The 82,310-nt window shown below is 66.5% G+C and carries 77 protein-coding genes (1 of these 77 only partly in view); 40 read left to right on the top strand and 37 right to left on the bottom strand.

Features of this window, described 5'->3' with window-relative positions:
• The first annotated feature begins 395 nt into the window (after nt 1–395).
• Entirely contained in the window at nt 396–2,345 is a 1,950-nt protein-coding gene (locus E8F11_RS14650) for a DEAD/DEAH box helicase (RefSeq protein ID WP_280289539.1), read from the top strand.
• A 224-nt stretch (nt 2,346–2,569) separates the two neighbouring features.
• Here the strand turns inward: E8F11_RS14650 and E8F11_RS14645 are convergent, their stop codons facing one another.
• The 4 genes from E8F11_RS14645 to E8F11_RS14630 all read right to left on the bottom strand — a co-directional run bounded on the left by E8F11_RS14645 (nt 2,570) and on the right by E8F11_RS14630 (nt 6,322).
• Entirely contained in the window at nt 2,570–3,142 is a 573-nt protein-coding gene (locus E8F11_RS14645) for a YceI family protein (RefSeq protein ID WP_280289538.1), read from the bottom strand.
• Between the two features lie 305 nt (nt 3,143–3,447).
• On the bottom strand, nt 3,448–4,023 hold the full coding sequence (locus tag E8F11_RS14640; RefSeq protein ID WP_280289537.1) for a YceI family protein: 576 nt from the start codon (nt 4,021–4,023) through the stop codon (nt 3,448–3,450).
• Between the two features lie 31 nt (nt 4,024–4,054).
• Nucleotides 4,055–4,609: a cytochrome b gene (locus E8F11_RS14635; protein WP_280289535.1), complete on the bottom strand. Its 555-nt coding sequence runs from the start codon at nt 4,607–4,609 to the stop codon at nt 4,055–4,057.
• 237 nt (nt 4,610–4,846) lie between these two features.
• Nucleotides 4,847–6,322, bottom strand: coding sequence for a flavin monoamine oxidase family protein (locus E8F11_RS14630; protein ID WP_280289534.1), 1,476 nt, complete (start codon nt 6,320–6,322; stop codon nt 4,847–4,849).
• Between the two features lie 162 nt (nt 6,323–6,484).
• On the opposite strand from E8F11_RS14630, the gene E8F11_RS14625 reads away from it, so the two are divergent.
• Both E8F11_RS14625 and E8F11_RS14620 read left to right on the top strand, forming a co-directional pair.
• Nucleotides 6,485–7,891: an adenosylmethionine--8-amino-7-oxononanoate transaminase gene (locus tag E8F11_RS14625; protein WP_280289533.1), complete on the top strand. Its 1,407-nt coding sequence runs from the start codon at nt 6,485–6,487 to the stop codon at nt 7,889–7,891.
• Nucleotides 7,892–8,040: 149 nt separating this feature from the next.
• Entirely contained in the window at nt 8,041–8,760 is a 720-nt protein-coding gene (locus E8F11_RS14620; protein ID WP_280289532.1) for a 16S rRNA (uracil(1498)-N(3))-methyltransferase, read from the top strand.
• 199 nt (nt 8,761–8,959) lie between these two features.
• On the opposite strand, the gene E8F11_RS14615 is transcribed toward E8F11_RS14620, so the two are convergent.
• The 8 genes from E8F11_RS14615 to pilG all read right to left on the bottom strand — a co-directional run bounded on the left by E8F11_RS14615 (nt 8,960) and on the right by pilG (nt 23,034).
• Nucleotides 8,960–9,430, bottom strand: coding sequence for a chemotaxis protein CheW (locus tag E8F11_RS14615; protein WP_280289531.1), 471 nt, complete (start codon nt 9,428–9,430; stop codon nt 8,960–8,962).
• A gap of 13 nt (nt 9,431–9,443) precedes the next feature.
• On the bottom strand, nt 9,444–10,463 hold the full coding sequence (locus E8F11_RS14610) for a chemotaxis protein CheB (RefSeq protein WP_280289530.1): 1,020 nt from the start codon (nt 10,461–10,463) through the stop codon (nt 9,444–9,446).
• Complete coding sequence (locus tag E8F11_RS14605) at nt 10,460–18,496, bottom strand: Hpt domain-containing protein (RefSeq protein ID WP_280289529.1); 8,037 nt, start codon at nt 18,494–18,496, stop codon at nt 10,460–10,462. Before E8F11_RS14605 ends, E8F11_RS14610 begins: the two co-directional genes overlap by 4 nt.
• Nucleotides 18,497–18,505: 9 nt before the next feature.
• Nucleotides 18,506–19,366 (bottom strand): protein-glutamate O-methyltransferase, encoded by an 861-nt coding sequence (locus E8F11_RS14600; RefSeq protein ID WP_280289547.1) that lies wholly within the window; start codon nt 19,364–19,366, stop codon nt 18,506–18,508.
• A 62-nt stretch (nt 19,367–19,428) separates the two neighbouring features.
• Nucleotides 19,429–21,477, bottom strand: a complete 2,049-nt coding sequence (locus E8F11_RS14595) for a methyl-accepting chemotaxis protein (RefSeq protein ID WP_280289528.1) — start codon at nt 21,475–21,477, stop codon at nt 19,429–19,431.
• A gap of 146 nt (nt 21,478–21,623) precedes the next feature.
• Nucleotides 21,624–22,160 (bottom strand): chemotaxis protein CheW, encoded by a 537-nt coding sequence (locus E8F11_RS14590; protein WP_280289527.1) that lies wholly within the window; start codon nt 22,158–22,160, stop codon nt 21,624–21,626.
• A gap of 55 nt (nt 22,161–22,215) precedes the next feature.
• Entirely contained in the window at nt 22,216–22,581 is a 366-nt protein-coding gene (gene pilH, locus E8F11_RS14585; protein ID WP_280289526.1) for a twitching motility response regulator PilH, read from the bottom strand.
• Nucleotides 22,582–22,626: 45 nt separating this feature from the next.
• Nucleotides 22,627–23,034: a twitching motility response regulator PilG gene (pilG, locus tag E8F11_RS14580; RefSeq protein ID WP_280289525.1), complete on the bottom strand. Its 408-nt coding sequence runs from the start codon at nt 23,032–23,034 to the stop codon at nt 22,627–22,629.
• Between the two features lie 268 nt (nt 23,035–23,302).
• Between pilG and gshB the strand changes: the two genes are divergently transcribed.
• From gshB to E8F11_RS14545, 7 genes are all read left to right on the top strand, one after another.
• Nucleotides 23,303–24,274 carry a glutathione synthase gene (gene gshB / locus E8F11_RS14575; protein ID WP_280289524.1) on the top strand — a complete coding sequence of 324 codons (972 nt, stop codon included), beginning with the start codon at nt 23,303–23,305 and terminating at the stop codon, nt 24,272–24,274.
• An 87-nt stretch (nt 24,275–24,361) separates the two neighbouring features.
• Entirely contained in the window at nt 24,362–25,255 is an 894-nt protein-coding gene (locus E8F11_RS14570) for an energy transducer TonB (protein WP_280289523.1), read from the top strand.
• Nucleotides 25,256–25,358: 103 nt separating this feature from the next.
• A complete protein-coding gene (locus tag E8F11_RS14565; protein WP_280289522.1) occupies nt 25,359–25,925 on the top strand; it encodes a YqgE/AlgH family protein in 567 nt (188 codons plus the stop codon).
• The gene (gene ruvX, locus E8F11_RS14560) at nt 25,925–26,365 is read left to right on the top strand and encodes a Holliday junction resolvase RuvX (protein ID WP_280289521.1); all 441 of its coding nucleotides are present in this window, start codon (nt 25,925–25,927) and stop codon (nt 26,363–26,365) included. The genes E8F11_RS14565 and ruvX overlap by 1 nt, the downstream gene beginning before the upstream one ends.
• 13 nt (nt 26,366–26,378) lie before the next feature.
• Nucleotides 26,379–26,891, top strand: coding sequence for a bifunctional pyr operon transcriptional regulator/uracil phosphoribosyltransferase PyrR (pyrR, locus tag E8F11_RS14555; protein ID WP_280289520.1), 513 nt, complete (start codon nt 26,379–26,381; stop codon nt 26,889–26,891).
• Between the two features lie 37 nt (nt 26,892–26,928).
• Nucleotides 26,929–27,936 (top strand): aspartate carbamoyltransferase catalytic subunit, encoded by a 1,008-nt coding sequence (locus E8F11_RS14550; RefSeq protein WP_280289519.1) that lies wholly within the window; start codon nt 26,929–26,931, stop codon nt 27,934–27,936.
• Nucleotides 27,936–29,207 carry a dihydroorotase gene (locus E8F11_RS14545; RefSeq protein ID WP_280289518.1) on the top strand — a complete coding sequence of 424 codons (1,272 nt, stop codon included), beginning with the start codon at nt 27,936–27,938 and terminating at the stop codon, nt 29,205–29,207. Before E8F11_RS14550 ends, E8F11_RS14545 begins: the two co-directional genes overlap by 1 nt.
• Nucleotides 29,208–29,416: 209 nt before the next feature.
• Here E8F11_RS14545 and E8F11_RS14540 read toward each other — a convergent pair whose 3' ends face one another.
• The 5 genes from E8F11_RS14540 to pilT form a co-directional block, all read right to left on the bottom strand.
• Nucleotides 29,417–30,601, bottom strand: coding sequence for a PLP-dependent aspartate aminotransferase family protein (locus E8F11_RS14540; protein ID WP_280289517.1), 1,185 nt, complete (start codon nt 30,599–30,601; stop codon nt 29,417–29,419).
• Nucleotides 30,598–31,977, bottom strand: coding sequence for a pyridoxal-phosphate dependent enzyme (locus tag E8F11_RS14535; RefSeq protein ID WP_280289516.1), 1,380 nt, complete (start codon nt 31,975–31,977; stop codon nt 30,598–30,600). The genes E8F11_RS14540 and E8F11_RS14535 overlap by 4 nt, the downstream gene beginning before the upstream one ends.
• A gap of 115 nt (nt 31,978–32,092) precedes the next feature.
• Complete coding sequence (locus E8F11_RS14530; protein WP_280289515.1) at nt 32,093–32,488, bottom strand: TM2 domain-containing protein; 396 nt, start codon at nt 32,486–32,488, stop codon at nt 32,093–32,095.
• Nucleotides 32,489–32,650: 162 nt separating this feature from the next.
• A complete protein-coding gene (locus tag E8F11_RS14525) occupies nt 32,651–33,796 on the bottom strand; it encodes a PilT/PilU family type 4a pilus ATPase (protein ID WP_280289514.1) in 1,146 nt (381 codons plus the stop codon).
• A gap of 39 nt (nt 33,797–33,835) precedes the next feature.
• Complete coding sequence (gene pilT / locus E8F11_RS14520; protein ID WP_280289513.1) at nt 33,836–34,870, bottom strand: type IV pilus twitching motility protein PilT; 1,035 nt, start codon at nt 34,868–34,870, stop codon at nt 33,836–33,838.
• A 217-nt stretch (nt 34,871–35,087) separates the two neighbouring features.
• Between pilT and E8F11_RS14515 the strand changes: the two genes are divergently transcribed.
• The 12 genes from E8F11_RS14515 (at nt 35,088) to E8F11_RS14460 (ending at nt 44,514) form a co-directional block, all read left to right on the top strand.
• Nucleotides 35,088–35,780 (top strand): YggS family pyridoxal phosphate-dependent enzyme, encoded by a 693-nt coding sequence (locus tag E8F11_RS14515; RefSeq protein ID WP_280289512.1) that lies wholly within the window; start codon nt 35,088–35,090, stop codon nt 35,778–35,780.
• A gap of 14 nt (nt 35,781–35,794) precedes the next feature.
• Entirely contained in the window at nt 35,795–36,613 is an 819-nt protein-coding gene (gene proC, locus E8F11_RS14510; RefSeq protein ID WP_280289511.1) for a pyrroline-5-carboxylate reductase, read from the top strand.
• A gap of 10 nt (nt 36,614–36,623) precedes the next feature.
• Nucleotides 36,624–37,217, top strand: a complete 594-nt coding sequence (locus E8F11_RS14505) for a YggT family protein (RefSeq protein WP_077524149.1) — start codon at nt 36,624–36,626, stop codon at nt 37,215–37,217.
• Entirely contained in the window at nt 37,217–37,513 is a 297-nt protein-coding gene (locus E8F11_RS14500) for a DUF167 domain-containing protein (RefSeq protein ID WP_280289510.1), read from the top strand. Before E8F11_RS14505 ends, E8F11_RS14500 begins: the two co-directional genes overlap by 1 nt.
• Before the next feature lie 209 nt (nt 37,514–37,722).
• Nucleotides 37,723–39,711: a dynamin-like GTPase family protein gene (locus E8F11_RS14495; RefSeq protein ID WP_280289509.1), complete on the top strand. Its 1,989-nt coding sequence runs from the start codon at nt 37,723–37,725 to the stop codon at nt 39,709–39,711.
• A 110-nt stretch (nt 39,712–39,821) separates the two neighbouring features.
• On the top strand, nt 39,822–40,961 hold the full coding sequence (locus E8F11_RS14490) for a homoserine O-acetyltransferase (RefSeq protein ID WP_280289508.1): 1,140 nt from the start codon (nt 39,822–39,824) through the stop codon (nt 40,959–40,961).
• Nucleotides 40,962–40,964: 3 nt separating this feature from the next.
• On the top strand, nt 40,965–41,585 hold the full coding sequence (metW, locus tag E8F11_RS14485; protein WP_280289507.1) for a methionine biosynthesis protein MetW: 621 nt from the start codon (nt 40,965–40,967) through the stop codon (nt 41,583–41,585).
• A gap of 16 nt (nt 41,586–41,601) precedes the next feature.
• A complete protein-coding gene (locus E8F11_RS14480) occupies nt 41,602–42,021 on the top strand; it encodes a DUF4426 domain-containing protein (protein WP_280289506.1) in 420 nt (139 codons plus the stop codon).
• Nucleotides 42,018–42,611 carry an RdgB/HAM1 family non-canonical purine NTP pyrophosphatase gene (gene rdgB / locus E8F11_RS14475; RefSeq protein WP_280289505.1) on the top strand — a complete coding sequence of 198 codons (594 nt, stop codon included), beginning with the start codon at nt 42,018–42,020 and terminating at the stop codon, nt 42,609–42,611. The genes E8F11_RS14480 and rdgB overlap by 4 nt, the downstream gene beginning before the upstream one ends.
• Before the next feature lie 56 nt (nt 42,612–42,667).
• The gene (gene hemW, locus E8F11_RS14470; protein WP_280289546.1) at nt 42,668–43,825 is read left to right on the top strand and encodes a radical SAM family heme chaperone HemW; all 1,158 of its coding nucleotides are present in this window, start codon (nt 42,668–42,670) and stop codon (nt 43,823–43,825) included.
• Between the two features lie 58 nt (nt 43,826–43,883).
• Nucleotides 43,884–44,207, top strand: coding sequence for a DUF3392 domain-containing protein (locus E8F11_RS14465; protein WP_280289504.1), 324 nt, complete (start codon nt 43,884–43,886; stop codon nt 44,205–44,207).
• Nucleotides 44,208–44,259: 52 nt separating this feature from the next.
• Complete coding sequence (locus tag E8F11_RS14460) at nt 44,260–44,514, top strand: hypothetical protein (protein ID WP_280289503.1); 255 nt, start codon at nt 44,260–44,262, stop codon at nt 44,512–44,514.
• 155 nt (nt 44,515–44,669) lie between these two features.
• On the opposite strand, the gene E8F11_RS14455 is transcribed toward E8F11_RS14460, so the two are convergent.
• The 5 genes from E8F11_RS14455 to E8F11_RS14435 form a co-directional block, all read right to left on the bottom strand.
• On the bottom strand, nt 44,670–46,013 hold the full coding sequence (locus tag E8F11_RS14455) for a DUF1329 domain-containing protein (RefSeq protein WP_280289502.1): 1,344 nt from the start codon (nt 46,011–46,013) through the stop codon (nt 44,670–44,672).
• A 157-nt stretch (nt 46,014–46,170) separates the two neighbouring features.
• Nucleotides 46,171–46,890, bottom strand: coding sequence for a tRNA (guanosine(46)-N7)-methyltransferase TrmB (gene trmB / locus E8F11_RS14450; RefSeq protein ID WP_280289501.1), 720 nt, complete (start codon nt 46,888–46,890; stop codon nt 46,171–46,173).
• A gap of 166 nt (nt 46,891–47,056) precedes the next feature.
• Complete coding sequence (locus E8F11_RS14445; RefSeq protein WP_280289500.1) at nt 47,057–47,851, bottom strand: thiazole synthase; 795 nt, start codon at nt 47,849–47,851, stop codon at nt 47,057–47,059.
• Between the two features lie 90 nt (nt 47,852–47,941).
• Nucleotides 47,942–48,142, bottom strand: coding sequence for a sulfur carrier protein ThiS (thiS, locus tag E8F11_RS14440; RefSeq protein WP_280289499.1), 201 nt, complete (start codon nt 48,140–48,142; stop codon nt 47,942–47,944).
• Between the two features lie 106 nt (nt 48,143–48,248).
• Nucleotides 48,249–48,626, bottom strand: a complete 378-nt coding sequence (locus E8F11_RS14435; RefSeq protein ID WP_280289498.1) for a DUF423 domain-containing protein — start codon at nt 48,624–48,626, stop codon at nt 48,249–48,251.
• Nucleotides 48,627–48,692: 66 nt separating this feature from the next.
• On the opposite strand from E8F11_RS14435, the gene mtgA reads away from it, so the two are divergent.
• Nucleotides 48,693–49,385 (top strand): monofunctional biosynthetic peptidoglycan transglycosylase, encoded by a 693-nt coding sequence (mtgA, locus tag E8F11_RS14430; RefSeq protein WP_280289497.1) that lies wholly within the window; start codon nt 48,693–48,695, stop codon nt 49,383–49,385.
• 97 nt (nt 49,386–49,482) lie between these two features.
• On the opposite strand, the gene E8F11_RS14425 is transcribed toward mtgA, so the two are convergent.
• From E8F11_RS14425 to ftsY, 5 genes are all read right to left on the bottom strand, one after another.
• The gene (locus E8F11_RS14425) at nt 49,483–50,085 is read right to left on the bottom strand and encodes a hypothetical protein (protein WP_280289496.1); all 603 of its coding nucleotides are present in this window, start codon (nt 50,083–50,085) and stop codon (nt 49,483–49,485) included.
• A gap of 61 nt (nt 50,086–50,146) precedes the next feature.
• Nucleotides 50,147–51,001, bottom strand: coding sequence for an RNA polymerase sigma factor RpoH (rpoH, locus tag E8F11_RS14420; RefSeq protein ID WP_280289495.1), 855 nt, complete (start codon nt 50,999–51,001; stop codon nt 50,147–50,149).
• 113 nt (nt 51,002–51,114) lie between these two features.
• A complete protein-coding gene (gene ftsX, locus E8F11_RS14415; protein ID WP_280289493.1) occupies nt 51,115–52,134 on the bottom strand; it encodes a permease-like cell division protein FtsX in 1,020 nt (339 codons plus the stop codon).
• The gene (gene ftsE / locus E8F11_RS14410; RefSeq protein WP_280289492.1) at nt 52,134–52,802 is read right to left on the bottom strand and encodes a cell division ATP-binding protein FtsE; all 669 of its coding nucleotides are present in this window, start codon (nt 52,800–52,802) and stop codon (nt 52,134–52,136) included. The genes ftsX and ftsE overlap by 1 nt, the downstream gene beginning before the upstream one ends.
• Nucleotides 52,799–54,223, bottom strand: a complete 1,425-nt coding sequence (gene ftsY / locus E8F11_RS14405; RefSeq protein WP_280289491.1) for a signal recognition particle-docking protein FtsY — start codon at nt 54,221–54,223, stop codon at nt 52,799–52,801. Before ftsY ends, ftsE begins: the two co-directional genes overlap by 4 nt.
• A 144-nt stretch (nt 54,224–54,367) precedes the next feature.
• On the opposite strand from ftsY, the gene E8F11_RS14400 reads away from it, so the two are divergent.
• Genes E8F11_RS14400 through E8F11_RS14385 form a run of 4 tightly spaced genes read left to right on the top strand, consistent with a single transcriptional unit; the run spans nt 54,368 to nt 58,840 of the window.
• Nucleotides 54,368–55,723, top strand: a complete 1,356-nt coding sequence (locus E8F11_RS14400; protein ID WP_280289490.1) for a pitrilysin family protein — start codon at nt 54,368–54,370, stop codon at nt 55,721–55,723.
• Nucleotides 55,716–57,197 carry a pitrilysin family protein gene (locus E8F11_RS14395; RefSeq protein WP_280289489.1) on the top strand — a complete coding sequence of 494 codons (1,482 nt, stop codon included), beginning with the start codon at nt 55,716–55,718 and terminating at the stop codon, nt 57,195–57,197. The genes E8F11_RS14400 and E8F11_RS14395 overlap by 8 nt, the downstream gene beginning before the upstream one ends.
• A complete protein-coding gene (gene rsmD, locus E8F11_RS14390; RefSeq protein WP_280289487.1) occupies nt 57,197–57,814 on the top strand; it encodes a 16S rRNA (guanine(966)-N(2))-methyltransferase RsmD in 618 nt (205 codons plus the stop codon). Before E8F11_RS14395 ends, rsmD begins: the two co-directional genes overlap by 1 nt.
• A 15-nt stretch (nt 57,815–57,829) precedes the next feature.
• Nucleotides 57,830–58,840: a hydrolase gene (locus tag E8F11_RS14385; protein WP_280289486.1), complete on the top strand. Its 1,011-nt coding sequence runs from the start codon at nt 57,830–57,832 to the stop codon at nt 58,838–58,840.
• Here E8F11_RS14385 and E8F11_RS14380 read toward each other — a convergent pair.
• A complete protein-coding gene (locus E8F11_RS14380) occupies nt 58,837–59,502 on the bottom strand; it encodes a TetR/AcrR family transcriptional regulator (protein ID WP_280289485.1) in 666 nt (221 codons plus the stop codon). The two genes, E8F11_RS14385 and E8F11_RS14380, sit on opposite strands and share 4 nt — an antisense overlap.
• Nucleotides 59,503–59,760: 258 nt before the next feature.
• On the opposite strand from E8F11_RS14380, the gene E8F11_RS14375 reads away from it, so the two are divergent.
• From E8F11_RS14375 to ggt, 6 genes are all read left to right on the top strand, one after another.
• Nucleotides 59,761–61,191: a coniferyl aldehyde dehydrogenase gene (locus tag E8F11_RS14375; RefSeq protein WP_280289484.1), complete on the top strand. Its 1,431-nt coding sequence runs from the start codon at nt 59,761–59,763 to the stop codon at nt 61,189–61,191.
• A 28-nt stretch (nt 61,192–61,219) separates the two neighbouring features.
• The gene (locus E8F11_RS14370; protein ID WP_280289483.1) at nt 61,220–61,765 is read left to right on the top strand and encodes a twin-arginine translocation pathway signal protein; all 546 of its coding nucleotides are present in this window, start codon (nt 61,220–61,222) and stop codon (nt 61,763–61,765) included.
• A 49-nt stretch (nt 61,766–61,814) separates the two neighbouring features.
• A complete protein-coding gene (locus E8F11_RS14365; RefSeq protein WP_280289482.1) occupies nt 61,815–63,410 on the top strand; it encodes a GMC family oxidoreductase in 1,596 nt (531 codons plus the stop codon).
• Between the two features lie 130 nt (nt 63,411–63,540).
• Nucleotides 63,541–64,020 (top strand): pantetheine-phosphate adenylyltransferase, encoded by a 480-nt coding sequence (coaD, locus tag E8F11_RS14360; RefSeq protein ID WP_280289481.1) that lies wholly within the window; start codon nt 63,541–63,543, stop codon nt 64,018–64,020.
• Nucleotides 64,021–64,127: 107 nt separating this feature from the next.
• A complete protein-coding gene (locus tag E8F11_RS14355; RefSeq protein ID WP_089390982.1) occupies nt 64,128–64,379 on the top strand; it encodes a YfhL family 4Fe-4S dicluster ferredoxin in 252 nt (83 codons plus the stop codon).
• Nucleotides 64,380–64,433: 54 nt separating this feature from the next.
• Nucleotides 64,434–66,092: a gamma-glutamyltransferase gene (gene ggt / locus E8F11_RS14350; RefSeq protein ID WP_280289545.1), complete on the top strand. Its 1,659-nt coding sequence runs from the start codon at nt 64,434–64,436 to the stop codon at nt 66,090–66,092.
• Between the two features lie 211 nt (nt 66,093–66,303).
• On the opposite strand, the gene E8F11_RS14345 is transcribed toward ggt, so the two are convergent.
• From E8F11_RS14345 to E8F11_RS14325, 5 genes are all read right to left on the bottom strand, one after another.
• A complete protein-coding gene (locus tag E8F11_RS14345; protein ID WP_280289548.1) occupies nt 66,304–66,561 on the bottom strand; it encodes a hypothetical protein in 258 nt (85 codons plus the stop codon).
• A 138-nt stretch (nt 66,562–66,699) separates the two neighbouring features.
• Entirely contained in the window at nt 66,700–67,056 is a 357-nt protein-coding gene (locus tag E8F11_RS14340; protein ID WP_280289480.1) for a multidrug transporter, read from the bottom strand.
• A 72-nt stretch (nt 67,057–67,128) separates the two neighbouring features.
• Entirely contained in the window at nt 67,129–67,707 is a 579-nt protein-coding gene (locus E8F11_RS14335) for a lysophospholipid acyltransferase family protein (protein ID WP_280289479.1), read from the bottom strand.
• Between the two features lie 75 nt (nt 67,708–67,782).
• Nucleotides 67,783–68,595: a bifunctional DNA-formamidopyrimidine glycosylase/DNA-(apurinic or apyrimidinic site) lyase gene (gene mutM / locus E8F11_RS14330; protein WP_280289478.1), complete on the bottom strand. Its 813-nt coding sequence runs from the start codon at nt 68,593–68,595 to the stop codon at nt 67,783–67,785.
• Between the two features lie 81 nt (nt 68,596–68,676).
• Nucleotides 68,677–69,489: an HDOD domain-containing protein gene (locus E8F11_RS14325; protein ID WP_280289544.1), complete on the bottom strand. Its 813-nt coding sequence runs from the start codon at nt 69,487–69,489 to the stop codon at nt 68,677–68,679.
• Between the two features lie 231 nt (nt 69,490–69,720).
• Between E8F11_RS14325 and E8F11_RS14320 the strand changes: the two genes are divergently transcribed.
• The 4 genes from E8F11_RS14320 (at nt 69,721) to E8F11_RS14305 (ending at nt 75,106) form a co-directional block, all read left to right on the top strand.
• Nucleotides 69,721–70,917, top strand: a complete 1,197-nt coding sequence (locus tag E8F11_RS14320) for a class I SAM-dependent rRNA methyltransferase (RefSeq protein ID WP_280289477.1) — start codon at nt 69,721–69,723, stop codon at nt 70,915–70,917.
• 258 nt (nt 70,918–71,175) lie between these two features.
• The gene (gene ilvD / locus E8F11_RS14315; RefSeq protein ID WP_280289476.1) at nt 71,176–73,017 is read left to right on the top strand and encodes a dihydroxy-acid dehydratase; all 1,842 of its coding nucleotides are present in this window, start codon (nt 71,176–71,178) and stop codon (nt 73,015–73,017) included.
• 201 nt (nt 73,018–73,218) lie between these two features.
• Nucleotides 73,219–74,598, top strand: coding sequence for a nucleobase:cation symporter-2 family protein (locus E8F11_RS14310; RefSeq protein WP_280289475.1), 1,380 nt, complete (start codon nt 73,219–73,221; stop codon nt 74,596–74,598).
• A 49-nt stretch (nt 74,599–74,647) separates the two neighbouring features.
• Nucleotides 74,648–75,106, top strand: a complete 459-nt coding sequence (locus E8F11_RS14305; protein WP_280289543.1) for a metallophosphoesterase family protein — start codon at nt 74,648–74,650, stop codon at nt 75,104–75,106.
• A gap of 149 nt (nt 75,107–75,255) precedes the next feature.
• On the opposite strand, the gene E8F11_RS14300 is transcribed toward E8F11_RS14305, so the two are convergent.
• Nucleotides 75,256–75,768 carry a dihydrofolate reductase gene (locus tag E8F11_RS14300; RefSeq protein ID WP_280289474.1) on the bottom strand — a complete coding sequence of 171 codons (513 nt, stop codon included), beginning with the start codon at nt 75,766–75,768 and terminating at the stop codon, nt 75,256–75,258.
• A 344-nt stretch (nt 75,769–76,112) separates the two neighbouring features.
• Between E8F11_RS14300 and E8F11_RS14295 the strand changes: the two genes are divergently transcribed.
• The 3 genes from E8F11_RS14295 to E8F11_RS14285 all read left to right on the top strand — a co-directional run bounded on the left by E8F11_RS14295 (nt 76,113) and on the right by E8F11_RS14285 (nt 80,473).
• Complete coding sequence (locus E8F11_RS14295) at nt 76,113–77,648, top strand: nucleobase:cation symporter-2 family protein (protein WP_280289473.1); 1,536 nt, start codon at nt 76,113–76,115, stop codon at nt 77,646–77,648.
• A 73-nt stretch (nt 77,649–77,721) separates the two neighbouring features.
• Nucleotides 77,722–79,110 (top strand): DUF2868 domain-containing protein, encoded by a 1,389-nt coding sequence (locus tag E8F11_RS14290; protein ID WP_280289472.1) that lies wholly within the window; start codon nt 77,722–77,724, stop codon nt 79,108–79,110.
• The gene (locus E8F11_RS14285) at nt 79,103–80,473 is read left to right on the top strand and encodes a GTPase/DUF3482 domain-containing protein (protein ID WP_280289471.1); all 1,371 of its coding nucleotides are present in this window, start codon (nt 79,103–79,105) and stop codon (nt 80,471–80,473) included. The genes E8F11_RS14290 and E8F11_RS14285 overlap by 8 nt, the downstream gene beginning before the upstream one ends.
• A 195-nt stretch (nt 80,474–80,668) precedes the next feature.
• Here E8F11_RS14285 and E8F11_RS14280 read toward each other — a convergent pair whose 3' ends face one another.
• The 3 genes in view from E8F11_RS14280 to E8F11_RS14270 are tightly spaced (at most 9 nt apart) and all read right to left on the bottom strand, a layout consistent with a single transcriptional unit that may run on beyond the window.
• Nucleotides 80,669–81,463: a thymidylate synthase gene (locus E8F11_RS14280; protein ID WP_280289470.1), complete on the bottom strand. Its 795-nt coding sequence runs from the start codon at nt 81,461–81,463 to the stop codon at nt 80,669–80,671.
• Entirely contained in the window at nt 81,463–82,263 is an 801-nt protein-coding gene (gene lgt, locus E8F11_RS14275; protein ID WP_280289469.1) for a prolipoprotein diacylglyceryl transferase, read from the bottom strand. Before lgt ends, E8F11_RS14280 begins: the two co-directional genes overlap by 1 nt.
• Before the next feature lie 9 nt (nt 82,264–82,272).
• Nucleotides 82,273–82,310, bottom strand: the end of a protein-coding gene (locus tag E8F11_RS14270; RefSeq protein WP_280289468.1) for a sulfite exporter TauE/SafE family protein. Its footprint extends 745 nt past the window's final position; only the last 38 of its 783 coding nucleotides appear in the window; its start codon lies beyond the right edge, outside the window; the stop codon is at nt 82,273–82,275.

Genomic DNA, 82,310 nt, shown 5'->3' with positions numbered 1-82,310 from the left:
GGGGCAAGTTTTTTGGTTTGTTTTCACGGGGCCGGCCATCCGGCGATTGGAAAAGGGACTCGCCCGGGAGGGCGAAACAGAGACCTGAAGCCCGCTCGGCAATGAGCTGAACACCAGAACCTCAAGCCTCACTCACACCAGATTGCCTATCCGGTCTGAGCAAAATCTCCCCGGTAATCCGCGAAGAACCTTTTTTTCTTTCCAACCGTTGAGCGCCACAAGGGCTGTACATTGCAGCGGAGCTGTTATACTCGGCGCTCCCGTCAGGCATACGCCCGGATGTTCGGCCACCCCTTTGGCCAGCAGGACCGGTCGGGATCGCGTGCCATCGCCGCGATTCGAGCCAGACAGTTCACCCCATCGGGCCAGCCCCTTAGAACTACACAGGATCTCCCATGTCCTTTGCTTCCCTCGGTCTCTCCGAGGCATTGGTCGGCGCCGTCGAAGCCGCCGGCTACGCCCAGCCCACTCCCGTGCAACAGCGGGCCATCCCCGCCGTGTTGCAAGGTCGCGACCTGATGGTTGCGGCCCAGACTGGCACCGGCAAGACCGCCGGTTTCGCGCTGCCGATCCTGGAGCGCCTGTTCCCCAACGGTCACCCCGACAAGTCTCACCGGCACGGCCCGCGCCAGGCGCGCGTGCTGGTCCTGACCCCGACCCGTGAACTCGCGGCCCAGGTGCATGACAGCTTCAAGATCTATGCACGCGACCTGAACCTGATCAGCGCCTGCATCTTCGGCGGCGTCGGCATGAATCCGCAGATCCAGGCCGTGTCCAAGGGCGTAGACCTCCTGGTCGCCTGCCCCGGCCGCCTGCTCGACCTGGTCGGCCAGGGCGCCATCGACCTCTCCCACGTGGAGATCCTGGTGCTCGACGAAGCCGACCGCATGCTCGACATGGGCTTCATCCACGATGTGAAGAAGGTCCTCGCCAAGCTGCCGCCCAAGCGCCAGAACCTGCTGTTCTCGGCAACCTTCTCGAAAGACATCGTCGACCTCGCCAACAAGCTGCTGCACGATCCCGAACGCATCGAAGTGACCCCGCCGAATACCACGGTGGAGCGTATCGAGCAGCGCGTTTTCCACCTCCCCGCCAGCCACAAGCGCGCCCTGCTGGCGCACCTGATCACGGTCGGCGCCTGGGAGCAGGTCCTGGTATTCACCCGCACCAAGCATGGCGCCAACCGCCTGGCCGAATACCTGACCAAGCATGGCCTGGCGGCCATGGCGATCCACGGCAACAAGAGCCAGAACGCCCGCACCAAGGCCCTGGCCGACTTCAAAACCAACGACATCCGCATCCTGGTGGCCACCGATATCGCCGCCCGCGGCCTGGACATCGACCAGTTGCCCCACGTGGTCAACTTCGAGCTGCCCAACGTCGAGGAAGACTACGTGCACCGCATCGGCCGTACCGGCCGTGCCGGGCGCAGCGGCGAGGCCATTTCCCTGGTAGCACCGGATGAAGACAAACTGCTGAAGGCCATCGAGCGCCTGACCAAGCAGAAGATCCCGGCCGGCGACACCCTGGGCTTCGACCCGGCGAGCGTCGAGGTCGAGCGCCCCGAAGCCCGTCCGCCGCGTCCCGAGCGCCAGCCGCGCGCCGACAAGCCCAAGCGCGAGGCCAAGGCCGCCGCGCCGCAAGGCCCCGGCGAGGCCAAGGAAGCCGGCGAAGGCGCCGGAGACAAGCCGCGCAAGAGCCGCAATCGCCGCCGCGGCAAGGGCAAGGGCCAGGAGCAAGGCCAGCAGGCCGCCGGCAGCCAGCCGCAACAGCCGCAACAGCCCAAGCAAGAGCGCCCGCAGCGCCCGCAGCAGCAGACAGCCAATCGCGACCCGGAAGAGTTCCTCGACGACGAAGTGGACAACTTCGGCAACCGCGTCGACTACGTCAGCCCCTACCCGCCCAAGGGCCAGGGCCGCAACCAGCGCCGTGGCGGACCAGGCCAGGGCCAGGCTCCGGCCCAACGCCAGGGTTCAGGTCAGGGCCAAGGCCAGGGTCAAGGCCGCAGCGGCCAGGGGCGCAGCCAGGGACAGGGAGACAACCAGGGCCGACGCCAGGGTGGCGGCCAGGGTGGCAGCCCAGGTAGCGGCCAGAAACAGGGCCAACAGCGCCCGGGCAAGCCGGCCAAGAGCCGCGGCAATGGCCCGCGCCGTGACGACCAACTGGTCTCCCGTGGTCGCGACGAGCCGGCCGTGCAGGATCCGCGCGGCAGCAAGCCGGCGCCGAAGATCATCCACAAGGAGTCTCGCGGCGACCGCTACCCCACGCCCGAGCAGCTGGACGAGCTGCAACAGAGCAATCGCCCGCGCGGCGAGAAACCGGCGCTGCTGACCCGCAACCGCTAGGTTCCCCTGCTCACGAAAACGCCGGCTCGCTGCCGGCGTTTTCGTTTGTGCAGGAAGCAAATCCTCCCACCAGCCCCGTAGGGTGCGCTGTGCGCACCGGAACCTCGGCGCAAGGCCGCTGGCGCGCGGCGCACCCTACCGGTCATTTCGCCGGATGCCCGGACCAAACTGCCTGGAAAGCAAGACACCGGCACTTGGCCGGCGTCTTGTGGAGCCTGTCGCGCTCAGGAACGCACGCCCTCGAAGGAGATGATCAGCTGAACTTCCTGGGAAGCCGGGCCGAGGTCCTTCTGAATGGCGAAGTCCTTCAGCTTGATGGTGGCGGTGCCTTCGAAGCCGGCGCGGTAGCCGCCCCAGGGGTCGTCACCTTCACCAACGAACCTGGCCTTTATCACCAGCGGCCTGGTGACGCCGTTCAGGGTCAGGTTGCCGGTCACGTCGGCAGTGCCCTGGCCAGTGGACTTCACCGAGGTGGACTCGAAGGTGGCGGTGGGGTACTTGCTGACGTTGAGGAGTACGCCCTTGATGTGCTTGTCGCGCTCGGCGTGGTTGGTGTCGACGCTGGCAGTCTTCAGGGTGACCTTGATCTTGCTGGCCTCGGGGTGTTTGTCGTCGAAGCTGAAGGAACCGTCGAAGTCCTTGAAAGTGCCGTAGATGTAGCTGTAGCCCAGGTGGCCGATCTTGAAGTTGACGAATGCATGCTGGCCTTCCCTGTCGATCACGTAATCGGCACCCATAGCCTGGCCGGCGAACAGCGCGGCGCCGAGAGTCAGCGCGGCGAAGGTTTTCTTCAGCATTGGTGAATCTCCTTGTTGATGGGCGGGAGATCCTGTGTAGACCTGGTTGATCGTCTGGGTAGTTCGGTCAGATTCCACAGAAAGCATGCTGCGCGCACGCATCATGGATCGAGCGCGTGGGTGGCCCGCCCAGCAGATTCTCCTGCTTTGACAATGCCGATGCCGAGATATTCCAGGGCTGGCTACGCCTGACGTCGCTCACCCTGAGCCTCGCCCCGCAGCCCGTCCGCCGCGTCCTGAACGCCTGGGCCGGACAGCAAAACGCCGGCTGGAGGCCGGCGTTTTGCTGGAGCAGGAAAGCGTGCTCAGGAACGCACGCCCTCGAAGGAGATGATCAGCTGGGCTTCCTGGGAAGCCGGGCCGAGGTCCTTCTGGATGGCGAAGTCCTTCAACTTGATGGTGGTGGCGCCTTTGAAGCCCGCGCGGTAACCGCCCCAGGGGTCGTCACCTTCACCAACGAACTTGGCCTGGATCACCACCGGCTTGGTCACACCATTCAGGGTCAGGTTGCCGGTCACGTCGGCAGTGCCCTGGCCGGTGGACTTGATTGAGGTGGACTCGAAAGTGGCGGTGGGGTTCTTGCCGACGTTGAGGAAGTCGGCGCTCTTGATGTGCTTGTCACGCTCGGCGTGGTTGGTGTCGACACTGGCGGTATTCAGGGTCACCTTGATCTTGCTCGCCTCGGGGTTCTTGTCGTCGAAGCTGAAGCTGCCGTCGAAGTCCTTGAAGGTGCCATAGATATAGCTGTAGCCCAGGTGGCCGATCTCGAAGTTGACGAAGGCGTGCTGGCCTTCCTTGTCGATCACGTAGTCGGCAGCCATGGCCTGGCCGGCGAAGAGTGCGGCACCGAGGGTCAGTGCAGCGAAGGTTTTCTTCAGCATCGGTGGATCTCCTTGATTAGAGGTTGCAGCGTTACTTGGCGGCGCGACCGAGCATGCGGGTCAGGGTCGCGTCGCGATCGATGAAATGGTGCTTGAGGGCGGCCAGGGCATGGATACCGGCGAAGATCAGCAGGCCCCAGGCGAGGTACTCGTGGATAAGGCCGGCGACATCTTCCTGATCGGGAATGGCGGTCAGGGTGGCCGGCACTTCGAACAAGCCGAACACACTGATGCCACGGCCTTCGGCGGTGGATATCAGGTAGCCGGAGATCATCAGGGCGAAGAGCCCGACATAGAGCACCAGGTGACCCAGCTTGGAGCCCAGGCGGGTCATCGGCCCATGGTTGGGCAGGGCCGGCGGCGGCGGGCTGGCGAAGCGCCAGCCGAGACGCACCAGCATCACCAGGAAGAGCAGGATGCCCACGCCCTTGTGGATATCCGGGGCGGTCTTGTACCAGCTGCTGTAGTAGTTCAGGCCCACCATCCACAGGCCCAGCGCGAACAGCCCGACGAAGACCAGGGCCACCCCCCAATGCAGAACAATGCTGACCAGACCGAAGCGGGACGAGGAGTTACGCCATTGCATGAAATACATCCTTGGAAGAGGCGGACCTAGTAATGCGACGGATAAAGCCTATCGATAAAACTATCGAATTAAAGCGGAATTTTTCGCTTTGAAATATCGAGCAATACGATACTTATAACGAATGGGTCTTTGCAGAACCTGGTCGCGGGAAAGCGCCGGACGTTCGTCGGATGCGGCCGAATGGCGCTGGGGAAGGAAGGGGCCGGCGACGAGAGGGCTCGCCGCCGGCGGCATGGATCAGTTGAACAGGCGCGAGAAAAAGCCCTTCTTCTCTTCCTTGGTAGAGGCCTTGGCTGCCGCTTCGGGCTTGGCTTGGGCCACCGCCTCCACCGGACCCACGGCCTTGCCGTCGCGCAGGTCGGTCACCTGGGCGGCGGCGCGCTGGCCGCTGCGCAGGGCGCCTTCCAGGGTGCCCGGATAGAGCGCGTCGGTATGTTCGCCGGCGAACACGACCCGGCCCAGGGGCTGCTCCCAGAGTCGCCAGTAGCGGCTGATCTCGCCCGGACCGTAGGCCAGGTAGGCGCCGCCGGCCAGGGCATCCTTGCCGTAGCGACGCAGCTCGAAGCCCTTGAACTGCTCGCGAGCGCCAGGATAGAGCTTGTCGAAGCGGATCAGCACCTGGTCGATCAACTGACGGTCACCGAAGGCTTGCATCAGGCGCGCGTTGTCGCCGGACAGGTTGATCAGCAGGTTGGCGCCGCCCTTGAGCGCCGGCTCGACCCAGAGCATGCCCAAGCCCTGGTCGCTGTAGACCTCGCCGGAGAGGCGGCTCTTGCCCCAGACCGGCTTCTTGAACTTGAGCAGCATCTGGTCGCGCCAGCCGTAGTTGATGTCCTTCAGGGCGCGCAGCTGCAGGGCCGAGAGCGAGGGGGTCAGGCTGATCTTGTCGAGCGCCGGCAGCGGCACGGCGAGAACCACGTAGTCGGCGCTGTAGCCGGTGCCGCCAACCTTGACCGTCACGCCGTCCTTCTCCTGCACGATGGCGGACACACGGGCGTTGGTCTTGATGGTCTTGATCTGCTTGGCCATGGCCTGAGCCAGGCCCTGGCTGCCGCCGGGCAGACGCGCGGCGCGCATCTCGCTGTCCGGCAGGCCGCGGTAGACGCGGGCCTGCTGGGCCAGGTAGAGCAGCGACAGGCGCGACGGCTCGTCATAGCGCGAGCGGATGCGCTGATCCACCAGGGCCTTGGCGGCGGGCGACAGGCTCAGCTTCTCCAGCCAGCGTGCGACGCTGATGGAGTCCAGGGTCTGCAGGGTGTGGTTGGCCAGCGGCTTGAGCGGGTCGTCGATGGAGGCGGCCAGGTCGTCCAGGCTCTTGTCGAAGCGCTTCAGGCCCTCCACCGTGCTGGGCGCCTCCTTGAGCAGGTCAGCCTCGGAGTAGTAGCGGCCACCCACCAGATAGCCCGGCTGGCGCACATAATCCGGCGCCGGCACGGCCTTCAGCTTGAACAGGTCGAGGTAGCGGTAGAGGCTGGGCTGCAGCTTGGCGCTGCCGACCCACTCGCTGGTGGCCAGCCCCGAACGGCCGCCGATGCTCGGCTTGGCCTCGAGCAGGGTGACCTGCCAGCCCTTCTGCTGCAATTCGTAGGCGGAGGTCAGGCCGGCCATCCCGCCGCCGATGACGATCGCCGTCGGCTGCTTGTCCTTGGCCAGCGCCGTAACGCTGAGCCCCCCCAATACGATCAGCGCCAAGGCGCGCCAGGCTGCAGGCATGAAGTGTCTCCCCGGTGAAGCAGTGTCGTTCGAAATTGGCGCGCAGGATACGCCAGCCCCAGCGGCCGGGCCAGACGTGTCCTCAGGGCTGCGGACGGCGTCCTGCTTGTTCCGGGTGGATGCTTTGCTTAGGCTTCGCCGAACGCTACAGGAGAACGACTCATGGGCCTCAATGCCGACTGGATGCAACGCGACCTCGCCGTGCTCTGGCACCCCTGCACCCAGATGAAAGATCACGAACGCCTGCCGGTCGTGCCCATCCGCCGCGGCGAAGGGGTCTGGCTGGAAGACTTCGAGGGCAAACGCTACCTGGATGCCGTCAGCTCCTGGTGGGTCAACGTCTTCGGCCACGCCAACCCGCGCATCAACCAGCGCATCAAGGACCAGGTCGATCAGCTGGAACACGTGATCCTTGCCGGCTTCAGCCACCAACCGGTGATCGAGTTGTCCGAGCGCCTGGTGAAGATCACGCCCAAGGGGCTGGACCGAGTGTTCTATGCCGACAACGGCTCCTCCGGCATCGAAGTGGCGCTGAAGATGAGCTACCACTTCTGGCGTAACCAGGGCCTGGAGCGCAAGAAGCGCTTCGTCACCCTGACCAACAGCTACCACGGCGAAACAGTGGCCGCGATGTCGGTGGGCGACGTCGCGCTCTTCACCGAAACCTACAAGTCGCTGTTGCTCGACACCCTCAAGGTGCCCAGCCCGGACTGCTACCTGCGCCCTGAAGGCATGTGCTGGGAGGAACACTCCCGCGCCATGTTCGGCCATATGGAACGCACCCTCGCCGAACACCACGAGGAGGTCGCCGCGGTGATAGTCGAGCCGCTGATCCAGGGTGCCGGCGGCATGCGCATGTACCACCCGGTGTACCTCAAGCTGCTGCGCGAGGCCTGCGACCGCTATGGCGTGCACCTGATCCACGACGAGATCGCTGTCGGTTTCGGCCGTACCGGCACCATGTTCGCCTGCGAGCAGGCCGGCATCGCCCCGGACTTCCTGGTGCTATCCAAGGCCCTCACCGGCGGCTACTTGCCGATGGCCGCGGTGCTCACGTCCGAGGCCGTCTACCAGGGCTTCTACGACGACTATCAGACCCTGCGCGCCTTCCTCCACTCCCACACCTACACCGGCAACCCCCTGGCTTGCGCAGCCGCCCTGGCCACCCTGGATATCTTCGAAGAGGACCGGGTAATCGAGGCCAACCGCAAGCTGTCCATGCGCATGGCCACCGCCACGGCCCACCTGGCCGACCATCCCCATGTCGCCGAGGTACGCCAGACCGGTATGGTGCTGGCCATCGAGATGGTCCAGGACAAGGCCAGCAAGGCGCCCTACCCCTGGCAGGAGCGCCGTGGCCTGAAAGTCTTCCAGCATGCATTGGAGCGCGGCGCGCTGCTGCGGCCGCTGGGCAACGTGGTGTACTTCCTGCCGCCCTACGTGATTACCGAGGAGCAGATCGACTTCCTCGCCGAGGTGGCCAGCGAAGGCATCGACATCGCCACCCGCGAGTCGGTCAGCGTGCAGGTGGCGACGGACCTGCACCCCAACCACCGGGATCCGGGCTAGCAGCTTTTCTTAGGTTGGGCAGAGCTCCGCGAAGCTCAACACGCCCCCGAGGTGTACCTCGTTGGGCCGCGCAGAGCTTGGCCCAACCTACCCGGAGGCAGCGCCAAGCCTTAAACTGCGCGCCTGTCCTCCCTTTGCCCCGAACGCCCATGCGCCTCTCCCGCTTCTTCATCGACGCCCCGCTCTCCCTCGGCCAGCACGAGCTGCCCGAAACCCAGGCCCACTACATCGGCCGCGTGCTGCGCCTGGCAGCGGGCGACGCCGTGCAACTCTTCGACGGCTCGGGCCAGGAGTACCTGGGCGAGTTGGTGGAGGTGGGCAAGAAGACCGTCCGGGTGGAGCTGCGCGATGCCCTTGCCGGCATGGCCGAATCGCCGTTACGGGTGCACCTCGGGCAGGGCCTGTCGCGAGGCGAGCGGATGGATTGGGCGATCCAGAAAGCCACCGAGTTGGGCGTGGCCGAGATCAGTCCCATCGTCAGCGAACGCTGCGAAGTGCGCCTGAAGGACGAACGCGCCGACAAGCGCCTGGCCCACTGGCGCCAGGTCGCCATCAGCGCGTGCGAGCAGTGCGGCCGCTCGGTGCTGCCGGTGATTCATGCACCGGTCGCACTGGCCGATTGGCAGCGGCAGGTGGAAGCTGACCTGCGGCTGGTCCTGCACCCTGTGGCCGAGCCCCTGGCCAACCATGCCCGGCCGGGCAGCCTGGCCTTCCTGATCGGCCCCGAGGGCGGCCTGTCCGACGCCGAGGTGGACGCGGCCAAGGCGGCCGGATTCCATGCGGCACGGCTGGGGCCCCGGGTGTTGCGGACCGAGACGGCCCCGGTGGTGGCACTGACCGTGGCGCAGCAGCTGTGGGGGGATTTCTAAGAGGCTGCCGTGGGCAGACCTGCGGTCTGCTCAGCGAACGAATTCGCCCCCACAGGAAAAGCACCACGGTTTCGACCTGGCACGGACAGCCCCCTCTCCCTTCAGGGAGAGGGAAACCGGAGCCGGCTCGGACGCCGCAGGTCAGGCCTGGGGGCCTGCTTTCGCGAATAAATTCGCTCCTACAAAAACTCCACAAGCGTCAGATCAGGCCGGCATCCGCCAGCATCTGCTCCAGCGCCACCAGGTCGGGGATCTTCGCCACGTCGGTGCCCAGCTGCACGGAATCCAGCTCCAGCGCGGCCAGCGGTGCGTTTGCGCGCGGGAGGTCTTCTTCCAGCTTCAGCGAGCGCGGGATGCCCTGCAGCAGGAGGGCGATGAATTTCACATGGGGACGGCCACCCAGGGCGTTGAGCACAGCCACGCGGGCGCCCGGACCGATCCTGGCCTCACCACCGGCCGCGGCCTCGAAGGACAGCAGCGGCAGGCGCAGGTCGCGCCAGGCCACCTGGCCCAGCAGCCACGCGGGCAGGCCCGGCGTGGCCTGCGGTGCGCGGTAGGGAATGAGTTCGGCCAGGGCCACGTTGGGCACCAGCAGGGTTCGGTCGGTCAGCGGCAGGAGCAGCCCGGTGAGGCTGTTGGCACTGTTCTGAGTGGTAACGGCTTGGCTCATGGGGTTTCCTGGGTTAGCTGCACTGCGCGGCCAGATGCTCGACCAGCTTTGCCGCCAGTTCGCGCGGATCGCCGCTGAAGCTGCTGTAGCCACCTTCGCGCAGGCTGTCGGGCATGCTCGGGCAGGCGCAGCTGTCGGCACGCTGGGTCCAGATCAGGCCGCCCTGGCGGCGCACATAGGCCGCTGCGGCGCTGCCGTCGCTGCCCATGCCGCTGAAGGCGATCACGCCGCACTGGGCGCCGAAATGCTGGGCCAGGTTGAGCATCGCCTGGTCGATGGAAGGGCTGTAGGGCTCGGGCCAGGGGCGCTCGCCCACCAGCATGCGGCCGTCATCGGCGAAGCTCAGCTCGCGGCTGATGGGCACCACCACCACTTCACCGCAACGCACGGCGTCGCCCGGGCGGGCCTGGTTGACGTGCCACTGGCTGTGGCGGCCGACCGCTTGGGGCAATGCGCTTTCAAAACTGGGATCGATGTGCTGGCCGTAGAGGAAGCCGATCGGCAGGCCGCCGGGCAGGGCGTCGAGAAACGCCTTCACCGCCGCCGGGCCGCCCAGGGAGGCCGCCAGCAGCCAGACCTGGCGCGCCGGTTCACCGGCCACCAGCGGGGTATCGGCCAGGGCTCTGGGCAGTTCCAGGCGCGCCGGGCGCTGGGCCTCGGCGAGCAGGGTTTCCAGGCTCGGCCCCACGGCCACCGCCGGGTCGCCTACCAGGTTCTTGAGCTTGCCGAACAGGCGCCGTTCCCAGCGCGGGTAATGCTCGGAATGGCGTTCGGGGGCATGGCCCTCGCCGAACAGCACCGGCGCGCTGGCGTGCTCCAGCAGGTTGTCCACCAGCGGCGAGTCCTCGGACAGCGCCAGGTCCACCAGCCAAAGGTCCGCCTCGCAGGCGGCCAGGGCTTCTTCGTCGAGGCGGGCCGGGTCGCTGTTGAGCACCACCTGGTAACCATTGCCGGTCAGTGCCTGCTGCAGCACATGGCGCTGCAGCGAGGTGTCGGCGAGCACGGCGATGCGTGCGGATGTCTTCTCTGTCATGTCCGTTTGACCAGATGCTGGATGCTTTCGAGCAGCAGCGACTCCTGGTACGGCTTGCCCAGGTAGTCGTTGACGCCGATGGCCATGGCGCGCTCGCGGTGTTTCTCGCCGGTACGCGAGGTGATCATGATGATCGGCAGGTCCTTCAGGCGCTCATCGTGGCGGACCAGGGTGGCTACCTCGAAGCCGTCCATGCGCGGCATCTCGATATCCAGCAGCATGATGTCCGGCCGTTGCTCCTGCAGCAGGGCGATGGCGTCCACCCCGTCCTTGGCGGTGAGCACGTTCATGCCGTTGCGCTCCAGCAGGCGGCTGGTGACCTTGCGTACGGTCACCGAGTCGTCCACCACCATCACCAACGGCGGGCGCTCCAGGTCCGTTTCCGTCGGCAGCAGGTTGGCGCTGGCCGAGCGCAGCTGCGGCTGCACCAGGTGCGCGTGGCGGGTACGGATGGTCGCCAGCAGGTCGAGGATCACCACCACCCGGCCGTCGCCGAGGATGGTCGCGCCGGAAATGCCATGGACCCCGGCGAACTGCGCGCCAAGACTCTTCACCACGATCTCGCGGGAGCCCAACAGGGCGTCCACCTGCACGGCCACGGCGTGCTCGCTGGAGCGCACCAGGATCACCGGCAGCGGCAGGCTCTGGCCTACAAGCTTGGGCTGCTGGCCGTTGTCCAGCAGATCGCCCAGGTACTTCAGCTCGTAGTTCTGCCCGGCGTACTCGAAGCGCGGTGCGTCCGGCTGGTAGTAGGTTTCCAGTTCATAAGGGGAAACCCGCACGATGCCTTCGATGGTGTTCAGCGGGATGGCGTAGAGGTCCTCGCCGGAGAGCACCATCAGCGCGCGGTTCACCGACACGGTGAAGGGCAGGCGGATGAGGAAGCGGCTGCCTGCGCCCGGGGTCGAGTCGATGCTCATGGTGCCGCCGAGCTGTTTAACCTCGGAGTGCACCACATCCATGCCGACGCCACGTCCGGAAATCTGCGTGACCTTGTCGGCGGTGGAGAAGCCCGGTTCGAGGATGAACTGCAGCACCTCGTGGTCCGAGAGGTCGGCATCGGCGTCCATCATGCCGCGTTCGATGGCCTTGCGGCGCACCGCTTCGAGCTTGATGCCGGCACCATCGTCGGCCAGGGTCAGGACGATGTCGCCGCCCTCGCGGCCGAGGTTCAGGCGGATGGTGCCAACCTCCGGTTTGCCGGCGCTGCGGCGTGCCTCGGCGCTTTCGACACCGTGGTCGACGGCATTGCGCAGCATGTGTTCCAACGGTGCCACCATGCGCTCGAGCACAGTGCGGTCCATCTCGCCCTCGGCGTTGCCGACGACGAACTCCACCTGCTTGTCCAGCTCGCTCGCCACCTGCCGGACGATGCGCCGCAGGCGAGGCACGAGGCGGTCGAAGGGCACCATGCGGGTACGCATCAGGCCTTCCTGCAGCTCGGTGTTCACCCGCGCCTGTTGCAGCAGCAGGGTCTCGGCGTCGCGATTGCGCGCGGCCAGGGTTTCCTTGAGGTCGAGAAGGTCGGAAGCCGACTCGAAGAGCGCCCGTGACAGCTGCTGCAGCTGCGAGTGGCGGTCCATTTCCAGCGGATCGAAGTCCTCGTAGCCGGCGCGCTCGGCTTCGGCCTGGTAGCGGCTGAGGATCTGCGCCTGGGTTTCGGTGTCGAGGCGGCGCAGCTGGTCGCGCACCCGCTCGATGGTGGCTTCCATCTCGGTGAGGGTGAAGCTGAAGTCGCTGACCTGCTGCTCGACGCGGCCACGGAAGATGGAGGTCTCGCCGGCCAGGTTGACCAGGCCTTCCAGCAATTCCGCCGGCACCTTGACCAGCTCCTGCGGGGCGCGCCGTGCGGCGGCCTCCTGGGCGGCTTCCTGGGCGCGGCGGACGAAGGGCAGCTCGCGCTCTTCGCTGACCACCAGGGGCTGCACGCTGACGGCCACGATCGGGCTGCTCAACTGCGGCGTTTCCGGCTGGCTCGGCGTGGTCGCCGGCAGGTCATCGACGAGGCTCTGGTCCAGCTGCTGGCGCAGTTCGTCCAGCTCGGCCTGCAGGCCTTCGTAGCCGGACTGCACATCGAGGAACAGGCTTTCCGGCCAGGGCGCGCCCTGTTGCTGGGCCTCGATCAGGTGTTGTTCCAGGTCGTGGGTCAGGTCGCCCAGGCGCTTCTGCCCGGCCAGCCGCGCACCGCCCTTGAGGGTGTGCAGCACGCGCAGCAGGTCGTCGATATGGGCGCCTTCCTCACGCGCCTCCTCCCAGCGGCCGATGGCGGTTTCCATGGCCTCCAGCAGGTCGTCGGCCTCCTCCAGGAAGATGTCGAGGATGTCCGCCTCGGCGACGGCATCCAGGTCATCCTCAGCGGCCGGCTGCAGGTGCACGCTGCTGGGCATGCTCAACTGTTCGTCGGGATTGGCGCGCCAGCGCTGGATGGCCTCGATCAACGCCTGGCCGTCCGGCAATGGACGACGCGCGCGCACCGCTTCGAGCATATCGCTGAGACGGTCCTGGCAGGCCTGGAGCAGCCCGAACAGAGCCGGACTGGCGCGCAGGCGGCCACCGCAGAGGCCTTCGTAGAGGAATTCCAATTCGTGGGAAAGGTCGCCGATGGGGCCGATTTCGGCCATCCGCGCGCCTCCCTTGAGGGTGTGCAGGTCGCGCTGCAGGGCCTCGACTTCGAGACTGTTGTCCGGGTCTTCGGTCCAGCGCTGCAGGGCTGCGCCGGCGCTATCGAGAATATCGAAACCTTCCTCGAGGAAGATTTCCACCAGTTCCGGGTCCTGGCTGCTGTCGAAGGCCTGGGGCTCGGGGACGGCATAGGCGGCCGGTTCTTCTACGGCACGCATTTCCAGCAGCTTGCCCAGGGGCACTTCGGCGAAGCGCTCCGCAACGACGGGCTCGGGCGCTTCGTCCTCGTCCGTCGACGCGTCATTGGCGGCCGACAGGGGAGCGTCGAGGTCGAAGGAGACGTCATCGTCCTCTTCCAGGGCGGGGAACGGCTGCACTACGGCCGCGGACAGGCTCTGCGCGCCGCCCTGGCGGAAGCCGCGGATGTCCTGGATCAGCTGCAGGGGGTCGGCCAGGGCGCGGCGCGCCTGTAATTGCTCCAGCAGCGCGGCAAGGCAGTCATGACTGGTCTGCAGCAGCCCCGCGAGGCGCGGCGAATGGCTGTAGCGGCGGTCGACCAGGCCCTCGTAGAGAGACTCCAGTTCATGGGCGAGGTCGCCTATGGGGCTGATCTCGGCCATGCGCGCACCGCCCTTGAGGGTGTGCAGGTCTCGTTGCAGGGCCAGCAGGGCCGGGTTGTTGTCCGGCTCGCCAAGCCAGCGTTCCAGGGCTTTGCCGGCGCTGTCGAGGATATCCACCGCTTCCTCGAGGAAGATGGCGACCATCTCCTCGTCCAGGGTCGGCGGCAGCTCATCGAGGGGCTCCTGCTCGGGGTCGAAGGCGGCCAGTTCGGGTGGCGCAACTTCCTGCAGCGCCCGGGGCTCTTCCACCCGTTCCGGCAACGGCGGCAGGGTCTCGGCCGGCGCCCAGTCGGCGAGGCCGTCGGCGTCCAGTTCGTCGATTTCCAGAGCGGCTGCGCCATCCGGCCCCAGCAGCGCCAGGGCCGCCGGGTCCACCGCGTCCTGCAGCAGGTCACGCAGGGCCTGGGCCCGCTCGGGCTGGGCGCTGACCTCGAGGGCAGCGGCCACCTGGTCCATCATGCCGATCAGGGCTTCGTGGGCGGCCTCGGCCTCGCTGAAGAAGCGCTCGCTGACCGGCAGGCTGCCTTCGTCCACGGCGCCATACACGTCCAGCAGGGCTTCGCAGAGCTCTTCGATCTGCGGCAACTCGGCCATTTCGGCCCCGCGGCCGAGGGTATTCAGTTCTTCCAGCAGCGCACCCAGCTCCTGGCGCTCGGCAGGATGCTCGCGCCAGCGACGCAGCAGGTCCTCGGCGTCGAGCAGGATGTCCATGCCTTCGGCCAGGAATTGCGAAATCATCAGCGGATCGCGGGTCTCGCCCTTGTCGTCGCGGCGGGCTGCGCTGGCGGCCTCCAGGCGATCCTGGTGCCGGCGGCGGATGCGCTCCAGGAGTTCATCGGTGCCGGCGACGGGCTTGAGCGGGGTGCTGTCCAGCTGGGCCACGCCCTGACGCAGCAAGTCCAGGGCCTCGTGCAGCAACTCGGCCTCGGTGAGGTCGATGCTGAGGAGGTTGGTCTTGAACTCCTTGGCGAGCTTCTCGAGCGGCGTGGCGATCTCGGCGATCGGCAGTATGCCGGCCATGTGCGCGCTGCCCTTGAGGGTGTGCAAGGCACGCTGGAGATCGTCATTGACCGCCTGCGGCAGTTCCTGGTCGCAGGCCTTGACGAAGCCGGCCAGGGTTTCCAGGTGCAGTTCCGCCTCGTTGCGGAAGATCTCCAGCAGCTGAGGGTCCAGCGCTTCGCCGGACTCGGTGATGACGGGGGCTTGCGGCTCGCCCACGGGCTCAATGGCCTGCTCTGAACCCGGGGCTTCAGATTTTGGGAGGATGTGCCCCTTGGCCAGGGCATGGGCGGTGGCGGCCAGCAGGTCGACGTCGTCGCGCTGGCGCTGGGCCTTGGCGGCGTACTCCTCGACCAGGGTCGGCAGCAGCGCGACCACGTCGCGGACCACCTGGTGCACCGGCTCGTCGACTTCGATGCTGCGATCCAGAACGCGGTTGAGCAGGTTTTCCACCGACCAGCTGAGCTCGCCGATGACCAGGGCGCGGACCATGCGGCCGCTGCCCTTGAGGGTATGGAAGGCCCGGCGCACTTCACCCAGGGCTTCGCGGTCATTGCCGTCGGCATGCCAACGCGGCAGGTATTCGGCCAGGGTCTCCTGCACCTCACCGGCTTCTTCGATGAAGACTTCCTGCAGTTCGTCATCCACCAGCTCTTCATCGGCAGGCGGCGGCAGCAAGCTGGGCGGCACTTCGCGTGCCGGCGGGTTGAATGCCGGAACCGGCGCTGCCATGACCTCGGCCAGGGACAGCGGACGCTCGGCAGCGGGCTTTTCCGCCGGCGGTTCGACCGGCGCACTCGGCAGGTCCACTTCCGGCAGGCCGAGTTCGGCCAGGGCGGCTTCGTCCCACTCCAGTGGCGCGGGCAGGTCTTCCAGGTTCAGGGCTTCCAACTCGACCAGCGGCTCGGCGCCGGGGAGCGCGTCCAGCTCGTCGAAATCCAGGCTCGGCAGGGCCTCGGCGGACTTCAGCGGCATCTCCAGGCCGGGAACGTCGCCGGGTAGAGCAGGCGGCAGCTCTTCCAGGTCGGCCAGATCGAAGCTGGGCATCGGCTGCCCGTCGTCGAACTCCAGAGGTGCGTCGAGGCTGAAGTCGAGCAACTCGCCCTCTTCGGCAACCGGCACTTCGGTCTCGGCCGGCAGGCTGTCCAGCTCGGTCAGGTCGAGGCTAGGCAGCGCTTCGCGTTCATCCAGCGACAGGCCTTGCGCCCGAGCTGCCGCGGGCTCCAGTTCCAGTGGCGCATCCAGGCTGAGGTCGATGTTTTCGACCTGCAGTTCGGCTTCCGCCTCGCCCAGGCTCCAATTGTCGTCGGAGACCAGCAGTTCACTCTCGGCGGCCGGCTGTGGCGCCTCGGCGACAGCCAGCTCCAGCGGCGCGTCCAGGCTGAGATCGATGTTTTCGGCAGCAGGTTCGGCGGTCAGTTCGCCCAGGCCCCAGTCTTCGTCCGAGAGCAGCGCATCGCTCTCGGTGGCCGGACGAGGCGCTTCGGCTTCGGCCAGCTCCAGCGGCGCGTCCAGGCTGCGGTCGACGCTTTCGGCAGCAGGCTCGGCGGTCAGTTCACCCAGGCCCCAGTCGTCGTCTGAGAGCAGCGGATCGATCTCGGAGGCCGGACGAGCCGCTTGGGCTTCGGCCAGCTCCAGGGGAGCGTCCAGGCTCAGGTCGATGCTTTCGGCGGCAGGCTCGGCGGCCAGCTCGCCCAGGCTCCAGTTGTCGTCGGAGACCAGCAGTTCGCCCTCGCTGGCCGGCTCCGGCGCATGGGCGTCAGCCAGTTCCAACGGAGCGTCCAGGCTCAGGTCGATGCTCCCGGCGGCAGGTTCGGCCAGCTCGCCCAGGCTCCAGTTGTCGTCCGAGGCCAGCAGCTCGCTTTCGGCGGCCGGCACTCCGGCTGCAGCCGGCTGCTGCAGTGTCTCCGCGAATATCGCCGCGTCGAAGGCCAGGACTTCCGCCAGGGCCACTTCCGGCATGACGGCTTCCGGTTCGTCCTCGGGATCGAGGTGCTGGCTCAGTTCCGATTCCTCGGCGGCCAGCACTTCGATCTCCTGCAGCGGATCGGCCAGGGGCGCCAGCGGCTCCTCCTCTTCCTCCACCCGGTCGAGGATGGACGGCTTCTCCTTGAGCGGGTAGCCCAGGGCTTCCAGGCTTTCTTCCGCCACGTCGAGGATCAGGTCGCCCTGGGCGGCATGGTCCTCGGACAGGCGCTCGAGGTAGTACTCGACGCTGGTGATGGCATCGGCCAGGGTGTCCAGGCTCTGCCAATTCGGCACGGCCTTGCGCGCCAGCAGCTGCTCCTGGATATAGCGGTTGCAGGCTTCCAGCAGGGCCGCGGCACGAGGCAGCGGAATCATCGCCAGGCCGCCGCGGGCCTGGGTCAGCAGCTCCGGCACGCGGGCCAGGTGCTCGTGGTTCCACTGCGAGGCGATGAATTCGATGATGGCGTCCTTGGCCTGTTCCAGGCCATTGCGCGCTTCCTTGATCACCAATTGGTGGATCTGCGCCACATCGGTGGTGGGCAAGTGGCTTTCTTCCGCCGCGCCCTCCTCCGCCGGGCCGACCATGCCGGCCAGGGTGGCTTCCACGTAGAGCAAGGCACCGGCCACGTCCATCAGCACGGCGTCACTGGGCTCGCGTTGGCCGAGGGACAGTCCGTGGATTACATCGATCTGGTCGATGATGACCCTGCGCGGCTGGCCGAAGCCCAGCACAGCCAGGGTGTCGGCGATCTGCTTGAGCGGCGGCAGCAGGGAATCGAGCTCGGTGACGCCACTGCGGTCGCTGCGCACGAAGAGGTCGAGGCTGTCCTTGACCCGCACCAGCTCCTCGCAGAGGGCGGTGACCACCGAGCGCATGGCATCACGGTCGGGGCCGGCGAGTCGCGCGCGCTCCTCGTCCACCACTGCCGTATCCGGCAGCGCTTCGTCGAGGCGGTAGCGTTCCTTGAGGGCACGAATGCGCGGCGACTGGGCCGGGGCCTTGGCGATGTAGAACAGCAGGTTCTTCACCAGTTCTTCCGGGGCCGCCTGGTTGAAGCCGTCCGCGCCCTGCTCCAACAGGCGCTTGAGCTCCTTGTCCACCTGGCGCAGCAGGTTGCGCACCGAGGAGCCATTGACCACGCTGCCGTTGGCCAGGCCTTCCACCAGGCCGGAGGCGATCTGCCAGAGCGGGCCCAGCGGCGCGCCCTGGCAGAGGGATTCGAGGCGGGCGAAGACCCGCGCCATGTAGCCCAGATTGGCGGCCAGGTCCTGGTTGCGGATCACGCCCACCAGGGCGGTCTGCAGCATCTGCCGCAGTTTGCGCAGCAGCACCGGCAATTCGGCGGTACGCATGCGCGCCAGGGTGTCCACGGACAGCGCCGGCAGCATGCTGGAGAGGTCCGGGGCAAACAGGCTGGTTTCCGACAGCAGGTTGTCGCCGCGAGCGGCGCGCAGGTCGTTGAGCAGCGGCAGCAGGACCATCGGCAGGTCGCGGCGGGCGCTCTGGATGCGGTCGAGGTAGGGCGGCAGCTGCAGGATGGCCTGCATCAGCACTTCCAGGGCCTCGCCACGGTTGGCCGCGCGCCCTTCCATCAAGGCCTGGGCCAGCCGCTCCATTTCCTCGGCGAGCAGGGCCGCGCCGTAGAACTCGACCATCTGCAGCGTGCCCTGGACCTGGTGGATATAGGTCAGGCAGAAACGCATGCGCGTCGGGTCCTGCGGGTTCTCGACGAAGGCCTCGAGGGCCTGCCGCGCCTGCTTCAGGGTTTCTGCGATCTCGCCCTTTACCCATTCGAGGGCAACGTAGTCGTGCCGATCAGTCATAGCCGTCTGCTATCCCTTCCGGGTGAATGCCAGTACCTGTTCATTGGCCACCGGCTCCAGGTCCGGATGTTGCCAACCCACCACTTCGCCCACGCCCAGCACCATCAGCCCCCCCGGCGCCAGACGTTCGGCCAGGCGGTTGAGGATTTCGCGGCGGCGCCAGCGGCGGAAGTAGATCAACAGGTTCTGACAGAAAATTACGTCCATGCCGGACATTGGCGCCTTCGCCAGTTCCAGCACATTGAGCCGTGCGCAGCACACCCGTGCGGCCAGGCTCGGCACGATCTTGTAGCGGCCATCGGCCTGGACCTGGAAATAGCGTCCGGCGAGTCCGGCCTCCAGCTGCTCCAGGCGCCGGGCGCCATACAGGCCCTCGCGGGCCTTGGCCAGGGCGCTGAGGCTGATGTCGGTGCCGGTCACGCCGAAGTAATCCGGCTGTGCGGTCCCTTTCAGCGCCTCGGCCGCCAACATGGCCAGGGAATAGGGCTCCTCGCCGCTGGAGCAACCCACGCTCCAGATCTCCAGGGGCCGTACCAGGCCTTGCTCGACTCGCCGGTGCAGGTAGGTGGCGAGCAGGTCGAAGGAAGGGCCATGGCGGAAGAAACGGGTCTCCTGCACGGTCAGGCGGTCCAGCAGGGTCGACCACTCCACGGCGCCTCGCGGCCCATCGGTGACCTGGCGGTAGTAACTGGCGTAGTCCACCACCCCCAGTTCGCGCATGCGCGCGCTGAGGTTGGTCTGGAGGAACGAGCGGCGCTGCTCGTTGAGCACCACGCCGGTGCGCTCCTCGAGCAGCTTGCGCCAGTCGTGAAACTCCGCTGTCGTCATGTCGGCCAGGGGTTTCAAGGCCCAGACGCCGCTCGGCTGCATGCTGTCGTCCCCTTGATTCATGGCCGTCGTGCCGCGGCCTCAGGCCGCGGCGCCTCCCCTGGTCAGGCTATGTCCTGGGTTTCCGGCAGCTTGAAGCCGGAAACCGACTTGCGCATCTCGCTGGCCATCTTCGCCAGGTTGCCGATGCTCTTCGCGGTCGCAGTGGTACCGGCGGAGGTCTGCGAGGTGATCTCCTGGATCACGTTCATGGTGTTGGAGATATGGCCGGCCGAGGATGCTTGCTGACGAGCGGCGTTGGAGATGTTCTGGATCAGCGCCGCGAGGGTCTTGGATACCTTCTCGATCTCTTCCAGGGCCACACCGGCGTCCTGGGCCAGACGGGCACCGCGGACCACTTCGGAGGTGGTCTGCTCCATGGAGATCACCGCCTCGTTGGTGTCGGTCTGGATGGTCTTCACCAGCGCCTCGATCTGCTTGGTCGCGGCGGAGGAACGTTCCGCGAGGCGCTGTACCTCGTCCGCTACCACGGCGAAGCCACGGCCCGCGTCGCCGGCCATGGACGCCTGGATCGCGGCGTTCAGGGCGAGGATGTTGGTCTGGTCGGCGATGTCGTTGATCAGGCTGACGATGTCACCGATCTCCTGGGACGATTCACCGAGGCGCTTGATCCGCTTCGAGGTGTCCTGGATCTGCTCACGGATGTTGTCCATGCCGGTGATGGTGTTGTGCACCACTTCGTTGCCCTTGTTGGCGATGGCTACGGAACGCTCCGCTACCGCCGAGGATTCCGAGGCGTTCGCCGATACCTGGTCAATGGACACGGCCATTTCGTTGATTGCGGCGGAGGCGCCGGCAATTTCCTGGGCCTGGTGCTCGGAAGCCTCGGCCAGGTGCATGGCGGTGGCCTGGGTTTCCTGGGCGGCGGCGGCCACCTGCACGGCAGTCAGGTTGATGGTCTCCACCAGCTCGCGGAGCTGGTCGATGGAGTAGTTGATCGAGTCGGCGATGGCGCCGGTGAAGTCCTCGGTCACTGTCGCGGCCACGGTCAGGTCACCGTCGGCGAGGTCGGCGATTTCGTCGAGCAGACGCAGGATCGCCGCCTGGTTACGTTCGTTCTTCGCGGCGGTCTCGGCCAGCCGGCTGCGGGTGCTCTGCACCATGACCAGGCCGATGAGGATGATCGAGCCCAGGGCCAGCACGCCCAGCACGTAGCCGGCGAAGCTGTTCATGTCACGGCTGGAAGCCAGGTTCTCGAAGCCGTTGGTCAGCGCGGAAGCCTTGTCCAGCAGGGTCTGGGAACCGGTGAAGATGGTGTTGGCGGACTCGCGGACCTGGAAGAGCTCGGGCGAGGTCTCGAGGATCTCGTCCACCGAACCGGAGACGAATTCGAAGAGCTCGGCGATCTCCTGCAGGCGCTCCAGGGCCTCGGTATTGGTGACCTTGGAGATCTCCATGGCCGGATTGCCTTCGCGCATGGCGGTCAGTACGCGGCCGAACAGGCTGGCGTCGCGACCGAACATGTCGGCGGCCTGGACCGAGTCCTCGTCACCGGCCAGCACCTTGTTCACCGAGCCGAGGATACGTTCGGCCAGCAGCGACTGGCGCTGGGCGACCGATACCTGGCTGGCGGGCGCGCCGCTTTCCAGCAGGATGTCCACCACTTCCTCGTACTCGACCTGCAGCTGCGGGATGGTTTCGGCCAGGGTGGCGGCTACCTGGTGCAGGGAGAGTACGGTCTGCTCGCTGGCCAGGATGGCGTCGGCGTTCTTGCGCAGGCTGTCCCAGTCCTTCTGCACCGCGTCCATCTCGACTTTCACGGGGGCCGGCGCGGCCGGCAGACCGGTGGCGCTGTCGCCTTTGACGAGGTGGTTCCAGCGCTGTTCGAAGTCGTTGCGCGCATCCTTCAGCAAGGCAAAGGCCTCGGCCTTGCCCGCCGCGGCCTCGCTGGAGTTCTTGGCGATACGCTGGGAGAGCACACGCAGCTCACCGGCGTGGCTGATGTATTCCTTGTCGTAGTTCGCCTGGGTGTTGAGGTACGCGAAGTTCGCGAACAGCAGCACGATGGCGATGATCAGGACCACAAAGAGTCCGGCGATCAGCGACGTACTGCGCACCCCGGAAAACAGATTGCCTGCGTTCAGTCTTTTCATTATCGGGCCCCCGCCTGGACCAACCACTCAACGATTCCCATGTAACGCCAAAGGGCCGGCGAAGCCGGCCCAACCGTGAAGCCACGACCCCGGCAACCGTGCCCCGGTGGTCGTTGCGGGGCGCCTGACGGCGCTCCGCGTCGAATCTATACCGCCACTTCGAGGAACGCCTGATGCTGCGCCAGCGCGTGAGGACTGAACACCAGCCAGGGTTGCTCGCGGTGGAAGACACCATGGATGAAGGGCTGGATGCTGGCCTCCAGCGGGGGCAATTCCTCGCTGAAGGCGTCGACCAGGAAATGCTGCATGCCGAAGACTTCGTCGACGATGAGCCCGGCGAAGATCTCCTGGTGGTCCACCACCAGGACCCGGCGCTGCTTGCGCAGGGGCGACAGTTCATTGCCGAAGAAACCGCACAGGTCCATGACCGGCAACAGGCGTCCGCGCACGTTGGCGACGCCCTTGACCCAGCTCTTCACGCCCGGCAACAGGGTATGGCGCGGCTCGTGCAGCACTTCGCTGACCTCGCCCATGGGCGCCACGAACAGGCGCTCGCCCATGCGAAAGCCGATGCCGCTCCAGCTCTGCACCACCTGCTGTTGCGCAGGCAGGCCCGCCGCCAGCGCGCGACAGCGCTGGTCGATCTCGTAGAGGAGCTGGAAGGGAGTCTGCGGATCCGACATGGCGACCGGCCTTGGCCTGTTTCTAATAATTATTGGTTCAGGGACCGGCGCGGCATCAGCCGGCCAGTACCGAGTTCAGCGTCTTGATCAGCGTGTCTTCTTCGATCGGCTTGGTCAGGTAGTCGCGCGCGCCCTGGCGCTTGCCCCAGACCTTGTCGGTTTCCTGGTCCTTGGTGGTGACTATGACCACCGGGATATGGCTGGTCTCGCCGTCCTTGGTCAGCTGACGGGTCGCCTGGAAGCCGTTCAGGCCGGGCATGACGATGTCCATCAGGACGGCGTCCGGCTTCTCCTGGCGGGCCAGGGCCACGCCGTCGGCGCCATTCTCGGCCTTGAGCACCTGGTGACCGTGCTTCTCGAGCATCGCGGTCAGCTTGTACATCTCGGTCGGCGAGTCATCAACAATCAGAATACGAGCCATGGTGTTCCCCATACGGAAAGGCTTCACCGGCCATCAGGCCGGACTTCAGGAGACTTGCTCCACCGGGGTGAAATCGGGGACGTGGGTCTTGATCGCGCCGAGCAGCTCTTCCTTGCTGAAGGGCTTGGTGAGGTACTGATCGGAGCCGACGATGCGACCCTTGGCCTTGTCGAACAGGCCGTCCTTGGAGGACAGCATGATCACCGGGGTGGACTTGAAAGCACTGTTGTTCTTGATCAGGGCGCAGGTTTGATACCCGTCCAGGCGCGGCATCATGATGTCGACGAAGATGATGTTCGGGTGGGAATCGGCGATCTTGGCCAGGGCATCGAAACCATCGACCGCGGTGATGACCTCGCAACCCACTTTTTTCAGCAGAGTCTCGGCGGTGCGACGAATCGTTTTCGAATCGTCGATCACCATGACCTTCAAACCCTCGGAATGCTGTTCCATGTTCGCCCTACCATCGCCTCGGTGAGTCGTTATTCTGCTTTATATATGTGCCTGAGGCCCTGCTACCGACGGGCTACGACCCAATCGTCGGGCCTTTTTAGCACAGTCTCCAGACGCAAGCTACACGGCGTCCGCTTCTGCGATTCGTCCCATTCCCGGGAAGGTTTTTTCCTTGACCACAGTCAATGCCGGCGCCACCCTGAGCGCCTCATCCAACCGGCCCGCCGCCATCGGCGCGCCCCTTGAAACCTGTTGCGGAGACCCCCCCATGAGCGTTCGCCTCGGGATCGTCATGGACCCCATTGCGCAAATCTCCTTCAAGAAGGACAGCTCCCTGGCCATGCTTCTGGCCGCCCAGGAGCGCGGCTGGTCGCTGTACTACATGGAGCAGCAGGACCTATACCAGAAAAACGGTGAAGCTCGCGCGCGCATGCGCCCCTTGAAAGTTTTCCTCGACCCGGAGCACTGGTTCGAGCTGGAGGCCGAGACCGACACCCCGCTGGCCGAGCTGGACGTGATCCTGATGCGCAAGGACCCGCCCTTCGACAACGAGTTCGTCTACTCCACCTACCTGCTGGAACAGGCCGAACGGGCCGGCGTGCTGGTGGTCAACCGCCCGCAGAGCCTGCGTGACTGCAACGAGAAGTTCTTCGCCACCCTGTTTCCCCAGTGCGCGCCGCCAACCGTGGTCAGCCGACGAGCGGACATTCTGCGCGAGTTTGCCGAAGAACAGCGTGACATCATTCTCAAACCCCTTGATGGCATGGGCGGTTCCTCGATTTTCCGCCACCGCGCCGGCGACCCGAACCTCTCGGTGATCCTCGAGACCCTCACCGGCCATGGCCGCCACCAGATCATGGCGCAGCGCTATCTGCCGGCGATCAAGGACGGCGACAAGCGCATCCTGATGATCGACGGCGAACCGGTGCCCTACTGCCTGGCACGCATACCCGCCGCGGGTGAAACCCGCGGCAACCTGGCCGCCGGCGGCCGCGGCGTGGCCCAGCCGCTCTCCGACCGCGACCGCGAGATCGCCGCCATCGTCGGCCCCACCCTGCGCGAAAAAGGCCTGCTGTTCGTCGGACTGGACGTGATCGGCGAACACCTCACCGAAATCAACGTCACCAGCCCAACCTGCATCCGCGAGATCGACAAGGCCTATGACACGCGCATCGGCGAGCGCCTGATGGATGCCATCGACGGCAAGCTGAAGGCGACAGGCCGCAAGCGCCAAGCTTGACGCAGCTAACAGCTTGGCGCTTGTCGCTTGCAGCTCGCCGCTCGACTTGGGCAGACTGCGCGGCTATCTGAAGCAAGCTGACTGGCGATGAACGCAGCCGTGAATACTCCCACCCAACTGTCCGCCGGCGTACGCCCGGCGGACCGGCTGGGCTTTACCCTGTTCCTCGCCGCCGTGCTGCACGTCGCGCTGATCCTCGGGGTCGGCTTCACCATTGGCGACCCCCAGCAAATCAGCAAGACCCTGGAAATCACCTTGGCCACCTTCAAGAGCGAAGAGAAGCCGAAGAAGGCCGATTTCCTCGCCCAGGCCAACCAGCAGGGCAGCGGCACCCTCGAACACAAGGCCAAGCCCAAGACCACCGAGAAGGCGCCCTTCCAGGACAAGGAAATCCGCAAGGCCACCCCGCCGGCCGCGCCGCCGCAAGCGCCGAAGAAGGAAGCGCCCAAGGCCGCCGTGGCCAGCAAGAGCCCGCAGCCGCAGAAGACCACGGTCAAGCGCGAGCAGACCAAGCCCCGGCCCGAAAGCAAGCCGGCGCCGACCTTCGACAGTTCGCAGCTCTCCGCCGAAATCGCCAGCCTCGAGGCCGAACTGGACAAGGATCGCCAGCTCTATGCCAAGCGCCCGCGCATCCACCGCCTCAGCGCCGCCTCGACCATGCGTGACAAGGGCGCCTGGTACAAGGAAGAGTGGCGCAAGAAGATCGAGCGCGTCGGCAACCTCAACTACCCGGAAGAAGCCCGCCGCCAGCGGATATACGGCAACCTGCGGCTGCTGGTGTCGATCAACCGCGACGGCACCCTTTACGAGGTGCAGGTGCTGGAATCCTCCGGCCAGCCGGTACTCGACCAGGGCGCCATGCGCATCGTCCGCCTCGCCGCGCCTTTCGCCCCCTTCACCGGCGACCTGGCCGACATCGACCGCCTGGAAATCATCCGCACCTGGCGCTTCGAACGCGGCGACCGCCTGTCGAGCAATTGAAAGCGGCTAGCCGGAATAGGCTCTAGGCTTCTACCAGGGTTGCCGAATCACGCGGTTGCGTTGCCGCTTGAAGCCTGCCGTCTTAAGCCTGAAACTAGCCGACATGAAAAGCGCACCGAGCTACCTCAAGCACCATTTCCTGATCGCCATGCCGCACATGGCCGATCCGAACTTCGCCCAGACCGTCACCTATCTGGTCGAGCACAACGACCAGGGCGCCATGGGGCTGGTGATCAACCGCCCCAACGGCCTGAGCCTGAGCGACGTGCTCGAACAGCTGCGCCCGGAATTCACCCCGCCGGCGCGCTGCCAGGGCCTGCCCATCTATGCCGGCGGCCCGGTCCAGACCGACCGCGGCTTCGTCCTGCATCCCACCGGCTACAGCTACCAGGCCACACTGGAGCTGGGCGAACTGGCGCTGTCCACCTCCCAGGACGTGCTCTTCGCCATCGCTGACGGCAGCGGCCCGCAGAAGAGTTTCGTGGCCCTCGGCTATGCCGGGTGGGACGCCGGCCAGCTCGAGGCCGAGCTCAGCGACAACGCCTGGCTGACCTGCCCGGCGGACCTGACCATTCTCTTCGATACCGCGTCCGACCAGCGCCTGGCCGCTGCGGCTGCGCGCCTGGGGGTCAACCTCAGCCTGCTCACCGCCCAGGCCGGGCACGCCTGATGGCCGAAGCCAAACCCCTGCGCCTGCTGCTCGGCTTCGATTACGGCACCAAACAGATAGGTGTCGCCGTCGGCCAGGCGGTAACCGGCCAGGCCCGCGAACTGCGCGTGCTGAAGGCGCAGAACGGCGTGCCCGACTGGCAACAGGTGGAAGCCCTGGTCCGTGAATGGCAGCCCGATGCCATGGTCGTCGGCCTGCCGCTGAACATGGACGGCAGCCCCAGCGACATGAGCGCCCGCGCGGAAAAATTCGCCCGGCGCCTGAACGGCCGCTTCAACCTGCCGGTCTTCACCCACGACGAACGCCTGACCACCTTCGAAGCCAAGGGCCACCGTCTGGCTCAAGGCCAGCACGGCGGCTACCGCGAGCGCCCGGTGGACGCCCTGGCCGCCGCGCTCCTGCTGGAAGGCTGGCTGGCCGAAAACTCCGCAACTTCCTAAGCGAGGACTGCCGATGACCCTGCCCAACCCCGCCGAACTGCTGCCGCGGATGGCCAGCGACCTGCAAGCCCACCTCAAGGCCCGAGGCATCGCCGAGCCACATTACATCGGCATCCGCACCGGTGGCGTCTGGGTCGCCCAGGCCCTGCTGGAAGCCCTCGGCCAGTCGGTCCCCATGGGCATCCTGGACGTTTCCTTCTATCGCGACGACTTCACCCAGAGCGGCCTGCACCCGCAAGTGCGCCCCTCCGAGCTACCCTTCGAGGTCGAAGGCCAGCACCTGGTGCTGATCGACGACGTGCTGATGAGCGGACGCACCGTGCGCGCGGCCCTCAACGAGCTGTTCGACTATGGCCGCCCCGCCAGTGTGACCCTGGTCTGCCTGCTCGACCTCAACGCCCGCGAACTGCCGATCCGCCCCGACGTGGTCGGCGCAACCCTGTCCCTGGGCGCCACGGAACGGGTAAAATTGCTCGGCCCCGCGCCGCTCACCCTCGAGCGCCAGGACCTCGCTTCGCCAGCCTGATCCTCCCGATTCCTCGTAACCTTTCAGGGCCTGCCCCATGCCGACAGACGCCAAGCGCCCGCTGCAGCTCAACGACCAGGGCCAGCTGCGCCACTTCCTCTCGCTCGACGGTCTGCCCCGCGAGCTGCTGACGGAAATCCTCGACACCGCCGACTCCTTCCTCGAAGTCGGCGCCCGCGCCGTGAAAAAAGTCCCGCTGCTGCGCGGCAAGACGGTGTGCAACGTGTTCTTCGAGAACTCCACCCGCACCCGCACCACCTTCGAGCTGGCGGCCCAGCGCCTGTCTGCCGACGTCATCACCCTCAACGTCTCCACCTCCTCCACCAGCAAGGGCGAGACCCTGTTCGACACCCTGCGCAACCTGGAGGCCATGGCCGCCGACATGTTCGTGGTGCGCCACGCCGACTCCGGCGCTGCCCACTTCATCGCCGAGCACGTCTGCCCGGACGTGGCCATCATCAACGGCGGTGACGGCCGCCACGCGCACCCGACCCAGGGCATGCTCGACATGCTCACCATTCGCCGCCACAAGGGCAGTTTCGAGAACCTCTCGGTGGCCATAGTCGGCGACGTGCTGCATTCGCGCGTGGCCCGCTCCAACATGCTCGCCTTGCGCACCCTGGGCTGCCCGGACATCCGCGTAATCGGACCCAAGACCCTGATCCCGGTGGGCGTCGAGCAGTATGGCGTGAAGGTCTACACCGACCTCGCCGAAGGCCTGAAGGACGTGGACGTCGTGATCATGCTGCGCCTGCAGCGCGAGCGCATGCAGGGCGGCCTGCTGCCCAGCGAGGGCGAGTTCTACAAGCTCTACGGCCTGAACACCCAACGCCTGGCGCTGGCCAAGCCGGACGCCATCGTCATGCACCCGGGCCCGATCAACCGCGGCGTCGAGATCGAGTCCGCCGTGGCCGACGGCGCCCAGTCGGTGATCCTCAACCAGGTCACCTACGGCATCGCCGTGCGCATGGCCGTGCTCTCCATGGCCATGAGCGGCCAGGCCGCACAACGCCAACTGAACCAGGAAGCCGAGGAACTGAACTGATGCGAACCCACATCCTCGGCGCCCGCCTGATCGACCCGGCCAGCGGCCACGACCAGGTCACCGACCTCTTCCTCGAAGGTGGCAAGGTGGTCGCCCTCGGCAAGGCCCCGGCCGGCTTCGAGAGCGACAAGCAGATAGACGCCAAGGGCCTTGTAGCCGCTCCCGGCCTGGTGGACCTCTCCGTCGCCCTGCGCGAGCCCGGTTACAGCCGCAAGGGCAATATCGCCAGCGAAACCCTGGCGGCCGCCAGTGGCGGCGTGACCAGCCTCTGCTGCCCGCCCCTGACCCGCCCGGTGCTGGACACCCCGGCCGTGGCCGAGATGATCCTCGACCGCGCCCAGGAAGCCGGCAATGCCAAGGTCTTCCCCATCGGCGCCCTGACCAAGGGCCTGGCCGGCGAGCAATTGTCCGAGCTGGTGGCCCTGCGCGACGTCGGCTGCGTGGCCTTCGGCAACGGCCTGGCCACCTTCGCCAGCAACCGCATCCAGCGCCGCGCCCTGGAATACGCGGCCACCTTCGACCTGACGGTGGTCTTCCACTCCCAGGACGCCTCCCTGGCCGAAGGCGGCTTGGCCCACGAAGGCCCCACCGCCAGCTTCCTCGGCCTCGCTGGCATCCCGGAAACCGCCGAGACCGTGGCCATGGCCCGCGACCTGCTGCTGGTGGAACAGAGCGGCGTGCGCGCCCACTTCAGCCAGATCTCCAGCGCCCGCGGCGCCCAGATGATCGCCGAAGCCCAGGCCCGCGGCCTGCCGGTCACCGCCGATGTCGCGATGTACCAGCTGATCCTCACCGACGAGGCGCTGATCGACTTCTCCAGCCTCTACCACGTACAGCCGCCGCTGCGCACCCGCGCCGACCGCGACGGCCTGCGCGAGGCGGTGAAGAGCGGCGTGATCTCCGCCATCTCCAGCCACCACCAGCCCCACGAGCCGGACGCCAAGCTCGCGCCCTTCGGCGCCACCGAGCCGGGCATCAGCAGCGTGGAGCTGCTGCTGCCGCTGGCCATGACCCTGGTGCAGGACGGCCTGCTCGACCTGCCCACCCTGCTCGCCCGCCTCACCGCCGGCCCGGCCCGCGCCCTGCGCCTGCCCGCCGGCCGCCTGGCCGTGGGTGCCCCGGCGGACCTGGTGCTGTTCGATCCGCAGGCCTCCACCCTGGCCGGCGAAACCTGGAACTCCAAGGGCGACAACTGCCCCTTCATCGGCCACTGCCTGCCGGGCAAGGTGCGCTACACCCTGGTGGATGGCCGGATCATCTTCCAGGCCTGATTCCGCTTGTTCGACGAAAAAGCCCGCCAACTGGCGGGCTTTTTCTTGATCGCAGCTCTCATCCGATGGCCCCCGGGAGTGAATTCATTCGAGAAACGGTCGGAAAGCTTCCCGTGGGTTGATGTTGAGCGCAGCGAAGCCCAACGATCACACCGTGGCCCGCCATCCCGCCGATCTCCCATAGGGAGATGGGCTGAGGGGCGCGAACCTCACACCCTCGCCAACGCCTGGGCCAGGTCCGCGCGCAGGTCTTCCACGTCCTCCACCCCCACCGACAGCCGCACCAGCGAGTCGCCGATGCCGATCTCGGCGCGGGTCGCGGCCGGGATGCTGGCGTGGGTCATGATCGCCGGGTGCTCGATCAGGCTTTCCACGCCGCCGAGGCTTTCGGCCAAGGTAAAGATGTTCACCGCTTCGAGGAAGCGCCGGGTGCCGGCCAGGTCGCTGGCGAGGTCCATGGAGATCATCCCGCCGTAGCCGTGCATCTGCCGGCGCGCCAGGCCGTGCTGCGGGTGGGACTGCAGGCCGGGGTAGTAGACCCGCGCCACCTGCGGCTGCTGTTCCAGCCAGTAGGCCAGTTCCAGGGCGTTGCTGCAGTGCCGTTCCATGCGCAGGGCCAGGGTCTTGACCCCGCGCAGGGTGAGGAAGGCATCGAAGGGGCCAGCGATGGCACCCACCGCGTTCTGCAGGAAGCCCAGGCGCTCGCGCCATTCACGCTGGCGCTCATCCTTGCCGACTATGGCGATGCCGCCAATCACGTCGGAGTGGCCATTGAGGTACTTGGTGGTGGAATGCACCACCACATCGAAGCCCAGCTCCAGCGGGCGCTGGGTCCAGGGGCTGGCGAAGGTGTTGTCGGCAACGGCCATGATGCCGCGTTGCCGACACAGGCCGGCGATCGCCTCGAGGTCGGCCAGGCGCAGCAGCGGGTTGCTCGGGGTTTCCACCCAGATCATGCGGGTATCGTCCTGGATCGAAGCCTCGATCAGGGCGATGTCGCTGAAATCGACGAAGCTGAAGCGGTGCCCGGCGCTGCGCTGGCGCACCTTGTCGAAGAGTCGGAAGGTCCCGCCATAAAGGTCATTGCTGGAAAGGATGTGGGAACCGCTGTCGAGCAGTTCCAGCACCGTGGAGATGGCCGCGAGCCCGGAAGCGAAGGCGAAGGCCTGGGCCCCGCCCTCCAGGTCCGCGACGCAACGTTCCAGGGCCCAGCGCGTGGGGTTATGCGAACGCCCGTAATCCAGCCCCTTGTGCACACCGGGGCTGTCCTGGGCGTATGTGGAGTTGGCGTAGATCGGCGGCATGATGGCCCCGGTGGAGGGGTCCGGGGCCTGGCCGGCATGGATGACTCGAGTAGCGAAGGCACGCTGGCCGTTGTCGTCCTGCTGGCTCATGCAAGGGTCCTCCGCAGGTGGTTGAGCAGGTCGGAGCGGGTGATCAGTCCGTGGAAGCCGGATGCGTCGGCGATGATGGCCACCAGACCGCGGTCGAGCTCGGCCTGCAATTCCGCCAGGCTGGCGTCCGGCACCAGAGTCTCCAGGCGCGTGGTCATGACGCTCGCCACCGGCTGGCGGAAGTGCGTGGCATCGGCATGCACGCCGAGCAGGATGTCGGATTCGTCGACCACCCCTGCCAGTTGCCCATCCCGCAGCACCGGCAACTGCGAGACATCAGCCAGGCGCATGCGCTGGAAGGCGGTGAGCAGGGTGTCGTCCGGCCCAACGCTGATCACGCGGCCATCCTCGAAGCGCCGCGCGATGATGTCGCGCAGGTCGCCGTAGCGCTTGCGCGCCAGCAGGCCCTGATCGGTCATCCACTGGTCGTTGTAGACCTTGGACAGGTAGCGGGTGCCGGTATCGCAAACGAAGCTGACCACGCGCTTGGGCGTCTTCTGCTCGCGGCAGTAGCGCAGCGCCGCCGCCAGCAGGGTGCCGGTGGACGATCCGCCAGGAATGCCCTCGGCGCGCAGCAGCTCGCGGGCGTGGGCGAAGCTCTCTTCGTCGCTGATGGAGTAGGCGTGGCGCACGCTGGACAAGTCCGCAATGGACGGCACGAAGTCTTCGCCGATGCCCTCCACCGCCCAGGAGCCCACGGTGCCCAGGGTGCCGCTGCGCACGTACTCGGCCATCACTGAACCCACCGGGTCCGCGAGGATCATTTCCAGCTCGGGCTGCACCCGGCGGAAGTAGCGGGTCAAGCCGGTCAGGGTACCGGCGGAGCCGACACCCACCACTATGGCGTCCACGTCCTGTCCGGTCTGCTGCCAGATCTCCGGGCCGGTGGTGGACTCGTGGGCCAGGGGGTTGGCCGGGTTGTTGAACTGGTCGGCGAAGAAGGCGCCGGGAATCCCCGCCGCCAGGCGGCCGGCCAGGTCCTGGTAGTACTCGGGGTGGCCCTTGCCGACGTCGGAGCGGGTGATATGCACTTCGGCGCCCATGGCTTTCAGGTGCAGCACCTTCTCGGTGGACATCTTGTCCGGCACCACCAGCACCACCCGGTAACCCTTGGCCCGCCCCACCAGGGCCAGGCCCAGGCCGGTATTGCCGGCGGTGGCCTCGACTATGGTGCCGCCAGGCTTGAGCCGGCCATCGCGCTCGGCGCTGTTGATCATGGCGACGCCGATGCGGTCCTTGATCGAGCCGCCGGGGTTCTGGGATTCGAGCTTGAGAAACAGGGTGCAGAGACCCGTGTCGAAACGCGTGACCCGCACCAGCGGGGTGTTGCCGATCAGGTCGAGGACCGCGGGACGGACATCTTTGGCGCTGTTCATGGCGTCACCTCCTTGCGCGACCAGGGCGGGTGCGAAGCTGCACCCCTCGCACGAAAATAGGCTGCCCGGCAGAAGCCCGCCACGGGTTCCGACGAAGGGGGAGCAGAGCGGGAAGTCAGCGCGCGTTGAGCACCGAAACCTGGGTGTTCAGGGTCCAGAAGTCGTAGAGCACGCCGAGCAGGAAGAAGCCGCCGGTGAGCAGGTAGAGGATGCCGCTGATCCACTTGCCCTGGTACATGCGGTGCACGCCGAAGACGCCGAGGAAGGTCAGCAGGATCCAGGCGACGTTGTAGTCGTACTGGCCGGGATTGAAGCGCAGGGAAGCTTCGCGGTCCATGGACGGGATCAGGAACAGGTCGATGATCCAGCCGATGAAGAACAGGCCGAGGGTGAAGAACCAGATGGTCCCGGTCACCGGCTTGCCGTAGTAGAAACGGTGGGAACCGAGGAACCCGAAAATCCAGAGCAGGTAGCCGATGACCTTGCTGTGGGTGTCCTGACGTATGTCCATGCTGCCTCCTGCAGGGGTGTGTATATGACGCTGTCTTGCCCGGTTCCACCACCCGCTGGGTCGCGCACGCTCGGTGCCGACCTGCGGAGTGACGCCGCAGCGGAGCGCGCGGTCCGGGCATGAAGAAGCCCGCCGTAGCGGGCTCGTTCGCCGGGCGCGAGCTTAGCGGAATCGGCGCCCCGGGTTTTCTTCCGAAACCTGCAGCGACAGGCCGTCGCTCATGTGCTGCAGGTGCTCACCATCGGTTTCCGAGCCGAGCTTGATCAGCAGGCGCAGGTCGTTGGCCGAGTCGGCGTAGAGAAGCGCGTCTTCGTAGGTGATCTCGCCCTGGGAGTAGAGGTTGAAGAGCGCCTGGTCGAAGGTCTGCATGCCTTGCTCGGTGGAGCGCTTCATCAGGGCCTTGAGCTCGTGCACCTCGCCCTTGCGGATCAGGTCGGCAGCCAGCGGGGTGTTCAGCAGCACCTCGATCACCGCGCGACGGCCCTTGCCGTCGGGGGTCGGCACCAGTTGCTGGGCGACTATCGCCTTGAGGTTGAGCGACAGGTCCATCCAGACCTGCTGCTGCCGGTCGGCGGGGAAGAAGTTGATGATCCGGTCCAGCGCCTGGTTGGCATTGTTGGCGTGCAGGGTGGCCAGGCAGAGGTGGCCGGTTTCGGCGAAGGCGATGGCGTGGTCCATGGTTTCGCGGGTCCGCACCTCACCGATCAGGATCACGTCCGGCGCCTGGCGCAGGGTGTTCTTCAGGGCCACCTCGAAGGACTCGGTGTCGATGCCCACCTCACGCTGGGTGACGATGCAGCTCTGGTGCTGGTGGATGAACTCGATGGGGTCTTCGATGGAGATGATGTGGCCGCTGCTGTTCCTGTTGCGGTGGCCGATCATGGCCGCCAGGGAGGTCGATTTACCCGTACCGGTGGCGCCGACGAAGAGCACCAGGCCGCGCTTGGTCAGCGACAGCTTCTTGAGGACTTCCGGCAGCTTGAGCTCTTCGATGGTGGGGATGGTGGTCTCGATCCGGCGCAGCACCATGCCCACCAGGTTGCGCTGGTAGAAGGCGCTGACGCGGAAGCGGCCGATGCCCCGCGCACTGATGGCGAAGTTGCACTCGTGGCGCTCGGCGAATTCGCGCCGCTGCTGCTCGTTCATCACGCCGACCACCGTTTCCCGGGTCATTTCCGGCGACATGGCGTTCTTGGTCACCGGCATGATCTTGCCATTGACCTTCATAGACGGCGGCACACCTGCCGTGATGAACAGGTCGGAACCACCTTTTTCCACCATCAGGCGCAGCAGTTTCTCGAATTCCATGACGTTCTCGCTGTTCGGTTCCGGCGCCACGCGGGTGGCTTAGAAGTTTTCCGGGCTCTTGGCCTTTTCCCGGGCGCTCTCGCGGCTGACCAGCCCTTTGGCCACCAGCCCCTTGAGGCACATGTCCAGGGTCTGCATGCCGAGGGAGCCGCCGGTCTGGATGGCGGAATACATCTGCGCCACCTTGTCTTCGCGGATCAGGTTACGGATGGCCGGGGTGCCGATCATGATCTCGTGGGCCGCCACCCGGCCGCCGCCGATCTTCTTCAGCAGGGTCTGGGAGATCACCGACTGCAGGGATTCGGAGAGCATGGAGCGGACCATGGACTTTTCCTCGGCGGGGAAGACGTCGACCACCCGGTCGATGGTCTTGGCCGCGGAGGTGGTGTGCAGGGTGCCAAACACCAGGTGGCCGGTTTCCGCGGCGGTCAGCGCCAGGCGGATGGTCTCCAGGTCACGCATCTCGCCGACCAGGATGATGTCCGGGTCTTCCCGCAGTGCCGAGCGCAGCGCTTCGTTGAAACCCAGGGTGTCGCGGTGCACTTCCCGCTGGTTGATCAGGCACTTCTTAGATTCGTGGACGAATTCGATCGGGTCTTCCACCGTGAGGATGTGGTGGTACTTGGTGCTGTTCAGGTAGTCGAGCATGGCCGCCAGGGTGGTGGACTTGCCCGAACCGGTGGGGCCGGTGACCAGCACCAGGCCACGGGGCACGTCGGAGATCTTCTTGAAGATCTCGCCCATCCCCAGGTCTTCCATGGTCAGCACCTTGGAGGGAATGGTCCGGAACACGGCACCGGCGCCGCGGTTCTGGTTGAAGGCGTTGACCCGGAAACGCGCGACGCCAGGCACTTCGAAGGAGAAGTCGGTCTCGAGGAACTCTTCGTAATCCTTGCGTTGCTTGTCGTTCATGATGTCGTAGATCAACGCGTGGACCTGCTTGTGGTCCAGGGCCGGCAGGTTGATCCGGCGCACGTCGCCGTCGACGCGAATCATGGGTGGCAGGCCGGAGGAGAGGTGCAGGTCCGACGCGCCCTGCTTGGCGCTGAAGGCAAGCAGCTCAGTAATGTCCATGGGGGCTCCCCAATTCCAAGCAAACGGGTTGCAGGCCGCTGAAAAACCACTGCGCCGCGCCAAACGGTGTCGAAGCCACCGCGAACTGCACATTCTCCATAGGTAGACTGCGCTTTTTCGCCGGCTTGCGCCCGGACTGGTCGCCGCTCGCTACATTTTTCAACGGCCTGTTAGAATGCCGCAGACCCCACTCAGGCCGGGCTGTAGAGCGCAGGTAATGTCCACGATAGCAGACAATATTGCAAAGGTTCGAGCGCGTATCCGTGAGGCGGCGCAAGCCTCTGGAAGAGATTTTTCAAGTGTCGGCCTGTTGGCCGTGAGCAAGACCAAACCTGCCGACGCCATACGCGAGGCCCATGCCGCCGGCGTCGCCGATTTCGGCGAGAACTACCTGCAGGAAGCCCTGGCCAAGCAGGCCGAGCTCACCGACCTGGGCCTGACCTGGCATTTCATCGGTCCCATCCAGTCGAACAAGACCAAAGCCATTGCAGAACATTTCCACTGGGTGCACTCGGTCGATCGCCTGAAGATCGCCGAACGCCTCTCCGCGCAACGCCCGGCGCAGCTGCCGCCGCTGAACATCTGCCTGCAGGTGAACGTCAGTGGCGAGGACAGCAAGTCCGGCTGCGCCCCCGAAGATCTGCCGGCCCTGGCCGCCGCCGTGGCCGAGCTGCCGAACCTGCGCCTGCGCGGCCTGATGGCCATCCCCGAACCTACCGACGACCGGGCGACGCAGCACGCCGCCTTTGCCCGACTGCGCCAGCTGCAGCAGGCACTGAACCCCTCCCTGGACACCCTGTCCATGGGCATGAGCCACGACCTCGAAGCGGCCATCGCGGAAGGCGCCACCTGGGTGCGCATCGGCACTGCACTGTTCGGCGCCCGCGACTACGGCCAGCCCACGCATTAGATAAGGAAGCATTCATGAGCACTCCCCGCATCGCATTCATCGGCGCCGGCAACATGGCCGCCAGCCTGATCGGTGGCCTGCGCGCCAAGGGCGTCGCCGCCGAGCATATCCGCGCCAGCGACCCGGGCGCCGAACAACGGGCGAAGATCGCCGCCGAGCACGGCATCGAGGTGCTGGAAAGCAACGCCGACGCCGTGCAAGGCGCCGATGTGGTGGTCCTGGCGATCAAGCCGCAAGTCATGAAGACCGTCTGCCAGGCCCTGGCGCCCAGCCTCACGGAAGGCCAGCTGGTGGTGTCCATCGCCGCCGGCATCACCTGCGCCAGCCTGGCCGCCTGGCTCGGCCCGCGCCCGATCGTGCGCTGCATGCCCAACACCCCGGCGCTGGTTGGCCAGGGCGCCAGCGGCCTGTACGCCAACACCGAGGTCAGCGCCGCCCAGCGCGAGCAGGCCGAGCAGCTGCTGTCCGCCGTCGGCATTGCCCTCTGGCTGGATGAGGAAAGACTGATCGACGCGGTGACCGCCGTATCCGGTAGCGGCCCGGCCTACTTCTTCCTGCTGATGGAGGCCATGACCGCTGCCGGCGAGAAACTCGGCCTGCCCCGCGCCACCGCCGAGCAGTTGACCCTGCAGACCGCCCTCGGCGCCGCGCGCATGGCCGTCGCCAGCGACGTCGATGCCGCCGAACTGCGCCGCCGCGTGACCTCGCCCAACGGCACCACCGAAGCGGCGATCAAGACTTTCCAGGCCGGCGGCTTCGAAGCCCTGGTGCAACAGGCCCTGACCGCCGCCGACCGGCGTTCGGCCGAACTGGCCGAACAACTGGGCCAATAAGGAGCTTTCGATGACCGGACTCAACACCGCTGCCATCTACGTGATCCAGACCCTCGGCAGCCTCTATCTGCTGATCGTCCTGCTGCGCTTCATCCTCCAGCTTGTCCGTGCCGACTTCTACAACCCGCTGAGCCAGTTCGTGGTGCGCGCCACCAAGCCGCTGCTCAACCCCCTGCGCAAGATCATCCCCGGCTTCGGCGGCCTCGACCTCGCCTCCCTGGTGCTGGCCATCCTGGTGCAGCTGCTGCTGATGGTCATCACCCTGACCCTGATGGGTTACGGCGTTGGCGGCTACCTGCTGCAGTTGCTGATCTGGTCGATCATCGGCGTCACCTCGCTGTTCCTGAAGGTGTTCTTCTTTGCCCTGATCATCAGCGTGATCCTCTCCTGGGTCGCCCCCGGCAGCTACAACCCCGGTGCGCAACTGGTGAACCAGATCTGCGAACCCCTGCTGATGCCTTTCCGCAAGCTGCTGCCGAACCTTGGCGGCCTGGATATTTCGCCGATCTTCGCCTTCATTGCGCTGAAGCTGCTGGATATGCTGGTGATCGGCAATCTCGCCGCCATGACCGGCATGCCGCAGATCCTCAGCCCCTTCCTCTGATGAGCTGGTACCGCTGGGCAGGCGAGGACCTGATCCTCGACTGCCACCTGCAGCCCAAGGCGAGCCGTGACGAGTTCGCCGGGCTGCACGGCGAACGCCTGAAGATCCGCCTCACCGCGCCGCCGGTGGAAGGCAAGGCCAATGCCCAGCTACGGGCCTTCCTGGCGGCGGCCTTCGGCGTCGCCAAGTCCCAGGTCAGCCTGGAAAGCGGCGAACTCAATCGGCAGAAACGCGTGCGTATCCAGAAGCCTCGAACCCTTCCCGACCTTCCCGGCCTGACCGCTCAGCAGCCCTGACCGACCTTAAGGCGGGCGCCGTCTTCGCGGCAATTGACGACCAATCCCCAAGGCGCATAATGCCGAGCAATGACCAGCTGGCACTGTGCTTTCATTTCGCCGGGGGAATATCTCCGGATGGAGTTGTGCGACCCACCAGCGTCGTCGTAACCGGTTCGAAGTTCGTCAATTCCCGTACGCAGGATGCGTGACCCACGAGGAGAGTCTGAATGAGCATGGAGCGTCTCAGTCAGCAAGTCGACGCCTACGTTGCCTGGAAGCGTGAGCTGCTGCGGGAGATCACGCGCTACAGAAGCTGGCTCGAACGCAATCGGCTCAGCTCCGACGCACTGTCCGCCAAGCTGGAACGAGCCCAGCGCCTCCTGCGTACCGACCAGATCACCCTGGCCTTCGTCGGCGAGTTCTCTCGCGGCAAGACCGAGTTGATCAACAGCCTGTTCTTCTCCGAATTCGGCCAGCGCATGCTGCCGTCCCAGGCCGGGCGCACCACCATGTGCCCCACCGAGCTGTTCTACGACCCGCGTTCCGAACGCTCCTACATCCGCCTCCTGCCCATCGAGTCGCGCATGGCCGAAGCCAGCGTCGCGCAGTTCAAGCGCGCGCCGCGGCACTGGGTGAATATCCCGCTCGACCCGAGCGACCCGGATAACATGGTCCAGGCCTTCACCCAGGTGGCGCGGACCAAGCCCATGCCGGTGGAACAGGCGATCCAGCTGGGTTTCCATCCCGACATGCTCGACTCCACCGGCCGCCCCGGCGAAGTGCTGGTACCCGCCTGGCGGCATGCCATGGTCAATTTCGACCACCCGTTGCTGCGCCAGGGCCTGCGCATCCTGGATACCCCGGGCCTGAACGCCCTCGGCAGCGAGCCTGAGCTGACCCTGTCGATGCTGCCCAATGCCCAGGCCATCGTCTTCCTGCTCTCGGCCGATACCGGCGTCACCGCCAGCGACATGAACATCTGGCAGCAGCACATCCGCCAGCTGGACGAGGACACCCAGGCCCACCTCTTCGCCGTGCTGAACAAGATCGACGTGCTCTGGGACGACCTGGCCGGCGACAGTTTCGTGCAGAACGCCATCCGCCGCATCCAGGAGACCACTGCCCGCCAGCTCGGCATCCGCAGCAAGGAAGTGCTGCCGTTGTCGGCCAAGCAGGCGCTGCTGGCCAAGGTACGCAACGACGGCGAGCTGCTCGCGCGCAGCCAGATCGGCACCCTTGAAGAGCTGCTCTGCGAGCGCATCGTCACGCAGAAGGAACGCCTGATCGAAGACAACGTGGCGAGCCAGATGATGGTGCTGCTGCAGAACAACCTGCACGTGCTCAACCTGCGCCTGGAGAAGGTCCGCGAGCAGCAATCGCTGCTCGACAGCCACCAGCAGGACAACGGCCAGATGCTCTTCGAGCTGACCGCCCGCACCAAGGAAGACCACGCCCAGCATCACCGCCGCCTGCTCGGCCTGAAGACCAACCAGCGCCTGCTCAAGCGCCAGGGCGACATGCTACGCAACGCCGCGCGTCCGGAGCGCCTGGACGAGCACCTGGCGCGCCTGCGCCGCGACCTGACCGGCAGCTGGACCACCCTGGGCATCAACCAGAGCATCCTGCACTTCTTCCGCGCAGTGGAGTACGACCTGCGCAGCCTGGAGCACGAGGCCGACATGGCCAACAAGATGGTTGCGGCCATCTACCGCCGGCACAACGACGAGAATCCCCTGCACGGGGTCGAAGCGCCACAGTTCAACGTGCAACGCTACCTGCGCGAGAGCCGCCAGCTGCGTATCAAGGCCGACCAGTTCCGCCGCCACCCCAAGACCCTGCTGACCGAGCAGCGCCAGCTGGGCAAGCGCTTCTTCGACACCCTGGTGCAGGAGGTGATCGGCATGCACCAGCGCCTTCGCCTGGAGGTCGCCCAATGGGCCAGCGACGCGCTGATGCCGCTGATGCAGCACACCCTGGAGCACAAGCAGCTCCTGGAAACCCACATGCTGCGGCTCAAGGCCCTGGCCCAGGAAACCCAGCTCACCCGCCAGCGCGGCCAGCAGCTGGAACGCTACACAGAGGAACTGGAGCAGCAGATCGCCCAGGCCAACGAGATGCTGCGCACCTTCCGCCTGCCCTCGCCCATGCAGCGAATGGGCAAGGTGGTCAACCTGCCCCAGGCACCCCGCAAGCAGAGTGGCGGCGAATCCGCCTGAACGTCCGCAGAGCCTGAATATTCAACGCCTTAGCCGCCGCCCCCCGCGCTTGCCGCAGGGGGCGGCGCTCTTTAGACTGGCGCCCTTCCCAGATTGAGAGCAGGGTCGCGATGCCCACCGCCATTCCCGCAGATTCCGTCGGCCTGGTCAGTCCCAAGGTGCAACGCTTCAGCGAGCCGCTGGCGCTCGCCTGCGGCCGCAGCCTGACTGACTACGAACTGGTCTATGAGACCTACGGCGAGCTGAACGAGGCCCGCAGCAACGCGGTGCTGATCTGCCACGCGCTGTCCGGCCACCATCACGCCGCCGGCTACCACAGCATGGAAGATCGCAAGCCGGGCTGGTGGGACAGCTGCATCGGCCCGGGCAAGGCCATCGACACCCTGAAGTTCTGCGTGGTCAGCCTGAACAACCTGGGCGGCTGCAACGGTTCCACCGGCCCCTCCAGCCTCAACCCGGCCACCGGCGTGCCCTACGGCGCCGACTTCCCGGTGATGACGGTGGAGGACTGGGTGAACAGCCAGGCGCGTCTCGCCGACGTGCTCGGCATCCAGCAGTGGGCGGCGGTGGTGGGCGGCAGCCTCGGCGGCATGCAGGCGCTGCAGTGGACCATCAGCTACCCGGACCGCGTTCGCCACTGCCTGGCCATCGCCTCGGCGCCCAAGCTGTCGGCGCAGAACATCGCCTTCAACGAGGTGGCGCGCCAGGCCATCCTCACCGACCCGGAATTCCATGGCGGGCACTTCCAGGAGCAGGGCGTGATCCCCAAGCGCGGGCTGATGCTCGCGCGCATGGTGGGCCACATCACCTACCTGTCGGATGACGCCATGGGCGAGAAATTCGGCCGCGGCCTGAAGAGCGAAAAGCTCAACTACGACTTCCACAGCGTGGAATTCCAGGTGGAAAGCTACCTGCGCTACCAGGGCGAGGAGTTTTCCGGGCGCTTCGACGCCAACACCTACCTGCTGATGACCAAGGCCCTGGACTACTTCGACCCGGCCGCGGTCCATGACGGCGACCTGGCGCGCACCCTGGCCTCGGCCAAGGCGGACTTCTGCGTGATGTCCTTCACCACCGACTGGCGCTTCTCCCCGGCCCGTTCGCGGGAGATCGTCGACGCCCTGATCGCCGCGCGGAAGAACGTCAACTACCTGGAGATCGACGCCCCCCAGGGCCACGATGCCTTCCTCATGCCGATTCCGCGCTACCTCCAGGCCTTCAGCAGCTACATGAACAGGATTGCGGTGTAACCCATGCGTGCCGACCTAGAAATCATCCAGGACTGGATCCCCGCGGGCAGCCGGGTGCTCGACCTCGGCTGTGGCAGGGGCGAGCTGCTGGCCTGGCTGCGCGACCACAAGCAGGTCAGCGGCTATGGCCTGGAGATCGACCCGGAAAACATCGCCCACTGCATCGACCATGGCGTGAACGTGATCGAGCAGGACCTGGACAAGGGGCTGGGCAATTTCGCCAGCAACAGCTTCGACGTGGTGGTGATGACCCAGGCGCTGCAGGCCGTACACTACCCCGACCGCATCCTCAAGGAGATGCTGCGGGTCGGCCGCGAGTGCATCATCACCTTCCCCAACTTCGGCCACTGGCGCTGCCGCTGGTACCTGGCGCGCTACGGGCAGATGCCGGTGTCGGAGTTCCTGCCCTACACCTGGTACAACACACCGAACATCCACTTCTGCACCTTCAAGGACTTCGAGGAACTCTGCCGCGAGCAGCAGGTGAAAGTCCTCGACCGCCTGGCGGTGGACCACGAGCACCGGCACAACCTGCCCAGCCGGGTTTGGCCTAATCTGTTGGGTGAGATCGGTATCTATCGCGTCAGTGGCCCGGGCCTTTCGGACCACCGCGTCGCGGTCTGAATCAAGGAGAGCCACCATGCGTCGTCTAGCCCTGTTCCTTTTCGCCCTTTGCCTGGCCCTGCCGGCCGCCGCCGAGCGCAAGCAAACCTTCGGCGACCTGGATGTGCACTACAACGCCTTCAACTCCAGCTTCCTGCAGCCGGACATCGCCGCCGCCGTCGGCCTGACCCGCAGCAAGACCCAGGGCGTGATCAACGTCGCCGTGCTCAAGGCCGGCAAGGCCAGCACCGCCCAGGTCAGCGGCCAGGTGAAGAACCTGCTCGGCCAGGTCACCTCGCTGCAGTTCAAGCAGGTCAGCGAAGGCGAAGCCATCTACTACCTGGCGCAGTTCCCCTTCAGCGACCGTGAAATGCTGAACTTCACCCTCAACGTGCAGCGTGGCGACGAAGCGCCGCACAGCTTCAGCTTCGACCAGGAATTCTTCCCCGACGAATGATGCCTTTCAAAGAACTGGTGCTGGCCAGCCACAACGCCGGCAAACTCAAGGAACTCCAGGCCATGCTCGGCGATAGCGTGAAAGTGCGCTCGATCGCCGAGTTCAGCGAAGTCGAGCCGGAAGAAACCGGCCTCAGCTTCGTCGAGAACGCCATCCTCAAGGCGCGCAACGCCGCCCGGGTCTCCGGCCTGCCGGCGCTCGCCGACGATTCCGGCCTGGCGGTGGACGCCCTGGGCGGTGCGCCCGGCATCTACTCGGCGCGCTACGCGGATGGCCAGGGCGACGCGGCGAACAATGCCAAGCTGCTCGAGGTGCTGCGCGAAGTGCCGGAGGCCGAGCGCGGCGCCCAATTCATCTGCAGCCTGGCCCTGCTGCGGCATGCCGAAGACCCGCTGCCGATCCTCTGTGAAGGCGTCTGGCGTGGCCGCATCCTGTTCGAGGCCCGTGGCGAACATGGCTTCGGCTACGACCCGCTGTTCTGGGTACCCGAGCGCGAGTGCTCCAGCGCCGAACTTTCCCCCATCGAGAAGAACCAGCTCAGCCACCGCGCCCGCGCCATGGCCCTGCTCAAGCAACGGTTGGGCTTATGAAGCAGACGGCTGCAAGCGGCAAGCCGCAAGCCACCAGTGGCGGCGGCAAGGATGGTTTGCAGCTTGCCGCGTCAGGCTTCCAGCTGCCGCCCCTGGCACTGTACGTCCACATCCCCTGGTGCGTGCGCAAGTGTCCTTACTGCGACTTCAATTCCCACGCCGCTGGCTCCGAGCTGCCTGAAGAAGCCTACATCGACGCCCTGCTCGACGACCTGGAGCAGGACCTTGGCCACGTCCACGGCCGCGAGCTGACGTCGATCTTCTTCGGTGGCGGCACCCCCAGCCTGTTCAGCGCCAACGCCATCGGCCGGCTGCTGGACGGCGTCGAGCAGCGGGTGCCCTTCGCCCGCGACATCGAGATCACCCTCGAAGCCAACCCCGGCACTTTCGAGCAGGCCAAGTTCGCCGCCTATCGCCAGCTTGGCATCAACCGCCTGTCCATCGGCGTGCAGAGCTTCCAGGAGGCCAAGCTCAAGGCCCTGGGGCGCATCCACGACGGCGAGGAAGCCATCCGCGCCGCCGACATGGCGCGCCGCGCCGGCTTCGACAACTTCAACCTCGACCTGATGCACGGCCTCCCGGATCAATCCATCGAGGACGCCCTGGACGATCTACGCATCGCCATCGCCCAAGGGCCGACGCACCTCTCCTGGTACCAGCTGACCATGGAACCGAACACGGTGTTCTGGAACCAGCCACCCACGCTTCCGGAGGACGACATCCTCTGGGACATCCAGGAAGCCGGGCAAGCGCTGCTGGCCGAGCACGGCTACGCCCAGTACGAGGTTTCCGCCTATGCCCGGGGCGGCCAGCGCGCACGGCACAACCTCAATTACTGGACCTTCGGCGACTTCCTCGGCATAGGCGCCGGCGCCCACGCCAAGTTGAGCAGCCCGGAAGGCCGCATCATCCGCAGCTGGAAGACCCGCCTGCCGAAGGACTACCTGGACCCGGCCAAGCGCTTCCTGGCCGGCGAGCGCCACCTGGACGAAGGCGAATTGCCCTTCGAATTCCTCATGAACGTGTTGCGCCTCACAGACGGCGTGCCCGCCGAATTGTTCACTCAGCGCACCGGCATGCCGCTGGCCGGCCTCGCCACTGCCCGCGCCGAGGCGGAGACACGCGGCCTGCTGCAGGGCGACCCGCGGCGGCTGGTGGCCACCGCCGAAGGCCAGTTGTTCCTCAATGACCTGCTGCAGCATTTCCTGCCTTGACGGGCAGGCTGCGGATTTGGAATCGTCTGCTCCCGAACCACTTCATCAAGGACCCCGGATGGACGCCGTACTGGACATGATCGCCACCCTGTCGCGCTGGAGCCGCGGCCACCTCCACGATATCGCCCTGGCCATCATGGCCACCCTGCTGGTCTTGTTCGGGCCGACCATCAATGCCTGGGTGCAGCAGCGTATCGGCAGCCTCAATTTCCTCTTCCGCACCCTGCTCTTCGTGCTGCTCTGCGCGGTCGGCTACGGCCTGGCGATGATCTACGTGACGCCCTGGCTGGCCCAGGGCCTGGGTTACTTCAACAACTACACCCTGGCGCCCGTACTGCTACTAGTCTTCTTCGTGATCGGCATCATCGCCGATCGCAACTGAGGCCGGCGGCTCCCCCGGCGGCCACAGGCCGCCAATCCAGGGAGCACGCCCCATGAAGCCGATCAAGCACCTCTACCTGTATTTCCAGGACGGCCAGCGCCTGGCCCTGCGCTTTCCGCAGCAGTCCGCCGACCCGGTGGAGGTCGCCCGCGGCCTGCGTCGCCAGCTGGAGTCACCCTTTCTCAGCATCGAAGTGGATGGCGACCTGCTGATGATTCCGCGGGAAAGCATCAAGTACATGCAGATCAGCCCGGCGCCGCCGTCCCTGCCGGAGTCGACGGTGGTGGGGGCCGAGTTGATCAACTGAGCCCCTGCGCTGCGATCTCGACGGTAGGGTGCGCCGCGCGCACCAATGACTCCCGCGTGGGGCTCCCGGTGCGCACAGCGCACCCTACGACTTCTGGCGTGCCATAAATAAAAAGCCGCCCCGAAGGGCGGCTGGGATGGCCAGGCAGGCCGGAATCAGTTGCCTTCGCGCCGTAGCGCCTGGGGCGTGAAGTCCCTCGGGTGGAGCGGGGCCTTGAAATCATACATGGCTTCGTTGTTGTCGAGGCCATCGACGAAATAACGACCACCGACGAAATCGTAGATGGTTTCCAGCGTGCTGCCGAACATGGGCACATCGTAGTAGTTGATCGGATGGCTTTCCTGCATGCCGATCAGGCGGCCGCCCTTGTCATAGAGGTCGACGGCGAGGATCTGCCAGCTGTCCTCGTCCAGGTAGAAGCGGCGCTTGGCGTAGGGATGGCTGAAGCCCGTGCGCAGGTTCGCCTCCACTACCCAGACGCGATGCTGCTCGTAGCGCAGCAGGTCGGGGTTGACGTAGCCGGCCTTGAGGATCTGCTCGTAGGGGATGCCTTTCTGGTGCACGGCGTAGCTGTTGTAGGGCACCAGCATTTCCTCCTTGCCCAGCAACTGCCACTCGTAGCGGTCCGGCGCGCCGTTGTAGGAGTCCACCATGTCGGCGGTAGCCAGGCCATTGGTGTCGGGCTGCAGCGTGTCGTAGGCCAGCATCGGCAGGCGGCGCACGCGGCGCTCGCCGCGATTGAAGCGCCACGCCTTGCGGATCGACAGCACCTGGTCGAGGGTTTCCTGCACCACCAGGGCCGAGCCTGACAGCTTGGCCGGGGCCACGACCCGGTATTTGTAGAAGAACAGGGTGTTCTCCAGGTTGCCCGGGCTCATGCCGTCACGGCCGTAGACGAAATAGATGTCCCGTTCCAGCTTGAGCAGGTTGTAGCCACCATTGGCGAGGACCGCCGCCTGATTGGTAGTGAAGTGAATCTGCTCGCCGCGATAGCGCAGGATGTGGTTCCAGATGGCTTCCAGGCCATTGGCCGGAATCGGGAAGGGCACACCGGCGGCCACACCTTCCACGCCATTGCCGCCGGCCATCAACGCGCCGTTCTCGGCGTTGAAGCGGGTGGCGTCGTAGATGCGTTGCGGCGCGGCAGCGCTGCGATGGGTCGGATACGCGCGCAGCTTGTAGTCCGGGTGCTGCTCCAGCAGGGCCTTGTGTCCCGGGGTCAGCAGCTTGGCGTACTGGCCGAGGTTCCGGCTGTCGACAATGAAGCGCGGGGCATCGCCTGCATAGGGATCGGGGTGGTGCATGCCCGGCTGGTAGCCGGCCGGCGGGGTGGCGAGGCCGCCATCCCAGGCCGGGATGGTGCCGGCGGCGTTGCCGGCGCGCTCGGCGCCCAGGGGAGTGAGGTCCTGCCCGAGATGGGCGGCCCGGGTAGCGTCGACCTTGGCCTGGGCCTGCAGGGCGCAGCCAGCCAGAAGCAGATATCCGAATGTTCTCAACAACACAGCCTTCTCCTCACGACGCAGCGGCAGCCGCGTCGCTCTTATTCTTATGCCGCCCGGCCAATCGGCAGGCGTTGCTATCGTCGGATCAGGTGAGGTGCCGGGTGGGCCCGGTCTATTCAGGTCTGCCGAGGCGCCGCTGGTGGGCGGCGCCCGGTCAATCGATGCGCTGGAACTTGAGATCCCAGACGCCGTGGCCGAGGCGTTCGCCGCGGCGCTCGAACTTGGTCACCGGCCGCTCTTCGGGGCGCGGGACATAACGGCCGTCCGCAGCCAGGTTGCGGAAGCCAGGTGCCACGCTCATCACTTCCAGCATGTGCTCGGCGTAGTGTTCCCAGTCGGTGGCCATGTGCAATACGCCGCCGACCCTGAGCTTCTGCCGCACCAGCTCGGCGAACGCCGGCTGGACGATGCGCCGCTTGTGGTGACGGGACTTGTGCCAGGGATCGGGGAAGAACAGCAGGACGCGATCCAGGCTGGCGTCGGCCACACAGTCGCGCAGCACTTCCAGAGCGTCGCAACTGTAGACGCGGATATTGTCGAGACCCTGGGTCATGGCGCCATTGAGCAGCGCCCCCACACCGGGGCGATGCACCTCGACACCGATGAAATCCTGCTCAGGCGCTGCAGCGGCCATCTCCAGGGTGGCATGGCCCATGCCGAAGCCGATCTCGAAGGTGCGCGGCGCGCTGCGGCCGAACAGGGCATCGAAATCCTGCGGGCCGTCGGCCAGTTCCAGGCCGAATTTCGGCCAGCCCTGGTCGAGGCCGCGTTGCTGGCCTTCGGTCATGCGGCCGGCGCGCATCACGAAGCTCTTGATGGTGCGGTGGTGACGCGTTTCGTCGGCGGCGGCCGGCGAACCCTGGTGCTCGATCATTCTTGCGAAACCTGTCAGTGGAATTCAGAACCTGCTCACGATCTTGCGAGCTAGAGCCATGCAAGGCAAAAACAAGTGAGGAAGCGGAGTTTACGAGCTGTAAATGAGCATTCCGAACCTGTTTTTAACGCCGCAGGGCCGACGCGCAGCTGATCGTGACCGGTTCTCAGCGAATCAGTCCGTCCAGCGGCGACGAGGCGCTGGCGTAGAGCTTGCGCGGCATACGCCCGGCCAGATAGGCGAGGCGGCCGGCGACTATGGCGTGCTTCATGGCCTCGGCCATCATCACCGGGTTCTGCGCATGGGCGATGGCGGTGTTCATCAGTACGGCCTCGCAGCCCAGCTCCATGGCGATGGTCGCGTCGGACGCGGTGCCCACGCCGGCATCCACCAGCACCGGAACCTTGGCTTCCTCGAGGATGATGCGCAGATTCCAGGGGTTGCAGATGCCCATGCCCGAGCCGATCAGGCCGGCCAGCGGCATCACCGCGATGCAGCCCATCTCGGCCAGCTGGCGGGCGATGATGGGGTCGTCGCTGGTGTAGACCATGACATCGAAGCCGTCCTTGACCAGCTGTTCAGCGGCCTTGAGGGTTTCGACGACGTTGGGGAAGAGAGTCTTCTGGTCGGCCAGCACTTCCAGCTTGACCAGGTTGTGGCCATCCAGCAGTTCGCGGGCCAGGCGGCAGGTACGCACCGCTTCTTCGGCGTTATAGCAACCGGCCGTGTTCGGCAGGATGGTGTATTTGTCCGGGGAGATCACGTCCAGCAGGTTGGGCTCGTCCGGGTTCTGGCCGATGTTGGTGCGGCGCACCGCCACGGTGACGATCTCGGCGCCGGAGGCCTCGATGGCGACGCGGGTCTCTTCGAGGTCCTTGTACTTGCCGGTGCCCACCAACAGACGCGACTGATAGGTGCGGCCCGCAAGGGTAAAGGGCTTGTCGATCGGCGTATGGCTCATGCTGGACTCCTGGCGGGCAGTAGGGAAAGCGCAAGGCGCGAAACTGGGACGGCAGATGGAGCTATTTGGACGGGCGCTGTGCCCGCGCGGCTAGCCGCCGCCTATGGCGTGTACCACCTCGACGCGGTCGCCTTCGCAGAGGGCGGTGGCGGCGTGCTGGCTGCGCGGCACTATGTCGAGGTTGAGTTCGACCGCGACGCGGCGGCCGGCCAGATCCAGGCAGGCGATGAGGTCCGCGACAGTCTGGCCGTCGGGAAGCTCGAAGGATTCACCGTTCAACTGAATGCGCATGACGGAACAGTCACATCTGGAAAGGGGACGGCATTCTAGCCCGTTAGCCGCGCGGGACCAAGGTTAAAGGACGCCATTCGTCCCGCAATTTGACGCCAGGGTCAGGTTAGCGGGCGGTGAGGTTCCAGGCAGAGAGCCCCAGGCACAGCCAACCGGCGAGGAAGGCCAGGCCGCCGAAGGGGGTGATGATGCCGAGCTTGCCGATGCCGGACAGGGTCAGCAGGTAGAGGCTGCCGGAGAACAGCAGGATGCCGAGGGCGAAGCAGCCGCCGGCCAGGTTCAGCAACCGACCCGGTGCGTGCAACGACAGCAGGGCCACGCCGAACAGGGCCAGGGCATGGATCAGCTGGTAGTGGGTGCCGGTCTGGAACACCGCCAGGTACTCGGGGCTCAGCCTGCTCTTCAAGCCATGGGCAGCGAAGGCGCCGAGGGCCACCCCGGTAAAACCGGCGAACGCGGAAAGAAGCAGGAACAGGCGGGCCATGGAGACTCCAGACATGGGACGGGCGGCCGCTATAATGGCGCGCAAATTTTCCCGGGCCAAGCCAGCATGTTCCGCACCATTCGCCAACGCCTGTTCAAACTGCTGCTCTGGTTCGCGGCGGCGTCCGTGTTGCTGGTGATCCTGTTCCGCTGGGTGCCGCCACCGGGATCGATGCTGATGGTGGAGCGCAAGATAGAGTCCTGGTTCGATGGCCAGCCCATCGACCTGAAGCGCGACTGGGTATCCTGGGACGAGCTGCCTGACGACCTCAAGATCGCGGTGATCGCGGCCGAGGACCAGAAATTCGCCGAACATTGGGGCTTCGACGTCCCCGCCATCCGCAAGGCCCTGGCACACAACGAGCGCGGCGGCTCCATCCGCGGCGCTAGCACCCTCAGCCAGCAGGTGGCGAAGAATCTCTTCCTCTGGTCCGGCCGCAACTGGCTGCGCAAGGGACTGGAGGTCTGGTTCACCGGGCTGATCGAACTGCTCTGGCCGAAGCAGCGGATCCTCGAGGTCTACCTGAACAGCGTGGAATGGGGCAACGGCGTATTTGGCGCCGAAGCCGCCGCCCGCCAGCACTTCGGCGTGAGCGCGGCGCGCTTGTCACGCCAGCAGGCGGCGCTGCTGGCGGCGGTGCTGCCCAACCCGCGGCAATGGAGCCCCTCGCGGCCCGGCGGATATGTCGCCCGCCGTGCCGGCTGGATTCGCCGGCAGATGAGCCAACTGGGCGGCAGCGACTACCTGCAGCAACTCTGATCCTGACCGGATTCCGGACCGTAGGTTGCGGCTGAGCGACGCGAAGCCCAACGCTTGGGTGGCGAGCGCCGCAGATACCCGGAACGCTGCATTCGCCTCAGTGCTTCATCGCTTCGCGGGGCACCAGGTGCAGCAGCTGCAGCTTGCCGTCCGCCAGGTGCACGCTCAGCCCCTGCTGCGGATAGACCCAGGCCTCGCCCTCGGCGGTGCGCAGGCGCAGCCGCGGCTGGCCGATACTAGCCGCCAGGCGTGCCGCCGACACTTCAGCCATGGGCACCATGTTCAGCACCGCCACCCGGTGTTCGCCCAACTGCTCCAGCATCTCGGCACTGAGGGGCTGCTCGTCGGTGCCTTTACCCAGCGCCTTGCCCAGGCTGCTGCTCTCGCTATCGCTGAGCAGCAACTCCGCCTCCAGGCGCCAGGCCCCCTCCTCCCGGTCCTGCTCGGCGCGATAGACCAGGCGCGGACCTTCCGTGCGCGGCTGCAGCCAGAGTTCTCCCGGCGCCAGGGCGGCCAGTTGTTCCAGGCTGAGGGTCTCCTCGGCGAGGGGCACGATCACCGTCTCCTGCCAGCTCACCAGCCAAGGCAAAGGTTCGGCGCGCTCGGATTGCCGGCTCATCCACAGTGCCAGGGAGAAGAACAGCACGGCGACCGCGGCGAACAGCAGCCAGTGGCTGGGGCGCAGGGACGGCAAGGGCATGGCGGTTTTCTCCAGAAAGAAAAAAGCCGCACATGCGTGCGGCTTTTCCAGGGTTTGGCACTTACGCCTGAATGAAGCCCTTGAGCTTGTTCATGGCGTTCTTCTCCAGCTGGCGGATACGCTCGGCGGAGACGTTGTACTTGGCTGCCAGGTCGTGCAGGGTCGATTTCTCCTCGGCCAGCCAGCGCTGGTAAAGGATGTCGCGGCTGCGCTCGTCCAGGCCATCCAGGGCCTCGTGCAGGTTGGCCGTGGAACTGTCGCTCCAGTCGGCTTCCTCCAGCTGGCGCGCCGGATCGTAGCGGTGGTCTTCCAGGTAGTGGGCCGGAGCCTGGAAGGCCGCGTCGTCGTCGGCGTCCGCCGCCGGGTCGAAGGCCATGTCCTGGCCGGTCAACCGGCTTTCCATCTCGCGCACTTCATGGGGCTCGACGCCAAGGGTATTGGCCACTGCATGGACTTCATCGTTGTTCAGCCAGGTCAGGCGCTTCTTCTGGCTGCGCAGATTGAAGAACAGCTTGCGCTGTGCCTTGGTGGTGGCGACCTTGACGATGCGCCAGTTGCGCAGGATGAACTCGTGGATCTCGGCCTTGATCCAGTGCACCGCGAAGGACACCAGGCGCACGCCCATCTCGGGGTTGAAGCGCTTGACGGCCTTCATCAGGCCCACGTTGCCTTCCTGGATCAGGTCGGCCTGGGCCAGGCCGTAGCCGGAATAACTCTTGGCGATGTGCACGACGAAGCGCAGGTGCGCCAACACCATTTGCCGTGCCGCTTCCAGATCTTGTTCATAGAAGAGGCGTTCGGCCAGCTCGCGCTCCTGCTCGACAGTCAGCAGCGGGATGCCGTTGACCGCATGCACGTATGCCTCCAGGTTCGCACCGGGGGCAAGGGCATAGACAGGTTGCAGGGAAGTGGTCATGCGAATCCTCCGATTCACTAAAGCTCGCGCAGTGTAGCACTGGCCAATCTGACTGCAAGGGGGCGTAAAAGTTTCGTTACACCACCAGGCAAGACCCGCGAAAACCGGCGCCTCTAGCGTGGCGCGAGCTCGCTCAGGTGACGGGCGACAGCCAGCCAGGCGCCAATGTAACCCAGCAGCACGGCTCCCAGAAGCAGGGATAGACCATCGGCCAGGGGCACCCCGGCCAAGGCGAAATCGCTACCGTAGAGCCCCGCCAGGCGCACCACGGCATCGTTCAACCAGTTCAGGCCGTAGGCCAGCACCAGCCAGGCCAGCAAGCCCGCGCCGGTGCCGTAGAGCGCCCCCATATAGAGGAAGGGACGGCGCACGTAGCTGTCGGTCCCGCCGACCAGCTTGATCACTTCGATCTCGGTGCGGCGGTTCTCGATATGCAGACGAATGGTATTGCCGATCACCAACAGCAGGGCCAGCACCAGCAGCAGGGCCAGACCGAAGACAAAGCGTTCGCCCAGTTTGAGAATGGCCGACAGGCGCTCTACCCAGACCAGGTCCAGCTGTGCCTGCTCGATGCCGGGCAGCTCGGAGAGACGTTGGCGCAGGGCCTCCAGCGTGGCCTTGTCGACTTGCTTGGGCGTCACCAGGACCACCCCCGGCAGCGGGTTCTGCGGCAGCTCCTTGAGCGCTTCGCCAAGGCCCGACTGCTGTTGCAGCTCGGCCAGGGCCTGTTCGCGGCTGATCCACTCGGCTTCGGTAACGTCCGGCATCCGCGCGATCTCGTCGCGCAGCTTCTGCCCCTGGGCTTCGCCGGCATCCATCTTCATGAACAGGGAAATCTGCGCCGCGCGCTGCCAGGAGCCGCCCAGACGCTCGACATTGCCGAGCAGCAGGGAAAGCCCCATGGGCAGGCTCAGGGCGATGGCCATCACCAGGCAGGTGAAGAAGCTGCCGATGGGCTGGCGGCCCAGGCGGCGCAGGCTGTCCGCCAGGCTGGCACGGTGGCTTTCCAGCCAGGCGTGCAGCAGCGTGCGGAAATCAGGGCCTTCGTCAGCCTTCTCCGGCGCTTCGGTGTGCCGCGGTGACGCGCCGACACGCTCGGCGGGTTTGGGCGGCGGCATCTGCTTGGCACTCATCAGACCGCCTCCCCGTCGCCGATCAGGCGGCCGCGTTGCAGGGTGAGCAGGCGGTGGCGCATGCGCGCGATAAGCGCCAGGTCGTGGCTGGCGATCAGCACTGTGGTGCCCAAGCGATTGATGTCCTCGAAAACGCCCATGATCTCAGCGGCCAGGCGCGGGTCCAGGTTACCCGTGGGTTCGTCCGCCAGCAGCAGGGCCGGGCGATGCACCACGGCGCGGGCGATGCCGACGCGCTGCTGTTGGCCGGTGGAAAGGTCGGCCGGGTAGAGCTCGGCCTTGTCCGCCAGGGAGACACGCTCAAGCGCCACGCTCACCCTTTTCGCGATCTCCGGCTTGGACAGGCCGTGGATCTGCATCGGCAGGGCGACGTTGTCGAACACGCTGCGATCGAACAGCAACTGATGGTTCTGGAACACCACACCTATCTGGCGCCGCAGGAAGGGAATCTGCGCGTTGGTGATCTGCGACAAGTCCTGACCGGCCAGCAACAGCTTGCCGGTGGTGGGCCGCTCCATCGCCAGCAGCAGGCGCAGCAGGGTGCTTTTCCCGGCGCCGGAGTGGCCGGTGACGAAGAGGAACTCGCCGCGGCGGACGCGGAAGCTCAGTTCGTGCAGGCCGACGTGGCCATTGGGATAGCGTTTGCCGACCTGCTCGAATCGAATCATGCGGACTCCCGCTCGGCGAAGAGGGCTTTGACGAAGGCATCGGCCTCGAAGGTGCGCAGGTCGTCGATGCCTTCGCCGACACCTATGTAGCGGATCGGCAGGCCGAACTGCTTGGCCAGGGCGAAGATCACCCCGCCCTTGGCGGTGCCGTCCAGCTTGGTCAGCGCCAGGCCGGAGAGGTTGACCGCCTGGTGGAACTGCTTGGCCTGGTTGATGGCGTTCTGGCCGGTGCCGGCATCCAGCACCAGCAGCACTTCGTGGGGAGCCGACTCATCCAGCTTGCCGATCACCCGGCGCACCTTCTTCAGCTCTTCCATCAGGTTGTCCTTGGTGTGCAGGCGCCCGGCGGTATCGGCGATCAGCACGTCGACGCCACGGGACTTGGCGGCCTGCACGGCGTCGAAGATCACCGAAGCCGAATCGGCGCCGGTGTGCTGGGCGATCACGGCGATGTTGTTGCGCTCGCCCCAGACCTGCAGCTGCTCCACGGCGGCGGCGCGGAAGGTGTCGCCGGCGGCCAGCATCACCTTCTTGCCGTCCAGTTGCAGCTTCTTGGCCAGCTTGCCGATGGTGGTGGTCTTGCCGACGCCGTTCACGCCGACGACCAGGATCACGTAGGGCGCGCGGCCGTTCTCGATCTTCAGCGGTTGCTCGACCGGGCGCAGCAGGGCGGCCAGTTCCTCCTGCAGGGCCTTGTACAGGGCACCGCTGTCGGCCAGCTGCTTGCGCGCGACCTTCTGGGTCAGGCTCTGGACGATGGCGCTGGTGGCCTCGACGCCGACGTCGGCGGTCAGCAACCGGGTCTCGATCTCGTCCAGCAGGTCGTCGTCGATGGCCTTGCGCCCGAGGAACAGGCTGGCCATGCCTTCGCCGATACTGGCGCTGGTCTTCGACAGACCCTGCTTGAGTCGGGCGAAGAAACCGGCCTTCGCAGGCTCGGATTCGGCAGCAGGCGCGGGTACGACTGGGGCGGTTTCAGGCGTAGGAACCGGCTGAGGAATAGCCGCTTCAGCTGCGGGAGCTGGCTGAATAGGTGCAGGTGCAGGTGCAGGTGCAGGTGCAGGTGCAGGTGCAGGTGCAGGTGCAGGTGCAACAGGTTCGACCACCACGGCCGTTTCGGCAATCACCGGTGCTGGCTCCGGTGCTGGCTCCGGGGCAGGAGCGGGCTCGGGAGCCTCGGCCTGCGGGCCGGAATAAGGCAGGGGAGCGGGAGCCGGGACCGAAGTCGGCTCGACCCGGGGCTCGGCCGCTGGGACAACCTCGGGCGCAGGCGTGACCGGCGCTTCAGCCGCGACCGGAACCACCGGCTCCGCCGGAGCGGCGGGGACGGTTTCCTGGGGCTTCTTGCGCAGCCAGCCGAACAAGGATTTCTTTTCCCCGGCCTGCGCCGGAGCCTTCTTGTCGTCGTTGGAACCAAACATGAGTCGATTGCATCTCAAGGGAGCGGCCGCGCCGGCTCTATGCCTGGCCAGCTTCGCCGCCCCGGGAAAGGATGGGGTATCCTAGCACCTCTTCGCCCGCAGGCGGTACGACCGCCGGGGCCGTCCGACAGGTCAAAAACATCGATGAAAGCCTTTGCCCGCCAAGCCGCCGGCTTGCTGTACTGCGCTCTCTGTCTGCCTGCTGTGGCACTGGCTGCAGACAACCAACCCACTCACGAGTTCACCCTGGACAATGGCCTGAAGGTCGTGGTCCGCGAAGACCACCGCGCTCCGGTGGTGGTATCCCAGCTCTGGTACAAGGTCGGCTCCAGCTATGAGACGCCCGGCCAGACCGGCCTCTCCCACGCCCTCGAACACATGATGTTCAAGGGCAGCCGCAAGCTCGGCCCCGGCGAGGCCTCGCGTATCCTGCGCGAACTGGGCGCCGAGGAAAACGCCTTCACCAGCGACGACTACACCGCCTACTACCAGGTGCTGGCCCGCGACCGCCTGGGCGTTGCCTTCGAGCTGGAGGCCGACCGCCTGGCCAGCCTCAAGCTGCCGCCCGAGGAGTTCAAGCGCGAGATCGAGGTAATCAAGGAGGAGCGCCGCCTGCGCACCGACGACAAGCCCACCGCCAAGGCCTTCGAGCGCTTCAAGGCCATGGCCTACCCGGCCAGCGGCTACCACATCCCCACCATCGGCTGGATGGCCGACCTCAACCGCATGAAGGTGGAGGAGCTGCGTCACTGGTACGAATCCTGGTACGCACCGAACAACGCCACGTTGGTGGTGGTCGGTGACGTCACTCCGGACGAGGTCAAGGGCCTCGCCGAGCGCCACTTCGCCGGCATTCCGAAGCGCGCCATTCCGCCCGCCAAGAAGCCACTGGAACTGACAGCCCCCGGCGAACGCCGCCTGACCCTGCACGTGCGCACCCAGCTGCCGAGCCTGCTGATGGGCTTCAATGCGCCGGGCCTGGCCACCGCCAAGGACGCCCGCCAGGTTCACGCCCTGCGACTGATCTCCACCCTGCTCGATGGCGGCTACAGCGCGCGCCTGCCCAGCCGCCTGGAGCGTGGCGAGGAGCTGGTCAGCGGCGCCTCCGCCTGGTACGACGGCTTCCCCCGCGGCGACAGCCTGTTCGTCATCAGCGCCACACCCAACGTGCAGAAGGGCAAGACCCTGGAACAGACCGAAGCCGGCATCTGGCGGCAGCTGGAGGACCTGAAGAACACCCCGCCGAGCGCCGAGGAACTCAAGCGCGTACGCGCCCAGGTGATCGCCGAGCTGGTGTACGAGCGCGACTCCATCACCAGCCAGGCCACCACCATCGGCCAGCTGGAAACCGTCGGCCTGTCCTGGAAGTTGATGGACCAGGACCTCAAGGCCCTGGAAGCCGTGACCCCCGCCGACATCCAGGCCGCCGCCAAGACCTTCTTCACCCGCGACCGCCTGAGCGTCGCCCATGTCCTGCCCGAGGAGGCCCGCAATGAGTGAGCGCAATGGCCTGCGTTACGGCCTGCTCGGCCTGGCCCTGATCGCCCTGCTCGGCGTGCTGGGCTTCATCGTCAATCGTCCGGCCGGCATGGCCACGGCCGACACCGCCGCCCCCGCTGCAGGCCTGCAATCCGTGGCCGAGCTGGGTAGCAAGGCCCCCGGCCGCCGAGCCCTGGATATCCACAGTTGGAAAACCGCGGAAGGCGCCAAGGTGCTGTTCGTCGAAGCCCCCGAGCTGCCGATGTTCGACCTGCGCCTGACCTTCGCCGCCGGCAGCAGCCAGGACGGTGACGCCTCGGGCGTCGCCACCCTGACCAACGCCATGCTCAACGAGGGCGTGGCCGGCAAGGACGTCACCGCCATCGCCGAGGGCTTCGAGGGCCTGGGCGCGGAATTCGGCAACGGCGCCTACCGCGACATGGCGATCGCCAGCCTGCGCAGCCTGACCGAAGCCGATCTGCGCCAACCGGCCCTGGACCTCTTCACCCAGGTGATCGGCGCGCCGACCTTTCCCGAGGACTCCCTGGCGCGGATCAAGAACCAGATGCTCTCCGGCTTCGAGTTCCAGAAGCAGAACCCCGGCAAGCTCGCCGGCCTGGAGCTGTTCGAGAAGCTCTACGGCCAGCACCCTTATGCCCATTCCAGCGAGGGCGACGAGAAGTCCATCCCGGGCATCAGCGTGGCCCAGCTGCGCGCCTTCCACCAGAAGGCCTATGCCGCCGGCAACGTGGTGATCGCCCTGGTTGGCGACCTGTCCCGCGCCGAGGCCGAAGCCATCGCCAACCAGGTGTCCAAGGCCCTGCCCCAGGGTCCGGCGCTGCCGAAGCTGCCCGAGCCCGAGGCGCCCAAGCCGGGCCTCAGCCACATCGAGTTCCCGTCCAAGCAGACCCATCTGATGCTGGCCCAGCTCGGCATCGACCGGAACGACCCGGACTACGCCGCCCTTTACCTGGGCAACCAGATCCTCGGCGGCGGCGGCTTCGGCACCCGGCTGATGGAAGAGGTGCGCGAGAAGCGCGGCCTGACCTACGGCGTCAGCTCCGGCTTCACCGCCATGCAGGTGCGCGGCCCCTTCATGATCGGCCTGCAGACCCGCGCCGAAATGAGCCAGGGCACCCTCGAGCTGATCCAGGACATCGTCCGCCAGTACCTGGCCGAAGGGCCGACCCAGAAGGAACTGGACGACGCCAAGCGCGAACTGGCCGGCAGCTTCCCGCTGTCCACCGCGAGCAACGCCGACATAGTCGGCCAACTCGGCGCCATCGGCTTCTACGACCTGCCGCTGACCTACCTGGAAGACTTCATGGCGCAGGTCCAGGCGCTGGACGTCGCCCAGGTCAAGGCCGCCATGGCCAAACACCTCTCTCCGGACCAGTTCGTCATAGTCACCGCCGGCCCGACCGTGACCCAGAAGGAACTGCCGCCGCCCACCGACAAACCCGCCGAAATGCCCAGCGGCGTACCGGAGCACTGATGCGCAAGCCAAACGCCAAACCCGCCAAGCCTGCCCACGGCGGCCAGGGCCAGCTCCGCATCATCGGCGGCGAATGGCGCTCGCGGCGCTTCGCCTTCCCGGACGGCCCCGGCCTGCGGCCGACCCCCGACCGGGTGCGCGAAACCCTGTTCAACTGGCTGGCGCCCCATGTGGAAGGCGCCCGCGTGCTGGACCCCTTTGCCGGCAGCGGCGCGCTCTACCTCGAAGCCCTGTCCCGCGGCGCCGCCGAAGCCCTGGCACTGGACCTCAATCCCGACTCGGTGGCGGCCCTGCGTGGCACCCTGGATGCCTTGCGCTGCGGCCGCGGGCAACTGCTGCAGAGCGACGCCCTGCGCTACCTGGACACCCAGGCACCGAAGGTCTTCGACCTGGTATTCCTCGATCCGCCGTTCAACCAGAACCTCCTGGCGCCGGTCTGCGACCTCCTGGAACAACGCGGCTGGCTCGCCCCCCGTGCCTGGGTCTATACCGAAAGCGAGAACCCGCCCTCCTCACTGGGCCTGCCGGGCAATTGGCGCCTTCACCGGGAAAAGAAGGCCGGCCAGGTGTACTACGCCCTGTGGCAGCGCGAGACGGCGGAGAGTCCTGACGCCTGACTTACGGCAACACCGATGAACCAGTTCCATTCCCCAGCTATTACCAGCCTCGGCTTCCAGCCCGCCTGGTGGCTCCCAAGCCCCCACCTGCAGACCCTCTGGTCGCCCTTCTGCCGCAAGCCGCTCCATCTGGAGCGGCGCCGCGAGCGTCTGTGGCTGGATGATGGCGACTTCCTCGACCTGGACTGGCACGGCCCCCACGAGGCCAGCGCGCCGCTGGTGCTGGTCCTGCATGGCCTCACCGGCTCCTCCAATTCGTTGTACGTCGTCGGTCTGCAGCAGGAAATGGCGACCCGCGGCTGGGCCAGCGTGGCCATCAATTGGCGCGGCTGCTCCGGAGAACCCAACCTGTTGCCGCGCGGCTACCACTCGGGTGTCAGCGAAGACCTGGCGACCACCGTCCGCCACCTGCGTACCAGTCGCCCACTGGCGCCGCTCTATGCGGTCGGTTATTCGCTGGGGGGCAATGTGCTGCTCAAGTACCTGGGCGAGACCGGCGACGACTGCGGCCTCGATGCAGCGGTGGCGGTTTCGGTGCCCTATCGGCTGGACCAGTGTGCTGACCGCATTGCCCTCGGCTTCTCACGGGTCTACCAGGCGCATTTCATGCGCGAGATGGTCGCCTATGTGAAGGGCAAGCAGCGGCTGTTCGAACATCAGGGCCATGCGGAGCACCTGTCCACCCTGGCGAGCCTGGGCTCACTGGACGGCCTGCGCACCTTCTGGGACTTCGACGGCCGCATCACCGCTCCCCTGCACGGTTTCAGCGATGCCCAGGACTACTACCGCCGCGCCTCCAGCCGCTACTACCTGGGCGGCATCCGCATTCCGACCCTGCTGATCCAGGCCGCCGACGACCCCTTCGTCTTCCGCCACAGCCTTCCGGAAGCCCACGAACTCTCGGCCAGCACGCGCATGGAGTTGCATGGACAGGGCGGGCACGTGGGCTTCGTCGAAGGGTCACCGCAGAAACCCGCCTACTACCTGGAGCGGCGGATTCCGGGCTGGCTGGCGAGCGTCCGCTAGCTCGGCACCACCTGCTCCAGCGGTACGTAGAGCTTCTCGTACAGCGCCTTGACCGCCGGCTGCGCCTCGGGCGCGAGGTAGCCACCCTCCAGCGCGAGTACCTGGTAGATGCCGCGGCGAAGCAGCTCCTGGCTGAGGTCGCCGGCCTCCGAACGGGTGGTGCAGAGGAAGCGCACCCATGAAGTGACGATAATCCAGCTGTTGAGGGTCAGGGCTTCGACCTGGGCGGCGTTCATCCGCAGGATGCCGGCCTCGACGAAGCCGCGGTAGATGGCCTGGGCGTGGTCCAGGCAGCGCTGGGCGAACAGGCGGTAGCGCGCGGCCAGTTCCGTGTCGGACTCCAGCAGGTGCTCCAGGTCGCGATGCAGGAAACGGAAGTCCCACATCGCCGCCAGCAGGGACTCCAGGTAGAAGGTCTTGTCCTCCACCGTCACCTCGCGCCCTTCCGGCGGGCGCAGGAAGCTGTCCACCCTGGTTTCGTACTGGCCGAACAGCTCGGCGATGATCTCCTGCTTGTTGCGGAAGTGGTAATAGAGATTGCCCGGCGACATGCCCAGGTGCGCGGCGATGTGGTTGGTGGTGACGTTGCGCTCGCCCTGGGTGTTGAACAGCGCGAGGCTCTCCAGAACGATGCGGTCGCGGGTCTTGGGTCGTTGGGCCATCGGGTGGATCTTCCTGCTATCGGTCGGCACGGCGAGCGCCAAAGGTACACACCGGGAGGGCGTCGGGAAACACCCGTTGTTACCCGCTGGCACCCTGTCCAGCATTTCGTTGGGCTGCCGCCGGGCAGCCCGGCAGGCAAGCTATTTGACAGATTAGAGCATTTGCTCTAACAATCCAGCGACACCACAACAACAGAGCCCGCCGCGTCCGCCCAGCGGATTCGGACGACTCTCCCGGAGCCGCCGAGGAACCGCGCCATGGTCGCCGACATTGCCTACCTGCAACAGAGCCAGCAGCAGATCAGCCAGCTGGAAAGCCTCTTCCAGCGCCAGCGCGAGGCCTTCCGCGCCAACCCCATGCCCAGCGCCGACCAACGCATCCAGTGGCTGACTTCCCTGCGCGAGCTGCTGTTCGCCGAAAAGGACGCCCTGATCGCCGCCATTTCCCAGGACTTCAGCAATCGCTCGGCCAACGAGACGCTGCTGGCCGAGATCATGCCCAGCCTGCACGGCATCCACTACGTCGCCAAGCGCCTGCGCAAATGGATGAAGCCGTCGCGCCGCAGCGTCGGCATGGCCTTCCAGCCGGCCTCGGCCAAGGTGGTCTACCAGCCGCTGGGCGTGGTCGGGGTGATTGTGCCCTGGAACTACCCGCTGTACCTGGCCATCGGCCCCCTGGTGGGCGCCCTGGCCGCCGGCAACCGGGTGATGATCAAGATGAGCGAGTCCACCCCGGCCACCTCGCAACTGCTCAAGGACCTGCTAGCGCGGATCTTCCCCGAGGATCTGGTCGGCGTGGTGCTGGGCGAAGCCGAGGTGGGCGTGGCCTTCTCCCGCCAGCCCTTCGACCACCTGCTGTTCACCGGCGCCACCAGCATCGGCAAGCATGTGATGCGCGCGGCTGCCGAGAACCTGACCCCGGTGACCCTGGAACTGGGCGGCAAATCGCCAGCCATCGTCTCCACCGACGTGCCGCTGGCCGACGCCGCCGAGCGCATCGCCTTCGGCAAGACCATGAATGCCGGCCAGACCTGCGTTGCGCCGGACTACGTGCTGGTGCCCGAGGACCGCGTCGACGGTTTCGTCGAAGCCTACCGCCAGGCTGTGCAGGGCTTCTTCCCGCAGCTCAAGGACAACCCCGACTACACCGCCATCATCAACGAGCGCCAGCTGGGCCGCCTCAATGGCTACCTGGCGGACGCCAAAGCAAAGGGTGCGCGCCTGGTGCCGCTGTTCCCCGAAGCCCAGGGCCGGCGCCTGCCGCATACCCTGGTGCTGAACGCCACCGACGAGATGAAACTGATGCAGGAGGAGATCTTCGGCCCCCTGCTGCCGATCGTCCCCTACCGCCAGTTGGAAGACGCCTTCGCCTACATCAACGACCGCCCGCACCCGCTGGCCCTCTACTATTTCGGCTACAACCGCGGCGAACAGCAGCGCGTGCTGCACGAGACCCACTCCGGCGGCGTGTGCCTCAACGACACGCTGCTGCACGTGGCCCAGGACGACATGCCTTTTGGCGGCATCGGCCCCTCGGGCATGGGCCACTACCACGGCCACGAAGGTTTCCTCACCTTCAGCAAGGCCAAGGGCGTGTTCATCAAGCAGCGCTTCAATGCCGCGAAAATGATCTATCCGCCCTATGGCAAGGCCATCCAGAAGCTGGTCCATAAACTCTTCGTCCGCTGAGGCGGGCTTTCGCAGGCAGATAACAAGAATGAGCGAAACCACCCTCGACGCGCCGGGCCTGTCCCGGCGCAACCTGCTCAAGGTCGGGCTGTTCGGCTCGGCCTTCCTCGCCACTGCCGGGGTCGCCGCCAGCCTCACCGGCTGCTCGGCCAGCGTGCCGGCCGGTGGCTTTGCCGTGCTGCGCGAATCCGACCTGCCCTTCCTCCGTGCCCTGGTGCCGGTGATGCTGGAAGGCGCCGTGCCCAGCGAGAAAGTCCCCCAGGCCATCGAGGACACCCTCGAAAGCCTGGACTACGCCCTGCATCGCCTGTCGCCGGAGATGCTCAAGCTGACCCTGCAGCTCTTCGACGTGCTCGCCCTGCCGCTGACCCGCGGCCCGCTGACCGGCATCTGGGGCAGCTGGGAGAAGGCCGGCGCCCAGGACGTGCGCGAGTTCCTGGCGCGCTGGGAGCACAGCTCCATCGGCCTGTTGAAGATGGGCCACGCCTCCCTGCTGCAACTGGTGATGATGGCCTGGTACGGCCGCCCGGAATCCTGGGCGCATTGCGGTTACCCAGGCCCGCCGACGGTCTGAGCCCCGCGCCACGGCAAGAAAACGACAAGAATTCGCCCGAGACCCTGACATGCCTGTACCCGATCTGTTTGCCGAAGGCCTGGCCCGCGGCTGGAAAACCCACAACGGCTCACGCCTGGAGCAGGACCTGACCCTGGAGGCCGATGTCGCCATAGTCGGCAGCGGCGCCGGTGGCGGCACCACGGCAGAAATCCTCAGTGCCGCCGGATTCAAGGTGCTGCTGATCGAGGAAGGGCCGCTGAAGACCAGCTCCGACTTCAAGATGCAGGAGGCCGAGGCCTACCCCAGCCTCTACCAGGAAGGCATAGGCCGGATGACCAAGGATGGCGCCATCACCATCCTCCAGGGCCGCGCCGTGGGCGGCACCACCCTGGTCAACTGGACCTCGAGCTTCCGCACCCCGGATCCAACCCTGGAACACTGGGCGCGCGAGCATGGAGTCAAAGGCCTCTCCGTGGCCGAGATGGCTCCCTGGTTCGAGAAGATGGAACAGCGCCTGGGCGTGGCGCCCTGGGCCATTCCGCCGAACCCGAACAACGACGTGATCCGCCTGGGCTGCGAGAAGCTCGGGCTGCACTGGAAGGTCATTCCGCGCAACGTGCGCGGCTGCTGGAACCTCGGTTACTGCGGCATGGGCTGCCCGACCAACGCCAAGCAGTCGATGCTGGTCACCACCATCCCCGCCACCCTCGACAAGGGTGGCGAGCTGCTCTACCTGGCCCGCGCCGAGAAGCTGCTGATCGAGGGCGACAAGGTGACCGGCATCGAATGCCTGGGCCTGGACGAGCGCTGCGTGGCGCCGACCGGCCGCAAGATCCGGGTCAAGGCCCGCCACTACGTGCTGGCGGGCGGCGGCATCAACACCCCGGGCCTGCTGCTGCGCTCGGACGCGCCGGACCCGCACGGGCGCACCGGCAAGCGCACCTTCCTGCACGTGGTGAACTTCTCCGCCGCGCAGTTCGAGCGACTGATCAACCCCTTCTACGGCGCGCCGCAATCCATCTATTCCGATCACTTCCAGTGGGACGACGGCGCCACCGGGCGCATGTCCTACAAGCTCGAAGTACCGCCGCTGCATCCCTCTCTCACCAGCACCTTGCTGGGGCGCTTCGGCATCGACAACGCCCTGCGCATGGAGCAGCTGCCCCACACCAACGTGATGCTGGCGCTGATGCGCGACGGCTTCCACCCGGACAGCGCCGAGGGCACGGTGGAACTGCGCGGCGACGGCAGCCCGGTGCTCGACTACCGCATGACCGACTACACCTGGGACGGCATCCGCCGCGCCTATCAGGTGATGGCCGAGGTCCAGTTCGCCGCCGGCGCCCGCGCCGTGCTGCCGATGCACGCCGACGCCGACTACGTCAAAACCCTGAGCGAGGCCCGCAGCCTGATCGACGGCCTGCCGCTGGAGCTCTACCGCGCCCGCCTGGGCAGCGCCCACGTGATGGGCGGCTGCGCCATGGGCGAGGACCCGCAGCAGGCGGTGACCGACAGCCTGGGCCGTCATCACCAGCTGGCCAATCTGTCGATCCACGACGGCTCGCTGTTCCCCACCAGCATCGGCGCCAACCCGCAGCTGTCGATCTACGGCCTGACCGCCAAGCTGGCCAGCGCCCTCGCCGAGCGGCTGGGCCAGGCCTGATGGCCGGCCTGGCGGTGCCGGACCCATCTCCGTGCGCCGCCTGTAGCCCAGCGGGCGCCCTCGTCTTGGCCCATGGGGGTTTGCTGCGCTACCATCCGATTCCCTTACGGACCCCTGCCAGGACGTCGCGATGAACCGAGTGTTGTACCCGGGCACCTTCGACCCCATTACGAAGGGCCACGGCGATCTGATCGAACGCGCCTCTCGTCTGTTCGATAGCGTGGTCATTGCTGTAGCAGCCAGCCCCAAGAAAAATCCGCTGTTCAGCCTGGAGCAGCGTGTGGAACTGGCCCGCGAGGTCACCAAGCACCTGCCGAACGTCGAAGTGGTGGGCTTCTCCACCCTGCTGGCGCACTTCGTCAAGGAGCAGAACGCCAATGTCTTCCTGCGCGGCCTGCGCGCGGTGTCCGACTTCGAGTACGAATTCCAGCTGGCCAACATGAACCGCCAACTGGCGCCGGACGTGGAGAGCATGTTCCTCACCCCGTCGGAAAAGTACTCCTTCATCTCCTCCACCCTGGTGCGCGAAATAGCGGCCCTTGGCGGCGATATCAGCAAGTTCGTCCACCCCGCCGTAGCCCAGGCCCTGGCCGAGCGTTTCAAGCGCTGAAGTCCCTCGGCCGCGATCGGCGCGTGCGTCGATCGCGGCAATCCGGCACAATTCCGCTAATTTCTGTACAAGGCCGTCGCTGCCTGGCGACGGCAGGAGTTGTTCCCATGTCCCTCAAGATCACCGACGACTGCATCAACTGCGACGTCTGCGAACCCGAGTGCCCAAACGGCGCCATTTCCCAGGGCGAGGAGATCTACGTGATCGACCCCAACCTCTGCACCGAGTGCGTCGGTCACTATGACGAGCCCCAGTGCCAGCAGGTCTGCCCCGTCGATTGCATCCCCCTGGACGATGCCCATGTCGAAAGCAAGGATGAGCTGATGCAGAAGTACCTGAAGCTCACCGGCAAGGCCTGACCCGTGGGCCGCCCGGAACGCGGCTCGTACCGCCGTGGCGCGCTCGTCGCGACGCTGCTCCTGCTTTGCGCGGGAACCCTGCAGGCCGCCGAGCCCGGGCGCGCAGCCGTCGCCACACCCAGTCCGTCGGCCACGGTAGCCGGCCTGGAGACCTTGGCCCAGGGCGGTAACGCCTTCGATGCTGCGGTCGCCATCAGCGCCGCCCTGGCCGTGGCCGAGCCTTACGGCTCGGGCCTTGGCGGCGGCGGTTTCTTCCTCCTCCGACAGGCAGGCGACAAGCCCGTCTACCGCTTCCTCGACGCCCGCGAACGTGCGCCCCTGGCCGCCCATCCGCGGCTTTACGTACGCGATGGCAAGGCTGACCCGGGTCTCTCCCTGGACGGCCCGCTGGCCGCCGCCATTCCCGGCCTGCCGGCGGCACTGGCGGATATCGCCGGCCACTATGGCCGCCTGCCGCTGCACGACAGCCTGACCCCGGCCATCCGCCTGGCGCGGGACGGCATCTCGGTGGACCGCATCTACCGCGAACGCGCCAGCTGGCGCCTGGCGGCCCTGCGCGACGACCCCGAGACGGCACGCCTGTTCCTCGACCACAAGGGCGAGATCCCGGAAGAATTCAGCCTGCTGCGCCAACCGGAGCTGGCCAATACCCTCGAGCGCATCGCCCGCTACGGCAAGGCCGGCTTCTACAGCGGACCGACCGCCGAGAAGCTGGTTCAGGAAGTGAACGCCGCCGGTGGCATCTGGAGCCTGCGCGACCTGGCCAGCTACCGCACCGTCGAGCGCCAGCCGATCCGCTTCCGCCTGGCCGAGGGCCGCGAGCTGATCAGCGCACCGCCGCCCTCGGCCGGCGGCATCGCCCTGGCCCAGAGCCTGGCGATGCTGCAGCAGTTGCCCTGGCGCAAGGCCGAACGGGTACAGCGCAGCCATTACATCGTGGAAGTCCTGCGCCGGGCCTACCGCGACCGCGGCCTGCTGGGCGACCCGGACTTCGTCGCCATTCCCCAGGCGAAGCTACTCGACGCGGACTACCTCAAGAATCTCGCCGCCGGCATCGACGCGCGCCGCGCCACCCCCAGCAGCGCCCTGCCGCCAGCCAAACCCTGGCGCGAAGGCGACCACACCACCCACTTCGCGGTGATCGACAAGGACGGCAACGCAGTGGCCGCCACCCTGTCCATCAACCTGCCCTTCGGCGCCGCCTTCACCGTACCCGGCACCGGCGTGCTGCTGAACGACGAGATGGACGACTTCGCCGCCGACCCCAGCGGCGCCAACGCCTATGGGCTGGCCGCCAGCCAGGCCAACGCGGTGGGCTCGGGCAAGCGCCCGCTGTCGTCCATGAGCCCCACCTTCATCGAAAGCGAGCAGGACTTCGCCGCCTTTGGCACGCCGGGCGGCAGCCGGATTCCGAGCATGGTGCTGCTGTCGGTGCTGGAGTACCTGGACGGCCAGCCGGTCAGCCGCTGGCCGGCGGTGGCGCGCTACCACCACCAGTACCTGCCGGACCAGATCGAGCACGAGCCGGGCGCCTTCAGCAGCGCCGAAACCGCCGAACTGCGTTCCCGCGGCTACAGTCTCAAGCCCCTGGAGCGCAACTACGGCAACCAGCAGGTGCTCTACTGGAACAAGGCCAAGGGCAGCCTCGAAGCCGCCAGCGACCCACGCGGCCTGGGCCTTTCCGACGTGCTCGAAGTCGAGAAGATGAAGTAGCTTCGCGAAGGGCCGCGCAGCGGCCCCGAAGGGTGGACCACGCCTCACCGGCTCACCATTGAATCCCCAAATCCCCGACGCGCCACGCTGAAGGACAAGTCGTAGGTTGGGCAGAGCGCCGCGAAGCCCAACAAGGATGGCACGGTGCATGGATCGTTGGGCTTCGCTGCGCTCAGCGCCAACCTACCAAGGGCGACTGCCCAGATTCGCCCTACAGCACATTGCGCAGGCTCTGGAAGATCCGGCCGGCATAACCCAGGTCGTTCATTAGCGAACTGGTCTGCAGGCCATCCAACTCGCCGCTGCGCACCGCATTGAACAGGCGGGTGCGGAAGGCACCGTCGAATGCCGCGGCCTTCGCGTCCACCCGCTGCAGGGCGGCCGCTGACCCAGAACTGCCGGCGTGCCTCGTCCACCGGCAGGTCGAGGCGGCCAGGGCGAACAGGACAACGCGGGAGCAGGCCTTCACGGGCGGTATTCCTTCACCCGGACCAGGCACCAGCTATTACCCGATGCTGTGGCCGTCCGGCAACCCGCGCCCTGCCTGAAAACACCGACGGCCCCATCCCGGAAGGGATGGAGCCGTCGGCCTGGTGAGGGGGGAGGCTCAGTAGCCTTCGCTGGCCCTGTCGTGCCTGTAGCCGCTCATGGTGCAGCCCAGGCAGCGCACAAAGGCTTCCCGGCCCGGCACGCCAATCAGCTCGTTGGCGGCTTCCTCGACGTTACCGCCCAGGGCCGAGAAGGGCAGGCTGATGATGAACAGGCCGGCGCCGATCACAGTGGCGCCGATCAGCAGCGGCCGGGCGATCAGCACGTCGCCGGCCATGCTGTAGCCGGTGGGGGCCTCAACGGTGTACATGGGGTCACCGCTGGCATTCTCCTGCACCACTTCCGCGCCAGCCGGCAGCGCCAGCAGGCCAGTGGTCAGCGCCAGGACAGCAGCGGTGGAGCGGAACAGGTTCATGAGGGCGATCCTTCAACGATGAGTGTGCGAAAAACTATAACAGTGCATGGCAGATTGACACCGTGACGGCCTTCAATCGCCATGGAAAGCGTAGTCGGGTTTTTTCGGCACGTACGGGCGGTAGAAGGCCAGCAGCTGACGCAGGTCGGCCTGCTCGTCGCCACTGGGGAAAAATGGCTGACCTATGACCACGCGGCGGTTGGCGTAGTCCAGGGCGGCCGGAACTATGGGCACTTCGGCGCCTCGGGCGATGTGGTAGAAGCCCATCTTCCAGCGCTCCACCCGCTTGCGCGTGCCTTCCGGCGAGATCACCAGCATGAACTGGCGGCTCTCGCGGAAGCTCTGCACCGCCTGCTCCACCATGTTCAGCCTGAGGTGGCGTTGGATCGGCACCCCGCCCCAGCGCTGCATCAGGCCGGCGAAGGGCCAGCGGAACAGGGTGTGCTTGCCGAACCAACGTGCATTCAAGCGCAGTACGAACTTCACCGCGAGGAAAATCACGAAATCCCAGTTGGAGGTGTGGTGGGCGCCGATCACCACGAACTTGTCGAGGTCCGGCATGCGCCCTTCGATGCGCCAGCCCATCAGCTTGAGCACGCCGTGGCCGACCGCCTCGGCGAAAGGATTGCGGGGCAGGTAGTTACCGTACATGGGGAAGACTTCTTTGTTGCTCTTGGAGGTTGAGAGCTGGATGGCAGACGCCGGACCTCGCGGCCCGGCGCGGATTCAGCGTTGGCAGCGCGGGCAATAGACGCTGGCGCGTTGGCCGAGACGAATTTCCCGCAGGGTCGAGCCGCAGTTCTTGCAGAACTCGCCGCCACGGCCGTAGACGAACAACTCCTGCTGGAAGTAGCCCGGCTTGCCGTCGCCGCCGACGAAGTCCCGTAGGGTGGTGCCGCCGCATTCGATGGCCTGGGCGAGGATGCGCTTGATCTCCTCGCCGAGCGCCAGGTAGCGCGCCCGCGAAATGGAACCGGCTTCGCGGCGCGGATCGATGCCGGCGGCGAACAGCGCCTCGCTGGCGTAGATGTTGCCTACGCCCACCACCACCGCGTTGTCCATGATGAACGGCTTGACCGCCATGCTGCGGCCGCGGGAAAGCTGGTACAGGCGCTCGCCGTCGAAGAGCCCGCCAAGCGGCTCGGGACCGAGGCGGCGCAACAGCTCGTGGTTCAGCGGGTCGTCGCTCCAGAGCATGGCACCGAAGCGGCGCGGGTCGGTGTAGCGCAGGGCCATGCCCGATTCCAGCTCGATATCCACATGCTCGTGCTTGGCCGCCACCAGCCCGGCCTCCACCAGACGCAGGCTGCCGGACATGCCCAGGTGGCTGATCAGGGTGCCGGCCTCGGCCTGCAGCAGCAGGTACTTGGCGCGACGCTCCACCTTGAGGATGCACTGGCCGGAGAGGCGCACGTCGAGGTCCTCGGGAATGGGCCAGCGCAGGCGGCGCTCACGCACTATCACCCGGCTGACGCGCTTGCCTTCCAGGAAGGGGGCGATGCCCCGGCGGGTGGTTTCGACTTCGGGTAGTTCAGGCATGGCGTATCTCGAATGCGTACGGCGGCTCTCGGTCGGTAGCCCGGATGAAATCCGGGGCCTGGCGGCGTCGATGGGCGTGCGTCAGTGGGCGCCCAGCTCGCGGATGCTTTCCTTGAGGTTCTCGAAGTCGTACTCCGAGAGCCCCACATAGTCCAGTACCTGGGCGCGAATGCTCTGCCACTCATGGTCCTCGGCCTGGTTGCCCAGCACCAGGTGCGAGGCGCAGATGTGCTCGGCCATCTTGAGGATCGCCAGCAGGTTTTTCAGCTGCGCGTCGCGGCCGGAGTCGTCGCTGAAGATGGACAGGGCGTTGTGGTGGTTGGCGATGGCTTCGCAGAGGTGCTCGGGCAGGCGCCAGGAGCGCGCGGTGAAGTAGCCGACCACGGCGTGGTTGGTGTTCAGCAGGCGGTTCTCGGTGTCCACCACCCTACGCTCCGGGCCGGCGCTGGCATAGGCCTCTTCCAGCACCGTCATGTAGTCGGGAAAACGCTTGAGCATCAGCGGGATGCCGCAGTTGTGGAACAGGCCGAGGGCATAGGCCTCGTCCGCCGACTGGTAGCCGATGCGCTTGGCCAGGGTCAGGCAGGTCATGGCCACGTCCTGGGCGGTATCCCAGAAGCGGTTCAGGGTGACGATGGTCTCGTCGCTCATCTCGCCCTTGATCGACTGCGCGTTGATCAGGTTGATCACCGTGTTGCAGCCGAGCAGGTTCACCGCCTGCTGGATCGAGGCGATGCGGTTGGTCAGGCCGAAGAACGGCGAGTTGACGATCTTCAGCAGGGCACCGGACAGTCCCGGGTCCTGGCTGATGAGCCGGGCGATGGACTTGAGGTCCGGGCTCGGCATGACCTGCTCCATCTGCAGGTCGACCATGATCTGCGGTTGCGGCGGCACGCTGATGCCCTGCAGGACCTGGCGAATCTGTTCTGCGGAAAGTTCTTGAGCCATGGGGATGAAGAAGAAGGTTGACCGAGGCGACAGTCTACCCGGATGCGCCGGCCTGTAGCGCAGGATTTCTGGCTGCTTCCGTTCGTTCCCACCAGGTCGCCGCGAGCACCGCCGGGCGGCCCCCGGAGCCGGTGCGGGCTAGGGTATAATCCCGGCCTTTTTTCCGGAGAGAGACTCATGTCCCTGCCCAGCCTGCGCCTCAAAGCCAATGCCGATCGACGCCTGCGCGCCGGCCACCTGTGGGTCTACAGCAACGAAGTGGACGTGGTCGCCACCCCGCTGAACGCCTTCCAGCCGGGCGACCAGGCGATTCTCGAAGCCGCCGGCGGCAAGGCGCTGGGGGTGGTCGCCCTCAGCCCGAACAACCTGATCTGCGCCCGCCTGGTCTCCCGCGACGTCAAGCACAGCCTGGACAAGTCGCTGCTGGTGCACCGCATCAACGTCGCCCTGAGCCTGCGCGAACGGCTCTTCGACAAGCCCTTCTACCGCCTGGTCTATGGCGATTCCGACCTGCTTCCCGGCCTGGTGGTGGACCGCTTCGGTGACATTCTGGTGGTGCAGCTCGCCTCCGCGGCCATGGAACGCCACAAGGACGCCGTGCTGGACGCCCTGGTGCAGGTGCTGAAACCTCGCGGCGTGCTCTGGAAAAACGATTCCAGCGCCCGCGACGCCGAAGGCCTGGAGCGCTACGTCGACACCGCGTTCGGCGTGGTGCCCGAGTGGGTCGCCCTGGAGGAGAACGGCGTGAAGTTCGAAGCCCCGGTACTGGAAGGCCAGAAGACCGGCTGGTTCTACGACCACCGCATGAACCGCGCACGCCTGGCGCCCTACGTGAAGGGCAAGCGCGTGCTCGACCTGTTCAGCTACATCGGCGGCTGGGGCGTGCAGGCCGCGGCCTTCGGCGCCACTGAAGTCATGTGCGTGGACGCCTCCGGCTTCGCCCTCGACGGCGTCGAGCGCAACGCCGCACTGAACGGTCTGTCCGAGCAGGTCGCCTGTGTCGAAGGCGACGTCTTCGAAGCCCTGAAGGAGCTCAAGGCCGCCGAAGAGCGCTTCGACGTGGTGATCGCCGACCCGCCGGCCTTCATCAAGCGCAAGAAGGACCTGAAGAACGGCGAGGCCGCCTACCGCCGCCTCAACGAACAGGCCATGCGCCTACTCAACAAGGACGGCATCCTGGTCAGCGCCTCCTGCTCCATGCACCTGCCGGAGGACGACCTGCAGAACATCCTGCTCAACAGCGCCCGCCACCTGGACCGCAACATCCTCCTGCTGGAGCGCGGCGGCCAGGGCCCGGACCACCCGGTGCACCCGGCCATCAGCGAGACTCGCTACATCAAGAGCCTGACCTGCCGCCTGCTGCCCAACAGCTGATCGCGGCGGCGCCAGGGCCGGCGCCTCGCGCCGGCCCGACCGCCAGCCTTTCCCTGCCGGTCGGGCCCGGCGTAGAATCGGGCGATTCCTCGCCAACCATCCTCCGGCGGGCTTGAGTGAGCCTAGGCCGAACGAGCGGTGACCCCGCCTCGTCTCCCGGCCCCTTCCGAACGCACGGCCAACTGCCGTTTGCAACCGGCACAGGCGGCGCTCACCATACGCTTACAACCGATACCTGATTAGCCGCAGGAAACCGTCATGCCCGATTACCGTTCGAAAACCTCCACCCACGGCCGCAACATGGCCGGCGCCCGTGCGCTGTGGCGCGCCACCGGGATGAAGGACGAGGATTTCAAGAAGCCGATCATCGCCATCGCCAACTCCTTCACCCAGTTCGTGCCCGGCCACGTGCACCTCAAGGACCTGGGCCAGCTGGTTGCCCGCGAAATCGAGAAACACGGCGGCGTGGCCAAGGAATTCAACACCATCGCCGTCGACGACGGCATCGCCATGGGCCACGACGGCATGCTCTATTCCCTGCCGAGCCGCGAGATCATCGCCGACTCCGTGGAATACATGGTCAATGCCCACTGCGCCGACGCCATCGTCTGCATTTCCAACTGCGACAAGATCACCCCCGGCATGCTGATGGCCGCCCTGCGCCTGAACATCCCGGTGGTCTTCGTCTCCGGCGGCCCGATGGAAGCCGGCAAGACCAAGCTGGCCAACCACGGCCTGGACCTGGTGGACGCCATGGTCGCCGCCGCCGACGACTCCTGCTCCGACGAGAAGGTCGCCGAATACGAGCGCAGCGCCTGCCCCACCTGCGGCTCCTGCTCCGGCATGTTCACCGCCAACTCGATGAACTGCCTGACCGAGGCCCTCGGCCTCGCGCTGCCGGGCAACGGCTCCACCCTGGCCACCCACAGCGACCGCGAGCAGCTGTTCCTGCGCGCCGGCCGCCTGGCCGTCGAGCTGTGCCAGCGCTACTACGGCGAAGGCGACGAGTCCGTGCTGCCGCGCAACGTCGCCAGCTTCAAGGCCTTCGAGAACGCCATGACCCTGGACATCGCCATGGGCGGCTCGACCAACACCATCCTGCACCTGCTGGCCGCCGCCCAGGAGGCGGAAATCGACTTCGACCTGCGCGACATCGATCGCCTGTCGCGCAAAGTGCCGCAGCTGTGCAAGGTGGCGCCGAACATCCAGAAGTACCACATGGAAGACGTGCACCGCGCCGGCGGCATCTTCAGCATCCTCGGCGAGCTGGCCCGTGGCGGCCTGCTGCACACCGACGTGCCCACCGTGCACAGCCCGAGCATGAGCGATGCCATCGCCCAATGGGACATCACCCAGACCCAGGATGAAGCCGTACACACCTTCTTCAAGGCCGGCCCGGCAGGCATCCCGACCCAGACCGCGTTCAGCCAGAGCACCCGCTGGGCGACCCTGGACGACGACCGCGCCGAAGGCTGCATTCGCAGCGTCGAGCATGCCTACTCCCAGGAAGGCGGCCTGGCCGTGCTCTACGGCAACATCGCCCTCGACGGCTGCGTGGTGAAGACCGCCGGCGTGGACGAGTCCATCCATGTGTTCGAAGGTACCGCGAAGATCTTCGAAAGCCAGGACGCCGCGGTGAAGGGCATCCTCGCCGACGAAGTGAAGGCCGGCGACGTGGTGATCATCCGCTACGAAGGTCCGAAAGGTGGCCCGGGCATGCAGGAAATGCTCTACCCCACCAGCTACCTGAAGTCCAAGGGCCTGGGCAAGCAGTGCGCCCTGCTCACCGACGGCCGCTTCTCCGGCGGCACCTCGGGCTTGTCCATCGGCCACGCCTCGCCTGAAGCCGCTGCCGGCGGCGCCATCGGCCTGGTGGAGGACGGCGACAGGATCCACATCGACATCCACAACCGCACCATCCAGCTGCTGGTCAGCGATGAAGAGCTGTCCCACCGCCGCCACGCGCAGGACAAGAAAGGCTGGAAACCGGCCGCGCCGCGCGCGCGCAAGGTGACCACCGCGCTCAAGGCCTACGCCCTGTTGGCCACCAGCGCCGACAAGGGTGCGGTGCGCAACAAGGCGATGCTGGACCACCTGTAAGCTCCAGCAACAAGAAAGCCCGGCCTCCGCGCCGGGCTTTCTGCTTTCTTGTGGGAGCGAATTCATTCGCGATGCCCCCTGGGACGAGCCTTCGGCCCGTTTCGCGATTGAAATCGCTCCTACAGGTTCGCGTTCGACAGGTATCGCTTCGCCCAACCCATCCTACGCAGTAGAATCGCCGCTTTTTTGCGGTCGATCGTCATGACTTCACTGGAAAAGCCTCCCGTCATCGAGGCCAGCAACGAACTGCTCTACGGCCTGGAAGACAAGCCGCGCCCGCTGGCAGCGCTGCTCGCCGCGCTGCAGCACCTGCTGGCGATCATCGTCCCCATCGTCACGCCGGGCCTGCTGATCTGCCAGGCACTGGGCGTATCGGCACGGGACACCAACCTGATCGTCTCCATGTCCCTGGTGGTCTCCGGCATCGCCACCTTCGTCCAGTGCAAGCGTTTCGGACCCTTCGGCGCGGGGCTGCTGATCGTCCAGGGCACCAGCTTCAACTTCGTCGGCCCGCTGATCGCCGGCGGCGCTCTGATGGTCAAGCAGGGCACGCCGGTGGAAGGGGTGATGGCGGCGATCTTCGGCGTGGTGATGGCCGGTGCCTTCGTCGAGATGGGCATCTCCCGCGTGTTGCCCTTCATCAAGCGCCTGATCAATCCACTGGTGACCGGCATCGTAGTCCTGATGATCGGCCTGACCCTGATCAAGGTGGGCCTGATCAGCATGGGCGGCGGCTTCTCCGCCATGGGCGACGGCAGCTTCGCCAACGGCGAGAACCTGCTGCTGTCCGGCACCGTGCTCGGCGTGATCCTGCTGCTCAACCGCATCCCGCTGGTATGGATGCGCAGCGGCGCCATCGTCATCGCCCTGCTGGTGGGCTACGCCCTGGCCGCCTGGCTCGGCCGCCTGGACTTCAGCGGCATGCATGAGGCCCCGCTGGTGCAGGTGCCGGTGCCGCTGCACTTCGGCCTGGGCTTCTCCTGGTCGTTGTTCGTGCCGATGCTGGTGATCTACCTGGTGACCTCCCTGGAAGCCATCGGCGACGTCACCGCGACCAGCAAGGTTTCACGCCAGCCGGTGGAAGGCCCGCTGTGGATGCAGCGGATCAAGGGCGGCGTGCTGGTGAATGGCGCCAACTCCCTGCTGGCCGGCCTGTTCAACACCTTTCCCAGCTCGGTCTTCGCGCAGAACAACGGCGTGATTCAACTGACCGGCATCGCCAGCCGCCATATCGGCCTGTGGATCGCCCTGATGCTGGTGCTGCTGGGCCTGTTCCCGGCGGTGGCCGGTGTGCTCCAAGCCATTCCCGAGCCGGTGCTGGGTGGCGCCGCCATGGTGATGTTCGGCGCGGTGGCCGCATCCGGCATCAACATCCTCGCCGGCACCACCCTGGACCGCCGCGCGCTGCTGATCATCGCCGTATCCCTGGCCCTGGGGCTGGGTGTGTCCCAGGTGCCTGAGTTCCTCGCGCACATGCCGGCGGCGCTGCGCAACATCCTCGAATCCGGCGTCGCCACCGGCGGCCTCTGCGCCCTGCTGCTCAACTGGTTCCTGCCGGAAACCCCGGTGCAAACCCGCTAAGTGGCAGAATGGGCCTCGCTCCCCGACGAGGCCCTTCACCATGACGACCCTGCGCATCGGCCTGATCTCCGACACCCACGGCCTGCTGCGGCCCGAGGCCCTGGCCGCACTGCAGGGCTGCGACCACATCCTCCATGGCGGGGACATCGGCAAGCCGGAAATCCTCCATTCCTTGCGCGGACTGGCGCCGCTGACCGCCGTACGCGGCAACAACGACCGAGACGCCTGGGCGGACGGCATCCGGGACGTTGAAGAGCTGCACCTGGGAGAAGTGGGCATCTACCTGGTGCACGACCAGGCCGACATCCCCGACGACCTGGCTGCGCGTGGCATCGAGGTGGTAGTCACCGGGCACTCCCACAAGCCACTGATCACCCGGCGCGGAGAGCTGCTGCACGTCAACCCCGGCAGCGCGGGGCCGCGGCGCTTCAAGTTGCCGGTGTCGGTGGGATTGCTGGTGATCGAGGGGCGTCGGGTGCGGGCGGAGCTGGTGGAGCTGCAGGTCTGATACGACGCGAGGGCAATCTTTCCTGTGGGGGCGAATTCATTCGCTAAGGACTGCGCAGCAGTCCCTTGTGTTCATCAGGCAGGCCTTCGGCCTGCATAGCGAATGAATTCGCCCCCACAACAAGAGCAAACGGCGCAGCGGCCAGAAGCTCAGCGCTTCTCCCACACCTCGAAGGCATAGGCCGGCGTCTCGGCCGTCGCCTCATGCTCGATGCTGGAAGCCAGTCGCCAATCCTGCTCCGGCACTTCGGGGAACCAGGCATCACCTTCCGGGGCCAGTTCCACGCGGGTCAGGTAGAGGCGGTCGGCCTGGGCCAGGCCCTGCGCATAAAGCTGGGCGCCGCCGATCAGCATCACTTCCTCGGCCTCTTCCTCGCGGGCCCAGGCTTCGGCGCGCTCGATCGCGGCGTCCAGGCTGGGAAAGACTTCGGCCCCCTCCAGCGCGAGGCCCTCCTGGCGGCTGACCACCAGGTTGAGGCGCCCCGGCAGCGGGCGGCCGAGGGAGTCCCAGGTCTTGCGGCCCATGATGATCGGCTTGCCGAGGGTCATGGCCTTGAAATGTTTGAGGTCCGCCGGCAGGTGCCAGGGCATTTGGTTGTCGCGGCCGATCACGCGGTTCTGCGCAAGGGCGGCAATCAGGCAGAGGGGCAGAGTCTTGTTCATGGCGGCGAGGATACCGGCTGCCGCAGTCGAGAGAAAGCCAAGGCTCGATGGGTCTTCGACCGCCTTATCCCCGGCCTCCGGGCCAGGTCGCGATGCCGTCCGGCGCGTGGCCAACCGGGAGGTTCTTCCCGGGCGCATCCTGTCTTTTCCCAGCGCCATTCGTCGCCCCGTATTTATTGACCAATAGGTCAGATCACGTTTACCCGAATATCACCGAAGCTGATGGCTCTATCCCTGCAAACTGGCGAAAAACAGCGAGAATAAAAATGTATACAATCCACTAGCCAGTTGAGCGATAAATTGTCTACAGTGTTCGGCACAAGAACAAAAGCGAGAGCCCACCCATGACAGTCCCATCCGCAAGTCCGTCTTCGGTGCAACGTCCGGAAGACGAAAACCTCGGCATCGGCGCAAACATTGCCTACGGCCTGCAACATGTACTGACCATGTACGGCGGCATAGTCGCGGTACCCCTGATCATAGGCCAGGCCGCCGGGCTGTCGCCGGCGGACATCGGTCTGCTGATCGCGGCCTCACTGTTCGCCGGTGGCCTGGCAACCCTGCTGCAAACCATCGGCCTGCCCTTCTTCGGCTGTCAGCTGCCACTGGTGCAAGGCGTGTCCTTCGCCGGCGTGGCAACCATGATCGCCATCATCGGCGGCAACGGTCAGGGCGGTATCCCCGTGGTGTTGGGCGCGGTGATTTCCGCCTCGCTGATCGGCCTGCTGATCACCCCGGTATTCTCACGCATCACCAAGTTCTTCCCACCGCTGGTGACTGGCATCGTCATCACCACCATCGGCCTCACCCTGATGCCCGTGGCCGCACGCTGGGCCATGGGCGGCAACAGCCAGTCGCCGGAATTCGGCAGCGTCGCCAACGTCAGCCTGGCCGCCTTCACCCTCGCCACCGTGCTGCTGCTGAGCAAGCTGGGCAGCGCCAGCATCTCGCGCCTGTCGATCCTGCTGGCCATGGTGATCGGTACCCTGGCGGCGGTGTTCTTCGGCATGGCGGACTTCTCCAAGGTGCTCGAAGGACCGCTGGTGGCAATGCCCACCCCGCTGCACTTCGGTATGCCGGAGTTCCAGATCGCGGCGATCCTGTCGATGCTGATCGTGATCATCGTGACCCTGGTTGAAACCTCGGCGGACATCCTCGCCGTGGGCGAAATCATCGGCACCAAGGTCGATTCCAAGCGCCTGGGCAACGGCCTGCGCGCCGACATGATCTCCAGCTCCCTGGCACCGCTGTTCGGTTCCTTCACCCAGAGCGCCTTCGCCCAGAACGTCGGCCTGGTGGCCGTGACCGGCGTGAAGAGCCGCTACGTGGTGGCCACCGCCGGCCTGATCCTGGTGACCCTCGGCCTGCTGCCGGTGATGGGCCGCCTGATCGCCGCGGTCCCCACCTCGGTGCTGGGCGGCGCCGGCGTCGTGTTGTTCGGCACCGTGGCCGCCTCGGGCATCCGCACCCTGGCCCAGGTGGACTACCGCAACAACATGAACCTGATCATCGTCGCCACCTCCATCGGCTTCGGCATGATCCCGATCGCCGCGCCGACCTTCTACCACCACTTCCCGGCCTGGTTCGAAACCATCTTCCATTCCGGCATCAGCTCGGCCGCCATCATGGCGATCCTGCTGAACCTCATCTTCAACCACCTGAAGGCCGGCAACTCCGACCAGCAGTCGGTGTTCGTCGCCGCCAGCGAGCGCACCCTGCGCTACCAGGACATCGCCGCCCTGAACGAGGGCGACTATTTCCGCGACGGCAAGCTCTTCGACTGCGATGGCAATGAGGTGAAGGTCGCCGATCCGGATGACCATCACGGCGGGGCCTCGGCTCCCAGGGTCAAGGTGGCGGCCAGCTCCCACAGCCACTGACAGGAAAAGGCCGGCGCCATGCGCCGGCCTTTTCGCTTATTCTCTGGGCTCACCCTTGGCCAAGAGGCCCTTCGTGAGCCAACCCGTTCCCCCTCCCCTCTCCTCTCTCGACCGCCTCTGGCTGACCGAGGCGATCCGCCTGCGTGAAGACCACGCCGGCCCCCTGGAAGACGCCGAAGCCAATCGCCGCGCCAATGCGGCTGGCGGCGACCTGGCGCAACGCATCCAGGCCCGCGCACTCTGGCTCGCCGAGCGCGACGGCCAGTTGCAGGCGCTGCAGCACTGGCGCCAGGGCGCGCAATGGGCCGGCCTGCTTCTGGTACTGCTGGCCCTGCTGGGCGGCGCCGGGCTGGCCTTCGCCGCCCTGGGCGATGGCCAACGCCCGGTCAACCTGTTCTGGGCCCTGGGCAGCCTGCTCGGCCTGCACCTGCTGACCCTGCTGGGCTGGGCCCTTTCCTTCGGACTCGGCGGCAGCGCCAGCCTGCTTGGCCGCACCTGGCTCTGGCTCAGCGCCAGGCTGGCCCGCGACGCCCAGGCCGCACACCTGGCCCCCGCCCTGCTCCTGCTGCTGCAACGCCGGGGCCTGACCCGCTGGGGGCTGGGCGCCCTGGTCCACGGTACCTGGGTCCTGACCCTCGGCAGCGCCCTGCTGGTCCTGCTGCTGTTGCTCGCCACCCGGCGCTACGGCTTCGTCTGGGAAACCACCATCCTCGGCAGCGACACTTTCGTCTTCCTCACCCGGGCCCTGGGCGCCCTGCCCGCGCTGCTCGGCTTCAGCCTGCCGGACGCGGCGACCATCCGCGCCAGCAGCAGCGTGCTGGCCGACGATTCCGCGCGCCAGGCCTGGTCGGGCTGGCTGCTGGGCGTCACCTTCACCTACGGCCTGTTGCCGCGCCTGGTGCTCGGGCTCTTCTGCCTGTGGCGCTGGTTGCAAGGGCGGGCAAGCCTCGGCCTGGATCTCGGCCTGCCCGGCTTCAGCCTGCTGCGCGAACGCCTGCAGCCGGCCAGCGAGCGCCTGGGCGTCTGCGATGCCGCCCCCACTGAATTGGTCGAACCACGTGCCGGCAGTCAGAACGGCCGCAGCGAGGGCGCGCTGCTAGTGGCCATCGAGCTGGATGACCGGCGCCACTGGCCGCCCGCCCTGCCCAAGGGCGTGGCCGACGCCGGTGTGCTCGATAGCCGTGAACAGCGCCAACGCCTGCTCGACCAACTCAGCCGCTTTCCGCCGGAGCGCCTGGCGGTGGCCTGCGATCCCCGCCGCTCGCCGGACCGCGGCACCCTGGCGCTGATCGGCGAGCTTTCCCGCAGCGCCACGCAGACCCGCGTCTGGCTGCTGCCCGCTCCGCCCGGCGAAGCCCTGGATGGCCAGCGCCTGGAGGACTGGCACCAGGCCCTGGATCGCCTCGCGCTGCCCCATGCCCAAGGAGCGCCCATGACCTGGCTGGAGACCGGCCATGACTAAGCCGCTGAAACTGGCCGTGGTCGGCCACACCAATGTCGGCAAGACCTCCCTGCTGCGCACCCTGCTGCGCGACCGCGATTTCGGCGAGGTGTCCCACCGTCCCAGCACCACCCGCCATGTGGAAGGCGCGCGGCTGTCGGTGGACGGCGAGCCGCTGCTGGAGCTCTACGACACCCCCGGACTGGAAGACGCCATTGCCCTGCTCGACCATCTTGAGCGCCTGGAACGCCCCGGTGAGCGAATGGACGGCCCGGCCCGCCTCGCCCGCTTTCTCGACGGCAGCGAGGCGCGCCAGCGCTTCGAGCAGGAAGCCAAGGTGCTGCGCCAGCTGCTGGCGTCGGATGCCGGGCTTTACGTGATCGACGCCCGCGAACCGGTACTGGCCAAGTACCGCGACGAGCTGGCGGTGCTGGCCATGTGCGGCCGGCCGCTGCTGCCAGTGCTGAACTTCGTCGCCAGCGAGGGCCATCGCGAGGCGGACTGGCGCGAGGCCCTGGCCCGTCTGGGCCTGCACGCCCTGGTGCGTTTCGACAGCGTGGCGCCGCCACTGGATGGCGAGCAACGCCTCTATGACAGCCTGGCCCTGCTACTGGAGCGGGCGCGCCCGCAACTGCAGCGGCTGGTGGAGGATCACCAGGCGCAACGGCGCCTGCGCCTGGAGACGGGTAGCCGGCTGATCGCCGAGCTCCTGCTCGACGTGGCCGCCTGCCGGCGCAGCGTGCCGGCCCAGGATGCCGCCCTGCAGGCCGCCACCGAGGCGCTGCGCCAGCAGGTGCGCCAGCGCGAGCAACGCTGCGTGGAAGCCCTGCTGCGGCTCTACGCCTTCAGCCGCGAGGATGCCGCCGCCGGCGAACTGCCCCTGTTGGGCGGCCGCTGGGGCGATGACCTGTTCAACCCGGAAACCATCAAGCAACTGGGCGTACGCCTGGGCGGTGGCATGGCGGCGGGCGCGGCGGCCGGCGCCGGCGTCGACCTGCTGGTGGGTGGCCTCACCCTGGGCGCGGCGGCAGCCCTGGGCGCCCTGGCCGGCGGCGCCTGGCAGACCGTCGGCCACTATGGCGAACGCTTGCTGGGCAAGATCAAGGGGCAGCGGGAGCTGACCGTGGACGACGCCATCCTGCGCCTGCTGGCCCTGCGCCAACGCAAGCTGCTGGCGGCGCTGGACGCCCGTGGGCATGCGGCGTTCGAAGCGATCCGGGTGGATACGCCGGAAGAGAAGCAGTGGCGCGAAGGCAAGCTGCCGGCAGTCCTGGCCAGGGCCCGCGCGCATCCGGAATGGTCGTCGCTCAATCCCGGGGCCGAGCTGGAACAGGCTGAGCGCCAGGGCTGGGTGGCAAGCCTGGCGAAGGGGCTGGAGCCTTAGTCCCGGCGGGATGAATCCTGTAGGGGCGAATTCATTCGCCGAGCAGGCCGAAGGCCTGCCCCCGCGACACCCTGCCACCGGAGATTACCCTCGCCCTGAAGGGAGAGGGGGCAGTCCGCGCAGGCGCTTGGTTCGGCGCTTTTCCTGTGGGGGCGATTTCAATCGCGAAGCAGGCCGAAGGCCTGCCCGCCTAACTCAAACCGCTACCGGCGCCTTGATATGCGGGTGCGACTGGTAGCCCACCAACTCGAAGTCCTCGAACGTGAAGGCGAACAGGTCCTTCACCGCCGGGTTGAGCTTCATGGTCGGCAGCGGCAGCGGCTCGCGCGACAGCTGCAGGTCGGTCTGCTCGATGTGGTTGGCGTAGAGGTGGCAGTCGCCGCCGGTCCAGATGAACTCGCCCGGCTGCAGGTCGCAGACCTGGGCCACCATCAGGGTCAGCAGTGCATAGCTGGCGATATTGAAGGGCACGCCGAGGAAGATGTCCGCCGAACGCTGGTAGAGCTGGCAGCTCAGCTTGCCGTCGGCCACGTAGAACTGGAACAGGGCATGGCAGGGCGGCAGGGCCATCTCGTCCACCAGGGCTGGGTTCCAGGCGGAGACGATCAGCCGGCGCGAGTCCGGGTTCTTCTTGATCATGTCCACGACCTTGGTGATCTGGTCGATGGATTCGCCGTTCGGGGCCGGCCAGGAGCGCCACTGGTATCCGTAGACCGGACCCAGGTTGCCCTCTTCGTCAGCCCACTCGTCCCAGATCGAGACGCCGTTGTCCTTCAGGTACTTGATGTTGGTGTCGCCCTGCAGGAACCACAGCAGCTCATGGATGATGGACTTCAGGTGGCACTTCTTGGTGGTCACCATGGGGAAGCCGTCGGCCAGGTCGAAACGCATCTGGTGGCCGAACACGCTGTAGGTGCCGGTGCCGGTGCGGTCGCTCTTGAAGGTGCCGGTTTCGCGCACCCGGCGCATCAGCTCGAGATACTGTTTCATCAGATGGCTCCTTGGGCGGCGTGACGGCGGTGGGCCCAGACGATCATGGCGATGCCGCCGATGATCATCGGCAGGCAGAGGACCTGGCCCATGGTCAACCAACCGAAGGCCAGGTAACCGAGCTGGGCGTCAGGTACACGGACGAATTCCACCGCAAAGCGGAAAATGCCGTAAAACAACGCGAACATGCCGGAAACGGCCATGGTCGGGCGGGGTTTGCGCGAGTAGAACCAGAGGATGGCAAACAGCGCCACACCCTCCAGGGCGAACTGGTACAGCTGCGACGGGTGGCGCGGCAGCTGGGCCGGATCAGTGGGGAAGATCATCGCCCAGGGCAGGTCGGTGGCCTTGCCCCAGAGCTCGGCGTTGATGAAGTTGCCGATGCGCCCGGCGCCCAGGCCGATCGGGACCAGGGGCGCGATGAAATCCATGAGCTGGAAGAAGCTCTTGTTGTTGCGCCTGCCGAACCAGAAGGTGGCCAGCATCACGCCGATCAGGCCGCCGTGGAAGGACATGCCGCCCTTCCAGACCTCGAGGATCAGCAGCGGATTGGCGATGTAGGCCGACAGGTCGTAGAACAGCACGTAACCGAGGCGGCCACCAGCGATCACGCCAAGGGCGACCCAGAACACCAGGTCGGAGAGTTTCTCGCGGCTCCAGGTGGGGTCGAAGGCCTTGAGCCGGCGCGAGGCCAGCCACCAGGCGCCACCGATGCCGATCAGGTACATCAGGCCATACCAGTGGATCTTCAGCGGGCCGATGGCCAGGGCCACCGGGTCGATCTGGGGATAAGCCAGCATCACAGCTCCTTAGATCAGGAAGTTCAGGCCCACTACCAGCAGCAGCA

This window comes from Pseudomonas sp. BN417, from assembly GCF_029871205.1.
In the GTDB taxonomy this organism is placed as follows: domain Bacteria; phylum Pseudomonadota; class Gammaproteobacteria; order Pseudomonadales; family Pseudomonadaceae; genus Metapseudomonas.
Note: the sequence above shows the minus strand (reverse complement) of the source record. Positions and strands in the feature narration are given on the sequence as shown.

Bases quoted from the DNA above. Each gene is read 5' to 3' on its own strand.
- E8F11_RS14530 (WP_280289515.1), bottom strand. From the start codon at position 32,488: ATGGACATACGTCAGGACACCCACAGCAAGGTCATCGGCTACCTGCTC.
- ftsE (WP_280289492.1), bottom strand. From the start codon at position 52,802: ATGATTCGATTCGAGCAGGTCGGCAAACGCTATCCCAATGGCCACGTC.
- E8F11_RS14425 (WP_280289496.1), bottom strand. From the start codon at position 50,085: ATGCCCTTGCCGTCCCTGCGCCCCAGCCACTGGCTGCTGTTCGCCGCG.
- E8F11_RS14385 (WP_280289486.1), top strand. From the start codon at position 57,830: ATGAACCAGTTCCATTCCCCAGCTATTACCAGCCTCGGCTTCCAGCCC.
- rpoH (WP_280289495.1), bottom strand. From the start codon at position 51,001: ATGACCACTTCCCTGCAACCTGTCTATGCCCTTGCCCCCGGTGCGAAC.
- E8F11_RS14280 (WP_280289470.1), bottom strand. From the start codon at position 81,463: ATGAAACAGTATCTCGAGCTGATGCGCCGGGTGCGCGAAACCGGCACC.
- E8F11_RS14600 (WP_280289547.1), bottom strand. From the start codon at position 19,366: ATGCAGCCGAGCGGCGTCTGGGCCTTGAAACCCCTGGCCGACATGACG.
- E8F11_RS14445 (WP_280289500.1), bottom strand. From the start codon at position 47,851: ATGAGCCATACGCCGATCGACAAGCCCTTTACCCTTGCGGGCCGCACC.
- E8F11_RS14505 (WP_077524149.1), top strand. From the start codon at position 36,624: ATGACCGGACTCAACACCGCTGCCATCTACGTGATCCAGACCCTCGGC.
- ruvX (WP_280289521.1), top strand. From the start codon at position 25,925: ATGGCCGAAGCCAAACCCCTGCGCCTGCTGCTCGGCTTCGATTACGGC.
- mtgA (WP_280289497.1), top strand. From the start codon at position 48,693: ATGTTCCGCACCATTCGCCAACGCCTGTTCAAACTGCTGCTCTGGTTC.
- E8F11_RS14480 (WP_280289506.1), top strand. From the start codon at position 41,602: ATGCGTCGTCTAGCCCTGTTCCTTTTCGCCCTTTGCCTGGCCCTGCCG.
- pyrR (WP_280289520.1), top strand. From the start codon at position 26,379: ATGACCCTGCCCAACCCCGCCGAACTGCTGCCGCGGATGGCCAGCGAC.
- pilG (WP_280289525.1), bottom strand. From the start codon at position 23,034: ATGGAACAGCATTCCGAGGGTTTGAAGGTCATGGTGATCGACGATTCG.
- E8F11_RS14630 (WP_280289534.1), bottom strand. From the start codon at position 6,322: ATGCCTGCAGCCTGGCGCGCCTTGGCGCTGATCGTATTGGGGGGGCTC.
- E8F11_RS14640 (WP_280289537.1), bottom strand. From the start codon at position 4,023: ATGCTGAAGAAAACCTTCGCTGCACTGACCCTCGGTGCCGCACTCTTC.
- gshB (WP_280289524.1), top strand. From the start codon at position 23,303: ATGAGCGTTCGCCTCGGGATCGTCATGGACCCCATTGCGCAAATCTCC.
- E8F11_RS14605 (WP_280289529.1), bottom strand. From the start codon at position 18,496: ATGACTGATCGGCACGACTACGTTGCCCTCGAATGGGTAAAGGGCGAG.
- E8F11_RS14310 (WP_280289475.1), top strand. From the start codon at position 73,219: ATGACTTCACTGGAAAAGCCTCCCGTCATCGAGGCCAGCAACGAACTG.
- E8F11_RS14375 (WP_280289484.1), top strand. From the start codon at position 59,761: ATGGTCGCCGACATTGCCTACCTGCAACAGAGCCAGCAGCAGATCAGC.
- E8F11_RS14610 (WP_280289530.1), bottom strand. From the start codon at position 10,463: ATGACAGAGAAGACATCCGCACGCATCGCCGTGCTCGCCGACACCTCG.
- ftsY (WP_280289491.1), bottom strand. From the start codon at position 54,223: ATGTTTGGTTCCAACGACGACAAGAAGGCTCCGGCGCAGGCCGGGGAA.
- coaD (WP_280289481.1), top strand. From the start codon at position 63,541: ATGAACCGAGTGTTGTACCCGGGCACCTTCGACCCCATTACGAAGGGC.
- E8F11_RS14625 (WP_280289533.1), top strand. From the start codon at position 6,485: ATGGGCCTCAATGCCGACTGGATGCAACGCGACCTCGCCGTGCTCTGG.
- E8F11_RS14285 (WP_280289471.1), top strand. From the start codon at position 79,103: ATGACTAAGCCGCTGAAACTGGCCGTGGTCGGCCACACCAATGTCGGC.
- pilH (WP_280289526.1), bottom strand. From the start codon at position 22,581: ATGGCTCGTATTCTGATTGTTGATGACTCGCCGACCGAGATGTACAAG.
- metW (WP_280289507.1), top strand. From the start codon at position 40,965: ATGCGTGCCGACCTAGAAATCATCCAGGACTGGATCCCCGCGGGCAGC.
- ilvD (WP_280289476.1), top strand. From the start codon at position 71,176: ATGCCCGATTACCGTTCGAAAACCTCCACCCACGGCCGCAACATGGCC.
- lgt (WP_280289469.1), bottom strand. From the start codon at position 82,263: ATGCTGGCTTATCCCCAGATCGACCCGGTGGCCCTGGCCATCGGCCCG.
- E8F11_RS14615 (WP_280289531.1), bottom strand. From the start codon at position 9,430: ATGAGCCAAGCCGTTACCACTCAGAACAGTGCCAACAGCCTCACCGGG.
- E8F11_RS14500 (WP_280289510.1), top strand. From the start codon at position 37,217: ATGAGCTGGTACCGCTGGGCAGGCGAGGACCTGATCCTCGACTGCCAC.
- E8F11_RS14490 (WP_280289508.1), top strand. From the start codon at position 39,822: ATGCCCACCGCCATTCCCGCAGATTCCGTCGGCCTGGTCAGTCCCAAG.
- E8F11_RS14590 (WP_280289527.1), bottom strand. From the start codon at position 22,160: ATGTCGGATCCGCAGACTCCCTTCCAGCTCCTCTACGAGATCGACCAG.
- E8F11_RS14300 (WP_280289474.1), bottom strand. From the start codon at position 75,768: ATGAACAAGACTCTGCCCCTCTGCCTGATTGCCGCCCTTGCGCAGAAC.
- E8F11_RS14525 (WP_280289514.1), bottom strand. From the start codon at position 33,796: ATGGAATTCGAGAAACTGCTGCGCCTGATGGTGGAAAAAGGTGGTTCC.
- pilT (WP_280289513.1), bottom strand. From the start codon at position 34,870: ATGGACATTACTGAGCTGCTTGCCTTCAGCGCCAAGCAGGGCGCGTCG.
- E8F11_RS14635 (WP_280289535.1), bottom strand. From the start codon at position 4,609: ATGCAATGGCGTAACTCCTCGTCCCGCTTCGGTCTGGTCAGCATTGTT.
- E8F11_RS14565 (WP_280289522.1), top strand. From the start codon at position 25,359: ATGAAAAGCGCACCGAGCTACCTCAAGCACCATTTCCTGATCGCCATG.
- E8F11_RS14365 (WP_280289482.1), top strand. From the start codon at position 61,815: ATGCCTGTACCCGATCTGTTTGCCGAAGGCCTGGCCCGCGGCTGGAAA.
- E8F11_RS14320 (WP_280289477.1), top strand. From the start codon at position 69,721: ATGTCCCTGCCCAGCCTGCGCCTCAAAGCCAATGCCGATCGACGCCTG.
- E8F11_RS14550 (WP_280289519.1), top strand. From the start codon at position 26,929: ATGCCGACAGACGCCAAGCGCCCGCTGCAGCTCAACGACCAGGGCCAG.
- mutM (WP_280289478.1), bottom strand. From the start codon at position 68,595: ATGCCTGAACTACCCGAAGTCGAAACCACCCGCCGGGGCATCGCCCCC.
- E8F11_RS14465 (WP_280289504.1), top strand. From the start codon at position 43,884: ATGGACGCCGTACTGGACATGATCGCCACCCTGTCGCGCTGGAGCCGC.
- E8F11_RS14395 (WP_280289489.1), top strand. From the start codon at position 55,716: ATGAGTGAGCGCAATGGCCTGCGTTACGGCCTGCTCGGCCTGGCCCTG.
- trmB (WP_280289501.1), bottom strand. From the start codon at position 46,890: ATGATCGAGCACCAGGGTTCGCCGGCCGCCGCCGACGAAACGCGTCAC.
- E8F11_RS14495 (WP_280289509.1), top strand. From the start codon at position 37,723: ATGAGCATGGAGCGTCTCAGTCAGCAAGTCGACGCCTACGTTGCCTGG.
- E8F11_RS14620 (WP_280289532.1), top strand. From the start codon at position 8,041: ATGCGCCTCTCCCGCTTCTTCATCGACGCCCCGCTCTCCCTCGGCCAG.
- E8F11_RS14460 (WP_280289503.1), top strand. From the start codon at position 44,260: ATGAAGCCGATCAAGCACCTCTACCTGTATTTCCAGGACGGCCAGCGC.
- E8F11_RS14535 (WP_280289516.1), bottom strand. From the start codon at position 31,977: ATGAACAGCGCCAAAGATGTCCGTCCCGCGGTCCTCGACCTGATCGGC.
- E8F11_RS14515 (WP_280289512.1), top strand. From the start codon at position 35,088: ATGTCCACGATAGCAGACAATATTGCAAAGGTTCGAGCGCGTATCCGT.
- E8F11_RS14370 (WP_280289483.1), top strand. From the start codon at position 61,220: ATGAGCGAAACCACCCTCGACGCGCCGGGCCTGTCCCGGCGCAACCTG.
- E8F11_RS14570 (WP_280289523.1), top strand. From the start codon at position 24,362: ATGAACGCAGCCGTGAATACTCCCACCCAACTGTCCGCCGGCGTACGC.
- proC (WP_280289511.1), top strand. From the start codon at position 35,795: ATGAGCACTCCCCGCATCGCATTCATCGGCGCCGGCAACATGGCCGCC.
- E8F11_RS14380 (WP_280289485.1), bottom strand. From the start codon at position 59,502: ATGGCCCAACGACCCAAGACCCGCGACCGCATCGTTCTGGAGAGCCTC.
- E8F11_RS14335 (WP_280289479.1), bottom strand. From the start codon at position 67,707: ATGTACGGTAACTACCTGCCCCGCAATCCTTTCGCCGAGGCGGTCGGC.
- E8F11_RS14340 (WP_280289480.1), bottom strand. From the start codon at position 67,056: ATGAACCTGTTCCGCTCCACCGCTGCTGTCCTGGCGCTGACCACTGGC.
- E8F11_RS14650 (WP_280289539.1), top strand. From the start codon at position 396: ATGTCCTTTGCTTCCCTCGGTCTCTCCGAGGCATTGGTCGGCGCCGTC.
- rdgB (WP_280289505.1), top strand. From the start codon at position 42,018: ATGATGCCTTTCAAAGAACTGGTGCTGGCCAGCCACAACGCCGGCAAA.
- E8F11_RS14645 (WP_280289538.1), bottom strand. From the start codon at position 3,142: ATGCTGAAGAAAACCTTCGCCGCGCTGACTCTCGGCGCCGCGCTGTTC.
- rsmD (WP_280289487.1), top strand. From the start codon at position 57,197: ATGCGCAAGCCAAACGCCAAACCCGCCAAGCCTGCCCACGGCGGCCAG.
- E8F11_RS14545 (WP_280289518.1), top strand. From the start codon at position 27,936: ATGCGAACCCACATCCTCGGCGCCCGCCTGATCGACCCGGCCAGCGGC.
- E8F11_RS14295 (WP_280289473.1), top strand. From the start codon at position 76,113: ATGACAGTCCCATCCGCAAGTCCGTCTTCGGTGCAACGTCCGGAAGAC.
- E8F11_RS14400 (WP_280289490.1), top strand. From the start codon at position 54,368: ATGAAAGCCTTTGCCCGCCAAGCCGCCGGCTTGCTGTACTGCGCTCTC.
- thiS (WP_280289499.1), bottom strand. From the start codon at position 48,142: ATGCGCATTCAGTTGAACGGTGAATCCTTCGAGCTTCCCGACGGCCAG.
- E8F11_RS14595 (WP_280289528.1), bottom strand. From the start codon at position 21,477: ATGAAAAGACTGAACGCAGGCAATCTGTTTTCCGGGGTGCGCAGTACG.
- E8F11_RS14435 (WP_280289498.1), bottom strand. From the start codon at position 48,626: ATGGCCCGCCTGTTCCTGCTTCTTTCCGCGTTCGCCGGTTTTACCGGG.
- E8F11_RS14355 (WP_089390982.1), top strand. From the start codon at position 64,128: ATGTCCCTCAAGATCACCGACGACTGCATCAACTGCGACGTCTGCGAA.
- E8F11_RS14540 (WP_280289517.1), bottom strand. From the start codon at position 30,601: ATGAGCCAGCAGGACGACAACGGCCAGCGTGCCTTCGCTACTCGAGTC.
- ftsX (WP_280289493.1), bottom strand. From the start codon at position 52,134: ATGAGTGCCAAGCAGATGCCGCCGCCCAAACCCGCCGAGCGTGTCGGC.